This is a genomic window from Dyella sp. SG562, assembly GCF_011759495.1.
GTDB lineage: Bacteria > Pseudomonadota > Gammaproteobacteria > Xanthomonadales > Rhodanobacteraceae > Dyella_D > Dyella_D marensis.
The window spans coordinates 172376-287718 of the sequence record NZ_JAAOYS010000005.1; the positions used below are offsets into that span (position 1 = coordinate 172376).

76 protein-coding genes (2 of these 76 running past the window's edge) are annotated in these 115343 nt (G+C 68.3%); 21 read left to right on the forward strand and 55 right to left on the reverse strand.

Translation table 11 applies throughout. The features are described 5' to 3' along the window. On the forward strand, positions 1-1004 hold the 3' portion of the coding sequence (locus FHW84_RS11745) for a DUF3103 family protein (RefSeq protein ID WP_167255656.1). Its footprint begins 133 nt before the window's first position; only the last 1004 of its 1137 coding nucleotides appear in the window; its start codon lies beyond the left edge, outside the window; the stop codon is at positions 1002-1004. 39 nt (positions 1005-1043) lie between these two features. On the opposite strand, the gene FHW84_RS11750 is transcribed toward FHW84_RS11745, so the two are convergent. From FHW84_RS11750 to FHW84_RS11770, 5 genes are all read right to left on the reverse strand, one after another. Continuing rightward, positions 1044-1457, reverse strand: a complete 414-nt coding sequence (locus tag FHW84_RS11750) for a type IV pilin protein (protein WP_167255658.1) — start codon at positions 1455-1457, stop codon at positions 1044-1046. A gap of 10 nt (positions 1458-1467) precedes the next feature. Beyond that, positions 1468-2007 (reverse strand): PilX N-terminal domain-containing pilus assembly protein, encoded by a 540-nt coding sequence (locus tag FHW84_RS11755; RefSeq protein WP_167255660.1) that lies wholly within the window; start codon positions 2005-2007, stop codon positions 1468-1470. Beyond that, entirely contained in the window at positions 1991-3295 is a 1305-nt protein-coding gene (locus tag FHW84_RS11760; RefSeq protein WP_167256019.1) for a PilW family protein, read from the reverse strand. The genes FHW84_RS11755 and FHW84_RS11760 overlap by 17 nt, the downstream gene beginning before the upstream one ends. Then, positions 3292-3810, reverse strand: a complete 519-nt coding sequence (gene pilV, locus FHW84_RS11765; protein ID WP_167255662.1) for a type IV pilus modification protein PilV — start codon at positions 3808-3810, stop codon at positions 3292-3294. The genes FHW84_RS11760 and pilV overlap by 4 nt, the downstream gene beginning before the upstream one ends. 330 nt (positions 3811-4140) lie before the next feature. Next, positions 4141-5988: an ABC transporter ATP-binding protein gene (locus FHW84_RS11770; RefSeq protein ID WP_167256021.1), complete on the reverse strand. Its 1848-nt coding sequence runs from the start codon at positions 5986-5988 to the stop codon at positions 4141-4143. Between the two features lie 262 nt (positions 5989-6250). Between FHW84_RS11770 and FHW84_RS11775 the strand changes: the two genes are divergently transcribed. Further along, a complete protein-coding gene (locus FHW84_RS11775) occupies positions 6251-7492 on the forward strand; it encodes a TIGR03862 family flavoprotein (protein WP_167255664.1) in 1242 nt (413 codons plus the stop codon). A gap of 105 nt (positions 7493-7597) precedes the next feature. Here the strand turns inward: FHW84_RS11775 and FHW84_RS11780 are convergent, their stop codons facing one another. After that, positions 7598-8140 carry a hypothetical protein gene (locus tag FHW84_RS11780; protein WP_167255666.1) on the reverse strand — a complete coding sequence of 181 codons (543 nt, stop codon included), beginning with the start codon at positions 8138-8140 and terminating at the stop codon, positions 7598-7600. Positions 8141-8279: 139 nt separating this feature from the next. Beyond that, on the reverse strand, positions 8280-9833 hold the full coding sequence (locus FHW84_RS11785; RefSeq protein ID WP_167255668.1) for an oligopeptide:H+ symporter: 1554 nt from the start codon (positions 9831-9833) through the stop codon (positions 8280-8282). 118 nt (positions 9834-9951) lie between these two features. On the opposite strand from FHW84_RS11785, the gene FHW84_RS11790 reads away from it, so the two are divergent. From FHW84_RS11790 to FHW84_RS11800, 3 genes are read left to right on the forward strand one after another with little or no spacing between them, the layout of a single operon-like run. Continuing rightward, positions 9952-10398: a ribonuclease domain-containing protein gene (locus FHW84_RS11790; protein ID WP_167255670.1), complete on the forward strand. Its 447-nt coding sequence runs from the start codon at positions 9952-9954 to the stop codon at positions 10396-10398. After that, positions 10395-10832, forward strand: a complete 438-nt coding sequence (locus FHW84_RS11795; RefSeq protein WP_167255672.1) for a barstar family protein — start codon at positions 10395-10397, stop codon at positions 10830-10832. The genes FHW84_RS11790 and FHW84_RS11795 overlap by 4 nt, the downstream gene beginning before the upstream one ends. After that, the gene (locus FHW84_RS11800; RefSeq protein ID WP_167255674.1) at positions 10832-11059 is read left to right on the forward strand and encodes an RNA-binding S4 domain-containing protein; all 228 of its coding nucleotides are present in this window, start codon (positions 10832-10834) and stop codon (positions 11057-11059) included. The genes FHW84_RS11795 and FHW84_RS11800 overlap by 1 nt, the downstream gene beginning before the upstream one ends. Positions 11060-11484: 425 nt before the next feature. Here FHW84_RS11800 and FHW84_RS11805 read toward each other — a convergent pair whose 3' ends face one another. Beyond that, positions 11485-12321, reverse strand: coding sequence for an arylamine N-acetyltransferase (locus FHW84_RS11805; protein WP_167255676.1), 837 nt, complete (start codon positions 12319-12321; stop codon positions 11485-11487). Between the two features lie 140 nt (positions 12322-12461). On the opposite strand from FHW84_RS11805, the gene msrA reads away from it, so the two are divergent. Further along, entirely contained in the window at positions 12462-13166 is a 705-nt protein-coding gene (msrA, locus tag FHW84_RS11810) for a peptide-methionine (S)-S-oxide reductase MsrA (RefSeq protein WP_167255678.1), read from the forward strand. Between the two features lie 106 nt (positions 13167-13272). Here the strand turns inward: msrA and FHW84_RS11815 are convergent, their stop codons facing one another. The 3 genes from FHW84_RS11815 to hutU all read right to left on the reverse strand — a co-directional run bounded on the left by FHW84_RS11815 (position 13273) and on the right by hutU (position 18786). Beyond that, positions 13273-15981, reverse strand: a complete 2709-nt coding sequence (locus tag FHW84_RS11815; protein WP_343203596.1) for an EAL domain-containing protein — start codon at positions 15979-15981, stop codon at positions 13273-13275. A 103-nt stretch (positions 15982-16084) separates the two neighbouring features. After that, the gene (locus tag FHW84_RS11820; RefSeq protein ID WP_167255682.1) at positions 16085-16858 is read right to left on the reverse strand and encodes an iron-containing redox enzyme family protein; all 774 of its coding nucleotides are present in this window, start codon (positions 16856-16858) and stop codon (positions 16085-16087) included. Positions 16859-17115: 257 nt separating this feature from the next. Beyond that, positions 17116-18786 (reverse strand): urocanate hydratase, encoded by a 1671-nt coding sequence (gene hutU / locus FHW84_RS11825; RefSeq protein WP_167255684.1) that lies wholly within the window; start codon positions 18784-18786, stop codon positions 17116-17118. A gap of 177 nt (positions 18787-18963) precedes the next feature. Between hutU and FHW84_RS11830 the strand changes: the two genes are divergently transcribed. The 3 genes from FHW84_RS11830 (at position 18964) to FHW84_RS11840 (ending at position 21788) form a co-directional block, all read left to right on the forward strand. Beyond that, entirely contained in the window at positions 18964-19539 is a 576-nt protein-coding gene (locus FHW84_RS11830; protein WP_167255686.1) for a hypothetical protein, read from the forward strand. A 234-nt stretch (positions 19540-19773) separates the two neighbouring features. Continuing rightward, positions 19774-21282 (forward strand): DNA-3-methyladenine glycosylase 2, encoded by a 1509-nt coding sequence (locus FHW84_RS11835; RefSeq protein ID WP_167255687.1) that lies wholly within the window; start codon positions 19774-19776, stop codon positions 21280-21282. Beyond that, entirely contained in the window at positions 21279-21788 is a 510-nt protein-coding gene (locus tag FHW84_RS11840; protein ID WP_167255689.1) for a methylated-DNA--[protein]-cysteine S-methyltransferase, read from the forward strand. Before FHW84_RS11835 ends, FHW84_RS11840 begins: the two co-directional genes overlap by 4 nt. Positions 21789-21891: 103 nt before the next feature. Here the strand turns inward: FHW84_RS11840 and FHW84_RS11845 are convergent, their stop codons facing one another. Next, positions 21892-22392 (reverse strand): hypothetical protein, encoded by a 501-nt coding sequence (locus FHW84_RS11845; protein WP_167255691.1) that lies wholly within the window; start codon positions 22390-22392, stop codon positions 21892-21894. A 51-nt stretch (positions 22393-22443) separates the two neighbouring features. On the opposite strand from FHW84_RS11845, the gene FHW84_RS11850 reads away from it, so the two are divergent. Then, positions 22444-23715 (forward strand): ectonucleotide pyrophosphatase/phosphodiesterase, encoded by a 1272-nt coding sequence (locus FHW84_RS11850; RefSeq protein WP_167255693.1) that lies wholly within the window; start codon positions 22444-22446, stop codon positions 23713-23715. Here FHW84_RS11850 and FHW84_RS11855 read toward each other — a convergent pair. From FHW84_RS11855 to FHW84_RS11895, 9 genes are all read right to left on the reverse strand, one after another. Beyond that, positions 23709-25433 (reverse strand): hypothetical protein, encoded by a 1725-nt coding sequence (locus FHW84_RS11855; protein WP_167255695.1) that lies wholly within the window; start codon positions 25431-25433, stop codon positions 23709-23711. The two genes, FHW84_RS11850 and FHW84_RS11855, sit on opposite strands and share 7 nt — an antisense overlap. A 1-nt stretch (position 25434) precedes the next feature. After that, complete coding sequence (locus FHW84_RS11860) at positions 25435-26364, reverse strand: glycosyltransferase family 2 protein (protein WP_167255697.1); 930 nt, start codon at positions 26362-26364, stop codon at positions 25435-25437. Between the two features lie 143 nt (positions 26365-26507). After that, positions 26508-27770 carry an MFS transporter gene (locus tag FHW84_RS11865; protein ID WP_167255699.1) on the reverse strand — a complete coding sequence of 421 codons (1263 nt, stop codon included), beginning with the start codon at positions 27768-27770 and terminating at the stop codon, positions 26508-26510. A 77-nt stretch (positions 27771-27847) separates the two neighbouring features. Beyond that, positions 27848-30856 carry a glycoside hydrolase domain-containing protein gene (locus FHW84_RS11870; protein ID WP_167255701.1) on the reverse strand — a complete coding sequence of 1003 codons (3009 nt, stop codon included), beginning with the start codon at positions 30854-30856 and terminating at the stop codon, positions 27848-27850. Positions 30857-30943: 87 nt separating this feature from the next. Continuing rightward, positions 30944-31930, reverse strand: coding sequence for a multidrug resistance efflux transporter family protein (locus FHW84_RS11875; RefSeq protein ID WP_167255703.1), 987 nt, complete (start codon positions 31928-31930; stop codon positions 30944-30946). Positions 31931-31992: 62 nt separating this feature from the next. After that, positions 31993-32484: a GNAT family N-acetyltransferase gene (locus FHW84_RS11880; RefSeq protein WP_167255705.1), complete on the reverse strand. Its 492-nt coding sequence runs from the start codon at positions 32482-32484 to the stop codon at positions 31993-31995. After that, positions 32481-32771 carry a DUF1778 domain-containing protein gene (locus FHW84_RS11885; protein ID WP_167255707.1) on the reverse strand — a complete coding sequence of 97 codons (291 nt, stop codon included), beginning with the start codon at positions 32769-32771 and terminating at the stop codon, positions 32481-32483. The genes FHW84_RS11880 and FHW84_RS11885 overlap by 4 nt, the downstream gene beginning before the upstream one ends. A gap of 71 nt (positions 32772-32842) precedes the next feature. Next, positions 32843-34195, reverse strand: a complete 1353-nt coding sequence (locus tag FHW84_RS11890) for a HAMP domain-containing sensor histidine kinase (protein WP_167255709.1) — start codon at positions 34193-34195, stop codon at positions 32843-32845. Continuing rightward, positions 34192-34878: a response regulator gene (locus FHW84_RS11895; protein WP_167255712.1), complete on the reverse strand. Its 687-nt coding sequence runs from the start codon at positions 34876-34878 to the stop codon at positions 34192-34194. The genes FHW84_RS11890 and FHW84_RS11895 overlap by 4 nt, the downstream gene beginning before the upstream one ends. Positions 34879-35028: 150 nt before the next feature. Between FHW84_RS11895 and FHW84_RS11900 the strand changes: the two genes are divergently transcribed. Beyond that, positions 35029-35526 carry a Spy/CpxP family protein refolding chaperone gene (locus FHW84_RS11900; protein ID WP_167255714.1) on the forward strand — a complete coding sequence of 166 codons (498 nt, stop codon included), beginning with the start codon at positions 35029-35031 and terminating at the stop codon, positions 35524-35526. 64 nt (positions 35527-35590) lie between these two features. Here FHW84_RS11900 and FHW84_RS11905 read toward each other — a convergent pair whose 3' ends face one another. The 4 genes from FHW84_RS11905 to FHW84_RS11920 are packed head-to-tail and all read right to left on the reverse strand — an operon-like array spanning position 35591 to position 39107. After that, positions 35591-36013: a heme-binding protein gene (locus tag FHW84_RS11905; RefSeq protein ID WP_167255716.1), complete on the reverse strand. Its 423-nt coding sequence runs from the start codon at positions 36011-36013 to the stop codon at positions 35591-35593. Next, complete coding sequence (locus tag FHW84_RS11910; protein WP_167255718.1) at positions 36010-36861, reverse strand: alpha/beta hydrolase; 852 nt, start codon at positions 36859-36861, stop codon at positions 36010-36012. Before FHW84_RS11910 ends, FHW84_RS11905 begins: the two co-directional genes overlap by 4 nt. Positions 36862-36873: 12 nt before the next feature. After that, positions 36874-37992, reverse strand: a complete 1119-nt coding sequence (locus FHW84_RS11915) for an aldo/keto reductase (protein ID WP_167255720.1) — start codon at positions 37990-37992, stop codon at positions 36874-36876. Between the two features lie 47 nt (positions 37993-38039). Then, positions 38040-39107, reverse strand: a complete 1068-nt coding sequence (locus FHW84_RS11920; protein ID WP_167255721.1) for an aldo/keto reductase — start codon at positions 39105-39107, stop codon at positions 38040-38042. 97 nt (positions 39108-39204) lie between these two features. On the opposite strand from FHW84_RS11920, the gene FHW84_RS11925 reads away from it, so the two are divergent. Further along, entirely contained in the window at positions 39205-40107 is a 903-nt protein-coding gene (locus FHW84_RS11925) for a LysR family transcriptional regulator (RefSeq protein WP_167255723.1), read from the forward strand. On the opposite strand, the gene FHW84_RS11930 is transcribed toward FHW84_RS11925, so the two are convergent. From FHW84_RS11930 to FHW84_RS11940, 3 genes are all read right to left on the reverse strand, one after another. Continuing rightward, a complete protein-coding gene (locus FHW84_RS11930; RefSeq protein WP_167255725.1) occupies positions 40098-40253 on the reverse strand; it encodes a hypothetical protein in 156 nt (51 codons plus the stop codon). The two genes, FHW84_RS11925 and FHW84_RS11930, sit on opposite strands and share 10 nt — an antisense overlap. A gap of 228 nt (positions 40254-40481) precedes the next feature. Beyond that, positions 40482-40889 carry a DoxX family protein gene (locus FHW84_RS11935; protein ID WP_167255727.1) on the reverse strand — a complete coding sequence of 136 codons (408 nt, stop codon included), beginning with the start codon at positions 40887-40889 and terminating at the stop codon, positions 40482-40484. A gap of 52 nt (positions 40890-40941) precedes the next feature. Then, positions 40942-42318 carry a formimidoylglutamate deiminase gene (locus tag FHW84_RS11940; RefSeq protein ID WP_167255729.1) on the reverse strand — a complete coding sequence of 459 codons (1377 nt, stop codon included), beginning with the start codon at positions 42316-42318 and terminating at the stop codon, positions 40942-40944. Between the two features lie 71 nt (positions 42319-42389). Here FHW84_RS11940 and FHW84_RS11945 point away from each other — a divergent pair, with 71 nt between their 5' ends. The 4 genes from FHW84_RS11945 (at position 42390) to FHW84_RS11960 (ending at position 48091) form a co-directional block, all read left to right on the forward strand. Next, positions 42390-43961: a carbon-nitrogen hydrolase family protein gene (locus FHW84_RS11945; protein ID WP_167255731.1), complete on the forward strand. Its 1572-nt coding sequence runs from the start codon at positions 42390-42392 to the stop codon at positions 43959-43961. Next, on the forward strand, positions 43958-45391 hold the full coding sequence (locus FHW84_RS11950) for a chloride channel protein (protein WP_167255733.1): 1434 nt from the start codon (positions 43958-43960) through the stop codon (positions 45389-45391). Before FHW84_RS11945 ends, FHW84_RS11950 begins: the two co-directional genes overlap by 4 nt. Continuing rightward, entirely contained in the window at positions 45388-46611 is a 1224-nt protein-coding gene (gene hutI, locus FHW84_RS11955; RefSeq protein WP_167255735.1) for an imidazolonepropionase, read from the forward strand. Before FHW84_RS11950 ends, hutI begins: the two co-directional genes overlap by 4 nt. Before the next feature lie 322 nt (positions 46612-46933). Then, a complete protein-coding gene (locus FHW84_RS11960; RefSeq protein ID WP_167255737.1) occupies positions 46934-48091 on the forward strand; it encodes a hypothetical protein in 1158 nt (385 codons plus the stop codon). Between the two features lie 93 nt (positions 48092-48184). Here FHW84_RS11960 and FHW84_RS11965 read toward each other — a convergent pair whose 3' ends face one another. The 3 genes from FHW84_RS11965 to FHW84_RS11975 all read right to left on the reverse strand — a co-directional run bounded on the left by FHW84_RS11965 (position 48185) and on the right by FHW84_RS11975 (position 49891). Further along, positions 48185-48346: a 30S ribosomal protein THX gene (locus FHW84_RS11965; protein WP_090450405.1), complete on the reverse strand. Its 162-nt coding sequence runs from the start codon at positions 48344-48346 to the stop codon at positions 48185-48187. Positions 48347-48441: 95 nt separating this feature from the next. Then, positions 48442-49419, reverse strand: a complete 978-nt coding sequence (locus FHW84_RS11970) for a cation diffusion facilitator family transporter (protein ID WP_167255738.1) — start codon at positions 49417-49419, stop codon at positions 48442-48444. 49 nt (positions 49420-49468) lie between these two features. Further along, entirely contained in the window at positions 49469-49891 is a 423-nt protein-coding gene (locus tag FHW84_RS11975; protein ID WP_167255740.1) for a MerC domain-containing protein, read from the reverse strand. Positions 49892-49998: 107 nt separating this feature from the next. On the opposite strand from FHW84_RS11975, the gene FHW84_RS11980 reads away from it, so the two are divergent. After that, positions 49999-51999: a TonB-dependent receptor gene (locus tag FHW84_RS11980; RefSeq protein ID WP_167255742.1), complete on the forward strand. Its 2001-nt coding sequence runs from the start codon at positions 49999-50001 to the stop codon at positions 51997-51999. A 119-nt stretch (positions 52000-52118) separates the two neighbouring features. Here FHW84_RS11980 and FHW84_RS11985 read toward each other — a convergent pair whose 3' ends face one another. From FHW84_RS11985 to gltX, 3 genes are read right to left on the reverse strand one after another with little or no spacing between them, the layout of a single operon-like run. Then, positions 52119-52601, reverse strand: a complete 483-nt coding sequence (locus FHW84_RS11985; RefSeq protein WP_167255744.1) for a transcriptional repressor — start codon at positions 52599-52601, stop codon at positions 52119-52121. A gap of 59 nt (positions 52602-52660) precedes the next feature. After that, the gene (locus FHW84_RS11990) at positions 52661-52939 is read right to left on the reverse strand and encodes a hypothetical protein (RefSeq protein WP_167255746.1); all 279 of its coding nucleotides are present in this window, start codon (positions 52937-52939) and stop codon (positions 52661-52663) included. A gap of 15 nt (positions 52940-52954) precedes the next feature. Then, on the reverse strand, positions 52955-54355 hold the full coding sequence (gene gltX / locus FHW84_RS11995; RefSeq protein ID WP_167255748.1) for a glutamate--tRNA ligase: 1401 nt from the start codon (positions 54353-54355) through the stop codon (positions 52955-52957). 29 nt (positions 54356-54384) lie between these two features. On the opposite strand from gltX, the gene FHW84_RS12000 reads away from it, so the two are divergent. Then, positions 54385-55155, forward strand: coding sequence for a transporter (locus FHW84_RS12000; RefSeq protein WP_167255750.1), 771 nt, complete (start codon positions 54385-54387; stop codon positions 55153-55155). Between the two features lie 128 nt (positions 55156-55283). Here FHW84_RS12000 and FHW84_RS12005 read toward each other — a convergent pair whose 3' ends face one another. Continuing rightward, a complete protein-coding gene (locus tag FHW84_RS12005; protein ID WP_167255752.1) occupies positions 55284-55718 on the reverse strand; it encodes a DUF4399 domain-containing protein in 435 nt (144 codons plus the stop codon). A gap of 169 nt (positions 55719-55887) precedes the next feature. On the opposite strand from FHW84_RS12005, the gene FHW84_RS12010 reads away from it, so the two are divergent. Both FHW84_RS12010 and FHW84_RS12015 read left to right on the forward strand, forming a co-directional pair. After that, entirely contained in the window at positions 55888-57048 is a 1161-nt protein-coding gene (locus FHW84_RS12010) for a glycosyltransferase family 1 protein (RefSeq protein WP_167255754.1), read from the forward strand. After that, complete coding sequence (locus FHW84_RS12015; protein WP_167255756.1) at positions 57017-57589, forward strand: phosphatase PAP2 family protein; 573 nt, start codon at positions 57017-57019, stop codon at positions 57587-57589. The genes FHW84_RS12010 and FHW84_RS12015 overlap by 32 nt, the downstream gene beginning before the upstream one ends. Positions 57590-57593: 4 nt before the next feature. Here FHW84_RS12015 and FHW84_RS12020 read toward each other — a convergent pair whose 3' ends face one another. From FHW84_RS12020 to trpB, 14 genes are all read right to left on the reverse strand, one after another. After that, positions 57594-58292 carry a 4'-phosphopantetheinyl transferase superfamily protein gene (locus FHW84_RS12020; RefSeq protein ID WP_167255758.1) on the reverse strand — a complete coding sequence of 233 codons (699 nt, stop codon included), beginning with the start codon at positions 58290-58292 and terminating at the stop codon, positions 57594-57596. A gap of 92 nt (positions 58293-58384) precedes the next feature. After that, positions 58385-59779 (reverse strand): MATE family efflux transporter, encoded by a 1395-nt coding sequence (locus FHW84_RS12025; RefSeq protein WP_208399755.1) that lies wholly within the window; start codon positions 59777-59779, stop codon positions 58385-58387. Beyond that, positions 59776-61260, reverse strand: a complete 1485-nt coding sequence (locus tag FHW84_RS12030; RefSeq protein WP_167255760.1) for a cytochrome P450 — start codon at positions 61258-61260, stop codon at positions 59776-59778. The genes FHW84_RS12025 and FHW84_RS12030 overlap by 4 nt, the downstream gene beginning before the upstream one ends. A 20-nt stretch (positions 61261-61280) precedes the next feature. Next, on the reverse strand, positions 61281-93071 hold the full coding sequence (locus tag FHW84_RS12035) for a non-ribosomal peptide synthetase (RefSeq protein ID WP_167255762.1): 31791 nt from the start codon (positions 93069-93071) through the stop codon (positions 61281-61283). Positions 93072-93101: 30 nt separating this feature from the next. After that, positions 93102-96416, reverse strand: a complete 3315-nt coding sequence (fabD, locus tag FHW84_RS12040; protein WP_167255764.1) for an ACP S-malonyltransferase — start codon at positions 96414-96416, stop codon at positions 93102-93104. 168 nt (positions 96417-96584) lie between these two features. Then, a complete protein-coding gene (locus tag FHW84_RS12045; protein WP_167255766.1) occupies positions 96585-96794 on the reverse strand; it encodes an MbtH family NRPS accessory protein in 210 nt (69 codons plus the stop codon). A gap of 336 nt (positions 96795-97130) precedes the next feature. After that, positions 97131-97931: a TetR/AcrR family transcriptional regulator gene (locus FHW84_RS12050; RefSeq protein WP_343203597.1), complete on the reverse strand. Its 801-nt coding sequence runs from the start codon at positions 97929-97931 to the stop codon at positions 97131-97133. A gap of 198 nt (positions 97932-98129) precedes the next feature. Then, a complete protein-coding gene (locus tag FHW84_RS12055) occupies positions 98130-99050 on the reverse strand; it encodes a hypothetical protein (protein WP_208399756.1) in 921 nt (306 codons plus the stop codon). A gap of 276 nt (positions 99051-99326) precedes the next feature. Then, on the reverse strand, positions 99327-99839 hold the full coding sequence (locus tag FHW84_RS12060) for a hypothetical protein (RefSeq protein ID WP_167255768.1): 513 nt from the start codon (positions 99837-99839) through the stop codon (positions 99327-99329). Between the two features lie 168 nt (positions 99840-100007). Continuing rightward, a complete protein-coding gene (locus tag FHW84_RS12065) occupies positions 100008-103124 on the reverse strand; it encodes a TonB-dependent receptor (RefSeq protein WP_208399757.1) in 3117 nt (1038 codons plus the stop codon). An 82-nt stretch (positions 103125-103206) separates the two neighbouring features. Further along, the gene (locus FHW84_RS12070; RefSeq protein ID WP_167255770.1) at positions 103207-104106 is read right to left on the reverse strand and encodes a TetR/AcrR family transcriptional regulator; all 900 of its coding nucleotides are present in this window, start codon (positions 104104-104106) and stop codon (positions 103207-103209) included. A gap of 1590 nt (positions 104107-105696) precedes the next feature. Beyond that, positions 105697-106566, reverse strand: a complete 870-nt coding sequence (gene accD, locus FHW84_RS12075; protein ID WP_167255772.1) for an acetyl-CoA carboxylase, carboxyltransferase subunit beta — start codon at positions 106564-106566, stop codon at positions 105697-105699. A 46-nt stretch (positions 106567-106612) separates the two neighbouring features. Further along, positions 106613-107413 carry a tryptophan synthase subunit alpha gene (trpA, locus tag FHW84_RS12080; RefSeq protein ID WP_167255774.1) on the reverse strand — a complete coding sequence of 267 codons (801 nt, stop codon included), beginning with the start codon at positions 107411-107413 and terminating at the stop codon, positions 106613-106615. Continuing rightward, positions 107410-108615 (reverse strand): tryptophan synthase subunit beta, encoded by a 1206-nt coding sequence (trpB, locus tag FHW84_RS12085; protein WP_167255776.1) that lies wholly within the window; start codon positions 108613-108615, stop codon positions 107410-107412. The genes trpA and trpB overlap by 4 nt, the downstream gene beginning before the upstream one ends. A 127-nt stretch (positions 108616-108742) precedes the next feature. Here trpB and FHW84_RS12090 point away from each other — a divergent pair, with 127 nt between their 5' ends. Next, positions 108743-109639, forward strand: coding sequence for a LysR family transcriptional regulator (locus tag FHW84_RS12090; RefSeq protein WP_167255778.1), 897 nt, complete (start codon positions 108743-108745; stop codon positions 109637-109639). 149 nt (positions 109640-109788) lie between these two features. Here the strand turns inward: FHW84_RS12090 and FHW84_RS12095 are convergent, their stop codons facing one another. The 6 genes from FHW84_RS12095 to FHW84_RS12120 form a co-directional block, all read right to left on the reverse strand. Continuing rightward, positions 109789-110406: a phosphoribosylanthranilate isomerase gene (locus FHW84_RS12095; protein ID WP_167255780.1), complete on the reverse strand. Its 618-nt coding sequence runs from the start codon at positions 110404-110406 to the stop codon at positions 109789-109791. After that, entirely contained in the window at positions 110403-111170 is a 768-nt protein-coding gene (gene truA, locus FHW84_RS12100; protein WP_167255782.1) for a tRNA pseudouridine(38-40) synthase TruA, read from the reverse strand. The genes FHW84_RS12095 and truA overlap by 4 nt, the downstream gene beginning before the upstream one ends. A 117-nt stretch (positions 111171-111287) precedes the next feature. Then, entirely contained in the window at positions 111288-113642 is a 2355-nt protein-coding gene (locus FHW84_RS12105; protein ID WP_167255784.1) for a FimV/HubP family polar landmark protein, read from the reverse strand. Between the two features lie 183 nt (positions 113643-113825). Further along, a complete protein-coding gene (locus FHW84_RS12110) occupies positions 113826-114122 on the reverse strand; it encodes a hypothetical protein (protein WP_167255786.1) in 297 nt (98 codons plus the stop codon). Further along, the gene (locus FHW84_RS12115) at positions 114122-115150 is read right to left on the reverse strand and encodes an aspartate-semialdehyde dehydrogenase (RefSeq protein ID WP_167255788.1); all 1029 of its coding nucleotides are present in this window, start codon (positions 115148-115150) and stop codon (positions 114122-114124) included. Before FHW84_RS12115 ends, FHW84_RS12110 begins: the two co-directional genes overlap by 1 nt. A gap of 144 nt (positions 115151-115294) precedes the next feature. Continuing rightward, positions 115295-115343: the 3' portion of a D-glycerate dehydrogenase gene (locus tag FHW84_RS12120; protein WP_167255790.1), read on the reverse strand. 956 nt of this gene lie beyond the right edge of the window; the window shows 49 of its 1005 coding nt (coding positions 957-1005); the start codon falls outside the window, past its right edge; its stop codon occupies positions 115295-115297.

Here is a 115343-nt window from a genome sequence, read left to right on the forward strand (position 1 = left end):
ATCCGAACTTCTCCCAAGCCGCGTCGCGTTTGTTCGCCGCGCAGGCTGGCGCAGGCGAGCGCGAAGGCATCTCCCTGCATGCCCTGACCGCAAACCTGGGCCAGAGCGGGGAAATCTCCCGGATCGACGACGCCAACCGCAAGCTCACCGCGGCGAAAGGGCTCAATGGCTGGTCCGAAGGCATACTGCGCCTGCGCATACATCTGCCCAGTCATGCCGCGGGCCGATTGCCCTCGGAACTGGGTGACCTTCTGGTCGCCGTGGAACCCGCCGGCGACGACCGGCATTGGACATCGGTGCCGGCCTTCGATGCCAGCGGCAAGCGCCACGACCTGGATGCGCAGACGCCACCCGCGATCCCCGTGCTGGTTCTGGACCTGGACAGCCAGGAATCGGTGCGCGCCGGTGTCATGCTCATGAACGACGCGCTCCGACAGGCGAATCTGCAGACACGCCATACCGATGCTGCCGAGGAAGGCGCCCAACTGACCGTGCTGACCAAGATCCACCTCAATAACGACGAGGAACCCTGGATCAAGGGCAAGGCGGAGATCTTCGCCATCGTGTCCGGCATAAAACAAGGCAAGGCAGAGCCGCAGGTCGAAGTGAAGGACATGAAGTACCTGGACTACGACAAAACGACTTACAAGCCATACCAGGACATGGTGTCCTGGGCCAACTACGGTGCCGGGGTAGCCAACGTACAGCTGTTCGAGCGCGATCAGGACGACCTCAATTACGCGGAACTCGTCTCGAAAATCCTTGGCGCCCTCATAAACAAGGTACCTGTACCCAAGCCGGCGGCTGCCGCCGTCTCGGCCATCGGCGAGGCCATTCTCGGCGCGCTGCCCAAATCCCTGCTCACCGACAACAACGACTATGTCGACTCGTTCTACCTCGTCGAAAAGGGACGCGGCTATACCGACCTGGTCGGTGCAAGGGCCAATGCCACGGCGAGCTTCTGCCCGCATGTCGTGGGCGTCGACGATTGTCCGCGGCAGTAAGTCACCGGCGGCGTGCCGGCGGGACGCCGCCGCACGCCGTCACCAGCAGGCGCCATTTCCGTTTGCCGCAGCGTCGCCGGCCTCCGGGAGTTTCCGGCCGGTGTCGTCGATGGCCAGCGCGCCGCAGTGATCGTCCTTCTGGACCCGCACCGGCTGTGCCGTCGCCATAAAGGACTGCATGCTCCCGCCCGAGCCCAGGCTCAGCCTGGCCAGGTAGTGCCCACGCACGGATGGCACAGGCTCCGCAAAACCCAGTTCGGCCAGCGCGCCGTAACGGCCATAGCTGGCGTAGTAGCGCTCCTGCGCCTGGGCGATGCGCAGCAGCAGCTCCTTGCCTTCGATGCGGCGCACGCGATACGCATGCTGCCGGTAGGCAGGCACGGCCAGCGCGGCCAGCACGGCGGCGATGGCCAGGGCAGCCAGAAGCTCGATAAGGGAAAAGCCGCGCGGCACGCGGGGCACCTCAGTCGCCTCCGGCCACGAACACGCTCCGCGCCACGCGCACCGTATTCGCGTCGCTCCCCACGGCTCGCGCGACGATGCGGTAGACGCAGCCCGCGGCACCCGCTGCCGTGCCCGGCGCGGCCGGCCAGGCCGGACCGAGGCTCTCGATCAGGTAGGACGGAGGCTGTGCCAGCACGGCGGTCCTGCGCGCATCGTCTTCCAGGCCAAGGCCTGCCTGGGTGGTGAAGTCGTGGCGGCCATCGGTGCCCCGATACGCTGCCGGGTGCGCCGGATCGAAAGCAGCGCAGTCGCTCACGGGTGCCGCCGAAGCATCGCGCCATAGTTTCCACTCGGCGCCGCGCAGCGCCGACTCCGCGGCCATCCCGGCCAGTTGCGCGCTGCGCTGATGGCCGGCCATGCGCTGCTGCAGCAGCGCATGGTCGAGCGCACCCGCCGCGAGCATCGCCGACAGCAGCAGGAAGATCAGCGCCAGCACCAATACGATGCCGCGCTGCCGCGCACGGCCGGCAGCACGTTGCCCATCATGGGATCGGCGCATGGGGATTCCTCGCCAAAGCGGCCTCAGGGCGATAGCTGCGCAGCGCGACCAGCGCGCTGAACTCGCGGCGCAGCATCCGTGGATCGAAGCCCTGTTCGGCCGGACGCAGCTTGCGCGTGGCTGCCTCGGGCGCGGCGGGCCTCTGATCGCCGTCGATGCTGTAGGCGTAGTGCGTTGCGTCCGCGCCCGATGCCGCGTGTACCTGCTGGCCATCCACCAGCAGATGGACTTCGATCGATTTCACCGCATGCCAAAGGCAACCGTAGTCGTCGTCGGCTACATCGGATGGAAGCTGCGGACAGGCGATACTGCCGCCGGCCCGGTCGTCGACCTGCGCGGCGGCGAGATAGCGCGTGGCGCCGGCGGCGTCCTCCACGCCATAGCGGAGGTCCAGCCGCTCCACCCCGCGCACGACTTCGCTGGCACTGCCGTTTTCGCGCCGCATCAGGGCGCCGGTGGTGACGCCATCGCCGGCATCCACTACCTGCAGGTAGTAAGTGACGGTGCGGAAGTCGCGGTTGAAGTCGAACAGGCGCGGGGCGTTGAACGACGGCGGCATGCGCGGCATCGCCAGGTTGCGGCCGGTCTCCGGCGCATCGGGATAGAACGTATCGCCGCCCTGCAGGTTCGCCGAGAAGATCTGCGCGAGCGGGCAGTCGGCGAGCATCAGCAGATCGCCCGGCTGGTAAACCTCGGCGATCGCCGGCTCGCCTGCGCCAGGCCGGATAACGAGATGATGGATCGCGCCGCCTACGCTGCCGGCGATCGCCGCGGCATCGCCTGCCGCCCATCCGCTGTCCGGATCCAGATAACGCAGCGTAAGCACGCCGGCGCCGATCACGCGCTGCCCCACGCTACGCCCCATCGCCGGCAGGCCGGGCGGGGCCGCGGGCACGCAACTCGTTCTGCCGCAGTCGTAGCCGCGCATCGACAGGAAGCGCGGAAAGCGATATGGCGCAGCCGGTGAGGATGGATACGGCGCATGGCCCCACCGCGTGGTGAGGTCATGCAGCGCACCCATCAACCCGCTGGCCTGCACGATGGGAACGGCGCCGGCGCGGCCGCAGTAGAACGCACTCGCCATGCGCAGATCGCGGGTGAGGCGCGCCATGGCATAGCGGCCGCTCTCCTGCAGCAGGGCGAGCTGGGTCTGCGTACGGTAGCTGGCGGAGGTGGCCACGAAGACGGCAACGAAGCCGCCGGCCACCATCAGGCCCAGCACCATCGCCACCATCAGCTCGATCAGCGAGTGGCCGCGTACGCAGCGCTCCAGCGACGGCACGTTCATGGCTGGAACACCCACGCGAAGCTGCGCAACGCCGCGCCACGATGCGCGTCGCCGCCTGCGCCACGCTCGAGCCAGCGCACCGTCATCGTGCACAGGCCGGCGAACGGTGGCGGCAGCCGCAGCTGTTCGGCGGTGAGCGCAACGCCGATGCCGCGGTCGCAGCGAATGGCGCCCTTGCCTTCCGGCAGCACGGTCCGCAGGCGCGCCGCCCACAATGCGCGGTCGTGCTTCGCCAGCGCTTCGGGCATGCACCCCATGACGGTGTCGCAGGCCGAAGCGCCGGCGTCCGCTTCGCCATCGTAGGCACCGCTCCACACCGCGGCGGGATTCGCGCGCATGCGTTCGGCCATGTCGCTGGCGAGAAAGCTGGCCTGGGTGCGCAGGTAGGCCGTGTGGCTGGAACGCGTGGCCAGCAGCATCCAGCCGCTGATGCCGATGGCGCCAATGCTGAAGATGGCGAGGGCGACCAGGACTTCGAGCAGGGAGGCGCCGCGTTCGGGCGTTGGGGTGAGCATCGGGTTCCGTCCGTGGGGGGAGGATGCTCAGCTTAGGCAGGGCGGGAGTTGCTGGAAGAGGTGGCGGTGTTTTTCTGCGGGGCGTGCAGAAGTGGGGCGCGGAAGGGGAAAAGCTAGAGGTGCATCACGAGGGCGGTGCGCGATGCTTCGCTGATTGAGGCATCGGGTTTGGAGACAATCGGCGCGTTTTGAGCACGCGATGAAGAGCTTTGCGGGTGCCGTGGCCGTCAGCTCAGCGCTCCGGCCGGCCCCTCACCCCGACCCTCTCTCCCACAGGGACTACCTTCGGGTCGCCCGGAGGGGAGAGGGAGCCGAAGCGGTGAGGCAAGCTTAGGCGATGACTGCGTCGTCTTCCGCCGCGACAAACCCACCCGTCTGCCGCTTCCACAAGCGCGCATACAGGCCGTCGTGCGCGATCAGCTCCGCATGCGTGCCGGTTTCCACGATATGCCCCTTTTCCATCACCACCAGCCGGTCCATCCGCGCGATGGTGGACAGGCGATGGGCGATGGCGATCACCGTCTTGCCGCGCATCAGCAGTTCCAGGCTGTCCTGGATTGCCGCCTCCGCTTCGGAATCCAGCGCCGAGGTGGCTTCGTCCAGGATCAGGATCGGCGCGTCCTTCAGCAGCACGCGCGCGATGGCGATGCGCTGGCGCTGGCCGCCGCTCAGTTTCACGCCGCGCTCGCCGACATGCGCGTCGTAGCCGGTGCGGCCTTCGCCATCCACCAGCTGCGGAATGAATTCGTCGGCGCGGGCCTTGCGCACGGCCTCGCGGATGTCTTCCTCGGTGGCGTCGGGGCGGCCGTACAGCAGGTTGTCGCGGATCGAGCGGTGCAGCAGCGAGGTGTCCTGGGTGACCACGCCGATCTGCGAGCGCAGGCTTTCCTGCTGCACCTGGGCGATGTCCTGGCCGTCGATCAGGATGCGGCCGCCTTCCAGGTCGTACAGGCGCAGCAGCACGTTCACCAGGGTGGATTTGCCGGCGCCGGAAGGGCCGACCAGGCCGATCTTCTCGCCGGGGCGCACCGCCAGGTCCAGGCCGGCGATCACGCCGCCCTGCTTGCCGTAGTGGAAATGGATCTCGTCGAAGCGCACGGCGCCGTGGCTCACCTGCAGCGGCACGGCGTCCGCGCGGTCCTGCACCAGGCGCGGCCTGGCGATGGTTTCCAGGCCGTCCTGCACGGTGCCGACGTTTTCGAAGATGCCGTTGACCACCCACATGATCCAGCCGGACATGTTGTGGATGCGGATGACCAGGCCGGTGGACAGCGCGATCGCGCCCACCGTCACCCGGCCCTGGCTCCACAGCCACACCGCCAGCGCCGAGGTGCCGACGATCAGCAGGCCGTTGAGCGCGCTGATGGTGGCGTCCATGGCGGTGGTGAGGCGGGTCATCGCGCGCATGCGCTGGATCTGCTCGCCCATCGCCTCGGCCACGTAGGCCTCCTCGCGGCGGGTATGCGCGAACAGCTTCAGGGTGAGGATATTGCTGTAGCCGTCGACGATGCGGCCCATCAGGCGCGAGCGCGCTTCGGACTGCTTCCAGGAGCGCTCCTTGGTGCGCGGCACGAAGTACGCCAGGGTGATCACGTACAGCACCAGCCAGGCCAGCAGCGGCGCGGCCAGCCACACGTCGGCGTGGGCGAACATCACCAGGGCGCTGCCGGTGTAGATGGTGACGTACCAGATCGCATCGACAATCTGCACCGCCGATTCGCGCAGCGAGCCGGCCGTCTGCATGATGCGGTTGGCGATGCGGCCGGCGTAGTCGTTCTGGAAGAAGCCCAGGCTCTGGCGGATCACATAGCGGTGGTTCTGCCAGCGGATGCGGCTGGTGAGGTTGGGCACGATGGCCTGGTTCACCAGCAGGTCGTGCAGCAGGATCAGCACGGGGCGCGCAAGCAGGGTGACAAACACCATCCACATGAGCTCGTTGCCGTGCTCGGCGAAGAAGCCAGGGGTGGGCACGCCCTTGGCCAGGTCCACGATGCGGCCGATAAAGCCGAACATCGCCACTTCCACGATGGCCACGCCGAAGCCGACCACGATCGCCGCGGCGAACACCGGCCACACCTGGCGCAGATAGAACACATAGAAACGCCAGACCGAGTCCGGCGGCATGCCGTCCTCGGGTTCCTTGAAGGCGTCGATCAGGGATTCGAACCAGCGGAAGATCATGGGGAGGTCCTGCCATGCCAGGCGAGGCATGGTGCCTGAAAAGGGGGTGAGGGGGATGACAAGTTGAGGGCCGCGGAGCGGCGGCACAAGTGGGCGTAGGTTGGGGTGAGCGCAGCGAACCCCAACGATGCGACCCCTCGTTGGGCTGACGGCCTGCATCCGCAGCCCGCCCTTCGGGCCATCCGCTGCGCGGATGTTCGCTATGGCATCCTGCCTTCGCAGTCGCCTTCGGCTCACCCCAACCTACAATGCGTTCTTCATGTCCAAGCCCACGCCCACTCTCGCCATCGTCGGCGCCGGCCCCGCCGGCCTGATGGCCGCCGAAACCGCCCGCGCCGCCGGCCTCGAGGTCGACGTCTACGAAGCCAAGGGTTCGGTCGGCCGGAAATTCCTGCTGGCCGGCGTGGGTGGCATGAACCTCACGCATGGCGAGCCGCGTCCCGCCTTCGACGGGCGCTACGGCGAACGTGCGGCGGAAGTCGGGCGCTGGCTGGACGACTTCGACGCCGACGCACTGCGCGCATGGGCGCGCGGCCTGGGCGTGGAGACCTTCGTCGGCACGTCCCACCGGGTGTTTCCCGCCGACCTCAAGGCCGCGCCGCTGCTGCGCGCCTGGGTGCATCGCCTGCGCGAGAGCGGCGTGCGCTTCCACGTGCAGCACCGCTGGCTGGGCTGGACGGACGACGGCGCGCTGCGCTTCGCCGCGCCCGCGGGCGAACTGGCGCTGCGCGCGGATGCCACGGTGCTGGCGCTGGGCGGCGGCAGCTGGCCGCAGCTGGGTTCGGATGGCGCCTGGCAACCGTGGCTGATCGCGCGCGGCGTGGATGTCGCGCCGCTGGAGCCGGCCAATTGCGGTTTCGATATCGGCTGGAGCGCGCATCTGGCCGAGCGCCATGCCGGCGCGCCGCTCAAGCCGGTGGAGGCGCACTGGCGCGACGCGGACGGCCGCGAGCAGCAGCGCCAGGGCGAGTGCGTGATCACCGCTACCGGCATCGAGGGCAGCCTGGTGTATGCGCTGTCGGCGATGCTGCGCAAGGCGATCGCGCGCGACGGGCAGGCCACGCTGACGCTGGATCTGGCGCCGGACCGCCCGCTGGAACGCCTGCAGCAGGACCTGGCCAAGCCGCGCGGCAGCCGCTCGCTGAGCGAACACCTGCGGCGGCAGGCCGGCATCGCCGGCGTCAAGGCCGCGCTGCTGCACGAGCTGGTACGCAAGGAGGAGCTGCACGACAGCGCACAGCTGGCCCGCGCGATCAAACGACTCGATCTCCGGCTGCGGCAACCCCGCCCCATCGCCGAAGCGATCAGCAGCGCGGGCGGCGTGCGCCTGGAGGCGATGGACCAGGGCCTGATGCTCAGCGCCCTGCCCGGCACCTTCTGCGCCGGCGAGATGCTGGACTGGGAAGCGCCGACCGGCGGCTACCTGCTGACCGCCTGCTTCGCCAGCGGACTGCGCGCGGGCGCCGCCGCGGCAGCGTGGGCGCTGGCCCGTCCGCTCTAGCTAAGGACGCGTAGGTTGGGGTGAGCCGAAGGCGAACCCCAACATCGAGCTCATCGCACTGTTGGGGTTCGCCTTTGGCTCACCCCAACCTACGGCTTGTGCTGCTTACTTCAGGTTCGCCTTGCTGGCGTCGATATCCGCCTGCAGCTTGGTCGCCAGCTCCTTCGACGCATGGTCGAGCAGGCTGACGAACAGCTTCGGATAGTTGGTCTGCCCGTTGACCTCGGCCGTCGGCTCCAGGTGCGGCTCGCTGCGCGTGACGAAGCCGCGCGCATTGGTGGTGCAGCGCATGCTGATGTCCAGCGTGGCGATCGAGGGCTTGTCGTCCTCGCGGCGCACGCGGATGTCGGTCTTGACCCGCTCGCAGGCCACGGTGAGGTTGGAGATATAGGCCGGCTGCAGCGCCTGGCGCAGCTGGGCCTGCAGCACCTCGGACACGGGGCGCGAGGGGCTGAGCACCACCTTGTCGTCCAGGCCACGCACCTGCAGGTCGCCCGCGGTGGGCTCCACGCTGATCCACGGCGCGAAGGCCGGCACCACCAGTGCATCCACCGGCACGGTCTCGCGTGCCTTCTGCCCCCCGCAGGCGGCCAGCGCCAGCGCAATCGCGGCCAGGCCCGCCCCACGGGCCATCGTCGTCTTGTTCATGATTTCCCCCCAGCTAATTAGCCCGAAATGTACCTTGCACTGCGGCAATCGGGCAACGCCGGATGCGCCTCAATGCGGCGCGGTTCGCAGGAATCGCCCGCCCGGCACATCCGTCTAGCCGTCCAATCGCCGCGGCGGCTCAGGCCGCCCGGTAGTTGTCGACCTCGCGATAACGGCGTGCGTAGGCGCCGAAGGCCAGCGCGGCCAGCAGCGCGAAGGCGGCGAAGAAGAACATCTGGAAGGCGTCGACGCTCAGGCCCGTGCTGGCGATATGCCCGGTCACCGCCTCGTCCCGCACCGCGGCATTGGCGATCAGCACCCACAGGTTGCCGATGGTGGTGGCCAGGTACCAGAAGCTCATCATCACGCCCTTCATCGACGCCGGCGCCTGGCTGTACGCGAACTCCGGCCCCGTCGCGGAGACCAGCACCTCGCCGAAGGTCAGCAGCAGATAGGGCAGCACCTGCCACACGATCGACAGCGCCTGGCCGCCGTCCAGCAGCAGCTGGTAGCCGCCCACCACGATCCAGGCCAGCCCGGCGAAGGCGATGCCCATGGTCATCTTGCGCAGCGCGGTGGGTTCGACGCCGCGGCGGCGCAGCAGCGGAAACAGCACCAGATTGTTGAACGGGATCAGCAGCATCACCAGCAGCGGATTGAGCGCCTGCATCTGCGCCGGGTGGAACCAGTCCGGCGCGGCCATGGCATTGCCCTGCAGCACCCAGGTCGAGGCCTTCTGGTCGAACAGCGAAAAGAACGGCGTGGTCAGCGCGAAGATCACCAGCACGCGCAGCACGTTGCGCGCGCCGTCCACCGCCGCATCCGCATGCCGCCCGCGCGAGCGCTCCAGCTGCAGCCAGGCGCCGCCGCCGACGCCGCCGATCAGCGCCACGATGGCCAGGCACAGCGCGATCACGAAACCCAGCGAGGGCGCCATGGCCAAGGCAGCCAGCGCGGCGAGCACACCCGCGCCGGCCAGCCACAGGCCCGGCCGCGCCTGCCCCGGCGCCTGCGCGAGCAGCGCCGTGCGCACCACGCGGGTGAACGCGTCCGGATCGGGCGGCGACGGCGGCACCATCACGTAGCGGTGGCGGCCCAGCCACAGCACGAACGTGGCCGCCAGCATCAGCGCGCCGGGAATGCCGAACGCCACCGCCGCGCCGAAATGGCGCAGGAACATCGGCGCCAGCAGCGAGGCGAAGAACGAGCCGAAGTTGATGATCCAGTAGAAGGCGTCGAACACCGGCTTGGCCAGGTGCTTGTTGGCGCTGTCGAACTGGTCGCCGACGAAGGAGGCCACCAGCGGCTTGATCCCGCCCGCGCCCAGCGCGATCAGGCCAAGGCCGACGTAGAAGCCGGTGGGATGGTGCTCGAACAGCGCCAGGCACAGATGCCCCAGGCAGTACACGAGGCTCATCCACAGCACCGTGCGGTACTTGCCGAAGAAGCGGTCGGCCAGCCAGCCGCCGAGCAGCGGAAAGAAGTACACGCCGATCACGAAGGTGTGGAACACGTCCTTGGCCGCGCCCGGCCGCTCGGCTTCCGGCAGCTGCAGCAGCAGCGAGGTGATCAGGAACGGGGTAAGGATGTTGCGCATCCCGTAGAACGAAAAGCGCTCGCAGCCCTCGTTGCCGATGATGAAGGGGATCTGCCGCGGCAGGCGGCCGCGCGCGGTGGAAGGGGCGGCGCTCATGCGTGGCTCCAGGGGACCGGCCAAAGCCTCAAGTGTGCCGCAAGATTTTGCGGACACCAAGCCGATGCGCGTCATTCGGCCCTGTTAAGCTGCGCGCCACCTTACGGCGGCGATGCCCATGCGCTACCTCCAGACCTTCCTGCTGCTGGCCGCGGTGCTCGCCGCCGGCCTGTTGTGGAACCGCCATGCCGCGCGGCCCGTGCGCATGCCCGACCCGCCGGCGCAGTCCGCCGCGGAGGCGGCCCCGGCCGCGCGCCAGCCGCGCATCGCACCGGCCCCGGCCACCGGCCTGCCCTCGTTCCTGCCGTCCGAAGCGCGCGACACGCTGGCCCTGATCGCCCGCGGCGGCCCGTTCCCGAACCGGCAGGACGGCACCGTGTTCGGCAACCGCGAAGGCCTGCTGCCGCAGCAGCCGCGCGGCTATTACCACGAGTACACGGTGGCCACGCCGGGCCTCGGCTATCGCGGCGCGCGCCGGATCATCACTGGCGGTAATCCTCCGGTGGTCTACTACTACACCGACGACCACTACAACTCGTTCCGCGCTTTCGAGGTGCCGCGATGACTCCCCAGGACCACGACATCGACCTGCTCGACCCCGACGCCGGCGGCGTGTTCTTCGTGATCGAGGAAGACCTCGATCCGCTGGGCGCCCAGGGTTCCAGCCAGGGCCTGTTCGTCGCCCGCACCAGCCTCAAGGGCTGCACCGGCAAGGACGAACTGCTGCGCCGCCTGAAAGCCTCCTGGCGCCTGCCCGCCGAATTCGGCGACAACTGGGACGCCCTGGCCGACGCCGTCAACGACCTGGACTGGCTCGAAGGCACCGGCTACCTGCTGCTGTTCGACCACGCCGACGACCTGCGCGAAGCCAGCGAAGAAGACTTCGACATCCTGCTGGACATCCTCGACGAAGCCGCCGAGACCTGGCAGGAAGACAGCAAACCGTTCTTCGCTTTCTTCGCCATGCCCGAAAGCGCCTTCAACGACCCGGATTTCTGATGCAGTCCATCGATTTCGACCTCGACGACCGCCACGAGCACGTCGAACTCAACCAGCTCCTGAAACTGACCGGCCTGTGCGACAGCGGCGGCGCCGGCAAGGCGATCGTGGCCAGCGGCGCGGTATACGTCGACGGGCAGCAGGAACTGCGCAAGACCTGCAAGATCCACGCGGGCCAGGTCGTCGAGATCGACGACATCCGCATTCGCGTGAAGCGCGCGCCGTAAAGCACGCCCGAACAAACTCCGCCGCGAGCCCCGCCCCCTCACCCTGCCCTCTCCCCGGAGGGGAGAGGGGTGAAGTCGTGAGGTAGGCAGGAACGAAGAACCAAAGCTGGCCTCGTTCCTTGAACGTCCTCTCGGCAACGGCACGTTGAAGCACGCGTTACGTAAACGCACTGCCGTTTCGTGTAGACCCAGGTTAATCAGACTACCGCAGCCGTCCACTGCTCCTTCTAGTCGCGTCGCGAGCCTTTGCCTTTAGGCCATTTCTCTTTGGTTACTTTCTCTTTGGGCCAGCAAAGAGAAAGTGACCCGGGCGCCGGCAGGCGTCCGGAATGCCCGCTGCATAAGCGGCCCATTCGCGATAACGCGAAAACCAAGCGATACAGTTACTGGATCCCGGCCTACGCCGGGATGACGAGCAAAGAGGCCTACGCCGACACGCCAGGCGAAGGAAGCGGCATCGCATCAATCCGCGCCCGCAGATGCGTCACCTGCGGCACCCGCAACAGAAACTCGCGCTCCAGAACCTCAAGGATCTCATCCGTATCGGTAAGCGTGCGCCGCACAGTCTCCCCACCCAACGTATGCACCGCGAAATCCCGACCACGCAAAGTCAACCTCCGCCCCGCCTCAGTACGCGCAACATTCAACCCATGCAAAAAATGCGACTCCGGAAACGTCGACGTATAGTGATTAGCCACCACATAATCGACATCATCCTTCGCCTGCAGATCGAAGCGATACAGCGTCTGCCACACCCCCCGCACCAGCGCCTGCATGCGCCAAATGCCCCCCTGCTCCAGCAGCCGATACGGCTCATGCGTACTCGCCTGCTCCACCAGCGGCACCAGCCTCAACGCCCCCGGCAACACCATCCCCCCGAACCCCACATCGGCCAGCCAGCTCTCGCCATCGATCTCGATGCGCAGCAGCATATGGCTCTGCGCGGTGACGTCATCGTCGTCACGCTGCCATAGCACGCGGGCGATCAGCCCCTGCACCGCATAGCCGATCGCACGCAGCACTTCGCGGAACACGAAATTCTGCTCGAAGCAGTACCCGCCGCGCCCGAACTCGACCAGCTTGCGCTCCAGCCGCCGCCGCTCCAGCACCACCGGAATACCCAGGAACGGATCGAGATTCTCGAACGGAATCGCCGCCACGTGCGCCACCGCCAGGGCACGCAAGGTCGCCGCATCGGGCTTCGCCTCCCCCTGGAAACCGATGCGCCGCAGATAGGCCGGCAGGTCGATGGCGTAGCTCATGGAAAACACCTTGGGGGTAGGCTGGGGAGGCGGCACCATAGCACCGCGGCCGGAGGTAACCCCGTGCCATTCGTGGGCGAAAACAGTTCGAACGGCGCCGCCCCGCGCGCCGCCCCTTTCGATCGATGGAGCCTCGCACCATGCGTACCCGCCTGCCCCGCCTCCGCCTGCTCGCCGGCCTGATGCTGGCCGCCGGCACCACCGCCTGCGGCGTCGTTGCCGCCGACAGCGCACCCGTCGCCGCACCGGCGCCCACCGTCGATGCCGCGCCCGCCCAGGGCGAGCAGATCGCCGTATTCGCCGGCGGCTGTTTCTGGGGCGTCGAATCGGTGTTCGAGCACGTCAAGGGCGTGAAGAAGGTCTGGTCCGGCTATGCCGGCGGCCAGGCCGCCACGGCCAGCTACGAGCAGGTCTCCGGCGGCAACACCGGCCATGCCGAATCGGTCAAGGTGGTGTACGACCCGGCCAAGGTCAGCTACGGCAAGCTGCTGCAGGTGTTCTTCTCGGTCGCCACCGACCCGACCCAGCTCAACCGCCAGGGCCCGGACACCGGCACGCAGTACCGCTCGGTGATCTTCTACGGCAACGACGAGCAGAAGCGCGTGGCCAGCGCCTATATCGCCCAGCTCGACCAGGCCCACGTGTTCCGCGCCCCCATCGTCACCCAGGTCGCGCCGCTGAAGGCCTTCTACATGGCCGAGGCCTACCACCAGGATTTCGCGCGGCTGCATCCGGACTATCCGTACATCGTGATCAACGATGCGCCGAAGGTGCGCCACCTGAAGGAGCTGTTCCCGGCGGAGTACAAGCCGGACGAAAGCGTCGTGGACGTGCAGTTGCACTGAGACGAACGGCGTAGGTTGGGGTGAGCCGCAGGCGAACCCCAACGTTGCCGCACAGTTGGGGTTCGCCTGCGGCTCACCCCAACCTACGCACTACGCACAGGCATCCTCAACGCTGCTTCGGCGGCACCAGCCGCAGCTTCGCGGGCTTCGGGCTGCGCACCAGCTGGCGTGCGATCTCCTCGGCCGCTTCGGGGCGCGAGTAATAAAAGCCCTGGCCTTCGGCGCAGCCGGCCTTGAGCAGGAACTCGTGCTGCTCCTTGGTCTCGATGCCTTCGGCGATGGGCCGCAGGCCCAGGCTGCGCGCGATGGCGAGCATCGCCTCGGTGATCGCGGCGTTGTTGGAATCCTGCGGCAGGCCGTTGATGAAGGAGCGGTCGATCTTCAAAAAGGCGATGGCCGACAGCTTCAGATAGGCCAGCGACGAATAGCCGGTGCCGAAGTCGTCGATCGCCACGCCCACGCCCAGCGCGTGCAAGGCGTGCATGGTGCGGTCGGTCTGTTCGCCCAGGCGCAGGATCGCGCTCTCGGTGATCTCCACCAGCAGGCGCTTGCCGTCCAGCTGTTCGGCATCCAGCGCCGCGCTGAGGCGCTCGATGAAAGTGCGGTGGCCGAAGGTGCTGGCCGAGACGTTGATCGCCATGCGCAGCGGCGGCAGGTGCGCCTGGTCCCAGCGGCGCACCTGGGCGCAGGCTTCGCGCATCACCCATTCGTCGATCTGGCGGATGAGACCCAGGCTTTCCGCCATCGGGATGAATTCGTCCGGCAGCAGCACGCCGCGTTCCGGATGGCGCCAGCGCAGCAGCGCCTCCACCGCCACGATGCGGCTGGTGCGCAGCTCCACGTTCGGCTGGTAGACCAGGTACAGCTCGCCGCGCACCAGGGCCTGGCGCAGGTCCACGCCCAGCATCAGGCGGCGGCGCGCGTCGGCATGCATCAGCGGCGTGTAGAAGCGGAACGCGTTGCGCTCCTCGGTCTTGGCCACGTACATGGCCGCGTCGGCATTGGTGATCAAGGTGATCGGGTCGCCGCCGTCCAGCGGGAAGCCGGCGATGCCGATGCTGGCGCTGAGTGCGATCTCGTAGTCGCCCACCAGCACCGGCTCGGCCAGCGAGGACAGCAGGCGGGTGGCCATGGTGCGCGCGTCTTCGCGGGTGGGCAGGCGGCCCAGCAGCACGGTGAACTCGTCGCCGCCGATGCGCCCGGCCACGTCGTGCGGACCCAGCGCGCGGTCGATGCGCTCGGCCACCTTCACCAGCAGGCTGTCGCCGATCGCGTGGCTGTAGCTATCGTTGACTACCTTGAAGGCGTCCAGGTCCACGAACAGCACCGCCACCGCATTGCGGCCGTGGGTGGCGCCGAGGATGGCGTGCTCGCACAGGCGCTCGAATTCGGCGCGGTTGACCAGGCCGGTGAGCGGGTCGTGCGTGGCCAGGTGTTCCAGGCGCAGGCGGTCGGCCTTGATCGCGGTGATGTCGGTCAGCACCGCCACGTAGTGCTGCACGCGGCCGTAGGTGTCGCGGATGGCGCTGATGCTGAGCAGTTCCGGATAGCTGCTGCCGTCCTGCCGCCGGCTGGACACTTCGCCCTTCCAGTTGCCGCCGTTGGCGACGGTGTCCCAGATCGAAGCCGGCAGCGGCGAGCCGTCGAGCTGGGTGCGCGTCTCGTCGAAGCGCCGCGTGCGCACGGCATCGGCGTCATAGCCGGTGATGCGGGTAAAGGCAGTGTTGACCGTGGTGATGCGGCGCTCGGCGTCGGCGATCACCACGCCCTCGGCGATGCCGGCCAGCGCTTCGGAGGCGATGCGCCGCTCGTGCTCCATCGACAGCCGCTCGGACACGTCGCTGATGATCGCCTGCCGCACGAAGCGCTCGCCCCACAGCGCCAGCGCGCTCTGCGTTTCCACCGGGCGCGCCTCGCCGGCGGCATCGCGCAGCAGGGCGACGTTGCTGTCCTGCGGCGCCTCGCCGGAGGCGAACAGGCGCGCGAACGACTCGCCCAGCAGTTCGTCCGGGCCGCGCCCGGTCCAGCGCGCGGCGGTGCGGTTGGCGTCGAGGATCTGCCCGGAGGACTCGTCCACCATCACGATGGCCGAGGCGGCGCTGTCGAACAGCAGCCGGTAGCGTTCCTCGGTGCCGCGGATGCCGGCCAGGATGCGGCGCGCCATGCGCAGCCACAGCAGTCCGGCCACCAGGGTGATCAGGGCCACGCTGGCGAACAGCACCCGGCCCATCCAGGTGGCGCCGTTGGCGATGTGCAGCGAGAAGCTGCTGCTGCGCGGCTCGATGAAATCGTTGAGCTGGTGGATGCGGTCGCGCTGCCGCGCCAGCTCGGCCGGGGCCAGCGCGCCGGCGGCGTAGCTGCGTTCGAGTTCGCCGGCGATCACGTTCAGTTCGGCGATCTGGCCGTCCACCGAATGCCAGTCGGCGAGCGCCTCGCGCATATGCGGGGCGGCGGAGAAATACTGCAGGATGAAAACCATGCCGGGGATCGCCGAGGGGATCACCCCGCCGCGGCGGAAGGCCTCGATCACTTCGGCCCGGTCGAAGTCGCCGCTGTCGATCTTGTCGCGCGCATAGCGGTCGGTCACCAGCACCGCGTAGTTGCGGCGGAAACCCTGCAGGTAGACCGGATCGCCCTTGGTGGCGTAGTTCTCCAGGTCCACCACCGCCTGCTTCTGCGCCTTGGACCAAAGACTCTCGCCGTTGAGAAAACCGGCGAGAGTCACCTGGAGCTGCAAGGCTCCCCATGTAAGGGCGAGGACCAGCCCGAGCATTGCCGCCAGTGCGTAGGCCAGCGGCAGCAGCCTTTGCAGCAATGGTCTTCGCAAGCCAGTACGAGCGTTACGCATAGCGTCCCGTGTCCTCATTCAAGCCGACATCCACTGCCTGCGATGCGTCCCGCCCGGCAAACGCGTTGCGTCAGGCTGCGGCTTCACTGACTGACCACGGATCCTGGCGCACGTCCAGGCAGCGGTCCAAGGTGATCTGCATGCTGACGTAGCTGCGTCGCACGCATTCCCCCAGATAAGCCACCTCGGCCGGCGTCGGCGCCGTCCCCATTAGCGTACACACAATTTCGAGCGCTTCCCAAGGATGAGTATCGTCGTAGGCCGCGTGAAGTTGGAGCCAACGCAAACCCTTGCCCCGGGTCTCGGTCGCAAAGGCCTCCTTGTAGGGACTCTCGAACACCTTCTGGGACCACTCCCCCGTTGCACCTTCCACCGCGTAATTGGTGGCGATCATGCCGGCGGCGAGGGAAGCCTTGGTGCTCACCTGTTCGCACCAGTCGGGCAAGGCTCCCGTGCCATGGGGCGGCAACCCGTGCAGGACCTCGTCGCGGCTGATCCCCGCGGCTTCGGCCCAATCCAGCCAGTACTCGGCGTGGTTCTGCTCCACGCGGATGTTCCGCACCAGCCAGCGCCGGGCCAGGTTGTCGCCCTGGGTCCGGCCGTACTGGGTCTTCAGCAGGTTCAGCGCCATGTAGGCCGGGAAACGCTCGATGACGGGCCAGATCCCCACCATGAAGTCTCGCGTGGAGGCAGCGTGAAGACGACTGTTCATCATCAGCTCCCATACCTCGTGGTCCACCACCGTGCGCTTGGTCTCCTCGGCAGCGTGGACGATGTCCTGCGCCCAGTGCGGATAGCTGCTCAGCTCGGTCAGCGCGCCAGTGCGTTCGAATTGCGTAGTCATGATGCGATCTCCAGTGTTTTGACTGACGTCGGCCGAATGGCCGACGCCCCGGCGCCAGAAAGGTGCCGGAGATCACATAATCTTCGGACTGGAGGTGGCAGGACATGGAAAATCGTCCGGCCCTTCGGGGTAGGGCTATTGGCCGGGTGACGATTGGGGGGACGGGAACAGGGAACAGGGAACAGGGAACGTGCGGGTTGTAGTGGAAGCGAAGCTTGCGATCCTTCCCCCCGTTCCCCGTTCCCCGTTCCCCGCTCTCAAAGCATCGGCAGCTTCAGCCCCTGCTCCTTCGCGCACTGCACGGCGATGTCGTACCCGGCGTCCGCATGGCGCATCACTCCGGTGCCCGGGTCGTTCCACAGCACGCGGGCGAGGCGCCGGTCCGCCGCCTCGCTGCCGTCGCACACGATCACCACGCCGGAATGCTGCGAATAGCCCATGCCCACGCCGCCGCCATGGTGCAGCGACACCCAGGTGGCGCCGCCGGCTACGTTGAGCATGGCGTTGAGCAGCGGCCAGTCGGACACGGCATCGCTGCCGTCGCGCATCGCTTCGGTCTCGCGGTTGGGGCTGGCGACCGAGCCGGAGTCCAGGTGATCGCGGCCGATCACCACCGGCGCCTTCAGCTCGCCCTTGCGCACCATCTCGTTGAAGGCCAGGCCCAGCTTGTGGCGCAGGCCCAGGCCCACCCAGCAGATGCGCGCCGGCAGGCCCTGGAAGCTGATGCGCTCGCGCGCCATGTCCAGCCAGCGGTGCAGGTGCGGATCGTCCGGAATCAGTTCCTTCACCTTGGCGTCGGTCTTGTAGATGTCTTCCGGATCGCCCGACAGCGCCACCCAGCGGAACGGACCCACGCCACGGCAGAACAGCGGGCGCACATAGGCCGGCACGAAGCCGGGGAATTCGAAGGCGTCGGCGCAGCCTTCGTCCTTGGCCATCTGGCGGATGTTGTTGCCGTAGTCGAAGGTGGGAATGCCGGCGCGCTGGAACGCCAGCATCGCTTCCACGTGCGTGCGCATGGAGTGCTTGGCCGCCTTGGCGGTGCCGGCCGGATCGCTCTTGCGGCGCTCGAACCACTGCTCCACCGTCCAGCCGCTGGGCAGATAGCCATTGACCGGGTCGTGCGCGCTGGTCTGGTCGGTGACCGCGTCCGGCTTCACGCCGCGGCGCACCAGTTCCGGCAGCACGTCCGCCGCATTGCCGAGCAGCGCGATCGACTTCGCTTCGCCGGCGGCGGTGTACTTCGCGATGCGCGCCAGCGCGTCGTCCAGGTCGGTGGCCTGCTCGTCCACGTAGCGCGTCTTCAGGCGGAAATCGATGCGGCTCTGCTGGCATTCGATATTCAGCGAACACGCGCCGGCGAGCGACGCCGCCAGCGGCTGCGCGCCGCCCATGCCGCCCAGGCCCGCGGTGAGGATCCACTTGCCCTTGAGGCTGCCGCCGTAGTGCTGGCGGCCCATCTCCACGAAGGTCTCGTAGGTGCCCTGCACGATGCCCTGCGAGCCGATGTAGATCCACGAGCCGGCGGTCATCTGGCCGTACATCATCAAGCCCTTCTTATCGAGCTCGTTGAAGTGCTCCCAGTTCGCCCAGGCCGGCACCAGGTTGGAATTGGCCAGCAGCACGCGCGGCGCATCCGGGTGGCTGGGGAACACGCCGACCGGCTTGCCGGACTGGATCAGCAAGGTCTCGTCGTCGTTCAGTTCGCGCAGCGCGCGCAGGATCGCGTCGAAGCATTCCCAGTTGCGCGCGGCGCGGCCGATGCCGCCGTACACCACCAGCTCGGCCGGGTTTTCCGCCACCTCCGGGTCGAGGTTGTTCTGCAGCATGCGGAACGGCGCCTCGGTGAGCCAGCTCTTGCAGCTCAGCTCGCCGCCGCGCGGCGCGCGGATGGTGCGGGTGGTGTCGATACGCGTCGGGGCGTTCATGGGAAATCCTGGCCTGCGGGGGGAAACGTCGATTATGGGCGCGGGTTTTCGGGACCGCCAACTGCACTGCGGCAAAACCGTCCATTTGGCCGATTGTGGCGGTATCCGCGGCGGGACCAGACTTTGCGCGGGGGAAGCCGGGCCATGGCCGCGTCGCGGCTCGAACGGGAGGGTCCCATGTACGCGACACGCACCATCTACCTCGCGGCGCTGATCGCCGCCCTGCTGGTCACGGCAAGCGCGAATGCCGCCGACAAGGCCGCGCCGAAGAAGGCGCCAAGCGATGCGGAACTGATCGCCAGCGCGATGCGCGCCGCGCCGCCGGGCGTGGCCAAGGGCGCCACCATCATCGCGATGAACGCGGACGGCAGCGCGCGCATGCTGCGCAAGGGCACGAACGACTACACCTGCATGCCGGACAACCCGGAAACGCCCGGGCCGGATCCGATGTGCATGGACAAGAACGCGATGGAATGGGCGCAGGCGTGGATGAGCCACAAGCCGCCGCCGGCCGGCAAGATGGGTGTGATGTACATGCTGTCGGGCGGCACGGATGCGAGCAACACGGATCCGTATGCGACGAAACCCGACGCGAGCAACCACTGGATCAAGACCGGCCCGCACATCATGGTGGTGGGCGCGGATGCGGCGTTCTACGACGCGTATCCGAAAGGCGCGGATCCGGATACGTCGGCGCCGTATGTGATGTGGGCGGGGACGCCGTATCAGCATCTGATGGCGCCGGTGAAATAGCTCCGCTTTGCCCCCTCTCCCCTCCGGGGAGAGGGCCGGGGTGAGGGGGACCTACGGAGCAGTGAAGCGGAAGCATAGAAGCGCGCGACGCTTCGTCGAACGTCCACCGCGAGCACCCGCCCCTCATCCGCCTGCCGGCATCTTCTCCCCGAAGGGGAGAAGAGTTTTCATAGCCGCCCTATTGATGTCCGAAAACGGCGAGTCCCCCGCCGCCCCCGGTGCTAGCCTGCATGCATGGCCACCGTCCCCGCCCCCAGCGCGCCCCTCCCCGACCGCCTCTGCGAACAGGCCCGCCTCAGCCGCGATGCGCGCTTCGACGGGCTGTTCTTCACCGCCGTCACCAGCACGCGCATCTATTGCCGCCCGGTCTGCCCGGCGCCGTCGCCGAAACCGGAAAACATCCGCTACTACGCCAGCGCCGCGGCGGCGGAAGCGGCCGGTTTCCGCCCCTGCCTGCGCTGCCGGCCGGAGCTGGCGCCGGGCAACGACAGCTGGCAGCGCGGCGACCACGTGATCGCACGCGCGCTGAAGCTGATGGAACAAGGCGTACTGGAAGACGATTCGCTGGAAGACATGGCGCAGCGATTGGGCGTGGGCGCGCGCCAGCTGCGCCGCGTGTTCGTCGAGCGCCTGGGCGCGCCGCCGATCAGCGTGCACACCACGCGCCGCCTGCTGTTCGCGAAGCAGCTGCTGACCGAGACCGACCTGCCGGTAACCGACGTCGCGCTCGCATCCGGCTTCCGCAGCCTGCGCCGCTTCAACGCGGCGTTCCAGCAGGCGAACCGGATGCCGCCGCGCGAACTGCGCCGCCATCCGGCGAAGGCGGCGGACGGCGGCCTGGCGCTGCGCCTCAACTACCGGCCGCCGTATGACTTCGAGGCGATCCTGGCGTTCCTGCGCACGCGTGCACTGCCGGGTGTGGAGCAGGTGGACGAGCGCAGCTATGCGCGCGTGTTCGGCCCCGCGGATGCACCCGGCTGGCTGCGCCTGAGTGCGTGGCCGAACGGCGAGCATGCGCTGAAACTGGAACTGCAGTGCCCGCAGCCGGCGCGCATGCTCGGCGTGGTGTCGAAGCTGCGGCGCATGTTCGACCTGGACGCGGACCCGCAGGCGATCGGCGCGGTGATGCATGCCGGCGGCGTGCTGAAGCCGCTGCACCAGCGCCGCCCCGGCCTGCGCCTGCCGGGCGGCTGGGACGGTTTCGAGATCGCGGTGCGGGCGATTCTCGGCCAGCAGGTGAGCGTGGCGGCAGCGCGCACGCTGGCCACGCGCATCGTGCAGCGCTGGGGCACGCCGGTGGCGGGTATCGTGGCGCCGGGGCTGGAGCGCCTGTTTCCGGGGCCGGAGATCCTGGTCGACGTGGACCTGCGCGAAGTGGGCCTCACTACGGCGCGCGCCAATACCGTACAAGGCGTGGCGCGCGCGCTACTGGACGGGCGCATCGATTTCCGCAGCGAACAGCCGCTGGATGCGTTCGTGGCGAGCTGGGTGGAGCTGGCCGGCATCGGCGAATGGACCGCGCACTACATGGCGATGCGCGCGCTCAGCCATCCGGATGCGTTCCCCGCCGCGGACCTGATCCTGCGCCGCGCCGCCGCCGGCGACGGCGCGGAACTGAGCACGAAAGCGCTCACCGCGCTGGCCGAAGACTGGCGCCCCTGGCGCGCCTATGCGGTGATGCATCTGTGGCGCGCCGCCACCGACGCGGCCGAGCGCGCCAAACCGAAGGCAAAGAGCGCATGAGCGAGACGATCTGGTACGACGTGCTGCCCACCCCGATCGGCCAGCTGCTGCTGGTGGCGGATGCGCAGGGGTTGCGCGAGGTGTGGTTCGAGACCGGCCGGCAGCGCAAGTCGCCGCAGCCGGCATGGGTGCATGCCGCCAGGCCGCTGGCCCAGGCGCGCCGCCAACTGGAGGAATACTTCGCCGGCGAACGCACGTCCTTCGAACTGAAGCTGCATCCTGTCGGCACGCCGTTCCAGCTCGCGGTGTGGGAAGAACTGGGGCGCATCCCCTATGGCGTGACGATCAGCTACGCGGAACTGGCGCGGCGCATCGGCCAGCCCGCGGCGATGCGCGCGGTGGGCGCGGCGAACGGGCGCAATCCGATCCCGATCATCCTGCCCTGCCACCGCGTGATCGGCAGCAACGGCAGCCTCACCGGTTTTGGCGGCGGGCTGCCGACCAAGCGTTTCCTGCTGTCGATGGAAGACCGCGTCGCGCACGGCGACCTGTTCGCGCTGCCGTAGGTTGGGGTGAGCGCCAGCGAACCCCAACGGGCACCGCACGACATGGCCAGGCACTTTAGCGTTGGGGTTCGCTAGCGCTCACCCCAACCTACGAGCTGCGCGCTCAGCGCTGCGGCTGGTTCTGCGGCTGCGCCTGCGGCGTGGGATGCAGCTGATCGAGCGCGGACGGCGGCGGCTTCTTCGCCGTCGACGACGGCCGCACCGGCTGCGGCAGCACCAGCGGCGCGCTGGACGACGCGGCGCGGTACTGGTCCACGGCCGCGCGCTGGCGCGCATCGAAGCGGTCCTGCTGGGCCTGGCTGGACAAGTCCAGCCCCTGCGCCGCGGCGGGGTTGTTCGCCTGCGCCTGGCGCACCGCCGCCGCATTGAGCTGGCGCTGCTGCTCCTGCAGCTGGCTGGTGCGCAGCTTGTCCTGCAGGATCGCCTGCTGGTTCGCCTGCTGCGCATTGATGGCGTTGTAGTTGGGCTGGTAAGTGGGCTGCTGCGCCTGCTGGCGCTGCTGCTGTTGCTGTTGCGCGGCGGCCGGGGCCGCGGCGGCCAGCACCGCCAGTCCGAGCAGGGCCGGCCGGACAAGACGCTGTATGGACAGAGATGTAATGGTCATACGAGTGCGCCATCATGGTGGGATTGCCTGGAACATCGTATGGACTCGCGTATGAAAATCCTGTTTCGCCTGCTGCTCTGCTCCGTTGCCGCATTCAGCGCCGGGTGTGCCACCCGTCCCCCGGCTAAACCCGCGCCGGTGGTCAAGGCCGCGCCGGCCCCGCTGCTGCTGATCTCGATCGACGGCTTCCGCGCCGACTACATCCAGCGCGGCCTCAGCCCCACCCTCGCCGCGCTGGCCCACGAAGGCGTGCGCGCCCAGGCGATGCAGCCGTCGTTTCCGTCGCTGACCTTCCCGAACCACTACACCATCGTCACCGGCCTGCGCCCGGACCATCACGGCATGGTCAACAACACCATGTTCGACCCGGAGCTGGGCGAGTTCTCGCTGAGCAACCGCGCCGCCGGCGCCGACGGCCGCTGGTGGGCCCAGGGCACGCCGATCTGGGAAACCGCGGGCCGCCAGGGCCTGAAGACCGCCACCATGTTCTGGCCCGGCAGCGAAGCGCCGATCCACGACTACCGCCCCGACCACTGGCTGCCCTACGACGGCGCCATGTCGCCGGAGCAGCGCGTGGACACCGTGCTGAGCTGGCTGGACCTGCCGGCCGGCGAGCGCCCGACCTTCCTCACCCTGTACTTCGACGACGTCGACCATGCCGGCCACGGCTACGGCCCGGATTCGAAGCAGGTGAACGAATCCATCGCCAAGGTCGACGGCGCGCTCGCCCAACTGGTCGACGGCCTGAAACAGCGCGGCCTGCTCGACCGCATCAATATGATCGTGGTGTCCGACCACGGCATGGCGAGCGTGCCGGCCAAGCACAACGTGATGGTGGACAAGCTGGTGCCGCTGAACCAGGTGCAGGTGGTGAGCCTGGGCGTGCTGGCCGGCTTCAACGCCAAGCCGGGCCATGACTTCGCCAAGATCGAGGCCAAGCTGGAGAAGCCGCAGCAGCACATGCAGTGCTGGGACAAGACCCGCATCCCCGCGCGCCTGGCCTACGGCAAGAACCCGCGCGTGCCGCAGCTGGTATGCCTGGCGGATGTGGGCTGGCGCGTGACCACCAGCGACTACGTGGCCAAGAAGCTCAAGAAGGGCGACAAGCTGAGCCTGGGCGAGCATGGCTACGACAATGCCGACCCGACCATGCAGGCGCTATTCGTCGCGCGCGGCCCGGCGTTCCGCCAGGACACCGTGCTGCCGGCGATCTCGAACGTGGACGTGTATCCGCTGATGACGCAGCTGCTGGGTGTGACGCCGGTGCAGAACGACGGCGATGCGCAGGCGCTGAAGGCCGCGCTGAAGGACAAGACTCAGTAAGGCTGCATGCTCGAATGAATCGGGGGTTCGCCGGCCGACGGCGCCCCCCGATATCGCCGAGCCTGCCGCTCATGCCCGGAAACAGGCTCGGCTTCCGGCACCACGCGGCACAGCCGCAGGCCGTCGGCAACGTTGGCTCCCTCGTCGTCGATCTCCAGGTTCGAACGGATGGGCCGGCATTCGTCGAACCGGTAACCGGGCAGGAATTCGAAAAAGAGGTCGATGTCTGCCTGCGCATCGTCCCGCGTTATCGCATAGAGAGAATGCCTGCCCGCAAGGAGCCGTTCGCGCGTTCGCGACCACAGGCCACGCCCTGTCGAAAGGCGGGTCAGCCAAGTCACCCCCACAACGCGGATTCCCTCGGGACGTACAAGAAACGGAACCAGGTAGGAGTTGGTATAGCCCAGCAGGGCGACGGTGCTGCCCGGAGCGAGATCGAGCGGCTCCACCTCGTAAACCTGTTGCCCGTAGGTAGTCCGGCGATACTGGGGATAGTGCGTCGACATGGACAGGCCCACGCATAGCAACCCCATCGCCCAGGCAGTCGGCCTGACCGATCCGCCATCGCGCCAGCATGACATCACGGCCTGGGCCGCCATCAAGACCAGCAAGCCAGTCAAGGCCTCGATCGGAATCGCGTAACGCAAGATCGAGAACAAGCCCATCCAGAACAGATACGCCAGGCTGACAAAGAGAATCAGCAAGCCTGCCACGCGCGCCTCTCGCGGCTCGGTGGCTTGTCTCCGGCGCCACCGCACGAGATTGACCAGGGCGATGCACAGCACCGCCAGCATGCCCGCCGCATAGCGCGCGTCAGCAAATCGCGCCTCCGTGACGACCCATACACTCGGGCGCAGCCAGAAGAACGGATAGAACAGCCATTGCAGCGAACTGCGCGGCCGAAAGGCTCCATCCGTCGCGCTGATCGGCGCAACCAGATCCGACCTGAAAATCTGGTTGAACATCGGAAACACCGGGTTGCCGCTGAATTGGTATAGATGCCAGCCCCACCAGCCATAAGCCACCGCGAACGCCAGGCATGCGCCTGCGGCATAAAAACCAGCCAGCCGCCAGGCCTGCCTGCGCAGACCGAGGGTGATCAGCAGCGCAATGGCCATGGCCGGCGGATAGACCACGGCAGTGGGCTTGAGTCCGGCCGCCAGGCCACAGCACAGGCCTGCTCCGAAGGCACGGCGCCACGATGGTGGCGCCACCTGGTCGAGGTACAGCGGCATCAGAATGTGCAGGCCAAGCAGAGTCAGCATCGCCATGGGCACTTCATTGGCGGTGCTGCCTGTCTGGGCGATCAGCATGGTTCCGCTGGCGCCGATCAATACGGCGAACCGATCCCCCCAGCCGAACGCCAGCCCCCGCAACGCGGACAGGCGATGCGCGATGCGCCAAAGCACATGGAGCAGCCCGCCGAACCACATTCCTTGCAAAGCAGCCACCACGCGCGGCCAATGCCCCGCCGGACCGGTGGCAAGCAGGTAGTAGGGCACATCGGGCAGCGGGTTGAAGTAGGAGGGAAGCCCGCCTGGAGCAAGGTCGAGAGCATGTCGTCGGTTCAACCAGGCCCATGGATTGTAGAGGTGATAGTTTCTGGTATCCCAGCTCGCCTCCTGCCCCAATGCCACGGAAAGAACCGCACCTGTCAGCAGGCAGGCGGCAAGCGCAAGCCATGTGGACGGCCGCCCATCGGTGAAGGGCTTGCTCATGTCAGCCCCGATCCGCTTCCGGGGCTGGATGCGCAAGATAAGCCAGATGCTTCTGCTCGCGCCGCCCCATGGTCACCGTGGAAAGCACCAGCCCGCAGCACATGCAAAGCGCAGCAAGGCCCGCCAGCGCCACACACAACAATGCCGTCGGAAGACGGGGCACCAGTCCTGTCCGGATGTAGGTATCGAGCAACGGCCCGGCAAGCAGGACTGCGCAAGCCATGCAGCAGCCCGCTACCGACGAAAAGAAGGCCAACGGCTTGCCGCTCTTGGTCAAGCGGACGATGAACCACAGGATGCGCCAGCCGTCAGCCCAGGTCCGCAGCTTGCTATGCGACCCATCCACACGATGCCGGTAGGAAGTGGGATGTTCTGCCACTGGCATGCTGAGCTCCAGGGCATGGATGGTCAGTTCCGCCTCCACCTCGAAGCCCGAGCCAAGGGCCGGATAGGATTTGACGAAACGTCTCGACAGTATCCGGTAGCCCGAAAGCATGTCGGTGAATGCGTGGCCGAAGATCCACCCCACGATGCCGGTGAACAGCCGGTTACCCATACGGTGCCCTGGCCGGAATGCTTCCGGCGGCCCCTGGCATCTGGCGCCGACCACCATGTCCAGGCGCTCGTCCAGCAATCGCGCGACCATGGCCGGGGCCGCTGCTGCATCGTAGGTGGCGTCACCATCCACGATCACATAAACATCGGCGTCGACATCGGCGAACATCCGCCGAAGCGCGTGCCCTTTGCCTTGAAGCGGCTGCCGGCACACTTGGGCGCCCATACGCTGCGCTATGTCGGCAGTGCCGTCCGTCGAATTGTTGTCGCAGATGTAGATCCGCGCTGCCGGCAGCGCCTGGCTGAACGCGCGGATCACCGCGGAAATGGTCACGGCTTCGTTGTAGCAAGGGACCAGCACGGCGATGCGGTACATACAAGGCTCGCTATGGATGGGCTGGCGCCATCCGGGAGGTGGATGATGGCTAGCCTTGCATCAAGCGGCGCCAATGACGACGCCTCAGCCTATGTTTTTCGGACGGGTCCGATTTCTATGAGCACGATCGATACCGCCCTCCGCTACATCTCAGGCAGTGCCGGCTCTTTCCCCGATGAAGGAGGGCCGGGCAGCGGCGGCAATGCGAACAGCTTCCATGCGATGCAAAGCCCAGCCAGCACCAGCGTGCCGACGAACAGCGCAACGCCTCGCCAGTTCCATGCCGCGTAGAACAGGCCACCGCCAGCCCCCGCCAGACTCGATCCCATGTAATACGCGAACAGATACATCGACGACGCCTGCGCCTTGGCCAGGCCCGCGCGGCGCCCCACCCAACTGCTGGCGATCGAGTGCCCGCCGAAGAAACCGAAGGTGATCGCCACGATGCCCAGCACGATCAGCGCCAGCGGCGCGGCCAGGGTCAGCAGCACGCCGGCCAGCATCAGCGCGAAGGCGGTCCACAGCACTTTGCGCCGCCCCAGCTTGCCGGCCAGGTGTCCCATCCAGGCCGAGCTGAACGTACCGATCAGATAGACGCTGAAAATCAGGCCTACTACCGCCTGGCTCAGCCCGTACGGCGGCGCCAGCAAGCGATAGCCGATGAAGTTGTAGACAGTGACGAACGCGCCCAGCAGCAAAAAGCCCTCGGCGAACAGCCACGGCAGGCCCGCGTCGCGGAATGCGCCGGCAAAGCGCTGCCGCAGGGCTTTCCAGTGAAACGGCTGCACCGTGAAATGCCGCGACGGCGGCAGGCTGCGCCAGAACACCAACCCCGCCAGCAGGCCGATCGCGCCGACCGCGCCGACGCCCGCGCGCCAGCCGACGAAGTCGGCCATCACGCCGGCCACCAGGCGTCCGCCCATGCCGCCGAGCGCATTGCCGCTGATGTACAGGCCCATCCCCAGGCCGATCGAATCCGGATGCATCTCTTCGCTGAGATACGTCATCGCCACCGCGGGCAGTCCGCTAAGAGTGAGCCCGAGCAAGGTGCGCAGCACCAGCAGCATGGGCCAGTCGCGCACCATCGCGGTGGCGATGACCAGCAGCGAGGAGGTGAGCAGCGACACCGTCATCACCGACTTGCGGCCCCAGGCATCGGACACCGCGCCGGCCACCAGCATCGCGACCGCCAGCACGCCGGTGGTGACCGACAGCGACAGCGCCGCGCCGGCCGCGCTCACGCCGAAGTCCTTGCTGAACTCCGGCATCAGCGGCTGCACGCAATACAGCAGGCCGAAGGTGGCGATGCCCGCGGCGAACAGGGCGAAATTGGTGCGCCGGAACAGCGGCGTGCCGTGGCGGATGAACTCCTCGCCCGCGCGGTTCGCGGCGGCCTGGGCTTGCATAAAGATCCTTGGCGGCGCACCGGGGGACTGGTGCGTCCGTCAAGGATAAAGCCATCGTGCGGTGCGATCGACCGGACTTATTCCAGCCGCAGCAGCCAGCCCTTGCCCGGTTCGACCGGAATCGCATCGCCCGGCTTGAACGTCGCCGCCGGCTGGAAACCCGGGATCGCCGGCGCCACCAGTTTCGCCTTGGCCGGATTCAGGCCCAGCGCCTTCCAGTCGATGGCGAGCTTCGCCTCGGTCCGCTCCGGCGCCCACGAGGCCAGCGCCACCAGGGTGCCCTGCCCTTTGCGCACGTAGCTGGTGGCGAGCACGTCGTCGCGGCCGGTCTTGACCGGTGCATCGTGCACCCACCAGCCGATCATCTCCGCCTTGGCGATGCCGAAGCCGTCCCACAGCTTCCACAGCGGACGCGGATCGCTCTTGGGCGACCAGCCCAGCCGGCTGGTCATGCCGAACACCATGCCGCGCCACGGGTTGCCGTCGTTCTGCAGCATCTCGCCCATCAGGCCGTAGGGAATGCCGGATATCTCGGTCAGCCAGTACGCCGGCGTGCTCTTCTCGTAGTCGAAGTATTCGCCGAACCACAGGCGGTCGATGTAGGGGAACAGCTCCATGTACAGCAGCGAGCTGTTGATATAGCCGTCGCGCGGGTTGTACTGGTTGGCCGAATGCAGGTCGATCAGCGGATCCTGCCGGCGTGCCTGCAGCACCTTGCGCACGCGCTTCATGGTGGTGCGGTCGTAGGCGACGTCGTCCAGATACAGCCCGTCGATGCCTTCGTTGCGCGCCAGCCAGTCCAGGCCCTCGATGTAGTAGTTGTGCCAGCGGCTCTGTCCGGCATTGATCACCGCCGCGTCGCGGTTTTCCGGCACGTGCCAGGCGGGGATGTAATCGCCGTCCAGGTGTTCCTGCAGCCAGGAGAAGCCGCCGCCCTTGCCGGCGCTGATCACCTCGTGGCCCAGCGATTCGAGCATGGGCAGCTCGGGCGCGCGGTCGGACAGCTCGCGGATGGTGTCGTAGATCTTCACCCGCATGCCGCGCTGGTGGGCCGCATCGATGTATCTGCGCATCGCCTCGGCTTCCAGGAACGGATAGTTGATCCACGGATTGATCGGCGTGGCGTGATGGATGTTCACCACGTTCGCGCCGTCGGCCTTGATCGCGTCGAGGTCGCCGTACTTGTGGAAGAAGCGCTCGCCGAACTGCTGGGCCGGCTGGATGGTCTTGAACGGCGTCACGCGCAGGACCACGTCGTAGCGCAGCGTCTGCCCCGCCTTGAGCGTGCGCGAGCCGCTGAAGGCGCGCACCAGGTAGCGCTCCTTGCCGCGCTCCAGGTCGATGCCGCCCTGCCCGCCATTGTCCCAGGACTGCGGAATGCGCAGCGGCTGCTGCTGGTAGAAGTTGGTGTTGAGCGGGCGCAGGTAGTGCTCGTCGCGCAGGTGGAATTCCAGGCCGGCGTTGACCGCGCCGATCCACGCGCCGTCCTGGTTGTTGCGCACGTTCCAGTGCCAGCTGAAACCAGTCGGCGCTTCGCCGCCCTGCTGGCCGAGGCCGAGCTGGTAATGGGCCACCTCGTTGCGCAGCGGCATTTCCAGGCGGATGTCGCCGACCTGGGTTTCCCGGTCGGCCTGCAGCTCGATCGCGTACTGCAGCGTGCCGTCCGCTTCCAGCGAGGCCTTCACTTCACCGCGCAGCGGGCCGGCGTTGCCGGTCACCGTCCAGTGCACCTTGCCGGGTCCGTCGGTCTCCACTTTCGGCATGCCCTTGCCGGCCAGCGCATGCACGCCCGAGCCGTCCTCCACCAGCAACTGCATCGGCGCCTGCAGCAGCGCCTGCGGCTGCCTGGCGAAGCCGGTCATGCGCTCGTCGAAGCGGCTCTGGATCTGTGCGGGCAGGCCGCTGTCGGCGAGCGCGATGTCGCGGCCGAGAATGTCGAGCGTCGCGCCCTTCACGGCGATGGGCGTGAACGGCTTCACTACGGCGTCGTCCTGCGCCAGGGTGGAATCGAGCCAGCGCAGGCGGGTGAGCTTGAACGGATCGTCGTCGCCATGCGCAACCGCCACACCGTCGCCTACCGTGATGGAAAGCGGCACGCGCTGCGCATCCACGCCATCGGCGCCGATGCTCACTTCGCCCTGGTACACGCCGGGCTTGGCGTCCGCGGGAATATCCACGCCCATCCATAAGGGCTGCACGCGGCCCTTCGCCACGTCCACGCGCGTGCCGAACGGCTGGCCGGTGTAGTCGATGCCGCGCAGATTGAAGCAGGTCAGCGCGGTGGCGGGGATGACCGCGCCGTCGGGGCCGTGCAGGTCGCCGAAAGCCACGCGCACCGCGTTTGCCGGCGCGCGCGCTGCCCACAGGCCGATCTGGAAGCTGAGGTATTCGCCGCGCAGTGCGCTGTCGCTCAAGTCGCCGCCGGGGCCGCGCTGCGCCCACGAAGCGGGCAGCGTGTCGAACATGCGCACGGGATTGGCGCGCGTTTCCGGAAACAGCAGCAGCGGCCCGGCATGCTTCGCCAGCAGCGCGTCGAGTTCGGCCGGCGTGGCGGTGCGTTCCATCTCGGTATATGCATCGAAATCGTCCACCGCTTCGTAGCGCAGCACCTGCGCCTGCGGCAGGCGGTTCCAGGCCGAGGCCTTGCCGAGCTTGCCGGCCCAGGCCGGGTCGGCGATGTCGCGCGCCGCGGCGTAGGTGACCACCGGGTAATTGCTGCGGCCGCCGCCGACATAAGGCTGGTAGTACACCGCGTAGGTGCCGGCCTTCGCAGCCTGGAACACCAGTTCGCCGGATGCGCGGTCGATCTTGCCGGTGACGAGGTTGGCCACCGGCGCACCGTCGGGATCGGCCACGATCACCGCCAGCTTCTCCGGATGCGCATCGCGCCGGCGCCAGGGAATCACTACGTGCACGGCCTCGGCCGGCGCGTCGACCTGCACGAGATAGCGATGATTGCCCAGCTTGGCAGGATCCCAGCGCAGCACGGGCGCGCCGTGTTCGTCCGCATTGGCCACCGGCGCCAGCGCCAGCGACGCTCCCGCCATCATGCAGGCCAGCACTGCCCGCGCGTAGAACTGCCGCATCGTCCACCTCGCCCATGCTGCCAAACGGAAGTGTTTAACCCGATGCATGCGGGCGAGGCAAGTTCCGGACGTCTGGACGGCCGCGATTCAAGCGCCGCGGTCGGTGCGCAATGTGCGCAGTTCCTCATCGTGGCCGGCCGCGCCGCGGCCGCTGATCCAGCCGAACAAGGCGATGCCCGCGACGATCAGCACCGCGCCGCAGGCGGCATAGCCATGCGGCCAGGCCTCGCCCAGCAGCAGGCCGCCGAGCAAGGTGGCGAACAGCAGCTCGGCCGCCTGCATCGCCTCCACCGCGGCCAGCGCGGTGGGTTCGCTGCGCACCATGTCGGTGGCGCGGAAAAACAGCACGGTGGCGATCACACCGGAGGACAGCGCCACGCCGCCGGCCAGCAGCACGTCGCGCCACGACGGCGGGCCGACCGTGGCCCACGCGATGCCGGCGAACAGCAGCCACAGCGGCCAGCTGCACAGCGTCATGCCGAACACGCGCTGCACCGCGCCGAGCCGCGCCTGGCCATGCTCCAGATGCAGCAGCAGCATGCGATTGCCCAGCGGATAGGCGAACGCCGACACCACCACCGCGCCGATCGCCAGCCAGTCGCCCGCACTCAACCGTCCCTGCGCATGCCCCCACTGCAGCGCGAACACGCCGGCCACGATCAGCGCGCCGATCGCCAGCGTGCGCCAGGCCAGCCGGCCGCGCGCATCGCGGTAGATCAGCGGCGCCATCAGCGGACCGGCCAGCACGGTGGTCTGAAAACTGCCGGCGATCAGCCACGACGGCCCGCTGCTGGCGGCCCAGGTCAGCGGCACGCCGAACAGCACGAAGCCCACGCTGCTCCACAGCAGCCAGGTGCGCGGATGGCGGCGCAGTTCCCGCGGCAGCTCGCCCAGCCCGCCCTGCCACGGCAGCACCACGGCGAGCAGCGGCAGGGTGATCAGATAACGCAGGATGCCCGCCCACGCCCAATGCCCGCCGCCGGCGACGAAGCTGCGGTTGAGCACATAGGTCAGCGTGAAGAACAGCGCCGAGCACAGGGCGAGCCCGACGGCGGCGAGAGCGTTGGAGCGCATGGGGAACTCAGGACGGGTGGCACGAAGATCGATCTTAGGCGATGCGGCCGGCATGCCGGCGTCTACAGGTTCGCCTGCAGATCGGCCAGCGTGATCATCAGCAGCATCGGGTCGAGCGGCGAAGGATCGAAGCCCACGTGGCAGTAGAACGCGCGCGCCTCGTGGCTGAGCGCATGCACCAGCATGCCGCGGATGCCGATCGCATCGGCGGCGTGGCCCATGCGCAGGCAGGCGTCGCGCACCAGGGCGCGCCCCAGGCCCTGGCGCTGCCAGGCCCGATCGACGGCCAGCCGCCCCAGCACCACCACCGGCACCGGGTCGGGCATGTTGCGGCTGAAGCGGCTGGTGGCGAGGTCGCCGGCCACCGCGCTGGACGCCAGCGCGTAGAACGCGGCCACGCGTGCGCCTTCGCAGGCGACGTAGGTGCGCGAAGCACCCTTCGCCTGGTTGCCGGCGGCCCGCCGCCTGAGCCAGCGGTCGAGGCTGTCGACGCCGCAGGCGAAGGGTTCCAGCTGATGGTGCGCGGACAGCGGTTGCGGAGCGGCCAGCGTCACACCTTGTCCCAGGGGGCCTTGCTGCGCAGGGTCTGGCGCAGGCGTTCGTTGGACTGGGGGGGCGCGTCCAGGCGTTCCAGGAAGGCGGTGTACGCCTCCGGCGTGGCCATGACGACCGCCTGCTCCAGCAGGGCTTCCTCGGCGGCCGTGCGGGCGGCGTCGAGGACGAAGTCGGTGCGGGTCTTACCCCGGACCTGGGCGGCTCGGTCGATCAAGCTGCGGTCCTCCGGTTTGATGCGAAGGTTCAGCGTATCCCGCTTGGCGGAAGGAGCGTCGGGTTTGGTCATGAGTTTCAGACTCCAGGCAAGGCGCCAGCCTACCAGGACGTACTGACAATGTCATTACTTATAGCCCGCCCTTACCCCAGCAGCGGCAGGCTCAGGCGCACTTCCAGCCCACCGCCTTCGGCGTTGCGGGCGCCCGCCTCGCCGCCGTGCACCTGCGCCACCCGGCTGACGATGGCCAGGCCCAGCCCGTGCCCTTCCGCCTTGGGCGCATTGCTGCCGCGGAAGAACGGCCGGAACAGCTGGGACAGCTCCTCCTCCGGCACGCCGGCGCCGTGGTCGCGCACGATCACTTCGGCGTGCCCGTGCTCCGCGCGCACCGCCAGCTCCACGCTGCCGCCTTCGGGGCTGTACTTGAGGGCGTTGCCGAGCAGGTTGTCCAGCGCGCGTTCGAGCAGCTGGCCGCTACCGGAAACCCAGGCCGGCGCCTCGATCGCCGCATTCAGGCGCAGGCCGCGCGCCGAGGTCTCGATCGCCGCCTTGGCCACGCATTCGCGCGCTAGTGCGGCCAGGTCCACCGGTTCGCGCTCCATCCCCGGCAAGCCGCCTTCCAGGCGCGACAGGGCCAGCATCTCGCCGGTCATGCGGTCCAGGCGGACGATCTCGCGCTCGGCCTGGGCGAAGTACGCGTCGGCTTGCTCGCCGTCGCTGCGCCGGGCCAGGTCGAGGATCAGCTGCAGCCGCGCCAGCGGCGAGCGCAGTTCGTGCGAGAGGTCCTGCAGCACGGCGCGGTCGTGCGCCACCAGCGCTTCGATGCGCACGGCCATGGCGTCGAAGTCCTGCGCCAGCTGCGACAGCTCGCCCGGCCCGCGCCGCCCTTCCGGGCCGACCCGCGTCGACAGCTCGCCCGCCGCCATGCGCCGCGCCGCGCGCTGCATCGCTTCCACCGGCCGCGCCACGCCGCGCGCGAACCACCAGCCGATCAGCACGATGAACAGCAGCGAGAGCGCGAACTGCACGGCCAGGTAGATCTGGTTGCGCGTCTGCATGGGAATGCGCGAATGCGTGCGGCTCAGGGCGACGAGCTGCCGCGCACGGCCATCGCTGCCGGTGACCTGCTGCACGGCCAGGTAGATGCGCGGATACGGCTGCATCACCAGGTCATGCCCCGACGCCAGCCACTGCGGCAACTGATCGCGCACGCTGCCGGGCAGGCGGATCGGCACCAGCGGCTCGCCGTTCTCGTACAAGGTGGCGTCGACGCCGTCGCGGCGCTGGTCGCGGATCCATGCGTCGAGGCCGCCGGCGCCTCCGCTTGCATAGGCTTCGTTCGCGCTGTCGGCCAGCGCGGTCCAGTTGATCTCCACCGCGGTGTTGTATTCGATGAAGCTGCGCGTGACATAGCCGCCCAGCAGCAGCACCGTCAGGTTGGCCAGCACGAACCACACCAGCAGTCGCCAGAACAGCGAGGTCTTGAACGGATTCATGCCGCGCCCGCCACCAGCACGTAGCCGGCGCCACGCACCGACTCGATCCGCGGCGCCTGCTCCGAAGCCTCCGCCAGCTTGTGGCGCAGGCGGCTCACGTGCACGTCGATGCTGCGGTCGAAGCGCTCCAGCTCGCGCCCCAGCGCCATGCGCGTGAGCGTGGCCTTGTCCACCAATTGTCCGGCGCGCTGGGCCAGCGCCAGCAGCAAACCGAATTCCGCGCCGGTCAGCGACAGCTCCGCCTCGCCCGCATACGCGCGCCGCTCGCCCGGCAGCAGGCGCAGCACGCCCACTTCCAGCGTGCCCGCGGCGGCCGGTGAATGGCGGCGCAGCTGGGCGCGCACGCGGGCCAGCAGTTCGCGCGGCAGGCAGGGTTTGGAAAGGTAGTCGTCCGCGCCGAGTTCCAGGCCGATCACCCGATCCACCGGCTCGCCGCGGGCGGACAGCATGATCACCGGCAGCCGGTGCTGCAGGCGCAGCTCGCGCAAGGTCTCCAGGCCATCGCGGCCGGGCATCATCACGTCGAGGATCAAAAGGTCCGGCCGCTGCGCCGGATGGCTCAGGCGCGCCAGCGCTTCCTCGCCGTCGTGGGCCACGTCGACCGTGAAGCCCTCCCGGCGCAGGTATTCGGCCAGCAGGTCGGTCAGGGCGCGGTCGTCGTCGGCAAGCAGGATTCGTTGCATGAGTCGCTGGCGTGGGTTTTTGCGCCATTCAAACGGCGCGGGAGCCCAGGAACCACGGGCTTTACGCTTCTTTACCCATCGGCAAAAAACATACACGCGGGCTTGTCGTCAAATACTCCGCAAGTCCCCCCAACCCGAAAGGTGAAGAACATGCGCAAGTCCCTCTTCCTCGGCCTGGCCCTCGCTTCCGCCATGACCCTTGGCACCGCGGCGTTCGCGGCCGGCCAGGACGGCGGCCAGCATTTCGGCGGCCATCGCGGCGGCCACGGCTTCATGGCCATGCAGAAGCTCAACCTCACCGACGCGCAGAAGGCCAGCATCCACGACCTGGTCAAGAACAGCTTCAGCCAGAACAAGGCCCAGCGCGACGCCCTGCGCGCCCAGCGCCAGTCCTTCGAATCGATGACCCCGGACCAGGCCGGCTACCAGGCCGCCGCGGCCCAGCTGGCCCAGGCCGAAGCCGCCGCCACGCAGACCCGCGTGCAGCAGCAGGCCCAGCTCAAGGCGCAGATCTACGCCCTGCTGACCACGCAGCAGAAGGCGCAGTGGGCCGCACTGAAGCAGGAGCGTGAACAGCGCCGCCAGCAGTGGATGCAGTTCAAGGCGCAGCAGAAGGCCGCCGGCTCCAGCGCGTCGACGGCCCAGTAAGACCTTCTCTGGAAGGGTAGTGCCCCGGTGAAAGCCGCGTCCGCCCCGTGCGGACGCGGCTTTTTTACGCCTGCATCAAGGCCGCGCCGGCGGCGGCCACCTGGGCGTCCTGGGTGGATTGCATGCCGGAGACGCCGATCGCACCGGCTACCTTGCCGTCGCGGTACAGCGGCAGGCCGCCATCCAGCGGCAACAGGTGGTCCATGCCGAGCAGGCGCAGGCCCAGCCCGCCGTCGCGCACGGCGTCCTCGAACAGCTTCGACGGGCGGCGGAAATTCACCGCCGTTTCGGCTTTCGCCTGCGCCACCGCCACGCTCGCATGCTGCACGTCGTCCAGCGCATGCAGCATCACCAGATGGCCGCCGCTGCCGACGATGGCGATGGCCATCGGCCAGTCGTTGCGCTGCGCCTCGGCCTGTGCGGCGGCCATCACGCGGGCGGCATCGGCGAGCGTGATCGGCGCACCGTACGAAGGCGGGCGGCTCATGCGCGCACCGCGGCGAGGAACTCGCGCAGCAGCGGCAGCACCACGTCGGGCCGCTCGATATTCACGTGATGGCCGGCATCCGGAACGCGCACCAGGCGCGCATCGGGCAAACCGGCGGCGAGGCGTTCGGACAGCTCGATCACTTCCGGCTGGTCTTCCTCGCCCACGATCAGCAGCACCGGCACGCGCAGTTCCGCCAGCCGCTGCGGCGCGGGGACCGGCGGATTGCGCTGCAGCGAAGCGTGCTTCCAATAGCCGTCCGCCCGGCCGAAGTTCCATGCGCTCATGGCGGCGATGCGTGCGCGCGCTTCCTGGTTGCTCTGCTGCGGCGTGCGGCGCGGTCCATCCACGAAGGCGCGCAGCGAGGTATCCAGCAAGGCATCGGCATCGCCGCCCTGCACCGCCGCCCAGAACGCCTGTGCCTCCGGCGTGCGCGTGGCGTAGTAGCCCCAGTAGCCCGCGCCGATCAGCGCCAGCGCTGTCACCCGCTGCGGATGCGCCAGCGCGAAATCCAGCGCCGTGCCGGCGCCGCCGGAACAACCCAGCAAGGCGCTGCGTTCGATGCCGCGGTCGTCGAGCACGCGCTGCAGGTCTTGGTGATGCGCGAACGTGGTATCGGCGGGCATCGACGAGCGGCCGAAGCCGCGCAGGTCGTAGCGCAGCACGCGGTGCTCATCGGCCAGCGCGGCGAATGCTTCGTCCCACTGGCCGCTGTCGACCAGGAAGCCGTGCAGCATCGTCACGGCATCGCCGCGCCCCGCTTCTTCGGCATGGAAATGCACGCCGTCCGCCTCGATCCAGCGCGCCTGCGGCGCGCCGGTCTTCTTGTGCAGAAAAGTCGCTGACATGGAGGCGTCTCCTCAGCGGCTGGCGCGCACGTCGCGCGCTTCCACCGCATCCACCCACACCGGCGGCGCGTAGCCGGCCGGCTTGTCGCCCACCGCGACGCCGCCGTGGATGCGGGTCTGCTGGCGGTCGGCGAACATGTAGTACGGGAATGGCGCATCCGGTGCGCTGGCTTCGTCCAGCCGTGCACGCAAAGCATCCGGCAGCGTGAAGTCGAGTGCGCCGAGGTTGTCTTCGAGCTGCGCCAGCCTGGTCGCGCCGACGATCAGCGCCGCGATGCCCGCCCGGTTCGCCGCCCAGTTCAAGGCCACCTGCGCCATGCTGCGGCCGCTTTCGCGCGCCACTTCCTCCAGCGCGGCGACGATGCGCCAGTTGCGCTCGGTGAAGCGCTCGAAGCCCGGCGCCGCGGTGACTTTGGCCAGACGCCCATCGCCCTCGCCGCCGGCCTGGCTCGGCCGGTACTTGCCCGACAGCAGGCCCATGCCGAGCGGACTCCACGCCGTGATGCCCATGCCCAGCCCGGTGGCAAGCGGCACGAACTCGTGCTCGATATGCCGCTCCACCAGCGAGTACTCCAGCTGCATGTTCACCAGCGGCGTCAGTGCATGCGCTTCGGCATAGGTCTGCGCACGCGACGCATACCACGCCGGCGTGTCCGACAGCCCGGCGTAGCGGATCTTGCCGGCGCGGACCAGGTCGTCGAGTGTGCGCACCACTTCCTCGGCCGGCGTGATGCGGTCCCAGGTGTGCAGCAGATAGAGGTCGATGTAATCGGTGCGCAGGCGGCGCAGCGAGCCTTCCACCGCGCGCAGGATGTTCTTGCGCCCGTTGCCGCCGGCATTCGGATTGCCGGGCTGCGCGCTGTAGCTGAACTTGGTGGAGATCACCACGCGGTCGCGCACGCCGGCCTGCTCCACGAACTTGCCGAGCAGGCTTTCGCTGCTGCCTTCGGTGTACATGTCGGCGGTGTCGATGAAGTTGCCGCCGGCGTCGAGATAGCGGTCGAACATGGCGCGCGCGGTGTCTTCCGCGGCGCCCCAGCCCCAGTCCTCGCCGAAGGTCATGGTGCCGAGCGAGAGGCGGCTGACGCGCAGGCCGGAGCGGCCCAGGGTGTAGTACCGGTCGAGTGACATCGTTCTGTTCCTTGAAAGCGTGGGTGGGGAGATCGTGGAAGGGAAAATCAGGGGAGACGGCCGACCTTGGCGTTGCCGAACAGCACCTGGCGGGTCTGTTCGAGCTGCATGAAGTCGTGCGGGAAACCGAGTTCGATGGCGCTGGCCTGGTCCAGGCGGCGGCGCTGTTCGTCGCTGAAGGCGATCTCCAGCGCGCCGAGGTTGTCCTCCAGCTGCTTGAGCGTGCGCGCGCCGACGATCGGGCCGGTGACGGCGGGATGCAGCAGCGTCCACGCCAGCGCCACCTGCGATGGCGTGCGTTCCAGTTCCTGCGCGATCTGCTTGACCACCTCGGCGATATCCAGGGCGCGCGGCGTCAGTGCGCCGATCGCCGCGGCGACATCCTTGCGCGTGCCGGTGACGTCGCTGCCGACCACCTGGCCGACGTGCGCCAGGTCCGCGCGGCTGTACTTGCCGGTGAGCACGCCGCTGGCCAGCGGCGACCAGGCCAGCACGCCCAGGCCCAGTTCCTTCGCCATCGGCAGCAGCTCGCGCTCCACCGTGCGCTCGGCCAGGTTGTACTGCACCTGCAGCGCCACCAGCGGCGCCCAGCCGCGCAGGTCGGCCATGGTCTGCATGCGCGCGACCTGCCAGGCCGGCGCGTCGGAGATGCCGGCGTACAGCACCTTGCCGGAGCGCACCAGGTCGTCGAAGCCGCGCATCACTTCGTCCACCGGGGTGAGGTCGTCCCAGGCGTGCAGGTAAAGCAGGTCGATGTAGTCGGTATCGAGGCGGCGCAGGCTCGCTTCCACCGAACGCAGCATGTTCTTGCGGTGGTTGCCGCCGCCGTTCGGATCGTCCGGCCGCATGTTGAGCGAATACTTGGTGGCCACCACCAGCGAATCGCGGCGCTCGCCGATGAACTGGCCGAGCAGGCGTTCCGAGCTGCCGCCGGTATAGAAGTTGGCGGTGTCGATGAAATTGCCGCCGCGCTCCACGTAGAGGTCGAAGATGCGGCGCGACTCGGCGGCGTCCGAACCCCAGCCCCAGTCCTCGCCGAAGGTCATGGTGCCGAGCGAGAGGCGGCTGACGCGCAGGCCGGAACGGCCGAGGGTGTAGTAGCGATCGAGCGGCATGGGCGGAGTCCTCCGGTGGTGATGGAGGCAGTCTGGCCCTTGCCATTGCGTAGAAAAATACGGATTCTTTTGAAGCGTTATTTAGAGAATCTAATCAATGCGCGACGACCACTCCCCCGCCCTGCGCGCCTTCCACCTGATCGCCCGCTACGGCAGCTTCACCCGCGCCGCGGCCGACATGGAGGTCACCGCTTCGGCGCTGAGCCAGACCATGCGCCAGCTGGAGCAGCGCGTCGGCGTGCGCCTGCTGCAGCGGACCACGCGCAAGGTCGGCCTGACCGAAGCGGGCCGGCAGTTCCTGGAGCGCATCACGCCGGCGCTCGCCGCGATCGACGGCGCGCTGGACGAACTGCGCCAGCACGGCGACCGCCCCGCCGGCACCTTGCGCGTGACCGTGCCGGAGATCGTGCTGGACTGGCTGGTGGCGCCGCTGCAGGCGGACTTCCTGCGGCGCTGGCCGGAGCTCACGCTGGATGTCGGCGTTACCGGCGGCCTGGTGGATCTCGTCGCCGAAGGCTACGACTGCGGCATCCGCCTGGGCGAACGCCTGGCGCGCGACATGGTAGCGGTGCCGCTGGGCGGCAAAGTGCGTTCGATCGTAGCGGCCGCGCCGGGATACCTGGACAAGCACGGACGGCCGCAGCATCCGCGCGATCTGCAGAACCATGCCTGCATCCGCAACCGCTACGTGACCAGCGGCGCGATCTATCGCTGGGAGTTCGCCCAGCGCGGACGCTGGTTCGATCTCGACGTGGGCGGGCCGCTGATCGTCAACCATCCTTCGCTGGCGATCCGCGCCGCGCTGGACGGACTGGGCCTGACCCATACGCTGGAGCCGGCGGTGCGCGAGCATCTCACCGCCGGCCGCCTGGAAAGCGTGCTGGACACCTGGCTGCCGCCCTACGACGGTTTCTATCTCTACTACCCCAGCCGCTTCCAGGTGCCGCCGAAGCTGCGCGCATTCATCGACTTCCTGCGCGAGCGCATGGCTCAGCGATAGCGGTAATGCCCTTCGACCCATACGTGCGGGCCGGACCAGTAGCCGGGCACCCATACGCGTCCCCGTGCGGGAACGACGATGCAGCCGCTGAGCGCCGCGGTGGCGGCAAGCAAGGCAGTGCAGAAGAAGATCCTGGTCCGGCCCATGACGTGCTCCGAGTGGGAGAGGTGGGCAGGAAAACGGCGGCTGTGAAACGCCGATGACGAAGCGGCGCGGCGCACGATGCCGTGCGTTCAGGCCGCGGAGGGACGGCGTTCAGAGAAAGACAACGCTTCAAAATTGTTTCCTTCTCCCCCTGGGAGAAGGTGGCGGCAGCCGGATGAGGGTGCGGGCAAAGCGTAACGCCCCAACCCGCCCACACCCTCACCCTAGTCTCAGGTCCAGCGACTGTACGGCTTGCCCAGCGCAATGCGCCCCGCACCCAGCAGCATCACCGCGATGGCGCCGCCCAGGTACATGCCCTGCAGCTCCAGCGCCCAGCCGCCGGTGTCGGCCAGCGACAGGAACTGGCTGGTGTGCACCAGCAGCAAGGCCACCACCATGTTGACCGCGACGATCAGCGCGCCGATGCGCGTCCACAGGCCCAGGATCAGCAGCAGCGGCGCCACCACTTCGCCCACGTACACGCCGTAGGCGAGAAACGACGGCAAGCCCTGCTGCGCCAGCACCTGCACGACGAAGCCCGGTCCATGGATCAGCTTGGACACGCCATGGAACAAAATCAGCGCGCCCAGCACCACGCGCAGCACCAGCTTGCCCAGTTCGTTGGATGAGGACTGCATGGAAAGCTCTCCGTCGATATAGCGGCCGCCCCGCGCGGCCGGGCGTTGCAGCTCAGCCGCGCGCCAGGCGCTCCACCACCGCACGGTAGCGTGCGGCGATGCCGGCTTCGTCCTGATGATGGAAATCACGCACCACCCAGCGGCCGCCGCACATCACGTGGCGCACCAGCGGCGTGTTGCCGGCGAACAGGAAGCTGTCCAGCAGCGAGCGCGTGTCGCGCGCCGCGAGCAGCGGCGAGGCCTCGTCCAGCACCAGCAGGTCGGCGCGCGCGGCGGTGTTCAAGCCGCCCACCGGCAGCCCGGCCGCGCGTGCGCCGCCGTGCAGCGCGGCGCGCCACAAGGTCTCGCCAACGCTGTCGCCCTCGTGCCGCGCCGCGATGTTGCGGTGGCGCGTGGACAGGCGCTGGCCGTATTCCAGCCAACGCAGTTCTTCCACCGGCGAGATCGAGATGTGCGAATCCGAACCGACGCCGAGCACGCCTTTGGCGTCGAGATAATCGCCCAGCGGAAACAGGCCGTCGCCGAGATTCGCTTCCGTGGTCGGGCACAGCCCCGCCACCGCGCCGCTGCGCGCGAGCCGCGAGGTTTCGTGGCCGGTCAGGTGGGTGGCATGCACCAGGGTCCAGCGCGCGTCCACCGGTGCATGGTCGAGCAGCCATTCCACCGGGCGCGCGCCGCGCGTGGCAAGGCAGTCCTGCACTTCGCCGATCTGCTCGGCGATATGGATATGGATGGGCAGGTCCTGCGCGATGTTCGTAGCCAGCAGGCCGCGCATCGCTTCTTCCGGCACCGCGCGCAGCGAATGCAGCGCGATGCCGATGCGCAGGCCGTCGCCTTCGTGGCGGCGCAGGGCTTCGAGCATCTTCACGTAGGAAGAAAGGTCATGGCCGAAGCGACGCTGGCGCGGGCCGAGCGGACGCCCGTCGAAACCGCCGGTCATGTACAGCACCGGCAGCAGGGTCAGCGCGATGCCGGTTTCGCGCGCCGCTTCGATCAGCGCCAGCGACATCGCCTCCGGTTGCGCATACGGCGTGCCGCCGGGCTGGTGGTGCAGATAGTGGAATTCGCAGACCTGCGTATAGCCGGCCTTGAGCATTTCCACGTACAGCTGCGCGGCGATCGCCTTCAGTTCCTCCGGACCGATCGCGGCGGCGAAGGCATACATGGTCTCGCGCCAGGTCCAGAAGCTGTCGTCGCTGCGTCCCTTGCGCTCGGCCAGGCCGGCCATGGCGCGCTGGAACGCGTGCGAATGCAGGTTGGGCATGCCCGGCAGCACCCAGGCGCCGAGCCGCTCGGCCTCGCCCCCGCCATGCTCGCCGAGGGGCGGCGCGACATGGCCGGTGGCGTCCACCGCGAAGGCGCCGTCGGCGCTCCAGCCATCGGCCAGCCACAGCTGGTCGGCGCTGTAAGTACGGGTGGCATCGCTCATCGACAAGGCTCCGGCTGCGTTGCGCGGAGTGTAACCGGCCCTGCACGGATGGCTACGGCATAATGCGCGGCATGGCCAAGAAGAATGAACACACTCCCAAGCTGCTGGTGCGCCAGGCGCAGCCGGCCGACGTCCCCGCCCTGGTCGCGCTCACCGGCCGCGTCTACACGCCCGAGTGGGGGCATTCGGCCGAGATGCTGCGTTCGCAGCAGACGCACTTTCCCGAAGGGCAGTTCGTGGTCGAGTACGAAGGGCACATCGTCGGTTATTGCGCCACCTTCCGCATCGACGAGGCCAGCGCGCTGGCGCCGCATACCTGGATGCAGATCACCGGCGGCGGCATGGGTTCGCGCCACAAGCCGGACGGCAACTGGCTGTACGGCATGGAGGTGGTGGTGCATCCGGATTACCGCGGCATGCGCATCGGCCAGCGCCTGTACCAGGCGCGCAAGCGGCTGTGCACCGACCTGAAGCTGCGCGGCATCGTGTTCGGCGGCCGCGTGCCGGGCCTGGCCCGCGCCATCCAGCGCTACGGCAGCGCCGAGGCCTATGTGCAGGCGGTGGTGGAAGGCAAGCGGCGCGACCCCACGCTCAGCTTCCAGCTGTCCAACGATTTCCAGGTGATCGGCGTGCTGCGCGGCTACGTGCCGTCGGATTACGAATCGCTGGGCTACGCGGCGCATCTGGTCTGGCGCAACCCGCAGCTGCTGAACCAGCCGGACGTGCCATCGATCCCCTCGCCGCAGCGCCTGCCCGACTCGGTGCGCGTGGCGTCGGTGCAGTACCAGCAGCGGCGCATCAAGTCGTTCGAGGAATTCGCCACCCAGGTGGAATACTTCACCGATATCGCAGCGGACTACAGCGCGGATTTCGTCACCTTCCCCGAGCTGATCACCCTGCAGCTGCTGTCGATCGAGAACGCCGAGCTGTCGCCGGTGGAGTCGATCCGCAAGCTCAGCCAGTACACGCCGCAGGTGAAGGAACTCTTCAGCCGGCTGGCGGTGCACTACAACATCAACATCATCGCCGGCTCGCATCCCACCGAGCAGCCGAACGGCGACATCCACAACGTCTGCTACGTATGCCTGCGCGACGGCTCGATCCACGAGCAGGAAAAACTGCACCCCACGCCCAGCGAACGCACGGTGTGGAACATCACCGGCGGCGACAGCGCGGCCACCATCCAGACCGACTGCGGCCCGATCGGCGTGATGATCTGCTACGACTCCGAGTTCCCGGAAGTCGCGCGCCACCTCACCGACCAGGGCGCGCTGATCCTGTTCGTGCCGTTCTGCACCGACGTGCGCGAAGGCTACCTGCGCGTGCGCTACTGCTCGCAGGCGCGGGCGATCGAGAACCAGTGCTACGTGGTGCTGTCCGGCAACGTCGGCAACCTGCCGGGCGTGAACAACTTCGACATCCAGTACGGCCAGAGCTGCATCCTCACGCCCAGCGATTTCCCGTTCGCGCGCGACGGCATCGCCGCCGACTCCACGCCCAACATCGAAACCGTGCTGTTCGCCGACCTGCGCCTGGAAAGCCTGGCCCGCGCGCGCAATGCCGGCGCCGTGCAGAACCTCAAGGACCGCCGCTTCGACTTGTACGAAACGCGCTGGACCACCAAGCGCGACGGCAAATCATGAGCGAACCGGACACCGGAACACCGGCCAGCCGGCTGCGGCGGCTGGCCGACTCGGATCTGTTCTCGCCGGTGCAGTGGCGCCGGCGGGTGCTGTTCTGGAGCGGCGCGGTCATCGTCGGCCTGGCCGCGGTCGGCTTCGCGCAGGCGGCGGACTACGCGTTCGGCCTGTTCCATCGCATGCTCGAACACAGCCGCTGGTGGGCTTTCCTGGTCACGCCGGCGATGTTCGCCGTGCTGGCCTGGCTGACCTCCGGCGCGCTCAAGCCCACGCGCGGCTCGGGCATTCCGCAAGCCATTGCGGCACTCAAAGTGGAAGACGACGGCTTCCGCGGCAGCCTGCTGTCGCTGCGCGTGGCGCTGGGCAAGATGGCGCTCACCCTGGCCGCCTTGCTCGGCGGCGCCTCGGTGGGACGCGAAGGCCCCACGGTGCACGTCGGCGCGGGACTGCTGTATTCGCTGGGCCGGCGCTTCGGTTTTGCCGACGCGGCCGCGGCGGGCCGCTTCATCCTGGCCGGCTCCGCCGCGGGCCTGGCCGCCGCCTTCAACACGCCGCTGGCCGGCGTGGTGTTCGCCATCGAGGAAATGAGCGGCGCGTTCGAGCACCGCATGAGCGGCATCCTGCTGACCGCGGTGATCATCGCGGGCGTGGTGTCGCTGGGCATCCTCGGCAACTACGCGTATTTCGGCCGCCTCGACATCGGGCTGCCGCTGGGCCGCGCGTGGTGGGCGGTGCTTGCCACCGGCATCGGCTGCGGCCTGGCCGGCGGGCTGTTCGCGCGCCTGATCCTGCCGCACGACCAAGGCCTGCGCGGCGCGATGGGCCGCCTGCGCACACGCCATCCGGTGCTGTTCGCCGCGGCCTGCGGCCTCGCCCTGGTGCTGCTCAGCCAGCTCACGCAGACCGGGCTCTACGGCACCGGCTATGCGCAGGCCCGCGCCATCCTGGAAGGGCACCAGGACACCGTCAGCGCATTCGGCGCGCTGAAATTCCTGGGCAATATCGCTTCGTACTGGGCCGGCATTCCCGGCGGCATCTTTTCGCCCGCGCTGGCGGTGGGCGCCGGACTCGGCCAGAACATCGCCGCGCTGCTGCCCGGCGCGGACGTGCCGGCAGTGGTGCTGCTGGCGATGGCCGCGTATCTGTCCGGCGTGACGCAGGCGCCGCTCACCGCCACCGTGATCTCGATGGAACTGACCGCCAACCAGCAGATGGCGCTGCCGATCATGGCCACCTGCCTGCTGGCGCGCGCAGCCTCCTCGCTGCTGTGCCGCAAGCCGGTGTACCGCGCGCTGGCCGACCGGTTGATCGAAGGCTATGAGCAGGAGCTGGCGCGGCGCGACACGCCGCCCGCCGCTGCCGGCGACAACGACGCGGCGCTGGTGGAAGACCCCGCCACGCCCACGCCACCCGATCCACGCGAGACGCCATGAACACGCAAACCTGGGACCTGTTGCTGACCGGCGCCGCGCTCGCCACGTTCGAAGGCGCGCAGCCCTATGGATTGATCGAGGACGGCGCTATCGCCGTGGCCGGCGGACGCATCGCCTGGATCGGCCCGCGTGCGCAGTTGCCGGCCGATGCGCTGCAGCGTGCAGCGCACGTCGAAGAGCTCGATGGCGCGCTGGTCACGCCTGGCCTGATCGACTGCCACACGCACCTGGTGTTCGGCGGCGACCGCTCGCACGAGTTCGATCTGCGCCTCAACGGCGCCAACTACGAGGAGATTGCGCGCGCCGGCGGCGGCATCGCTTCGACAGTGAAGGCGACGCGCGAGGCCGATGAAGACAGCTTGTTCGCGCAGGCGCTGCCGCGTGCGCGTGCGCTGCTTGCCGATGGCGTCACCACCATCGAGATCAAATCCGGCTACGGGCTGGAACTCGAAAGCGAGCGGTGCATGCTGCGCGTGGCGCGCCGGCTCGGCGAAGCGCTTGGCATCACCGTGCGCACCACCTTCCTCGGCCTGCACGCGCTGCCGCCGGAATACCAGCAGGACCGCGACGCCTACGTCGCGCTGGTGTGCGAACGGATGCTGCCCGCGCTGGCGGAGGAAGGGCTGGTCGATGCGGTGGATGCGTTCTGCGAAGGCATCGGTTTCACCCGCGAGGAGACGCGCCGCGTGTTCGAACGCGCTCGCGCGCTGGGCCTGCCGGTGAAGCTGCATGCCGAGCAGCTGTCCAATCTGGAAGGCGCGGCGCTGGTAGCCGAATACGGCGGGCTTTCCGCCGATCATCTGGAATACCTGAGCGACGACGGCGCGCGCGCGATGGCGGCGAAGGGCACGGTGGCGGTGCTGCTGCCGGGTGCGTTCTATGCGCTGCGCGAAACGAAACTGCCGCCGATCACAGCACTGCGCGAGCATGGCGTGGCGATGGCGGTGGCGACGGACTGCAATCCCGGCACCTCGCCGCTGCTGTCGCTGCGCATGGCTGCGGGGATGGCCTGCACGCTGTTCCGCCTGACGCCGGAAGAAGCCTTGCGCGGCGTCACGGTGCATGCGGCGCGCGCGCTGGGCCTGGACGATCGCGGCACGCTGGCGGTGGGCAAGCGCGCGGATCTCGCCGTGTGGGAAGCGAAGCGGCCGGCGGAGCTGTGCTACTGGATCGGCGGCGAACTGGTGCGTGCGGTGTATCGCGGCGGACGGAAAGCCTGAGACGCCATTGATTTTCAGACCACTCTGATCGCGTCTCCCGCTAGCCTTGGTCTGCGGTCCCACACGGAACGTGCGGGCGCATGCGGGAGGCGCGATGGTGGATTTCAGTCAGTTTTCGAACATGCGGTATGTCGGTTCCGTGCCGGCGCTTCCGGGCGTGGATGGCACGGGCTCGGCGGCATGGGCGCCCCTGCTCGATCCTTGCCGTGAAGGCTGGTGCGTGCGCGTATCGACGAGCCGCGAGGCGACGGCGGCGTTGCCGCCGGATCCTTCCGCGACGACCGACGGTCGCATTCTTCCGCTTATCTCCCACCTCCAAGCGATGGCAAGGGCCATCGCACCGGACGTTTCCGTCGCGATCGAAAGCGCCGCGGACTTTGCCATCATCGAATCCGCCGATCCGGCCCTGCTGCCGGCGGCCCTGCTCGATGCCTGGCAAGCAGCGCTGCTCGACGCCTGCGATGCGGGCGACGATCAAGCGCGCTGGCTGCTCGTCCAGGTGCTCACCCTGCAGCTGGACCGGGCCGGCATGCCGCAGGTGCATGCGCTGCATCGCGTTGCGCAGGCGCATGCCCTGCATGGCGAAGAGCAGGCGCAGGAGGACGCGAGACCCGAGTGGCAGGCGCGGCGCATCGAGCTGGATCTGGCGCTGGCCAGGCGGCTGAGCGGCGCATCGAGACGCTTCGCGCTGCACGACATGGACCTGCGCCACGCAGCGGCGGTCGAGCAAGGTTCCGGCGCGGTGCTCAAGGCCTGGATCGAAACGCTGCTCTACACGGCCGAGCAGCAGCTGGGCGACGTCGCGCGGAGCAAGCTGACCGAAGCCATGCTGGCAGCCCGGCGCCTGTGCGCCGTGCCGGGCATGGCCGACGCCGGAGAGTACCTGCTGGCGCGGGTGCTGCTGCGCCTCGCCGGCCGCGAGCGCGGCGAAGTGCGCCTGCAGATGCTGGCCGACGCACAGCACCTGCTGGATGCGCTGTTTACGCGCACCTCCAGCGCGCGCGTCGCCATGGCGGTAGCCGAAGCCTCGCTGGAACACGGCCGCGCCGCCCCCGTGGAATCGGCGAAGCAGATCTTTTCCCACGCGCTCGCCCACGCCTTCATCGCCGGCTGCGAGCCGCGCTGGCAACAGGCCAGCCTGCGCTGCCGCCTCGCCATCCAGCTCGCTTACGAAGCCTTGCCGGAAATGTCGCCGCAAGGCCATGTCGCGCTCGACCTGGCGCGCAAGCTGGAGCGCCAGCCGCTGCCGCCCGCCGAAGCGATCGAAGGCATGGCCCAGACCTTCATCCGCCATGGCGAATTCGCGCGCGCCTGCCGCCTGTGCGCAAAGGCGTGGCTGGCGGGCATGCGCTTGCGCGCCTTGTCTCCGGCGTGGCGGCAGGCCGCCACGGCCTGGCGGAACCAGCTCGCCTCCGCCCGCGAGCACGCCGACTGGCAGGAAAACGAACGCCACCGCCGCATCGCGGCCCAATGGCAATGAGCACGCGTGTGGCGCCGTCGCCCCAAAGAAAAAGCCCCGCCGTAGCGGGGCTTTTCGAGCGGAACCCGTCTCTGCCCGAGACAGGCCGGCGCTTCAGGCCGACTTCTTCTTCGGCGCGGCCTTCTTGGCGGCGGCCGGCTTGGTCACGGTCTCCTTGGCGCCCACCACGGCAGGCTGCGCGCCGTGCACGCGGGTGTTGCCGTAGCTGCCACGGTAGGTCTTGCCGCGACGGGTCTTGCGATCGCCCTTGCCCATGGGGAACTCCTTGGTTAGACGTAAGTTGAACGGCCGATCATCCTAGCAGTGGCCGCCCAAAGCGCAATAGGCGCCCGCAGCGCGGCCAAGCAGGTTCAATCGCGGCGCTGGCCGGCGCAGCCGCGGGTGTGATCCGGGCACGGGCCGGGGTCGATCTGCACCGTCACATGCCGTATGCCGAAGCGCTCGCCGAGCACGCGGTTGATCGCCGCGATCGCGGTGGCGCCGTTGCCCTCGTCATGCAGTTGCGCATGCACGGTGGCCATGCGCGAACCCGAAGCGAGCTGCCACACGTGCAGATGGTGCACATTGCTGATGGAGACATCCGATTCGCGCAAAGCGATTTCGATCTCGCCCGTATCCAGCCCTTCCGGCACGCCTTCCAGCAGGATGTGCGCGGAGCGGCGCAGCAGGCGCCAGGCGCTGTTGAGGATCAGCAGCGACACCAGCAGCGACAGCACCGGGTCGGCCCACAGCCAGTCCATCCAGCGCACCGCCAAGGCGGCGAGCACCGCGGCCACCGAACCGAGCAAGTCGCCCAGCACGTGCAGCGCCGCGCCGGCCACGTTCACGTCGTCATGGTCATGGCCATGCAGGGTGCGCAGCACCACCAGGTTCACCACCAGGCCCACCAGCGCCACGATGAACATCACGCCGGAAAGAATCGGCGTCGGCGTGAACAGGCGCTCGATCGCCTCGTAAGCGATAAAGGCCACCAGCGCGAACTGCGTCAGCGCATTGAGGAAACCCGCCAGCACTTCCACGCGGCCGTAGCCGTAGCTGCGCCGCGCATCCGCGGGGCGGCGCGCCATCCACGCGCCGAGCACCGCCAGCAGCAGCGCGAGCGCATCCACCAGCATATGGCCGGCGTCGGCCAGCAGGGCCAGCGAGCCTGACCACAGTCCGCCGACCGCCTCGGCGATCATCATCAAGGCGGTGAGCACGAAGGCGAAGGCGAGCTTGCGCTCGCGGCCGTTCAAGCCGGCGCCTTCGTGCGCATGATCGTGGCCGTGCGCGCCGTGCTCGTGCGCGTGATCGGCATGATCGTGGGAATGGCCGTGCGTATGACTCATGCGCGAATGCTAGGAAGCGCGCTCGCCGTTACACAATCACGAGGCCGCATCAGTGCGCGCAATCCACGCTGTGCACGTGCCCCTGCTCGCGGTCCGCGCGCAGGTTGATGAAATGCGCGGCCGCCACCAGCAGGCCGCCGCAGGTGACCAGCACGCTGTGCACGCCGATCGAATAACCCTCCGCCACGGTGACGCCGAGCACCAGCAAGGCGAGTCCCGGCAATGCCAGGCGCAAGGGCAGCACGCGATGGTGGCGGCGATAGCCGCTGAGCAGGCTGACCAGCGCCAGCACGCAGGCGAACAGCACGAAGGCGCGCTCGAAACGGTGATCGGCGAGGAAGCCCAGGCCGAGCAGCGGCAGCAGCGCCAGCACGAACGGCAGCGCGGCGCAGTGGATCGCGCACAGGAACGACGCCGTCGCACCGATGCGATCGGCGATGCGCCACCAGCGGGTTTTGCTCTCCTGGTCCATCGGTCGACTCGTAAAAAAATGCGCCAAACGTGACTTCTTGCCTGGGCGACGGGAAGTGATGTTACTTTATAACACTCATGGAATCCACTCCCCAGGAACAACCCAGCATGCGCAAGACCATGATCGCCATCGCCCTCGCCGCCAGCCTGGCCGCCATCGCCCCGCCGCTGCAGGCGGCCGACGAAACCACGGATATCGCGGCGGACAAGGACAACCACAAGCCCAAGGCCAAGGATCTCGATGCGATCACCGTCAACGCCGTGCCCCTGGGCCAGCAGGCCGACCAGATCGTGGCCCCCGTGGCCGTGCTGGCCGGCTCGGCGCTGGACGAAGTGAAGGCCGGCACGCTGGGCGAGACAGTCTCCGCCATCCCCGGCGTGCAGACCACCGGCCTGGGCAAGGCGGTGGGCCGGCCGGTGATCCGCGGCATGGACGGCCCGCGCGTGGCGGTGCTGGAGAACGGCCTGGGCTCGCAGGACGTGTCCAATATCAGCCAGGACCACGCCACCTCGGTCGAGCCCTTCCTGGCCGACCAGATCGAAGTGCTGAAAGGCCCGTCCACCCTGCTCTACGGCTCCGGCGCCATCGGCGGCGTGGTCAACGTGGTCGACGGCCGCATTCCGATGGCCGCGCCGCAGAACGGCTTCAGCGGCCGCGCCGAAGGCCGCTACGACACCGGCACCCAAGGCAAGACCGGCGTGTTCCGCGCCGACGCCGGCAACCAGCAGTTCGCCCTGCACGTGGACGGCATGCGCCGCGACGATGGCAACTACGACATCCCCGGCGGCACCCAGGCCAACAGCCAGGTGAAGACCACCTCCGGCGCGGCCGGCGCCTCGCTGCTGGGCGACTGGGGCTACTTCGGCCTCTCCGTATCGCGCTACCTGGACAAGTACGGCAGCCCCGCCGAGCCGGGCAACGCGGAAGAAGGCGAGCCGCCCGTGCACATCAAGCTGGAACAGACCCGCTACGACATGAAGGGCGGCTTCAACCAGCCGCTGCCCGGCATCGCCAAGGCGGAAGTCAGCTTCGGCCACAACGACTACCAGCACGTGGAATACGAAGGCGAGGCCGCCGGTACCACGTTCAAGACCAAGGCCAACGAAGGCCGCCTGCTGTTCACCCACGACCCGCTGGCCGGCTGGGAAGGCGCCTTCGGCCTGCAGTACATCCATCGCGACTTCTCCGCCGTCGGCGAGGAGACCTTCGTGCCGCCCACCTCGACCAAAGCCTGGGGTTTGTTCCTCACCGAGCAGCGCCAGTTCGGTCCGCTGAAGCTGGAACTGGGCGCGCGCACCGACCGCCACACCGTCACGCCGGACGACCAGCCGCGCCGCAAGTTCTCTCCGTCCAGCTTCTCCGCCGGCGCGTCGTGGCGGTTCACCGAACGGTGGCACCTCAGCCTCAACCTCGATCGCGCCCAGCGCGCGCCGGCCGAGGAGGAACTGTTCGCGCACGGCCCGCATGCCGCCTCCAACAGCTACGAAATCGGCGACGCCAACCTGAAGAAGGAAACCGCCAACCAGGCCGAGCTCGCGCTGCACTATCACGGCGATTTCGTCGAAGGCAAAGTCGCCGTCTACAGCAACCGCTACCACGACTTCATTTACCTGGCCGACACCGGCGAAGTCGAAGACGGCATGCCGGTGCGCACCTGGTCGCAGCGCGACGCGAAGTTCCGCGGCGCCGAAGCCGAAGCCACCTTCCATCTGGCCCGCAACGCCAGCGGCGCCTGGGATTTCCGCGCCTACGGCGACACCGTGCGCGCGGACCTGGAACACGGCGGCGGCAATCTGCCGCGCATCCCCGCCGGGCGTCTCGGCGGCCAGCTGAGCTGGAGCCGCGACGACCTGCGCGCCAGCGTCGGCGCCGTGCGCTACTTCGCGCAGAACCGCACCGCCGCCTTCGAAACGCGCACCGCCGGCTACACCCTGGTGAATGCACATGCCGCGTGGACCTTCCACAACGGCGAGCGCAGCCAGTGGGAAGCCTTCCTCGACGGCAGCAATCTCACCAACCGCAAGGGCCGCCTGGCCACGTCGCTGTTCAAGGACCAGGTCCTGCTGCCGGGACGCAGCGTGTCGATGGGTCTGCGCGCGTTCTTCTGAGCACCACCGCGTTCTCGGCCGCGCCAGCCCCTCTCCCCCCTCGATGGCGCGGCCGAAACCAAGGGGCGCGATGTGCAATACATCGCGCCCCGCCTTTTATCCGAGACAGAAAGCGGGCCTCAGCCCTTGCGGCAGTTCTTGCAGATGCCGTGCACTTCCAGCGTCTGCGCCTGCGGACGGAAGCCGAACGCCTTGGCCTGCGCCTCGATCAGTTCGGCCACGCGCTCGTCGCACACTTCCTGCGCGCTGGAACACACGTCGCAGATCAGGAACGGCACCTGGTGCGCCTCTGCCGGATGGTGGCAGGACACGAACGCGTTGATCGATTCCAGCTTGTGGATGAAGCCGTGCTCGAGCAGGAAATCGAGCGCGCGGTACACCGTGGGCGGCGCTGCATTGCCATGGCGCTCGCGCAGGTGGTCGAGCAGGTCGTAGGCCTTCACCGGCTTGCCGGCGGCGGCCACCAGCTCCAGCACTTCCTTGCGCAGCGGGGTCAGGCGCAGCCCGCGTTCCTCGCTCGCGTTTTCCACCGCGCGCACGAAGCCCTTGGCATCGTCGTGATGGTGGTGATCGTGCGGCTTGTCGGTAGCGGAATGGCTCATGGGTTCACCTCGGGGCGCGATGATACACCGGCCCGGGTAAGAGCCCGGCAAGAGCCCGTTCAGGGCCGCCGGCGCGGCAGCGGCGGCGGCAACGGCCGCCTGGGCCGCAGCAGGATCGCCACCCAGCCCAGCGGCCCCAGCACCGCCGCCCACACCACGCCTTCCCAGGTACGCCCGCGCCACCAGCCCAGCAACGCGCCGACCGCCACGAACACCAGCGACCACCAGAACAGCGCCGCCCACGGCACCATCGCCATGAGGTTCCAGAAGATGTGCCAGCTCGCGTCCGGCGCATCCATGTCCACGCCCCGGGTGGCCCTGGCGAGCAGCTCGTCCACGGCGGCGCGCGCGCCTTAGCCGCGCGCCCGCGCGATGGCGTCGTCGATGCGCTTGAGCGCTTCCTCGCGGCCGGCCAGGAACACCGTGTGATCGATCGACGGCGACACCTGGGTGCCGGTCATCGCCACGCGCAGCGGCTGGGCGATCTTGCCCATGCCCAGCTCCAGTTTCGCGGCGATCTGCTCCACCGCCTGGTGGATCGCCTCCGGCGTCCATTCGCAGGCGGCGAACAGCGCCCTGGCCTGCTCCAGCACCGCCATGGCGCTGTCGTTGCGCAGGTGCTTGGCCACCGCCTTGTCGTCCCATTCGACGATCGGGCCGTACCAGATCTTCGCGCGCTCGGCCATTTCCTTCAGCGTCTGCACGCGGTCGCGCAGCGCCACGATCACGTCGGCCGGCGCCGGGCCCTTGCTGTAGTCGATGCCGGCCAGCTGCAGCTGGTGTTCGAATTCCGGCGCGATCGCCTGCGGCTCGTCGGTCTTCAGGTAATGCTGGTTGAGCCAGGAAAGCTTGGTGACGTCGAAGCGCGAAGCGGCCTTGTTGACGTCGCCGATATCGAACAGCGCGACCATCTCCTGCGCGGAGAAGATCTCCTGGTCGCCATGCGACCAGCCCAGGCGCACCAGGTAGTTGAGCAGCGCGTGCGGCAGGAAGCCGTCGTCGCGGTACTGCATGACGCTCACCGCGCCGTGGCGCTTGCTCAGCTTCTGGCCGTCGGGGCCGAGGATCATCGGCAAGTGCGCGAACTCCGGCACCGGCTTGTCCAGCGCCTTGTAGATGTTGATCTGGCGCGGCGTGTTGTTGACGTGGTCGTCGCCGCGGATCACCTCGGTGATGCCCATGTCGATGTCGTCCACCACCACGGCGAAGTTGTAGGTCGGCCAGCCGTCGGAGCGGAAGATCACCAGGTCGTCCAGCTCGGCATTGGCCCACTCCACGCGGCCCTTCACCTTGTCGTCGAACACCACCGAGCCTTCCAGCGGGTTCTTGAAGCGGATCACCCGGTTGGGATCGTCGCGCAGCGGCTCGTTGCGGTCGCGGTAATAGCCGTTGTAGCGCGGCTTCTCGCCGCGGGCCATGGCGGCCTCGCGCATCGCCTCGATCTCTTCCTTGCTCTCGTAAGCGTAGTACGCCTTGCCGGCCTTGAGCAGCTCGTCGGCCACCTGCTTGTAGCGCTCCAGGCGATGGGTCTGGTAGACCGGGCCTTCGTCGTGGACCAGGCCCAGCCAGCTCATGCCGTCAAGGATGGCCTGCACCGCCTCCTGCGTGGAGCGTTCGCGGTCGGTATCCTCGATGCGCAGCACGAACTGGCCGCCGCGGCGGCGCGCTTCCAGCCAGCAATACAGCGCGGTGCGGGCGCCGCCGATATGCAGGAAGCCGGTGGGACTGGGGGCGAAGCGGGTGCGGACGGTCATTGGATCTTCTTGGGGTATGGAGCGAAACGATGGATTTTAGCCGATTCGGCCGGTGGCACCGCGCCCTGCTGGCGGCCCTTCTGGCCAGCGGCGCCGCCGCGGCGCTGGCTGACGACGCCCCCGGCTTCGACCGCCCCGGCTGGGGCTTCGCCACCAATCCGCTGCACGCCGGCCAGTTCGCCTACGAACAAGGCCTGCCCGACTGGAGCCGCCAGCGCGACGCCGGCGCCCGCAGCGACCTGTCCATGTACGACAGCCTGCTGCGCCTGGGCCTGGGCGGCGGTACCGAACTGCAGCTCGGCGGCACGCCGTACAACCGCCTGCGCCAGACCGGGCAGCCCACCGTGCACGGCCGCGGCGATACCACCCTCGGGCTGAAGTGGGTGCCGGTGGTCGGCGACGTGTGGTCGTGGGGCCTGCTCGGCACCGCGGAATTCACCGACGGCGCGCGCGCCTTCCGCAACGACCATCCCGCCTACACCTTGGGCTTCGACGCCACCCAGCAGACCGGCGGCAAAGTGGCCTTCGGCTATTACGCGCAATGGCAGCGCAGCGGCGGCAAGGACAGCGTCCAGTTCGCGCCGAGCATCGGCTACCAGTTCAATCCGCAGTTCGGCGCGTATCTCGAAGCCATGGCCCAGCACGACGGCACCCAGGGCTTCGGCAGCGAAGCCGGCACCGGCCTGGCCTGGCAGCCGCTGGCCAATCTGCAGTTCGACAGCTGGGTGCGCCACCGCCTGGGCGGGCATGCGCCGAGCTGGGAGGCCGGGCTCGGCGTGGCGATGTTTTTCGGGCGCTGACTCCGAACCTGTGGCGTAGGTTGGGGTGAGCCGAAGGCGAACCCCAACGTTGCAGCACACGCATCGCACGAATGTTGGGGTTCGCCTTCGGCTCACCCCAACCTACGCCGGAGGTGTCAGCCGTTGCCTTACTTCACATGCACGGTGATCTTCTTCGAGACCACCGCCGGATCGAACGGAATGTGGTTCTCGTCCGCCAGCTCCAGCTGCAGCGTGTGCGTGCCGGGCTTGAGCTTCACCGTGGCCTCGGTCTGGCCGTTGCCGAAGTGCAGGTGGTTCTCGTCCTTCGGAATCACCTGGCCGGCGGCCGGCAGGTCCTTCACGTCGACCAGCAGGTGGTGATGGCCGGTGCCGTCCTTCTTCACCCCGGCCGGGGCCACGCCCATGCCCTTGAGGCCGAACGTGACGGTGAATTCCTGGCCCACGGTGGCGCCGTCCTTCGGGCTGATGATGTAGACCTCGGCGCCGGCGGGGGACTTGGTCACCGGCAGGCCGGGAGCGTCGGCGGCGATCGCGGCGGCGGCCGTCGAGGCCAGGGCCAGAGCGAACAGGATGCGCTTCATCGTGGGATCTCCTTGGCATGAAGGGGGACGGCCAGTGTAAGCGCATCGTCATGCGGAAAGCGCCCTAAGAACTCTCAACTGGGAGCAGTCGTAACGCGGGCGTCATGAACGCGCCACGCCCCCGCAACGCCCCAGGACGAATCTATGCCGGGCCAGCACAGGTATCGCCATGCGCATCGGCATTGTCACTGAGACGTATCCGCCGGAAATCAACGGGGTCGCACTTACCGTGCACAGCCTCGCCGCCGGCCTCGCCGCTCGCGGCCACACCGTCGAGCTGACCCGGCCGCGCCAGGCCGAACCGTTCCACGACGAGCCGGGCATCTTCCCCGTCGAAATGCGCGGCGCCGCACTGCCGCGCTATCCGGGCCTGCGCTTCGGCCTGCCGGCCGGCCGCAACCTGCGCGAACGCTGGACGCGGCTGCGCCCCGACGCCATCTACGTCGCCACCGAGGGCCCGCTGGGCTGGTCGGCGGTGCGCGCGGCCAAGGCGCTGGGCATTCCCGCGGCCACCGGCTTCCACACCCGTTTCGATACCTACGCCAACCACTACGGCGTGGGCTTCCTTACCCCGGTCGTGCGCGGCTACCTGCGCCGCTTCCACTGCCGCGCCGCCGCCACCCTGGTGCCGACCGACGCGCTGGCGCGCGAACTGGCGGACCTGGGCGTCGACACGGTGCGCCTGCTGCGCCGCGCCGTGGACACCCAGCTGTTCCATCCCAGCCACCGCGATCTCGAACTGCGCGCCTCCTGGGGCGTCGACGGCAATACGCCGGTGGTGCTCTACGTCGGACGCATCGCCGCGGAAAAGAACCTGGACCTGGCCGTGCGCACCTTCCGCGCGATCCAGCGCGACGTACCCAAGGCCCGCTACGTGTGGGTGGGCGACGGCCCCTCGCGCGCGGCGCTGCAGGCGGCCAATCCCGACTTCATCTTCGCCGGCGTGCAACGCGGCGAAGCATTGTCGCGCCACTACGCCAGCGCCGACGTATTCCCCTTCCCCAGCCTCAGCGAAACCTTCGGCAACGTGATCCTCGAAGCGCTCGCCGCCGGCCTGCCGGTGGTGGCCTACGAGGAAGGCGCCGCGCGCGAGCATCTGTCCTCCGGCATCAACGGCTTCCGCATCGAGGCCGGCAACGAGCGCGCCTTTATCGACGCTGCCTGCACGCTCACCGCCAACGCCAGCCTGATCCGCCACATGGGCCGCGCGGCGCAGGCCAGCATCGCCAACCTCTCGCCGGATGCGGTGATCCGCGAATTCGAATCCCTGTTGCGTGAACTGGCCAAGGAGCATCGCGATGAACACTCTGCCGCCGCTGCACACGCCTGAGCTTTCCGCCGGACCACGTTTTGCCATCGACCGGCGCATCTGCGTCGCCGCCAACCACTGGGGCGCGCGCCGCGCCGTCGGCGTGTTCTTCGGCCTCGTCAGCCGCCTGGGCGACGGGGTGTTCTGGTATTCGCTGATGCTGGCCCTGGCCCTGTTCGACGGCCGCCGCGGCCTGGCCGCCGCCGCACAGATGGCCATCACCGGCCTGACCGCCCTGCTGCTGTACCGCCTGCTCAAGCGCTGGACCCGCCGCCCGCGCCCGTTCCGCGCCTGCCCCGGCGTGATCGCGCACGTGCCACCGCTGGACGAATTCAGCTTTCCCTCCGGCCATACCCTGCAGGCGGTGAGCTTCACCATCGTGGCGCTGGCCTGGTATCCCCTGCTGGCCCCGCTGCTGCTCACCTTCACAGCGCTGGTCGGCGCCTCGCGGGTGATCCTGGGCCTGCATTATCCGAGCGACGTGATCGCCGCTACCGCGATCGGCGGTGCGCTGGGTTCGCTGTCGCTGTGGGTGCTGCCGCTGATGCATTGGATGCATTGAGCGGTCAGCGGTTCCATGCGCAGCTGGTGATGGCGGTGCTTTCGTCGAGCAGCGAGTAGCCCAGGCGGAAGCGCATGCCGGCCAGCAACGCCGGCGCCAAGCTCTCGGCGATTTCCGCCTCGATCGCGACTTCATTCGAATCGACGATCTTCAGCGCACTGAACTCGAAGACCCGGCCGACTTCCGCCGCGGTCGCCTTGTAGAAACTTTCCTTGGCGGAAAACGCGATGGTCAGCGCCATCGGTTCGCCGAACCGCCGCGCAAGTGCGGCCAGCACCTTGCGCTCCGCCGCATCGACCACCGATTGCACGATGGCATCGAACGCGCCTGGCGCCACCACGTGCTCGATATCGATCCCGACGCCGCGTACCGCGTTTTCGCGCGTGGCCACGGCCGCCGCGATTCCCACCGCATGCGTAATGCTCCCGATAAAACCCTGCGGCCATGCAGGCGCGCGCGACGGCCCGATCGCCAGGTCGCCCGCCTCAGCGCCAGCTTCCGAGAGCGCCGCCATCGCAGCACGCCGTCCGGCCAGATATTCCGCCTTGCGCTTTGCCACGCTTCGCGCGATGGATGGCGGGCAGGCGATGCCGTGATGGGCGAAATGCGTGTCGTCGCTTTCGTCCACATCAAACGGCAACGCGAATGCGTCGGGCAGATTCCCTGGATGTCGCTCCAACGACAGGCGCCGCAACTCCTGCATGTCCTATCCTTTGCACATCGCCTCTACGCAAGCCCCTCTCCCTTCGGGTCGCCGGAGGGAGAAGGATTCGAGACTGCAGAACCGACGCGAGCTCAAGCTTCTACTTGCGGCCGCAACACGATCTCATTCTGCCGCCGCCGCACCGCCACCCAGATCCGCCAGAAATACAGCACCCCGATACCCGCCTCGAACGACGACCCCACCACCCACGCCGTCGGCAGATACTCCGCATCCCCCACATGCCCCAAGGTAATCAGATAAACCGTGGGAATGCTCAACACCCACATCATCACGAAGCGTACCGCGAACAGGAACCGCGTCAGGCCGAACGCCTCCAGCACCGCCTGCCCCGTCATCGAGAACGCGAACGCCAGCGAGTACGTCCACAGTACTTTCGAGGTGGCCACCGCCGCGTGGCGGATCTCGTCGGGCTTGTCCGCCAGCCCGAACGGATCGAGCAGCACGTTCGGCGTGACGATCTGCAGATATGCGGTAAATGCCACGTACGCCAGCTCCAGCGCCAGCGTCACCAGCATGATGCGCGGCACCTGCTCGAACTCCCCCTGCCCCAGCGCATTGCCGCACAGCACGCTGCAGCCTATCCCTAAGCCCAGCAGCGGAATCACGCCGATATAGCTCACCGTGAGGTTGACGTTGTTGGCCGCCAGCGCGATCGCGCCCAGCCCGGCGATGATCCAGATAAACGCCGCATTGCCGAAGTTGCCGATGCCCGCCGTCACGCCCAGCGCCACACCCTTCCTGATCCGCGGCATCAGATCGCCGCGATGCAGCCCGCGCGCAGCCACCAGCCGCCGCACGTCGCTCCACACGTCCTTGGGCATGTACGCCACATAGATCAGCGTGATCGCCAGGGTGCCGGCCAGGGTGCCCAGCGCCGAACCGCGCATGCCCAGCTCCGGCAGGCCGAAGCGGCCGAACACCAGGCCGATGGTCGCCACGATGCCCACCGCCTGGCCGATCAGTCCCGCCACCAGGGTGATGCGCGTCTTGCCGATGCCGTTGAAGTACGACGACAGCGCCATGTTGAAGGTCATCGCCGCGCCGAAATACGCCGACCAGTAGAGAAACTGCGCTTCCAGCCGCGTGAGGTTGGCCGGCCGGTCGCTCAGCGCCGGGATCCACGCCATCAGTGGCGCCATCAGCCACAGCAGCAGCGCGAACACCACGCCCACCACCACGCCGATCGCCGCCTGCCACGCCGCATCCGCGTGCCCCGAGCGGCCATAGGCCTGCGCCACGCAGGAACGCGAGAAGCCCACCACGGCGACGAAGAAGCCGACGATCGCCATTGCCGTGTACACCGCGGGGCCGGACGCCGCCAGCGTATCGGCCGAGTACCGCGCCAGGCAGATGCGGTCGACCAGCATCATGATCAGGTTGCCGATCATCGAGCCCATCAGGGGCAGCGACACCTTCAGGATGCGCCGCGCGATGGCGGCACTGGACGCGGGCGCGATGGCGTTCAAGCCGCGCCTCCCGCCGGCGGCACGCGCAGCTTCAGCCGCACCGGCACGGAACTCGGCGCCATGAAGAAATTCAGCAGCTCCTTCGCGGGCGGCGCCTTGGGGTCGGGCTCCAGCTCGAAGTTGCGCATGATCATCGACACCACCACCTTGATCTCGGTCAACGCCAGGAACCGCCCCGGGCACAGCCGCGCACCGCCGCCGAACGGAAACAGCTTGCGGCTGGGGTCTTCCTCGCCGGGCTCGCGCAGTCCCGCCACCCAGCGCTCGGGCCGGAAACGATCCGGCTCGGGGAACTGCGCCGCGTCATGCCCCTCGCCCGCCGTCGCCACGATGATCGCGGTGTTCTTCGGAATGAACGTGTCGGCCACCACGCAATCGGCGTTCGCGGTCAGCCCCAGATACGGCGCCACCGCCTTCAGCCGCTGCGTCTCGCTGTGCGCCGCCTCCAGATAATGGAAGGCCTTCATCTGCTCCCACTCGCGCGGCAGCGGCGCCTCGCCCAGCACCTGGTCCGCTTCCGCCGCCAGCGCGGCCGCGGCAGCCGGATTCTGCGCCAGCAGGCACAGCATCCAGCCGATCGAGTTGGCGGTGGTGTCCTCGCCGCCGATCACGCTGAGGATGGCATTGGCCACCAGTTCCTCGTCGGTGAATTCGGATGCCGGATCCTCGCTGGCGGCGATCATCGCCTCCAGCATGTTGGCCGGCTTGCGCTGCAGTTCGCGCTGCTGCTCCATGCGCTGGCGCGTGTTGCGGATGAACTCCTGCACCCGCGTCTCGATCTCGGCGAAGGAGCGCTCCGCCGCGCGGTCCACCGGCAATCTGAAGTAGCGCCAGTACGGAAACGCCGCGGTGGTGCGCTGGCCCAGGCGCTGGAACATGCTGTCGATATCGCGCTGCAGCGGATCGCCGTCCTGGTTCACCGCGTCGATATCGTGGCCCATGGCGATACCGACGATGGTATCCAGCGCCATCGCCTTGAGATCGCGGCGCAGGTCGATGGCGCGGCCTTCGAGCACCGCCTTCTTCCAGCGTTCGAGCATGCGCTCGGTCAAGGTCACCATCTTCGGGAAGAAGTTGCGGATCACCTCGGCATTGAGCCCGCTCATCACCAGCTTGCGCTGCTTGCGCCAGGCCGCGCCCTCGGCGGTGAACACTCCGCCGATATTGAGCTCGTTCATGATCGTCTTCAGCCCGCCGTTGCGGCGGAAGCCGTCGGGACGCTCGCGCATCACGCCATGCGCGGTGGCCGCGTCGGAGACGATCACGATGGTGTGCCCGAACACCTGCAGGCGGAACATCGGTCCGTACTCGCGCACCCAGGCGCTGAACTTCTGGTGCATCTGGCGGCCGCTCAGCTGCAGCGCATTGCCGACCACCGGTTGGCCCTTCGGCGCGGGCAGATCCTCGATGCGGCGCGTGTAGCTGAGCTCGGCCGGGGCTTCTTCAGGCAAGGCCAGTGCTTCGGAGACGGTTTCGTTCATGGCATTCCCCTGTTGAGCGCTCACGGACTGGCCGCGGTGAAGGAAAGATTCGGCGTGTAGCGGCCGATCCGCGCCGAGATGTCGCGCGCCAGCTTTTCATTCAGCGGCGCCGACACGATCGACAGATGCGAACCGCCGATCCGCGACACCTCCAGATGCCGCCCCACCAGGTCGCGCCAGCCGAGCGAGACCTCGTCGCCTTCATGGCGATCGGCGGCGAAATACGTCACCGGCAGCTGCGCCGCCGGCGGACGATAGTCGTCGGCCGCGCGGCCGCAGGCTTCGTACAGCGCCACCGTGCGCTTCACTTCGTCCGCATCCAGCCCCGCCGGCACCAGCCCCGCGCCCATGCACAGCGCGATCACGCCGTCGAGGTCGCCGCGGATGGCGCGCGCCATCAGCTCGGGATAGTCGGGATGGGTGCGCCAGTCGCCGGCCAGGTTCAGGTCGAGCAGCCAGTTCAGCAGCGCGCGGCAGGCGTCGTGCTGCACCGGATGCCGCTCGCGCTCCCTGGCGCGCAGCGCCGGCGCGCTGGTGTCGATCATGCCGACGAACTGCACGTCCTCGCCCGCCGCCAGCAGGCGGTGCGCGATCTCGTACGCCACCATGCCGCCCAGCGACCAGCCGGCCAGCAGGTACGGACCGGACGGCCGCACTTCGCGGATCGCATCCAGATACGCCGTGGCCATGGCGTCGATGCTCCGGTGCAGCGTCTCGCCCACCGCCAGGCCGTACACCGGCTGGTTGGCATCCAGGTGCTGGGCCAGGTCGAACGCGTACTGCACGCCGCCGCCGATCGGATGGATCAGGAACAGCGGCGCAGCCGTACCCTTGGCGCGGATCGGCACCAGGTTCGGATGCAGCCCGCCCTGCTTGCGCGTATCCACGAACGAGGCCAGCGCGCCCAGCGTGGCGTGCGAGAACAGGTCGCGCAGCTCGATCTCCGCCACGTGCCGCTTGCGCAGCTGCGAGACCAGCTGAGTCGCCAGCAGCGAATGGCCGCCGAGTTCGAAGAAGTCGTCGGTCAGCCCGACCTTCTCCACCTTCAGCAGCTCCGACCACACCGCGGCAATGGCCTTTTCCATCGCCGTGCGCGGCGCGACGTGCTCGCCTTCGTCCTGCACCATCTCCGGCGCCGGCAGCACCTTGCGGTCGACCTTGCCGTTGGAGGTCAGCGGCATCGTCGCCAACCCCACGAAGTACTCCGGCACCATGTAGTCGGGCAGCGTCTGCGCCAGGGTGCGGCGCAGCACCGCCGGATCCGGCAGCGCCTGGCCGTCGTGCGCCACCAGGTAGGCCACCAGGCGCTGCACGCCGCGCTCGTCCGGCCGCGCCAGCACCACCACGTCGCGCACCGCCTCCAGCGCCGCCAGCGTGGATTCGATCTCGCCCAGCTCGATGCGCAGGCCGCGGATCTTCACCTGGTGGTCGCTGCGGCCCAGATACTCGATATTGCCGTCCGGCAGATAGCGCGCCAGGTCGCCGGACAGGTACATGCGCGCACCGTCCTCGGCGCTGAAGGGATTGGGGATGAAGGTCTGCCCGGTGAGATCCGGCCGGTTCACGTAGCCGCGCGCCAGGCCGACGCCCGCGATATACAGATGGCCGACCACGCCCACCGGCACCGGGTTGAAGTAGTCGTCCAGGATATGGATCTGGATGTTCGCGATGGGCTTGCCGATCGGCACGCAGTTGAGCGCGCTGTCCTTGCGGCACTGCCAGTAGGTGACGTCGACCGAAGCCTCGGTCGGGCCGTACAGATTATGCAGCGCCACGTGGTCCCAGGTGGCGAAGAAGCGCTGCTGCAGATCCATCGGCAAAGCCTGGCCGCTGCACATCACCTGGCGCAGCGAGCGCCCGCTGCCGGGTTCCACTTCGTTGAGGAACACTTCCAGCATCGGCGGCACGAAGTGCGTGGTGGTGATGCGCTCGGCGTCGATCAGGCCGGCCAGGTAGGCCACGTCCTGGTGGCCGCCGGGCTTGGCCACCACCAGGGTGGCGCCTTCCAGCAGCGGCCAGAAGAACTCCCACACCGAGACGTCGAAGCTGAAAGGCGTCTTCTGCAGCACGCGGTCGGCGGCGGTCAGCGGATAAGCCTCCTGCATCCACTCCAGGCGGTTGACGATGCCGCGATGGTCGATGCCCACGCCCTTGGGCTTGCCGGTGGAGCCGGAGGTGTAGATCACGTAGGCCAGATCGCCCGGCTGGGTGGCGTTGACCGGATTGCCGGCATCCTCCATCGCCCAGCTCGCGGCGTCGCCGTCGATGCACAGCACCGGCAGGCCGGGAATCGCCGGCGCGGCGTGGCGCAGGTGCGTCAGGGTGAGGATCGCCGCGGGCGCCGCATCTTCCACGATGGTGGCCAGGCGGTCGGACGGATAGGTCGGGTCCAGCGGCACGTAGGCGCCGCCGGCCTTCTCGATCGCATACAGGCCCACGATCATCTCGATCGAGCGCTCGGTGCACAGGCCGACCAGCACGTCCGGCCCCACGCCGAGATGGCGCAGGTGGCGGGCCAGGCGATTGGCCTGCGCATTGAGCTCGGCATAGGTCAGCGAGCGGTTCTCGTACACCACGGCCACGTGCTCGGGCGTGCGCGCCACCTGCGCCTCGAACAGCTGGTGCAGCGTGTTCGTCTCCGCCGTCACGCGCGGATAGGCCTTGGCGGTGTCGTTGAAGCCGTAGACCAGCTGCCGGTATTCCGCCTCGCCGATCATCGGCAGCTCGCCCAGCGGCCGCTCCGGCTCTGCCACGATGGCCTGCAGCAGGTTGGCGAAGTGCTCGCCCATGCGCTCGATGGTGGCGCGGTCGAACAGGTCGGTGTTGTACTCGAAGCTGCCGTACAGGCCTTGCGGGCCTTCGCTGAAGGTCAGCGTGAGATCGAACTTGGCGGTCACCGTCTCGTGCGGCACCAGCTCCAGCTCCAGCCCCGGCAAGGCAAGATTCAGCGGCGCGTTCTGCAGCACCAGCATCACCTGGAACAGCGGCGAATAACTGGTGTGGCGTTCCGGCTGCACCGCGCCCACCAGCTGCTCGAACTGCACGTCCTGGTGGGCATAGGCGTCCAGCGTGGTGGCGCGCACCTGCTTGAGCAGGTCGGTGAAGCCCGCGCTCAGGTCCACCTGGTTGCGCAGCACCAGGGTGTTGACGAAGAAGCCGATCAGGTCCTCGATCTCGCTGCGGTTGCGGTTGGCGATCGGCGTGCCGATGCAGATGTCGTTCTGCCCGGAATAGCGCGCCAGCAGCACGTTGAAGGCTGCGCACAAGGTCATGAACAAGGTGCCCTGCGACTTGCGGCTCAGCGCCTGCAGCTTCGCGCTGAGCTCCGCCGGCAGCGCATAGGCCAGCGCGGCGCCATCCTGGCCCTGGGTGGGCGGACGCGGGCGGTCGGTGGGCAGGGTCAGCAAGGTCGGCGCGCCGGCCAGCTGCTTCTTCCAGTAGCCGAGCTGCCGCTCCAGCACCTCGCCGCTCAGCCATTCGCGCTGCCAGCGCGCGAAGTCGACATAGCGCATCGGCAGCTCCGGCAGCGCCGCCGGCGCACCGAAGGCGCGGCTGGCATACAGCGTGCCCAGCTCGCGCACCAGGATGCCCATCGACCAGCCGTCGGAAACGATGTGGTGCATGGTCAGCAGCAGCAGGTGCTCGTCGTCGGCCAGGCGCAGCAGGCTGCCGCGCACCAGCGGCCCGCCGTGCAGGTCGAACGGCGTGCTCGCCTCGTCCAGCATCAGCTGGCGCGTCTGCGCCTCGCGCTCGCCCGGCGCGCTGGCGCGCAGGTCGTGCAGCGCCAGCGCCAGCTCCACGCGCTCGGCGATGTACTGCACCGGCGTGCCGTCCACGCTGCCGAAGCGCGCGCGCAGCGCATCGTGGCGCAGCACGACGTCATTGAGCGCGCCTTCCAGCGCGGCGGTATCCAGCCGGCCCTTCAGGCGCACCGCGGCGGGAATGTTGTAGGTGGGGCTGTAGCCTTCCAGCTGATCCAGGAACCACAGGCGCTGCTGCGCGAACGACAGCGGATAGCTTTCTTCCCGCACCGCGGCCGGCGCCGCCACCGTGCTGGCCGGAGCCGTGGCAGGGGCTGCGGCGGCCACCCATGCAACCAGGGCGGCGACCGTCGGCGCTTCGAGAATCGCCGCCACCGGCACCTCCACGCCGAACTCGTCGCGGATGCGCACCGCCAGCCGCGTCGCCAGCAGCGACTGGCCGCCGAGCTCGAAGAAGTCGTCGTCGAGCGCCACCGACGGGCGGCCCAGCAGCTCGCACCAGATGCGCATCATGGTGCCGGTGGCATCGGTGGCCGGAACGTCGGCCGCGGCGAGCGCCAGCCCTTCCTTACGCACCGCTCCCAGCGTCGGCAACGCATCGACGGCATCCGGATAACGCACGTCCGTCCAGCACACCTCGCGTGCGAACGGATAGCTCGGCAGGCTCACGCGGCGCGGCTTGGCGGCGCCGGCGTACAAGCCGTTCCAGTCGAACGCGAACCCCTTCACCCACAGGTCGAGCAGCTTGCCGTACTTGCCCTTGGCCACCCAGGCCTGCACCGCGGCCTGCATGTCCTCGTCGTCGGCCAGCGCGGAGAACGCATTGCGCTTCGCCTGTCCCGCATAGACGTCGTCCACGTCCTTGCCGCCGGCGAGGATCGCCGCCAGCTTGCCGCGCAGCTCGTCCAGCGATTCCACCAGCAGGGCCAGGCGCTCCTCCATCGCCTCGCGCCCCACCTGCAAGGTGTAGGCGATATCGGCCAGCGCCAGATCGGAGGCGTGCCGCTCCGGCGCCAGCGCCGCGAGCAGCCGTTCCACTCGTGCCTTCAAGCGTTCCGGATCGCGTGCGGACAGCACGATCATGGCCGGACCAGGCAGGCTGCCGCGCAGCGACGACGACGGCTCGACGTACTCCTCGATCACCAGGTGCGCATTCGCGCCGCCCGCGCCGAACGAAGAGATGCCCGCGCGCCGCGGAAACTCCCGGCGGCGCCCGTCGACGTCCAGCTGCGGCCGCGTCCACGGCGCCAGCGCCTGCTGCACGAAGAACGGCGTGTCGGCGAAACGGATCTCCGGATTCGGCGTGGCCGCATGCAGGCTAGGCGCCAGCATGCCGTGCTTCATCTGCATCAGCACCTTGCTCACCGCGACGAAGCCGCTCGCGCTTTCGCTGTGGCCCAGGTTGGACTTGGCCGAACCCAGCGCGCAGAACTGCCGGTCCTGGGTCCACTGGCGGAACGCCTTGGCCAGGCCCGCCACCTCGATGGGGTCGCCAAGGTGGCTGCCGGTGCCCTGCGCTTCCACATAGCTCACCGTGCGTGCATCGATGCCGGCGCGGCGCAATGCGTCGCCCACCAGCTGCGCCTGCATATTGGGGTTCGGCACCAGATAGGCGTTGGTCTTGCCGCCCGAATTGATCGCGCTGCCCTTGATCACGCCATAGATATGGTCGCCGTCGGCCACCGCGCGATGCAGGGGCTTAAGCACCAGCGCGCCTACCGCCTCGGCGTCGACGAAGCCGTCCGCGCCGGCCGCGAAGGACCTGCACTTGTCGTCGGCCGACAGCATCGCCATCGAGGCCAGGTCGATCAGCTGGGTCGGCGCCACGATCAGGTTCACGCCGCCGGCGATCGCCACCTCGCTGTCGCCGCTGCGCAGGCTTTCCAGCGCCAGATGGATGGCCGTCAACGAGGACGAGCACGCGGTATCGACCGCCAGGCTCGGCCCCTGGAAATTGCACAGGTGCGAAATGCGGTTGGCGATCGACCAGAAGCGCGCGCCGGTGGCGTAGTGCTCGTTGGTGACGCCGACGAACACGCCGACCTTGCGCGTGGCGCTGAGGCCGGCGGCCGTATAGCCCGCGTCCTCGATGCTCGCATGCACCTCCTGCATGAACAGCCGCTCCTGCGGGCTCATCAGGCGCGCCTCGCTGGGCGCGATATGGAAGAACAGGCGATCGAAGCCCTGCACGTCGTCCAGCAACCCGGCCCAGCGCGTGTAGGTCTTGCCGGCCTGGCCCTTGCGCTCGTCGAAGAAGCGGCCATGCGCCCAGCGTTCCGGCGGCACTTCGCTCACGCTGTGGCGGCCGGCGGCGAGGTTGTCCCAGAACTGGTGGACGTCGTTGGCGCCGGGGTAGCGGCCGGAGAGGCCCACGATGGCCACGTCGAACGGCGCCACTGGGGCGGGCACGGTGGGGATGGTGGCTTCCACCGGCTGCACCTCGCGTGCCGCAGTGCTGGCTGTCTGTACCACGGCGGCCGGCGCTGCAGCCGGCGCGGCGGCGGCCATGCCCGCCCAGCGCGACAGTGCCGCCGGATCGGTGCGCAGGAAGTGATCGACCAGCGCTTCGATATCGTGGTGCTCGAAGAACAGCGTCGCGCCGATCTGCTCCGCGCCGAACACCACGCGCAGCGCATCGGTCAGTTCCATCACCAGGATCGAATCGAGTCCGTACTCGTCGAAGCCCACCGTCGCCCCGATCGCCTCCAGCGGCAGCGCCAGGCGCCGGCTGATCAGCTTGCGGAACTGCAGGATGCTCTTTTCGCGCAGCACGGCGCTGGCCGGCTGCGTGTCGGTGGCGTGGCCGTGGTGCGAGGTGAAGTCCTTGGAATCGTTCATGGCAGGTGAGTTCCGTTCGTGGTTCGTGTCGCGTGACAGCGGAGGTGCCGGCTTGAGATGGACCGTGCGCAGGCTGAGTTTTTCGATGCGCACGCAGACCTGGCCGTGCGCATCGCAGAGATCGATATCGAGTTGACGGATGTCGCCGGCGGCCGCGGTGCCCTCGGCGTGGCGCACGTAAGCCCACATGTCGGCGGCGCAGGCCGCATGTGCCTGCACGCCGTCGACGGCAAACGGCAGGGCCAGCGCGATGCCCTCTTCGCCATGCGTCGCCAGATGCATGCCGAGCGATGACTGCAGGGCGGCATCGAGCAGGCTGGGATGCAGCGCGTAATGCGGCAGCGTGGCGGCGACCGGGGCTGGCAGGGAAATCTTCGCCAGCACTTCGCCTTCGCCGACGAACAGCTCGTCGATGCCGCGGAAGGCCGGGCCGTACTGCAGGCCCTTGCTTTCGAAGATGGCGTAGCAGCGCTCGTGGCCGACCTGCGCCACCGTGCAGCGGGCGCGCAGCGCGGCGAGATCGTGCCGTTCGGCGGCAGCCTGTCCCGCGGACGCGATGCCTTGGCTGTGGACGGCGCCGTCCTCGCCGCGCAGTTCGAAGCGGAACGCGCCGTCCGGCTCGGCGGTCAGCGCAAGCTGCAATGACAGTCCGCTGTCGTCCGCTACCGCCGGGCGGATCCATGCGACCTTGCCAAGCCGGACGCCGGATCCCGGCATCGCCTGCTGCGCGGCGGCGCGGGCCATTTCCAGCTGGGCCACGCCGGGCAGCACGCGGCGCCCTTGCACGCGATGGTCGGCGAGGAAGAACTCGCTGCCGTCGAAGCGGCTGCCGAAGCGGCCTGCCGCCGCATCGGCGGTCTGCAGCAGCGGATGTTTGCGGGGTGGCGGCGCGACGCGCACGTCGACTCCGGTCCAGCGCCCCATCGCTTCCGGCTCGGCCGCGATGAAATGATCGGCCAGCGCATCGATGCTCGCATGCTCGAAGAACAGCGTGGAGGAAACCCGCTCCTCGATCCCCAGCTCCTCGAACGCCGCACGCAGCGCGTTGGTCAGCTCCAGCACCAGGATCGAGTCCATGCCGTAGCGGTCCAGCCCCGTCGCCGTATCGATCTCGCCGGCCGGCAGCTTCAGCGCCTTGCCGATCAGCTTCGCCAACTTCGCGCGGCAGCGCTCGCGCAGCGAAGCGGCATCCGCCGGCGCAGCCGCTTCGGCTGGACGCGAGACCGTGGCCGCTTCCACCCGTGCCGGCGCGCTCGCCTTGGCCGCGGGCTTCTGCAGCACGACACCGTCGCTCTCCGCGACGATCACCTGCTGCCCCAGCCCATGCGCCGGCTCCGCCGGGAAACGCACCCGGCGATAGCCCTCCTCGCGCAGCACGGCATGCCAGCGCGCCGGCGACAGGCTCGGGCAGCCGGGAATACGCAGCGCCTCGTCCTCGTACAGCCACCAGCCATCGAGCAGGCCGAAGGTCAGATGCGACCACAGCTCGCAGCTGGCCAGCTCGTTGAGCACCAGCTGCCCGTTCGCACCCAGCAAGGCCTTGGTGTTGCGCAGGCTCTCGCGGATGTCTCGCGTGGCGTGCAGCACGTTGGTAGCGATGGCCAGGTCGTAGCCGCCGGCCTCGATCTCCTGCCCTTCGAGCGGGCTGCCGATATCCAGCAGCCGGTACGAGAGATAGGGATACGACGGCCCGTACTTGCCTTGCGCGTGCAGCAGGAAGGCGCGCGACAGGTCGGTGTAGCAGTACTCGCCGATATGTTGCGCATACGGCGCCAGCCGCGCCATGACCCGCGCGCTGGTGCCGCCGGTGCCGGCGCCGATCTCGACGATGCGGATGCGCGCCGCCGGATCGCGCGCCACGCGGGCCGCGACGAAGGCGAGCACCGCCTCGCACAGCACGTCGTTGAAATGATCGGCGACGGCATTGCCCTGGTAGACGCCCTCGACCAGCCGCATCGACGAGTCCGGGAACATCACCGCGGTGGCTTCGACCTCGCCGCGCAGGATCGCCGGCAGCGAGCGCAGCATGGCGTCGACCAGGGTTACCTGGGCCTGCCGCACATGGCCTGCGGCCTGCCATGCCACTTTGCGCGCGTTCCATTCGGACCAGGCGCCTTCCAGCGAAGGGGACACCGTGAGGCCGGCCTGCGCGATCATGCGCAGGCTGTGCTTCAGCCAGCGTGCGTAGCGCGGGGAAGCGGCCGCCGCATCCGCCGGCCCCAAGCCCTGCAGTTCGCCGTGCAGGATCGCCAGCGCCAGCCGGTCGATCTCCCGGCCCTCGGCCGCGAGATGCGCCGCATCGCCCTGGAATGCCGGCGGCACGCTCAGGGTGTCCGCCACCGAGTCGAAGCGGGCCGGGTGCATGCGCACCTTCGCCTGCCCGACCAGATCGAACACGCCGCCGCGCACGTCCTCGCGCACTGCCTTCATAAAGCCCAGCTGCGGCAGCGGCGAACGCAGCAGCCGTTCCAGCGCCCGCATGCCTTCGGCCGGCTCGATCGAACCGATGCCCTGCCGCGCCATGCGCTCGCGGTAATCGCCGGAGGCGACCACGCCGACGCTGCCCCAATAGCCCCAGTTCATCACCTTCACCGGATACGGCAGGCGCGCGGCCAGATGCAGTGCGTAGGCATCCTTGAAGGTGCAGCCCGCCGCATAGTTGCCCTGCCCCGCGGCGCGCACGAAGCCGGCCAGCGAGGACAGGAACAGCATGAAGTCCAGCGGTTGGGCGCCGAACACCTGGGCGATCCGCACGCTGGCCGCGACCTTGGCCGCCAGCCCCGCGCGCAGCCGCGACTCGTCCATCTGCGCCACGCTCTTGTCGAGCAGGTCGATCGCCGCATGCACCACACCGTGGATCGCGCCATGGCGCGCGAGCACTTCCGCGCAGGCCCGTTGCAGCGCCGCGCGGTCGGCCGCATCGGCGGCGATATAGAGCGGCGCCGCGCCGAGCGCGCCCAGCCGCGTCCGCGCCTGTGCGATCGCCTCGTCTTCCGCGCGGCGGCCGATCCACACGATGCGCGCACGATGCGTGCGGATCATATGCTCGCTCCAGGCCTGGCCGATGCCGCCGGCGCCGCCGATCACTACATAGACGCCGTCGTCGCGATAAGGCGAAGCCTGTTGCGCCACGCTCGCCGCATCCACGCGCGACAGCACCTGGCGGAACCACTGGCCGCCACGCCAGGCCAGGGTGGCGCCGCGGCCCTCGCCGGCCAGCCGGTACATGCGGTCGAGCGGCCAGGCATCGGCGCGCGGCATGTCGAGCAGGTGCAGGCGCCAGCTGGCGCACTCCTTCGCCACCGCGCCCATGAAGCCGTGGATCGCGGCATGGCCAGGTGCGACGGTGTCGGAGCCGTGCACGGACTGCGCCTGCACGGTCACCATGGTCCAGTCGAGCGCGCGGCGGTCGAAGCCGAGTGCGAGCAGGGCCTTGACCAGGCGGAACGCAGCGATCACGCCGTGTTCCTGAGCAGCGATCAGCGCGTCGTCGTCATCGGCTGCGTGGGCTTCGTCGACGGCCAGCCAGACGATGCGGTCGAACGAGCCGAGCGCACGCAAGTGTCGTTCGAGCACGGCGGCGTCCACCGGCATCGAATCGAGCACCGCCGCATCCGGCAGCGCATCCAGCAGCATCGCCCGCTGTGCCGGCGAGCCGCCGGCGATCAGGGTGCGTCCGCCTTCCGAGCTTGCGGCAAGCTTCGGCTCGACGACTTCCCAGGTCGGCAGCAGCAGCCATTCGTGGCCGCTGGGCACGGGTTCTACGGGCTCGCTGCGAACCGGCGCTGTCGTCTCCGGCACCCAGTAGCGGCCACGTGCGAACGGATAGGTCGGCAGGCCGATGCGACGCGGCCTGCGCGCACCGTGCCACTGCCGCCAATCGACAGCGGCGCCCTTCACCCAGGCATCGAGCAGCTTGTCCAAGTCGCGGGCCGCGATCCACGCGCCGATCGCCTGCGCATCGGCTGCGGCGTCACGGCGTCCGCGCGATGCGGTGCCACGATGGATGAGTGCCGACGATTCCCCGGCTGCCACGACGGAATGCAACCGCTCACGCAGTTCATCCATCGACGCCACCGGCAACGCCAGCCGCCACTCCATCGCTTCACGCCCCACCTGCAGCGTATAGGCGAGATCGCCCAGATCCACCTCGGACCGCGTAACGAAGTCCAGCAGCAGGCGAACCTGCTCCTGCAGCTGCCGCTCGCTGCGCGCCGACAACAGCACCGGCACCGGCGCGGTCACCGGCGGCCGCGCCGCCACCGGCGCCACATATTCCTCCAGCACCACGTGCGCATTCACGCCGCCGAAGCCGAACGAACTCACACCCGCACGGCGCGGCAGCGGCCTGCCCTGCGCGTCGCGCAATGCCGCCCACTCCCGCGCCTCGCGCACCACGTAGAACGGACTGCCGTCCAGCTCCAGATACGGATTGAGCTGTTCGCTGTGCAGGCTGCGCACCAGGGTGCGGTGCTTCATCTGCAGCAGCACCTTCACCACGCCGGCCACACCCGCGGCCAGTTCCAGATGGCCGATATTCGTCTTGACCGAACCCAGCCCGCAGTACGGCGCGGCCACTGCCTCTGCGCCGAACGCCGCCTTCAGGCCCTGCACCTCCACCGGATCGCCCAGCCGCGTACCGGTGCCGTGCGCTTCGATATAGCTCACCGTGCGCGGATCGATGCCCGCCTGCCGCTGCGCCGTGCGGATCACCTCGGCCTGCGCCACGGGATTGGGCGCGGTCAGCGAGTTGGCATGGCCGCCATGGTTCTCCGCCACGCCGCGGATCAGGCCATGGATGCAGTCGCCATCGCGCTCGGCCTCCGACAGTTTCTTCAGCACCAGCATCGCCACGCCTTCGCCGCGCACATAGCCGTCGGCTCCGGCGGCGAAGGTCTTGCAGCGGCCGTCGGCGCTGAGCATGCCGGCCTTGCTGAAGCTGATATGCGCTTCCGGCGTCACGATGGTGTTGACGCCGCCGACCACCGCGACCGCGGCCTGCCCGCCGCGGATCGCGGCGACGCCGCGCGCCAGCGCCACCAGCGAACTGGAACACGCCGTTTCCACCGGCTCGCTCGGCCCATGCCAGTCGAACATGAAGCTGATGCGGTTGGGCCCGACCGAAGGCACGCCGCCGGTCGAGGCGTACGCTTCGCCACCCAGGCCAGCGCGGTCGACCAGCCGGCCATAGCCGGTGGCGCCGGTGCCGATATAGACCGCCGTATCGCTGCCCGCCAGCGCGTCGCCCGCATAGCCGGCGTCTTCCAGCGCCTTCCATACGTGGATCATGGCCAGCCGCTGCTGCGGATCCATCAGCTCCGCTTCCTTGGGCGAGACGCCGAAGAACATCGGATCGAACTCGTCGACGCCATCGATAAAGCCGCCCCAGATGATCCGGGTGCGGTGCGCCTCGCGGCCCTGGTCGCCATGCAGGCTGCGCCAGTCCCAGCGCGACGGCGGGATCTCGTCGATGCAGTCGCGGCCGTCGCGCAGGTTCCGCCAGAACGCTTCGATATCCGCCGCGTGGGGGAAGCGCCCGCTCATGCCGATGACGGCGACCGGTTCGTCCGCGGCGGGCACAGTAACCACCGGCACGGGTGCGCTCACAGCGGCGGCGGAAGCCACCGCTGCGGCACGCTTGCGTACCGGCGGCGCGGCCACGACGCCCTGCTCGCGCACCAGGTGATCGATCAGGCGGTCCAGCGTGGGATGCTCGAAGAACACCGTCGGCGTCAGCCGCAGCTGGAAGCGCTGGTTCAAGGCGTTGCCGAACTCGGTCAGCGAGACGGAATCGAAGCCGTATTCGCTGAAAGTGGTTTCGCCGTCCAGATCGTCCGGCTTCACCTTGATCAGGGCCGAGACCAGCTCGGTCAGCGCGGTCCATACCGCCTCGCGCGACGATTCGGCCGTCTCTTCGATCGTCATCTCTTCCACCATGGCAGCCGGCGGCGCGGCGATGCCCTGCGTTGCCGTGCCCAGCACAGCCTCGCGGATACGCTCCGGCTCGCCCGCCACCACCAGCAGCTGGCTGGCGTCGCTGGCCCAGGCCTCGCGCAGGATGCGCAGGCCCTCGGCGCTGCCCAGCGGATGCATGCCCAGCTGCTGGCGCATCATCGCCTGCGTCGCGGCATCCACCTGCATGCCGCCTTCGGCCCACAGCGGCCAGTCGATCGACAGCGTGCGTCCCTGCCGCTCGCCGCGCGCCACCCGCTCCGCGCGCTCATGCGCGAAGGCATCCATAAAGGCATTCGCCGCCGCGTAATCGGCCTGCCCCACGCTGCCCAGCGCACCCGCGATGGAGGCGAAGCAGATAAAGGCATCCAGCGCCATGTCGCGGCTGGCCCGGTCGAGATTCAGCGTGCCCGCCACCTTGGCGCGCAGCACCTGGCGCAGTTCGTCGCGGGTCTTGGCCAGCAGGAAGCTGTCGCGCACCACGCCGGCGCTGTGCACGATGCCGTCGAGGCTTTCGAACTCCTCCGGAATGCCGCGCACCAGCGTGTCGATGGCCTCGGCGTCGGCGACGTCCACCGCGTGATAGCGCACCACCGCGCCGAGCGCTTCCAGCTCGCGGATGCGGCTCTTGATCGTTTCGTCCAGCGCGGAACGGCCGGTGAGTACCAGCACCGGGTTGCGCACTTCGCTGGCGATGGCGCGGGCAAAGATCAGGCCCAGGCCGCCGGCGCCGCCGGTGATCAGGTAGACGCCGTGATCCTTCCAGGGCGATGCGCCCTGCGCCGACGGGCGTAGTTCGGTCCATCCGGCGGTCTGGCGCTCGCCGCGCACATGGCGCACGCGCTGCGCGGCGCCGTCTTCCCTCAGCGCGGCGGCGACATCCTGTCCAGCCTCGACCGCGATCAGCTGGCCGAGCAGGCGCGGGCTCTCCAGCCGCGCGGTGCGCAGCATGCCGTCCAGTCCGGACAGCGCCTGCCACTCGCCTTCGCGCGGCACGACGACCTGGATCAGGTGCTGCCCCGGCTGCGCGGTCAGGCCCTGCAGCGTTTCCAGCAGCAAGGTCGCCGCCGCTTCGAACGCGCTGCCGAGGTCGGCACCGCTTGGCGCGACCAGGCAGGCCGCTTGCGGGAACTGCTCGCGGATACGCACCGCCAGCCCGTCTTCCTGGCCGCACAGCAGCACGACTCGCGAAGCGGGAGCGGCAGCACCTTCAAACACGGGACGCACCGGCCATGCAGGCCGGAACATCAGCGTCTCGATGGGTGCGGCCGCTGCAGCGATTACCGGCTCGGCACGTGCAGGCGCCTGCGCCGTTCCTGTGGGGAACCAATGGCGTTCACGTGCGAACGGATACGTCGGCAGGCTGATGCGGCGCGGGCGCACATCGTTCCCATACAGGTGCCGCCAATCGAGATTGAACCCCTTCGTCCATAGATCGAGCAGCCGCTCGTACTTGCCGCGCGCAAACCAGCTGGCCACGGTAGCGGCCATATCATCATCGCCGGCCAGCGCAGCAAGCGCGTCCGCGCCGCGCCGCGCCTGTCCCAGGTAAAGGCCTTCGATCGCCGTATCGCCGGCCAGCCATGCCGCGAGCTTGCCGCGCAGTTCGTCCAGCGAATGCACCAGCAGCGCAAGGCGTTCGTCCATCGCTTCGCGGCCGACCTGCAATGTGTAAGCCAGGTCCGCCAACTTGAGTTCCGGCTTGGCCAGGTGAGCCATCAGCTCGCCTGCTCTTTCGCGCAGCCGTTCTTCGTCGCGAGCGGACAACAGCACCAACGCGGGACCGCCAGGCGGCTCTGCGGCGACGGCGGGCACGTACTCCTCGACCACCACATGGGCATTCGCCCCGCCCGCACCGAAGGACGAGATGCCGGCGATACGCGGATGTTCATGCCCATCGATCACCGGCCGCCGCCATGCGGCCAGCTCCTGCTGCACCACGAACGGCGTCGCGGCGAAATCGATATTCGGATTGAGCACCGCCGAATGCAGGCTGGGCGCCAGCTGCCGGTGCTTCAGCTGCAGCAGCACCTTGGTCAGCCCGGCGATACCGGCCGCGCTTTCGCAATGCCCGATATTCGACTTCGCCGAACCGATCGCGCAGTAGCCCGTGTCGGCCGTCCAGTGCGCAAAGGCCTTCGACAATCCGGCGATCTCGATCGGATCGCCCAGGCTGGTGCCCGTGCCGTGCGCTTCGATATAGCTGACCTGCCGCGCATCCACGCCGCCGGCACGCAGGGCGCGCTCAATGACCTTGGCCTGCGCATTCGGATTCGGCACGGTATAGCCGTTGGTCTTGCCGCCATGGTTGACCGCGGTGGCGCGGATCACACCGTAGATATGGTCGCCGTCGGCCCTGGCCTGCGCCAGGGATTTAAGCAGCACCGCGCCCACACCCTCGCCCGGCACATAACCTTCGCCGCCTTCGCCGAAACTCTCGCAGCGCCCCTTGCCCGAAATGAACTTGCCCTGCGCCAGCACCAGGTATTTGTTGGGGTGCACCGACACATTGACGCCGCCGGCAATGGCCACCGCGCAACCGCCGCGCGCCAGGCTCTCGCAGGCCAGGTGGATCGCCGTCAGCGACGACGAGCACATGGTGTCCAGCGCCAGGCTGGGGCCGTGGAAATCGCAGAAATAGGAGATGCGATTGGCGATCGAGGCCGGGCTGCCCGGCGCCGCCACGAAGCGGCCATGCGCCTGTTCCTGCGCACCGTAGAGCTGGTACTCCTCGTACATCACGCCGGCGAACACGCCGACGTTGCCGTCCTCGGCCACGTTCTCCCGCGTGTAGCCGGCATCTTCCAGCGTGGCATGCACGCATTCGAGGAACAGCCGCTCCTGCGGGTCCATCAGCTCCGCTTCGCGCGGCGAGATATGGAAGAAGCGCGCGTCGAAACGGTCCACGCCGTCGATAAAGCCGCCCCATTTGCCATAGGTCTTGCCGGGGGCGTTGCGGTCCGCGTCGAAGTACAGGCTGTGATCCCAGCGGTCGGACGGGATCTCGGTGATGCTGTCGCGGCCCTGGCTGAGGTTGGCCCAGAACTCCTCGAGGTTGCGCGCCTGCGGATAGCGGCCGGCGACGCCGATGATGGCGATGCCCTCTTCCTTCACTTCGGTGCGGCTGACGAAGGGCGAGCGCAGGCGGCTGGCCGCGACGGGCGCAGAAAGCACGGCCGCTGGCGCGGCCACCGGCGCGGGCGCCGCGACGGTGCTTTCGCCCACCAGCCCGGCCAGCGCCATACGGTGGTGCTGCAGGAAGTAATCCGCCAGCGCGGCGATCGACTGGTATTCGAAGAACAGCGTCTTCGGCAGCGCGCCGAAGGCCTGCTCCAGCCGCGCGGTCAGGTCCAACGTCATCACCGAATCGATGCCGTAGGCTTCCAGGCGGGCGTCGGCGTCGATGCGCTGCGGCGGGAGCTTCAGCGTGGCCGAGAGCATGCGCACCAGGTGGCGCACGGTGCGCTCGCGCAGGTCGTCCGCCGAGGTTTCGACAGGCGCCGCCGTTTGCACCGGCTCCGGTGCCGCGACGCGCTGCCGCGCCCTCTGGCCCAGCACGTCCGCGCGCAGGCGCGCCAGGTCTCCCGCGGCAACCAGCACCTGGGGCGAACCCAGCGACCATGCCTGCGCCAGGGCGGCGCAACCTTCCACGGTCCCCAGCGGCGCCATGCCCCGCTCGCGCAGAAGACGCTGCCGCGTGGCCGCATCGACGCGCATGCCGCCGTGGTCCCACAGCGGCCAGTTGACCGACAAGCTGCGGCCACTGCGCTGGCCTTGCGCAACCAGGCCATCGCGGTGGTGCGCAAACGCATCCATGAAGGCGTTCGCCGCCGCGTAGTCGGCCTGGCCGACATTGCCGATGGCGCCTGCCAGCGACGAGAACACGATAAACGCGTCGAGCGGGAGATCGCGGCTCGCTTCATCCAGATACACGGTGCCGGCAACCTTCGCGCGCAGCACGTCGCGCAGATCCTGGTGCGACTTGCGCAGGATAAAGCCATCGCGCAGCACGCCGGCGCTGTGCAGGATACCGTCCAGCCCTTCGGCCTCGGCGATCTCGCGCACGCAGGCCAGCACCGCGGCGCGGTCGCTTACGTCGAGCTGGCGATAACGGGCCGTGGCACCCAGCGCCGCGAGTTCGTCGAGCGCGGCCTGTGTTTCGCCGCTCAGCGGTGAACGGCCGGTCAGCACCAGGGTGGCGCCTTGGGCCTGCCTGGCGATATCTCGGGCGAACACCAGCCCGAGGCCGCCTGCACCGCCGGTGATGAGGTAGGTGCCGCCGGCTTTCCACGGCGAAACGGTATCCGCCGCCGGTTGCGCTTCCGTCCACCCGGCGGTCTGGCGCACGCCATCCACATAGCGAATCGAAACGGCGTCGTCAGAGCGGTTCTCTGCCAACACCCGCACCGCATCCTGGCCCGCCTCGATGCGGATCAGCTGGCCGCGGATCCCCGGATTCTCCAGCCGCGCGGTGCGCAGCATGCCTTCCAGTCCGGCCATCGTCTGGCCCGCGCCTTGTGCGGGCACCACCACCTGCACCAGGCAAGGGCCGGGTTCGGTGGCCCATGCGCGCAGCGTATCCAGCAAGGCGGCGGCGGCCGCTTCGTAGGACTGCGCAAGATCGCTGCCGAGTTCCACGGCCATCGCGTCGGCGAAGGTAACGCGCACACGATCGGCTTCCGCCGCCGCGAGGCCGGCAAGCAGCACGGCATGTTTTGCCACGGAGCCCGCCACGTCTCCCGAAGCCGCCTGCTGCGCAATCCATGCGGGCGCCGCCAGCAGAACCGGCGCGGCATCCTGGATGGCGGGCGCCTGGCGGAGGAGCACGCCGCCGAAACGGACGCAGATCCGGCCCGCGTCATCGCACAGGTCGATATCGAAGCTCTTGCCGGTTGAGTCGCTGTCGTCGAGCCGCGTCACCACGGCCCACATGCGCTCGGCGCACGCGGCATGGATGTCCAGCGACACGAGCGATGCGGGCAACCACAGCGTGCCGCCCTCGGGCGAAGCCAGGCCGAGCGTGGCCTGCAAGGCCGCATCGAGCAGGCTCGGATGCAGGCCGAATCCGTCCAGCTTCGTACCCGCCGGTAGAACGATGCGCGCCAGGGCCTGCCCGGTCCCGACCAGAACTTCCGTCAAACCGCGCAGCGACGGACCGTACGCCAATCCCATGCGCTCGAAGGCCAACTGGCACTGCGCCGCATCCAGCCGCGACGCCACGCAGATCCGGCGCAGGCTCTCCATGTCATGCGCGGCCGGCGGCTCGCCTTCCTCGACGACAGCCACCGATCCGACCGTGCAGACCGTATCGCCCCTGGATATCTCGAAGCGGATCGCCGCATCGTCCTGCGGCAGCAAGGCGACATGCACCTCCAGTCCATCCGCATCCGCCACCACCGGCCGCTGCCATGCCACGTCCACCAAGCGCAGCCGCTCGTCGCCATCCAGCGCCTCGCGCACGGCCCGGTGCACCATTTCCAGCTGCGCCACGCCGGGCAGCACGCGGCTGCCACGCACCACGTGGTCGGCCAGGAAAGGCTCACCGCCGGTGAAGCGCGAGCTGAAACGCTGCAGCGCGAATGTCGAGGTATTCCGGTGCAGCAGCGGATGCAATGCGGCGGCTTGCGATTCGTTCGAAGGCGCAGCCTCCAGCGGCAGCCAGTAACGCTCGCGGGCAAACGGATACGTCGGCAGGCTCACCCGGCGCAGCTGCCGGCCCGCATGCAAGCTGCGCCAGTCGAACGCCAGCCCCCTCGCCCACAGCGCCAGCAGCTTGCCGTGCTTGCCCTTGGCCAGCCACGCACGCACCGTGCCGTCCATATCGTCGTCATCGGTGAGCTCGGCCAGCGCCTCGCGGTTGCGCTTCGCCTGTCCCTGGTAAAGCTCGTCGATCGCCGTGTCGCCGGCCAGCCAGGCCGCCAGCTTGCCGCGCAGCTCGTCCAGCGTATGCACCAGCAGCGCAAGGCGCTCGTCCATCGCTTCGCGGCCGACCTGCAGCGTGTAGGCAAGATCGTGCAGCGACAGTTGCGGATCGGCCTCGATGGCGGCCAGCAGGCGCTGCGCCTGTTCGCGCAGGCGCGCGTCGTCGCGCGCCGACAGCGGCACGATGGCCGGGCCGTCGTCCCGATGCTCGATCGATACGGCTTCGACGTACTCCTCGATCACCACATGGGCATTCGCGCCACCGGCGCCGAACGAGGAAATGCCGGCCAGCCGCGGCCGCTCGCGCCCATCGATCACCGGCCGCGCCCACGGCGCCAGCTCCTGCTGCACCACGAACGGCGTCGCGTCGAAATCGATATTCGGATTCAACACCGCCGAGTGCAGGCTCGGCGCCAGCTGGCGATGCTTCAGCTGCAGCAGCACCTTGGTGACGCCGGCAATGCCCGCCGCGCTTTCGCAGTGGCCGATATTGGACTTCGCCGAACCGATCGCGCAGTAGCCGGTGTCCGCCGTCCAGTGCGCAAAGGCCTTCGACAATCCGGCGATCTCGATCGGATCGCCCAGGCTGGTGCCCGTGCCATGCGCTTCGATATAGCTGATATGGCGCGCGTCGACCCTGCCCTTGCGCAAGGCGCGTTCGATCACCTCCGCCTGCGCATTCGGGTTCGGCACCGTATAGCCGTTGGTCTTGCCGCCGTGATTGACCGCGGTGGCGCGGATCACGCCGTAGATATGGTCGCCGTCGGCCTGGGCCTGTTCCAGGGGCTTGAGCAGCACCGCGCCCACGCCCTCGCCCGGCACATAGCCTTCGCCGCCCTCGCCGAAGCTCTCGCAGCGGCCCTTGCCCGAGATAAAGCGCCCCTGGGCCAGGGTGAGGTATTTGTTCGGATGCACCGACACATTGACGCCACCGGCCAGCGCCACCGCGCAATCGCCGCGCTGGATCGCCTGGCAGGCCAGGTGGATCGCGGTCAGCGACGACGAGCACATGGTGTCCAGCGCCATGCTCGGGCCGTTGAAGTTGCAGAAGTACGAGACGCGGTTGGCGATCGACGCCGGATGGCCCGGCACCGCCAGCGCCTTGCCGCGCGCCTGCTCCTGCGCGCCGTAGAGCTGGTATTCCTCGTACATCACGCCGGCGAACACGCCGACGTTGCCGTTCCCGGCGACGTTGTCGCGGGTGTAGCCGGCATCTTCCAGCGTCGCATGCACGCATTCGAGGAACAGCCGTTCCTGCGGATCCATCAGTTCCGCTTCGCGCGGGGAGATATTGAAGAACAGCGGATCGAAGCGGTCGACGCCGTCGATAAAGCCGCCCCACTTGCCGTAGGTCTTGCCCGGGGCGTTGCGGTCTTCGTCGAAGTAGCGCGAGTGGTCCCAGCGCTCGGCCGGGATCTCGGTGATGCTGTCGACGCCCTGGCTCAGGTTGGCCCAGAACGCATCCAGATCGATGGCCTGGGGATAGCGGCCGGCGACGCCGATGATGGCAATGGCGCCGCTCTCGCCGCCGATGGCGCGGTTGCGCAAGGCATAGCGTGCCTGGCGTGTCGGAGGCGCGGCCGCCGTCTTCGTTGCCACGGGCATGGATACCGCCGCGGCCGCGCTGCGCCGCTCGCCGAGCAGCCCGGCCAGCGCCTCGCGATGCTGCCGCGCGAAATAGCCGGACAGGTCGGCCAGCGTCTGGTACTCGAAGAACAGCGTCTTCGGCAGCGGACCGAAGGTCTTTTCCAAGGCGCGTGTGAGGTCGAGCACCATCAGCGAGTCGATGCCGTAGGTCTCCATCCGCGCCTTGCGCTCGATCCGGTGCGCGGGCAGCTTCAGCGCGGCCGACAGGAAGCGCTCGAAATGGCGCGTGGCGCGTTCCAGGAAGGCAGCATCGTCTTCGGCGTGCTCTACGGCGATGGGCGCCGCCTGCGCAGGGGCGATCGCCATCGGATCCATGACGACGCTGTTTTCGGCCGACGCGGCCTCAACGGCACGGAACGCCAGCCTGTGGAAACGCAGGCGCGGCATGCCGTCGTCGCCGCACAGATCGATATCCACCACGTCCGCCGCATCGCTCCGCCGGACCACGACCCAGGTGGCATCCGCGCATGGCCCTAAGACATCCAGCGCAGCAAGCGACACGGGAAGCATCAGTGGCGGCGTGTTGCCGCCATCACCGGCGAACAGGCCAATGGAGGCTTGCAGGGCCGCATCGAGCAGGCCCGGCGGCAGCTCATAAGCCTGCCCCGCCGCGCGCCAGGCCTCGGGCAGCGCAACCCTCGCGAGCACCGTGCCCTCGCCCGCGAACACTTCGACGAGGCCGCGGAAGCCTTCGCCATAACCCAGGCCCATGGCCTCGAACAGCGCATAGCACGCGGCAGCATCGAGATGCCGCGCCGCGCAGCGCGCGCGCAAGGCATCGATGTCATGCGGCATCGGCGCAGCCGCGCTGGCCATCGTCGTGACCGTACCCCGGCCATAAAGCAGATCGCCATCCGCATGGAGTTCATAGGCGACATCGCCGCCATCCCGCGGATAAAGCGACAGATGCAGCTCCACGCCCTCGGCGCCGGCCAGCACTGGCCGCATCCACGCGACGTCCTTCAGGCGCAGGGGACCGCTGGATTCCAGCGCCAGACCCGCCGCAGCACGCGCCATCTCCAACTGCGCAACACCCGGCAACACCGCACGCCCGCCGACGCGATGATCGGCGAACACCGTCTCGTTCCCACCGAAGCGGCTGCTGAAACGCGGCCCTTCCAAGGTCGAGGTATTGCGCTTTACCAGCGGATGCAGCGCAGCCGCGCCAGCGCGCGGCGCCGCGCCCGCCGCGATCCAGTAGCGCTCCGCCGCGAACGGATAAGTCGGCAGGCTGACGCGCCGCGGCACGCGGTGGGCATGCAGCCTGCGCCAGTCGATGGCGTGGCCCTGTACCCACAGCTCGACCAGCGTATCCAGCCGCCCCTGCGCGATCCATGCCTCGATCTTGCCGTCCATGCCCTCGCGCGCCTTGTCGGCACGGCCGCGATGCACCGCGCCGGTGCCGTCCAGGAAGCGCGCCAGCTTGCCGTGCAGATCGTCCAGCGAACCGGCGATCACGCCGAGGCGTTCCTCCATCGGCTCGCGGCCGATCTGCAAGGTGTAGCTGAGATCCGCCAACGAAACGCTGGCGCGCGTCTCCGGCGAGGCGACGAAAGCCGCAAGCTGCCGCACCTGCTCTTGCAAGCGCTCGCCATCGCGCGCGGACAGCAGCACGGCGACCGGGCCTTCGGCAGCCGCCGCATCGGCCACCGGCGCGATGTACTCCTCCAGCACGACGTGCGCATTGACGCCGCCGAAGCCGAACGAACTCACACCCGCGCGCCGTGGCACGGCGCGGCCCTGCGAGTCGCGCAATGCCGTCCATTCGCGCGCCTCGCCGACTACGCGGAACGGACTGCCGGCCAGGTCGATATACGGATTGAGCGTCTGCGCATGCAGGCTCTTCACCAGCCTGCGGTGCTTCATCTGCAGCAGCACCTTGACCACGCCGGCCACGCCGGCGGCCAGTTCCAGATGGCCGATATTGGTCTTGACCGAACCGAGCGCGCAGTGCGCTTCGGCCACTTCGCCGCCGCCGGTGGCGGCGTAGAGATCGCGGAACGCCGCCTTCAGTCCATTCACTTCCACCGGATCGCCCAGCGGCGTGCCGGTGCCGTGCGCTTCGATATAGGTCACCGTGCGCGGATCGATGCCGGCGTCCTGGTGCGCGCGGCGGATCACCGCGGCCTGGGCCGCCGGATTCGGCGCGGTAAGCGAATTGGCGCGGCCGCCGTGGTTTTCCGCGGTGCCGCGCACCAGGCCGTAGATATGGTCGCCATCGCGCTCGGCATCGGCCAGCTTCTTCAGCACCAGCATGGCCACGCCTTCGCCGCGCACATAGCCATCGGCATCGGCGGAAAAGGTCTTGCAGCGGGCATCGGCGCTGAGCATGCCGGCGCGCTCGAAACTGATATGCAACTCCGGGTTGACGATGGTGTTGACGCCACCGGCCACCGCCATGGCGCAATCGCCGCGTTCGATCGCCAGCACCGCGCGGCGCATCGCCACCAGGGAGCTTGAACAGGCGGTTTCCACCGGCTCGCTCGGCCCGTGCACGCCGAGGAAATAGCTCATGCGGTTGGGGCCGACCGACGCCACCGTGCCGGTGGAGGAGTAACCCTCGATCGCCGCGCCGGCACGGCTGGCCAGGGTGGCATAGCCGCTGGGCATGGTGCCCACATACAGGCCCAGGTCGCTGCCGGCCAGCGCCGAGGCGGCGTAGCCGGCATCCTCCAGCGCCTTCCATATGTGGATCATCATCAGCCGCTGCTGCGGATCCATCAGCTCCGCTTCGCGCGGCGAGATGCCGAAAAAGGCCGGGTCGAATGCGTCCACGCCCTCGATAAAGCCGCCGCGCACAATCTGGCCCGCGCTGCCTTCCGGCGCGCGTTCGCCGTGCCAGGCCAGCCAGTCGGCGCGGCCGGCGGGCATCTCGCCGATGCAGTCGCGGCCTTCGTCGAGGTTGCGCCAGAACGCATCGATATCCTCGGCCATGGGAAAGCGCCCGCTGATGCCGATAATCGCAACCGGTTGTTTCGCTGCGGGTGCGGGGGCCGCGGCGGTGGCGGCGTAGCCGCGGCGCGCGCGGCGGGCCTCCTGCGCCGGCGCTTCGGCCGCGACGACCGGTGCGGGCATCGCTGCCGCCGGCACCGGCGCGGCAAAGCGCGCCGCCAGCACGTCGCGGTATTCGCGCTCCAGGTAACCGGCCAGGCCATCCAGCGTGGAGTACTCGAAGAAGATCGTCGGCATCAGGTCGAGGCCGTACTGCCGGTTCAGCGCGTTGGCGAAGCCGGTCAGCGAGATCGAATCGAAACCGTATTCGTTGAGCGAGGTATCGCCATCGAGATCTTCCGGCTTCACCTTGATCAGCGCGGATACCTGGGCCATCAGCGCGCGCTTGAGCGGATCGCGCAGGCCTTGCGCCGGAGCGGCATCGCTGGATGCAGCGGGCACGGCGCGCGCTTCCGCCGCAGGCGCGACACGGGGCGCATCGAGAAAGACTTCGCGAATGCGGGCGGCATCGCCTTCGATCACCAGCACCTGGCCGATGCCGGCGGCCAGCGCCCGGTGCAGCGCATCCACGCCGTGGGCGCTGCCCATCGCGCGCATGCCCCACTGCCGCAGCAGCATGGCGCGCGTCGCCTCGTCGGCGTGCATGCCGCCCTCTTCCCACAGCGGCCAGTTCACCGACAGCGAGCGGCCGTAGCGCTCGCCACGCACCACGCGGGCGGCGCGTTCGTGCGCGAAAGCGTCCATGAAGGCGTTCGCCGCGGCATAGTCGGCCTGGCCCACATTGCCCGCGGCGCCGGCGATCGAGGAGAAGCAGACGAAGCAATCCAGCGGCATGTCGCGGGTGGCTTCGTCGAGATTCAGCGTGCCGGCCACCTTGGCCGCGAAGACGCCGCGCAGCTGCTGGCGGGTCTTGCCGGCCAGATAGCCGTCGCGCAATACGCCGGCTGCGTGGATCACGCCGTCGAGGCTTTCGAACTCTTCGGGGATACCGCGCACCAGCGCGGTCAGCGATGCAGCATCGGCGACGTCGATGGCGTGATACCGCACCACGGCGCCGAGTGCTTCCAGGCGACGGATGACCGTGTGGATGCGTTCGTCCGGCGCGGAGCGGCCGGTCAGCACCAGCACCGGATTGCGCACGTCGCGCGCGATCGCTTCGGCGAAGATCGAGCCGAGTCCGCCGGCGCCGCCGGTGATCAGGTAGACGCCGTGGTCCTTCCACGGCGAGGAAGCAGCGGGAACCTGGCGTTCGGCCCAGCCCGCCACCTGTCGCTCGCCGCCGGCGTAGCGCACATGGCGCGCGTCGTCGTCCCGGTTGTCCAGCAGCGCCCTGGCGACATCCTGTCCGGGTTCGACCGCGATCAGCTGGCCGTGGAGGCGCGGATTTTCCAGGCGCGCCGTGCGCAGCATGCCGAGCAGGCCGGCCATCGGGCTGCCGTCGCCATGGGCGGGCACCACGATCTGCACGCGATGGATGCCGCCCTGCGTGGACAAGGCCTGCAACCGCTCCAGCAAGGTAGCGGCGGCGGCTTCGTAGCATGCCGCGAGATCGCCATCCATCGAAGTCGCAACCACGGTCACGCCCGGCGGTGCAACGCCCGCGTCGACACCGCAGGCCATGACCAGATGGCTGGCGAACGGCTCGGCGCCGGCAGCGCCGGCCGGTTTCGCGGCCCATGCCGGTTCCAGCATCAGGGTGCGAGCCGCGGCAGGCTCGTTCGCCGCGGCCGCCATCGCGCGCAGCCCCACGTCGGTGAAGCGGACGCAGACCGTCCCCTGCTCGTCGCACAGATCGATATCCAGGCGCGGCACCGCCTGCCCGGCGCCGCTGCCGGCGCTGTAGCGCACCATGGCCCAGGCGGCATCCGCGCACGGGCGCAGCACCTGCAGGCCGCCGAGCGCGAACGGCACCTGCGGCACGGCAGCCGCGGGCACCGGGAACTGCAGGCCCAGCGTGGCCTGGAATGCCGCATCAAGCAGGCTGGGATGCAGTTCGTAGCCATCCGCCGGCGCCGCTGCAGGAACGGCAATGCGCGCGAGCACCTGGCCGGCGCCGGTGAAGAGTTCGCGGATGCCCTGGAACGACGGCCCGTACTGCAGACCCATCCGCGCCAAGGCGGCGTAGCAGTCCGCTGCGGTGTAAGTCGTCGTGCACGATGAGCGCAGCAGCACGAGATCGTGATTCGCCACCGCCTCGGCGCCGCGCCCATCGACGGCCATGCCTTGTGCGTAAACCAGGTCGCCCTCGCCATGGATCTCGAAACCGACAGCGCCGTCGGCTTCCGGATAAAGCGACAACTGCAGCGCGATGCCATCCGGACCGGCAACGATCGGCCGCAGCCACGACACGTTCTTCAGGCGCGGCTCGAAACCGGCACCGGCCACTTCGGCGACCGCGCGGCGCGCCATTTCCAGCTGGGCGACGCCGGGCAGCATGCGCGTGCCACGCACTACATGGTCCACGAAGAAGAATTCGTCGCCGCTGAAGCCGGCACTGAAACGCGGCCCGTCGAGATCCGAGGTATTGCGCTGCAGTAGCGGGTGCAGGTTCGCACCGGTCATGACGGCAAGCGGGCGGGCCTCGCCCGTCTGCACCCAATAGCGTTCGCGCGCAAACGGGTAGCTGGGCAGGCTGATGCGCCTCAGCGGTGCATCCGTGCGCAGGCGCGCCCAATCGATCGCCAGGCCCCTGACCCACAGATCGAGCAGCTTGCCGAACTTGCCGCGCGCGATCCACGCCTCGACGATGGCTTCCGCATCGTCGTCGCCGGCGAAGACAGCCAAGGCGTCCTTGTTGCGCCGCGCCTGTCCGCGATAAAGATCCTCGATCGCGCTTTCTCCGGCCACGTAGGCCGCGAGTTTCGTGCGCAGATCTTCCAGCGAATGAGCGAGCACGCCAAGCCGCTCGTCCATCGCTTCGCGGCCCACCTGCAGGGTGTAGGCCAGATCGTGCAGCGGCAGTTGCGGGTCCGCCTCGATCGCGGCAAGCAGGCGCGCAGCCTGCTCACGCAGCCTGTCCTCATGGCGCGCCGAAAGCACGACGAGCGCCGGACCGGACGGCTGTGCCGCCGGTTGCGGCGCGATGTACTCCTCGATCACCACGTGGGCATTCGCCCCACCCGCGCCGAACGAGGAAATGCCGGCCAGCCGCGGCCGCTCGCGCCCATCGATCACCGGCCGCGCCCACGGCGCCAGCTCCTGCTGCACCACGAACGGCGTGGCGTCGAAATCGATGTTCGGATTCAGCACCGCCGAATGCAGGCTCGGCGCCAGCTGCCGATGCTTCAGCTGCAGCAGCACCTTGGTGACCCCGGCAATCCCCGCCGCGCTTTCGCAGTGGCCGATATTCGACTTCGCCGAACCGATGGCGCAGTAGCGCGTGTCGCGCGTCCAGTGGCGGAACGCCTTGGCCAGGCCTGCGATCTCGATCGGGTCGCCCAGGCTGGTGCCCGTGCCGTGCGCCTCGATATAGCTGATCTCGCGCGCGTCGACGCCGCCCCGGCGCAGCGCGCGCTCGATCACCTTCGCCTGCGCGTTCGGATTCGGCACCGTGTAGCCGTTGGTCTTGCCGCCGTGATTGACCGCGGTGGCGCGGATCACGCCATAGATGTGGTCGCCATCGGCCTGCGCCTGCGCCAAGGGCTTCAGCAGCACCGCACCCACGCCCTCGCCCGGCACATAGCCTTCGCCGCCTTCGCCGAAGCTCTCGCAGCGGCCCTTGCCCGAAATAAACCGGCCCTGGGCCAGCATCAGGTACTTGTTCGGGTGGATCGACACATTGACGCCGCCGGCGATGGCCACGGCGCAATCGCCGCGCTGGATGGCCTGGCAGGCGAGATGGATCGCCGTCAGCGACGACGAGCACATGGTGTCCAGCGCCAGGCTGGGGCCGTTGAAGTTGCAGAAGTAGGAAACGCGGTTGGCAACCGAGGCGGGGCTGTTGAGCAGCGCAAGGTTGTTGCCGCGCGCCTGCTCCTGCGCGCCGTAGAGCTGGTATTCCTCGTACATCACGCCGGCGAACACGCCGACGTTGCCGTCCTCGGCCACGTTCTCGCGCGTGTAGCCGGCATCTTCCAGCGTGGCATGCACGCATTCGAGGAACAGGCGCTCCTGCGGGTCCATCAGTTCCGCTTCGCGCGGCGAGATATTGAAGAACAGCGGATCGAAGCGGTCGACGCCATCGATAAAGCCGCCCCATTTCCCGTAGGTCTTGCCCGGCGCATCGCGGTCGGCGTCGTAGTAGTCGCGGTAGTCCCAGCGTTCGGCGGGAATCTCGGTGATGCTGTCGACGCCCTGGCTGAGGTTGGCCCAGAACGCGGCGAGATCGGCCGCCTGCGGATAGCGGCCAGCCACGCCGACGATGGCGATCTCGCCGGCCGCGCTCGTGGCATCGAGCGCCGCCGCCAAGCGCTCGGGCTGGCTGGAACCGAAACGCGGACGGCGCGACAGCGGCGTCGGCGCGACTGTGTCGCGCGGCCCCGCCACCGGTGCTTCCTGCGCGGTCTCACCCAGCGCTTCGACCAGCCGCTCGCGATGCTCTTCGAGGAAATGCCCCGCCAGTTCGGCAATGGTCTGGTATTCGAACAGCAAGGTCTTGGACAGCGTGCCGAACACCTGCTCCAGCGAGCGGGTCAGCTCCATCACCAGGATCGAATCGATGCCATAGGCTTCCATCCGCGCCCGTGCGTCGATGCTCTCCGGCGCACGCTTGAGCGTGCCGGCCAGCAGGCGGACGAAGTAGCGCACCGCCTTGTCGCGCAATTCGGCGGAGACGGAACCCGCCTCGATCGGAGCTGTGGACACCGCAGCCGGGCTGTCCACGAGCGCAGCCTTGAACCGGGCGATCGCGCCTTCCGCCACCAGCACTTGCGCAACGTCCAGCGCCAGCGCCTGCTCCAGCGCGGCGAGGCCGCTGGCCGTGCGCAGCGGCACCAGCCCGCTGTGCGCGAGCAGCTCCGCGCGCGTTGCGTCATCGACGCGCATGCCGCCCGCTTCCCACAGCGGCCAGTCCACGGACAGGCTGCGGCCGCGGCGCCGGCCTTGGGCGACGAGTTCGGCGCGATGGCGGGCGAAGGCGTCCATGAAAGCGTTCGCCGCCGCATAGTCGGCCTGGCCGACATTGCCGAGCGCGCCGGAGGTGGAGGCGAAGCAGAGGAAAAGATCCAGATCCAGATCGCGGCTGGCTTCGTCCAGATGCAGCGTGCCGGCGACTTTCGCGCGCAGCACGTCGCGCAGTTCGTCGCGGGTCTTGCGCACCAGCAGGCTGTCGCGCAGGACGCCGGCGGCGTGGACGATGCCGTTGAGGCTGGCAAGTTCGCTGACGCAGGACAGGACCGCTTCCCGGTCGCCCACGTCGAGCTGGCGATAGCGCACCGTGGCGCCCATGGCCGCCAGCTCGGCGAAGCCCGCATCGGGCAACGGCGAGCGGCCGGTGAGGATCAGCGTGGCGTCCTTTGCGGACGCGGCGATGTGGCGAGCGAGGATCCGGCCCAGGCCGCCTGCTCCGCCGGTGACCAGGTAGGTTCCACCCGCTTTCCAGGGCGAGCGCGCGACGGATGGCGCCGCCGTCTCCTGCCACGCACCTTCCTGGCGCACGCCATCCACATAGCGGATGCGCGATGCGAGGCTTTCGCGGCTATCGGCGATGGCCCGGGCGATGTCCTGCCCCGGCTCGACTTCGATCAGCTGGCCGACAATGCGCGGATTCTCGCGCTGCGCGGTGCGCAGCAGGCCGCCGAGGCCGCCCAGCAGCTGCGCTTCGCCGGCTTGGGGAACGACCACCTGCACCAGGTGCCGCCCGGGTTGCCGCACCAGCGCCTGGATCGCTTCGAGCAGCGAAGCCGCCGCCGACTCGTAGCGCTCCGCCAGATCGCCATGCATGTCGATATCGACAAAGGCCGCGCCGGGCACGTGCGGGCTCGCTGACGGCACGCATGACAGCACCAGATGTTGCGCGGGAACCGCTCCGGTCGCGGCCGCCGCTGGCGTCCATGCAGGGACGAACAGCGCCGTGCGCACGGCTTCTTCGTTCGCCTGCCCCACCGCACGCAGCGAGAAGCCGCCAAGGCGCGCGCAGACCGCGCCACTGTCGTCGCACAGATCGATATCGAAGCGGCTGACGCCATCGCCAGCGCGCTGTCCTGCTTCGCGGCGGAGCAGCGCCCACAGGTCGCCATGGCATGGCGCCATCACCTCCAGCGACGCCAGCGCAAAAGGCAGGGCGAGTCCGGCATCCGTCCACTGCCCGTCGGCGGCGACCACGATGGCCGCCTGCAGCGCGGCATCCAGCACGCTGGGATGCAGCACGTAGTCGCCCTGCGAAGGCTTGGCGGCGTCGGGCAGCACGATGCGCGCAAGCGCTTCCGTATCGCCGATCAGGACATCGCCCAGCGCGCGATGCGCGGGCCCGTAGGCCAGGCCGATACGATCGAACAACTCGTAGCTGGCGCCCGCCTTGCGGACGGAGCGCCGGCAGCGCGCCCGCCATGCGGTCAGATCGTGCGTCGCAGGTTCGGCAGCAGCAAGCTGCCTTGTCACCGCACCCTGGCTGTAGACGCTGCCCTCGCCTTCGTCGTCGTAGATCTCGAAGCCGAAGCGCCCCTCGCCTTCCGGGAACAGCGCGACATGGCAATCCCTGGACTCGTCTTCGGCGACGAAGGGGCGCAGCCACACCACATCCTGCAGGCGGCAGGCGCCACCCGCGGGGAACGCAAGCTCCGCGGCGCAACGGACCATCTCCAGCTGCGCCGCCGCCGGCAGGGTCGGCCGCGACTGCACCACGTGGTCGGCAAGGAAAGATTCGCGGCCGCTGAACCGGCTGGTGAAGCGCAGGCCGGAGACGGTCGAGGTATTGCGATGCACGAGCGGATGGATCGCCGCCTGCGCGCCGACTGCCGTTTTCAGCTCGACCCAGTGCTTGTCGCGCACGAAGGGATAGGTCGGCAAGGCGAGGCGGCGGCGCGGAACGGAGGCGTAAAGAGCGGCCCAATCGAAGGACTCGCCCGCGGCCCAGCGCCGCGCCGTTTCGAGCGCGTCCGCATCGGGCTGGACCAAAGCCGCTTCCGCGGACCATGCGGTCGCCTCGGCCGAAAGCTCGCCGGCAAAGATGCCGCGCGTGTCGCCCTCAAGCCACGACTGCAGCCGCGCGCGCAGCACCGCCACCGAATCCACCACCACCGCCAGGCGCGCCGCCATCCCCTGCCGTCCCATCTGCAGGGTGTAAGCGAGATCGGCCAACTGTCCATCGCCGATTTCACCGGAAGCCAGCACGTCCAGCAGCTGCTTCGCACGCTCGCGCAGCACCGGCACGGTCTTCGCGGAAAGCACGATCAGCGCAGGTTCGCGCGACGGGGCCACCTCGTCGGCTGCCGCCTCGCTACCGGGATACTCCTCGACCACCACATGCGAGTTGACGCCGCCGAAGCCGAACGAACTGATGCCCGCGCGGCGCGGAACCGGCCGCCCGTGTGCGTCCTTGCGCACCACCCACGGCTGCGCCCGGTCGACGATAAAGAACGGACTGCCTTCCAGCGCAATGCGCGGATTGAGCCTGGTGTAATGCACCAGCGGCGGAAACACGCCATGGCGCATGCACAGGATGGTCTTGATCAAACCGGCCATGCCGGCCACCGATTCCAGGTGGCCGATATTGGTCTTGACGCTGCCGATGCCGCAGGACCCGGCATCCAGTACTTCGCCGCGCTCCTCCGCCACGCGGGCGAAAGCCATCTTCAGGCCTTCGATCTCGATCGGATCGCCCTTGGGCGTGCCGGTGCCGTGCGCTTCCACATAGCTCACCGTGCCCACCGGCACGTCCGCTTCGCGCAGCGCATGCGCCACCACGTTGGACTGCGCCAGCGAACCCGGATAAGTGACCGTGCGCGCATGCCCGCCATGGTTGACGGCGCTGCCGCGCAGCACCGCCAGGATGCGGTCCTTGTCGGCCACCGCCTTGGCCAGCGGCTTGACCAGCACCATCGCCGCGCCTTCGCCGCGCACGTAACCGTTGGCGCGCTCGTCGAAGGTCTTGCAGCTGCCGTCCGGCGACAGCATGCCGGTCTTGGAGAACGAGATGAAATGGGTCGGGCTGCACAGCACGCTGACGCCGCCGACCAGGGCCTGCTCGCATTCGCCGCGGCGGATGGCGTGCGCGGCCTTGTGCAAGGCCACCAGCGAGCTAGAACAGGCCGTGTCGACCGGAATGCTGGGGCCGTGCAGGTTGAGGAAATAGGAGATGCGGTTGGGAATGAGCGCGGTATGCGTGCCGGTGGCGACGTGCGCCTCCACGGTATCGAGCGCGCGGCCCAGGTGGTCGCGGTAGTCGAAGGTGAACACGCCGACATAGACGCCGGTGCGCGTGCCGCTGAAGGCGCGCGGGTCGTAGCCGGCATCCTCCAGGCAGTTCCAGGCCTGCTCCAGCATGATGCGCTGCTGCGGATCCATCACCGCCGCTTCGCGCGCGGAGATGCCGAAGAAGTCGGCGTCGAAGAACTCCACGCCGTCCATGAAGCCGCCCCACTTGCTGGTCGACTTGTTCGGCTCGCGCACGTCGGGCGAGTAGAACGCCTCCCTGTCCCAGCGGTTCGCCGGCACCTCGCCCACGCTGGAGACCCCGGCGCCCAGGTTGCGCCAGTACTGCGCATAGTCGGCGGCGCCCGGGAAGCGGCAGGACATGCCGACGATGGCGATGTCCTCGCGTTCGGGGGATACATTGATCGGCTCGATCTGACCGGCGTTCATGCGCGTGCCTTCCTGTGCTTCGATTCGTTGTCAGCCGCGGCGCAGCCGCGCGAAGGAACGGTTGAGATGCTCGGCCGCGCCTTCCATCACGCGGACGGCGATGTCGTCCACGTGGCGCGCGGTCCACGGCTCCAGCGCCGTGCCCTTCACCCACTGGTTGAACGAGCCCAGCGCGGGGCCCGTCTGGATCTGGTAGTTCACGCGGTCCTCGCCCTTGCCTTCCATGGCGATGCGCGTGCAGTAGGCGAAGTACCAGCGGAACACCAGGGCCATCTTGTGCCTGGCATTGGCCTCGGCCTTGGCGATCTCGTGCTCCAGGCCCACCGAGCGGAAATAGGCGCGGGTCTCTTCCCAGATCTCACCGAAGCTCTTGCGGAAGAACGTCGTCTCCAGCTGCTTGCGCGTGCGCTCGGGAATGTCCTCCAGGCTTTCGTGGTGGCGGTACAGCGACAGCAGCTTGTTGGCGCGCGCCGGGAAGAACACCGACTTCTTCAGCACCTGTACCTGCGCGCCGATCTCGAACATGTCGCCGGCCGGCGCGTACTCGGTGTCCTGGATGTCCATGGCCTGCAGCAGCGCCTTGCCGTCGGCGCTCATGCCCGACTCCACCGTGCACTGGTTGATCGAGCCGGTGACGATAAAGTCCGCGCCCAGCAGGAAGGCCGCGGCCGCGGCCTCGGGGCCGCCGATGCCGCCGGCCAGGCCCATGCAGATCGGCTCGGCATAGCCATGCGCGGCCTGCAGCTCGTCGCGCAGCTTCATCAACGGCGGCAGCATCACCGCCACGATGCCGCCGTCGGTATGGCCGCCGGAATCGGCTTCGACGCAGACGTCGTGGCTCATCGGCACCGACGGCGCCCAGGCCGCCTGCTCCGCCGTGACCAGGCCGCGTTCGAGCAGGCGCTCGACGATGGCCGGCGGCGGGGGGCTCATGAAGGCGCGCGCGACTTCCGGGCGCGACACCTTGGCAATGACGCGATGCGTGCACACCAGCTCGCCTGCAGCGTTGCGCCGCAATCCATTAAGGCGGAAACGCACCAGCGCCGGCGTCATCTGCATGAAGGCCGCCGCCTCCACGTTGCGCACGCCGTGGCGCAGGTAGAGATCCACCACCGCCTCTTCCTGCGCCGGGTACTCGTAGTTGGCGAGCAGGTTCATGCCATAGGGCTGGCCCGCATCGAGCTCCGCCTTGATGCGCAGCAGCCCCTGCTCGATCTTTGCCGGCGACAGTCCGCCAGCGCCGAAGAAGCCGAGCAGGCCGGCCTTGCCCATGCGCACCACCAGTTCGGCCGAGGCGACGCCGCGGTACATCGCGCCGCTCATATAGGCGTAGCGCACGCCGTGGCGGCGGCGGAACACCGCGCTGCCCAGCGAGGAGGCTTCGATCGCGCCGGGTTCGCCGCGCGGTGCGGTGAAGGACTCCGCCGGCGTGCCGGCGTCATCGGCACGGGGAACGATGGCAGGCGCTACCGGCGCGGCATCGTCCTCGTCGTCGAAAATCGGCGTCTGCGTGCGGCGGATCTCCGTCACCATCCTGGACAGGATCGTGGCGCCCAGCTCCTGGAACTCCACCTCGCCCTTGCCCATCACGTAGCGGATCGAATCCACCCAGTGCACGGGGGTGGCGATCTGGCTGGCCAGGGTGTCGGCGATGCGGCTGCCTTCGTACGGCCGTGCGGTGGCATTGGCGATCACCGTGGCCTTCGGCGCCTCGAAGCTGAAGCCGCGCAGGAACTCGGCGAATTCCGCCTGCACCGGCCGCATATGGCGCGAATGGAACGGCGCGCTGACGTTCAGCGGCACGTAGCGCAGCTGCATCTTCTCGAACAATTGCGCCGCCGCCGCAAGCGCCTCATGGTCGCCCGCGATGATCGTCTGCGTGGGCGTATTGAGGTTGGCGATATCGATGCCGTGCAGGCGATGCTCCTGCAGCATGCCGCGCAGGTCCTGCGCCGACGGCCCCATCACCGCGGCCATGCCGCCGCCGCTCGCGCGCCCCATCAGCTCGCCGCGCTTCTGCACCAGCCGCAGGCCGGTTTCGAAGGAGAACACGCCGGCCGCGTGCAGGGCGTTGTACTCGCCCAGGCTGTGGCCGGCGAAGATGACGGGCGCATCCGCGGCCCCGCCGGCTTGCACCTGGTAGTAGTGCAGCGCGTTGACCACGTACAGCGCGGGCTGCGTGTACTGGGTCTTGGAAAGCAGGCCGTCGCGGTCGTTGAGGCACAAATCTTCCAACGAATAGCCGAGGATTTCCGACGCCTTGCGCACCTGCTCGGGAAAGAGCGGGAACAACTCCTTGCCCATGCCTTTGAATTGCGAACCCTGGCCTGGAAAGATGACTGCCTTCATGGGGCGTGACTCCGGTAGTTGTCCGTTACTTACCTGTCCCTTGCCTGCCGCTGCCGTTCGCGCGGGTCTGGGCAGCAGCGCATCGAGCCGCGCGAGATCGCCGCCGGAAGACGACAGGATCGGGCGGATCTGCGCGCCTCCGACCGGCAGCGCGTGTTTCAGCAGCGTCGCCATCGTCCCGGCGGGGCTGGCGTCGATATAGCGATGGCCCTCTGGCGCACCGATCGCCGCCAGTGTTTCCGGCAGGCGGATGGGATCGCGCACGACGGACCAGAAATCGGTGGGCGTCATCGCCGGCAGCACGGCGCCCGCGGTGCAGCAGGCGACGGGCAGATGGCCGGTTTTCGGCGCGAGCGTGCGCAGGAAGGCTTCGTACGGCGCCTTCGCCGCGTCGACCCAGCGCGAGTGGAACGGAAACGCCACGGGCAGCCGCTGGAAACTCATACCGCGCTGGCGCAGCAGATATTCCACGGCCTCGCCGTTGGCTTCCGGCAGCGACAGCACCGTATGCCGGGCGAAGTTGCGCGCGCCGACTTCGCACAGCGCGAGCAGCGCCGCGTCGAGATAGAGCTGCGGATCGCCGAGCACGGCGATCATGCGCCCGGGCTCGGCATGTGCCTCGACCGCCAGCGCCTGCTCGATCACCGCCAGCAGCGCGGCGTCCGCATCGATCCAGCCGGCGGCGGCCGCGGCGGCGAACGTGCCGAGGCTGGAACCGAGCACCAGGTCGAACTGCAGGCCGCGTTCGCGCAGCGACGTCGCCAGCGCATGCTCGACCATGAAGATCGCGGCATGGCTGTGCAGCAGGCGCGTCAGCGGTTCATGGCTGCTCTGCGCGGGATACAGCAAGGCCAGCACGGACTCGCCGCAACGCTCGCGCACCACCCCTTCGGCGTGCTGCATGCTCGCGCGGAAGCATGCATCGCCTTCGAACAATTCACGCCCCATCCCCACGTGATGGGTACCCTGCCCCACGAACGAAAGTACGGTTTTCACGAGCGACGCATCCATACTGGCTCATGGCTCCGCTGCACGGCCGCGGTGACGGCCGTGCGCACACGGAAACCATGGCTGACCGTGCAGCCAACTCCCCTCCCCCAAGGGGCATCACGATGACGATCCCCAACAGATCGTCAGTAACGCAAAACGAACCGCGCCGCGGCGCTAACGGCGCACGCTGGCGCCGAGCGACGTCGGACGCATGTCAGTCCACGTCGCTCCGATGAATTCGAGACAGGCCGCCTTCGGCCCCTGCTTGCCCGCTTTCGCCCACCCTTGCGGCAGCGCCTTGTACGCGGGCCAGGTCGAGTACTGGCCGTGCTGATTGACCACGACTTCGTAAAGTGTTTCCGACGGGCGCGAACCGGTAGACATGCGTACTCCTAACGAGGGACGTCCTGGCGCCGACGCGCGCACGACGTTTCAGATCCATGGAAAACGATGCTGATGCGGCAGGAATGGCGGCAGGCACGCGCGCCTGCTGGCGCGCTGAGCGGCATGCTTGACCCTCCCCTCGTAGATTCTTCAAACAATGCGCGCGGCTTTGCAAGCCGCAAGTTTTTGCGTTGCTGTGTGCAGTTGGCGTTTTCGCCGATTCGTCGGCGTATTGCGCAGGTACGCGACCGGTGCGCGCGCACCCGGCTCACTGGTAGGCGATGCGTTCTTTGGTGAACAGGAAGGGCCGCGAACGCTTGCGTCCGCGGCGGGCGCTCAGGCGCCGTCGTTCGATTCGTTCAACATGGTCAGCACGCCGAACGATTTGTGGCTCACCTGGCCGCTGGCCGCCTGCACGGCATCGGTCGCTTTCGCCGCGGCGTCGGCCTGCCCCATCACCTGCTCGACGATCTCGATCTGTTCCGGACTGCCGAAGGGACTGGTCAGCATCGGCGACAGCAGGGAAATCAGGCGCGCCAGCACCACGGCATCGCTCAAGGTTTCGCCCATGCCGAGCGAGGCGATGAGTTCGTCCATGTCCTCGCCGGCGAGCAGGCCGGACAGGCTCTTGAGGATGAAATGCAGGCGCATGCCCAGTTCGTTGCGCGGCAGTTCCGGCAGCGCTCGCGAGAACGCTTCGAAGAAACGCCCGAAGATCGGGCGGTAATGCTCCTGCAGATGGTCGCGGATAAACGGCGAGGCGTCGCTGTAGACGCGGCCGAGCAGGCGCATGAAGGCAGGGCCGCCGGCGGGATCGCGGCTGAGCCGCAGCGCCGGCACGAACAGGATGCTCAACACGGCCGACGCATGCAGCGGCTTGCCGTCCGCCTCCTGTTCGCAGGCGGCCAGCAATTGCAGGCGCTCCTGGTTGAGGCGGTCGAGCCGCTTGGACAGCAGCTCCTGCACCAGCAGTTCCTTGCTGCCGAAGTGGTAATTCACGGCGGCCAGGTTGGCGTCGGCGAGCTGGGTGATCTGCCGCAGCGACATGGATTCGAAGCCGCGCTCGATAAACAGCGCTTCGGCTGCCTGCAACAGGCGGATACGGGTATTTCCCGACGCGGTCACTTGGCTATTCACGCGTAAATTCTCACCTTTGCCGTTCTGCCCGATCCTACCAGCACGGACGGACCATAACCGGCATGAAAACGAGTTCAATATCCAGAATTGAATAGCCGTTTCGGCGGGAGCAACCCCTCTCCCATCCCCGCGGGCAAAGGAGAGGGGTTTTATTCCGTGAAAACCGGCGGCTTATTCAAAGATAATCGTGGAACCGGCTTACTTTTCGCTGGCCTGCACGTAGATGGTCGGCCCGATCGCCGTATCCCCGCTCATGATGGCCGTGTTCTTTCCTGCCGCGGCTGGCAATCCTTCCTTGAGGTTGACCGCGGCCGTCACGATACCCTGCAGGATCGGCGTGACGATCGGGATCGGCAACAAGGTATTGCCGCAGCCTTCGGCCTTCGGCACGGCGAAGGAGTTGTCGACCAGGGTGCCGCCATCGGCCATCAGGATCTGCCCGGCCGGGTCCGTCGTATCGAGGAAGGACAGCGCTGCCGGCACGCCGCTGATCGGCGTATTCGGCGGCGGCGGACTGGTGGTATTGGCGACCAGTTTCAACACGATCGGATGGCTGGCCGAGCCGATATAGCAGGTGTTGCCGAGGAAGGGATTCTGCAGATGGATGCGGATCGGCAGCTGGATGACCGTGGGGTCTTCCGGCGGCAACGGCGGGAAGGAAGCGTTGATCAGATTGGCCTGCGCCGGCCCCACCGGCTCCGCGGTGGCGTACACGTCATTCACCGTATTGACGATATGCCAGAACGCCTGCGCCAGCGGTCCGGGCCAGGTGGAGTCCGGTTCCATCAGGCCGAGCAGGCCGCCCGGCACTTCCAGCGGCGTGGCCGACATGGCGGGCGCGCCATCGACGGGAACATAGAGCGCACCGAGGTCGGCGATATTGTTGACGCCGCCCTGCAGCACGATCGGCTTGGTGATCGGCACCGTGGCCTTGCCGATCTTGAACGAGCCCGAGGTGATGGTGGAAACGACGCAGGCGGTGACCTGGTCGTTCGATTGATACGGGCAATGCTGGAAAACCGCATAGTCGCCCGAAGGTGTTCCGGCACTCGCCGTCTGCGCGCAGATGCCCAGCGCGCCAGCGGCGGCGATGCCGAAGAGCTTCAATGTTTTTGACATGGTGATCTCCGGTATTTCTAGTGAAAGCTTGCGCATGGCAAGCCATGGATTCCGGCACGGCCGCACCGGGCCCGCGGGCGCCAAAAGGCCCTGCAGGCGGCTCCCCACTTGAAAATCAGCTACGGCACGACGCTCGATCGCGGCGCGGATAGATCAAGGCTGCGCAAGAGGTCGCCCTCTTGCGCAGCGGTACGACGGAAAAAGCATCCCAGCTACGCCGTCCCTGGCGCGTCCCGGCCAGGCTCCTGCCAGCCGGAACGCCATGCCGCTCCTTGATTACGGATACACGATGCTCAGCGTGGCGCCGCCACCGGTGTTGACCACCGGCAGGCTGCTGCTGGTCACCGCGCAGGCGCCCGGATTGAGCTGGCCGTTGAAGGTGGCGACGCCGTTGCTCAGCGTGACCGGCACCGGGCCGGCGCCGCAGGTCACCGGGTTGCCGTTGATGCCCACCACCTTGACGTTCTGGGCCACGCCGCCGGTGGCGCTGGTGATGTTCAACGGCCAGTTGAAGTTGGTCGCCTGCAGGTTGTTGCAGTTCGCGTTGTTGCCGTTGGCCGGATCGGGGCTGAACACGGCATTGGTGACGACGCCCACGCCGCCGCTCACCACGATGGTGAAGACGGACTTGCACGGAATCCTGATCGCGCCGCCAAGCGCCGAGAGACTGGTGGAACCCGTGGCCGTGAACGTGCCGTCCGGAGTGAAATGCGAAGCGAAACTCGGCGCGGCGGCCAACATGCCAACGGCCAGCACACCACTTGCAGCGATGGATTTGACGAAGGTCATGCGATGACTCCTTTCAAGGTTAGGAGGTGCGATGAGCACCGGGCTGCACCGCGGCCGGAACGCAGGCCGCAGCGACTTGCGCCGGCAACGCACAGGGCATTGCCAGCGGAGGTGCAGGGACATCGCAGACGCGCCTGCGCTATCCCTGCATAAGAGCGGTGGAACCTCTCAGTTGAAGCCCATGCGAACGGAGATCCCGTAGATCCTGGGATCGAGAGTGAAGACGTTCGTGGTCAATCCGCTGTCGTCGCTATTGACGAAGGCGTCCGTAATCGGTGTGTCGTTGAACAGGTTCTTGACGTAGAGCTGCACGGTGAGATCGCTCTTCGCCGACTGCCAGGTCAGCGAGAGATTCGCGTTACCCCAGCCGCGCAGCTTGTCCGACACCGTGTTGTAGATGCGCGCATAGCTGGAGCTCTGGCGGTAGTAATCGCCGCGCAGGGTGAAGTCGCCGCTGGCGGTGAAGAAGGTGTACTGCGTACCCACGTTGCCGGTCCAATGCGGCGAGTTCGGCAGCTGCTTGCCGCCGAGATCGGCGTAGAAGCCCTTGCCGCCATTCGGCGCCTGCGTATTGGGATTGTAGAAATCGCCGCTGGCCAGCTGGATCGAGCCATCCGGCGCGACGAAGTTGCTGGTCGGGAACGGACCGCCGCAGAACGAGGCCAGGTCGTTGAAGGCAAGCACGTAGCCCGAGGTCTGCGCCCACTGCAGCAGCTTTTCCACCTCCGCTTTCGGCGCCACGCAATTGGAAGCCTGCTGCAGCCAGGGCTTGATCACCACGTAGTCCGGATTGCCCTGCGTGCGGTTCAGCACGTCGATCGAGCGGGATCCGTTGGCAAGCCGCGTATGCAGATAGCCGAGGTTGCCGTCGAAACGCAGTGCGCGCGTGGCCTGCCAGGCGCCTTCCAGCTCGAAGCCGAAGATCTTCGCGTCGAAGTTTTCGTTCAAGGTGGCGCGATCGACGATCTGCGAGACCTGGTAGTCCTTGTAGTCGTAGTAGAACGCGTCGGCGTTGAGCATCAGCTTGCCGCCGTCCATCATGTTCTTGGTGCCGATCTCGAACGCATTGACGTATTCGGGCTTGAACGTCGACGGGCCCGGATTGAAGTAGAGGTTCTTCGGATCGGCGCCGATGCCCGGCGAGTTGGTGCCGCCGGCCTTGTAGCCGCGCGACAGCGAGGCATACACCAGGGTTTCGTCGGTGAAGGACAGCTTCGGCTTCCAGTCCAGCACCAGGCGCCCGGTCGGCTTGCGCCAGCGCTGATTGATGTCCGGCAGGTGCGGATACCCGTAATTGACATAGCCGCCCCCGGCGAAACCGGGCATCAGCAGCAGCTGGCTCGGCACCGGCGTGCTGATCTTCTTGTCGTCGGTATAGCGCAGGCCGGCCGTCAGCTTTACCGTGTCGGAGAGCTGGTAATACAGCTCGCCGAACAGCGCCTTGGACTTGGTCTCGCCGATATTCTGGCTGCGGAAATAGTTATGGCCCTGGCCGTTGATGCTGCCGATCGGGTTCGGGTCGATATACACGCAGGAGTTGTTGTACTGGTCCAGGTAGTTCGGCGTGCAGTCGATCGGCGTGCGGCCGAAATAGCCCTGGTTGAAGAATTCCTGCGCGGTGGCGGTGAACACGTTGTTGAAGACGAAATAGTCTTCGTCGATCTTGTAGTCCAGGTAATTGGCGCCGACGCTGAAATTGAAGCGCCCGTCGAACGAGGACTGCAGGCGGAATTCCTGCGACCACTGCTTGCTGTGCGAGCGCACCAGGTCGACCGCCAGATAACCCTTGGACGGGCCGAGCTGCGGATCGGTGTACACGCCGCCCGGCGTGATCGGATAGGCGGGGCCGCCGAAATTGCCCGTGACCGGATCGGGGAACGGATTCAGCAGGCCGTTCGAATCGTTGAAGATCGGGTTGGACTGGAAGCGCCCGTAGTCCTGCGTCGAGTAATAGAAATCGCGCGAATAAGCCGTCTGCGAGATCAGCTTCAGGTCCTCGCTGGGCTTGAACTCCAGGTTGATCTGGACCACGTCGTTCTTGGCCTTGAAACGCGGGTCGTAGCTGGTGGCGATGGTGCGCAGATTGGTCGACTGCTGCACGCCGGCGAAGGGATCGCCCGGCTTGACCAGCGACGGCGTCTCGAGAAAGTCCGGCGTGATGCCCAGCGGCAGGCTGGTGCGCGCGAACAGCAGCTGCGACAGGCTGGCGCCGTTGGGCACGCCGAACGCGCCCTTGCCGTAGAGCGAGCCGGGCTGGCAGCCCTGGCTGAATTGCGGCTGGTTGAATTCGGGCACGGCGGTGTCGCCGATCTGGGTCGGACCCGGATCGTTGTGGCAGAGCTGCTTGCCGGTGCGCGATCGGTCGTCGTTCTCGTTGAAGTGCTCCCATACCAGGCTGGCGCTGAACTTGTCGCTGGGCTTCCACAGCAGGCCCATGCGGCCGCTCCACAGGTCGCGGCCGTTGACGTCCTTGTTGGTCACGGTGTTGTTGTCGTAGCCGCTGCGCTTGGTCCAGGCGCCCGCCAGGCGGTAGGCCAGGGTGTCGCCGATCGGCACGTTGACCATGCCGCTGAAGCGGCGGCTGTCGTAGTTGCCGGTTTCGGCCTTGAACCAGGAATCGAAGCCATCCAGCGACGGCAGGTTCGGAATCATGTTGACCACGCCGCCGGTGGCGTTGCGGCCATACAGGGTGCCCTGCGGGCCGCGCAGCACCTCGATGCGGTTGACGTCGAAGTATTCCTGCTCGAACAGGCGATTGCGGATCAGCGGCGTGCTGTTGAAGCTCACCGCCACGCCGGGGTCGGTGGTGACCGACAGCGCCTTGGTGCCGACGCCGCGGATCGAGAAGTTGTAGCTGGCGAAGTTGGATTTGGAGAACGTCACGTTCGGCGTGGCGCGCAGCAGTTCGGCGCCGCCTTCGATCTTGTGGTCGTCCAGCGATTGCGCGTCGAACACCGACAGTGCGATCGGCACGTCGATCGGGCGCTCCTCGCGCTTCTGCGCGGTCACCGTCACTTCGCCGAGCTGGACGACCTTGTCGGCATCCGCCTTGCTGCCTTGCCTGGCGCGGGATTTCTTGTTGTCGGGAGCGGCCTGGGCCTGCGGGTCCGCCGGTGGCGCGGCATTGCTGGCCGCGGGCGCCGGCTTGGCGTCGTTCGGTGCCGCGGCATCGCGGCCGTTGTCGGCGGCGTGCGCGCGCGCCTGGATGGCGAGACAGGACAGAATCGCCAGCATGAGCACGCGTGGCTTGACCGACGTATGCGGCCGATATGGCTTGTGTTGCATTACTCCCCTCCCAATGAAGAGTCGCTAGGCGCGACACCTGTATCCCCGGCCCGAAGGCCCTTCCCCTGGAACGACTGCAGCACTACGCAAACCACTGGACGCGGCGCGCCGGCGGATCGGCCGCCGCGTCGGCTTCGCCGAAAGCGGCAGCCGCTACAGGCGCCCTCTCGCCGCCCATCGCCGGGCCCATCACTTCGTCCGCGGCGCGAAAAGGATCGCGACCACCGGCCCGTGCGCCCCGATGCGCTGCCGCCGGTATCTCGGGCTCCACCACTTCCGCGGTGGCCACCACCTGGCCCACCACCTGCTCGACCTGGCTGTCGCGCTTGGGATCGCGGAAAGGCGTGACCAGGATCGGCGTGACGAACACCAGCAGGCGCGTGATCACCAGCGATTCGCTGACCGGCTCGCCCATGCAGATGGCGCAGGCCAGCTCGGCCAGGTTCGCTCCCGCCATGACGCCGGCCAGTGCCTTCAGGCCGAAGCGCAGGCGCGTGCCCAGTTCGCGCGGCGGCAGTCCCGGCAGCGCGCGCTTGAAGGCCTTGAAAAAGCGCGCCGAAATCGACCGGTGGCTTTCTTTCAGATAACCGCGGATGACCGGCGAGGAATCGCCATAGGCGCGCAACAGCAGCTGTATCCGCGTGCGCTCCTCGATGCTGTCCTGGCGCATGCGCAATACCGGGATAATCAAGGCGCCAAGCACGGCCTGTGCGGCAATCGCGCTATTGCCATTAGGTTGTTCGCATGCCGCGAGCAAATACAGGCGCTCCTGATTCAAGCGATTCAGACAGGAAATCATCAATTCGCGCATCAAGGCTTCCTTGCTGCCGAAGTAGTAACTGACCAGGGCCGGATTCGCCTGCGCGAGTCCCGCGATCATGCGCAGCGACGTCGCCTCATAGCCGTGCTCGACGTACAGCGTCTCGGCTGCACGCAACAGGCGATATCTGGCGCCCTGCTCATCGTTGAGCTGATTCGACATCGGTTGCCGGTCCCCGCTGATCCTCCGGCCGTCCCCTCTTGCCCCTCCGGCAAGTGGAACGTCGGATTCAAGTCTCCATTTGAACGCTTGGTTTCATACGAGCGTTCGCAAGATTGACTCGCGTAGGGGTAAAAGCAAGTTGCAACGCAAGGACTGGTATCCGGCGCATTTGAAAGGCGCATGCGTCGGGTAAAAAGCCTTTAAATCAGCGCTTGAAGCGTTTCCTACGACGTCAGCTTCACGAAGGCGAGGAAACGGCGGGAAGGGGTATTTTCTGCGGCGCAGCATTTGGTGATCCGATTAAAACTCTTGGTTAATTTCATTAGCTGATCCGGGTATAAAAGATTTTCACGTGGTTATCACGGCAGTCGGGACTTGGGGTTAATTGCTTTTGAAAAAGCTGTCGGGCTTTCTCGGCCCTCAGCACATCGCTCCGACCGGCCCCTCACCCCGGCCCTCTCCCCGGAGGGGAGAGGGGGATGACGGGCGGGGCGACAATCAAGCGAAGAGCTCGCGGCGCAGCCGCGGCGTTCCGCTGTTGCTCTTGATCTACCGGGTCCCCTTGGCGCCGGCGGTGAGGGCTGGACGAAAAGGCCCCCGCAGGGGGGCGGGGACACGATGTCCCCGCCTTTTTGATCAGGGCATGGATGCCCTGTCAAAAAGCCCGGCCAGCCCTCACGGACCCTCAGCAGCTTTAGCTGCTGAGGGCGCCAAGCAGGGTGCCCTTTCTTCTTGGTTACTTCTTCTTTGGGCACGCAAAGAAGAAGTAACTCGGGCCGCGGCAGCGGCACGAAACACTCGCCAAAGGCGAGACAACCAAGCGCAACGCGACAACCAGGCGATACCGCCACTGGATCCCGGCCTACGCCGGGATGACGAATAACGGGATGCGCACCCTTCGTTGCGCAGAACTTCGGCAAAGCGTGCCAACCCACTGTTGCCCAAGGCCCCCCTCGCGCTTATCCACAAGCTCCCCCAACCCACCTCCACAAAACCTGTGGAAAACCCCATCACACGACGACGGCCTGGCCAAAACTCTCGCAGCCCGTCCACGCACCAACCCCATCAAGCACTTGAAGGTGTTTTCCACAGGCTCGCCCGCAGAGCATCCACAACGACTGTGGAAAACCTGCGCTCAACACGCGTGATCGCCGCCGCGGCGTTGGAGTTCGCTGCGCTCACTCCAACCTACGCCGGTGGGCGGAGACGCGAAGCAAACACGCGGCAGCGTGACCAAAAACTTCGCAGCGCGTGCGCATATCAACACCATCAGACACTTGAGTGTGTTGTCCACAAGCTCACCCGCAGAACATCCACAGCCACTGTGGACAACCTCGCGACACCCCCACGCCGCCGCGCGCGAAAACGCATGTTTTCAGCCATTTCGCAAGCGTTTTCTGCATGCCGCGGCGTCACGCGCATGACCAAAACTTTCGCAGCGCGTGCGCATCGCAACACCGTCAGTGACTTGCAGTGCTTTTCCACAGGCTTACCCGCAAACCATCCACACCGCCTGTGGAAAACATCCGCGCACGCGCAAAAAAAATGCCGCCTCGCGGCGGCATTTCTCTTGAATCGCGGCAGCGGCGATCACGCGGCGCGCGGCGCCCTGGTGAGGATGCCCAGCACGTCGGCGAGCTTGTCGCGCATCTCGCGGCGGTCGACGATCATGTCGATGGCGCCGTGCTCCAGCAGGAACTCCGAGCGCTGGAAGCCTTCCGGCAGCGTCTCGCGCACGGTCTGCTCGATCACGCGCGGGCCGGCGAAGCCGATCAGCGCCTTCGGCTCGGCCACGTTGATGTCGCCGAGCATGCCGAGGCTGGCGGACACGCCGCCGGTGGTGGGGTGCGTGAGCACGCTGATGTAGGGCACGCCGGCATCGCGCAGGCGCGCCAGCGCGGCCGAGGTCTTGGCCATCTGCATCAGCGAGAACAGCGACTCCTGCATGCGCGCGCCGCCGGTGGCGGAGAAGCACACCAGGGCGCTGCGCTCGGCCAGCGCGCGTTCGGCGGCGCGGGCGAACTTCTCGCCCACCACCGAACCCATCGAGCCGCCCATGTAGCTGAACTCGAAGGCCACCGCCATCAGCGGGCGGCCCTTGAGCGCACCGCTCATGGCCAGCAGCGCGTCCTTCTCGCCGGTGGATTTCTGCGCGGCCACAATGCGGTCGCGGTACTTCTTGGAATCGCGGAACTTCAGCGGGTCGGTGGGCTCGAGGTTCGACCACAGCTCCTGCGTGGAGCCTTCGTCCAGCAAGGCCTGCAGGCGCACGCGCGCCTCGATCGCGTGGTGATGGCCGCACTTGGGGCAGACCATCAGGTTGCGTTCCAGCTCCGGGCGGTACAGCACGGTGCCGCACCCGCCGCACTTCTCCCACACGCCCTCGGGGACCTTGCCCTTGCCGGCGTTGGAACTCTGCGTGCGCGCACGCGGGGTCATGATTTTCTGCAGCCAGTTCATCGCTACACCTCAAACGTTCCTGACCGAAACGATCAGGAAGATCGTTTCAGTGTGCGTCCAGCGCCGTGCGGATCGGTTGCAGGAAAGCCCTGGCGCGGTCGGCGATGTCGTCCGCCCGCTCGGCCCCCGCCAGCCGTTCGACCAGCGCGCTGCCGATGACCACGGCATCGGCGAATCCGGCGATGGCCTTGGCGCTCTGCGCATCGCGCACGCCGAAGCCCACTGCCACCGGCGCCTTGGCGCTGGCCCGGATCCCGGCCACGCGGGCCGCGATGTCCGAGGTACTCAAGCGCCCCGCGCCGGTGATGCCGGCAAACGACACATAGTACAGGAAACCCTCCGCGGACCCGCACAGCCGCGCCATACGCGCGGGTGCGGTGGTGGGGGCCGCCAGCAGGATCTGCCTCAGCCCGGCGGCCTTCAGCGGGGCCAGCACGGCCGATTCCTCCAGCGGGCAATCGACCAGCAGCACGCCATCCACGCCGGCCTCGACGGCTTCGACGGCGAAGCGCTCGTAGCCGTGGATCTCCACCGGATTGAGGTACCCCATCAGCACCACCGGCGTGTCGGCGTCGCGCTGGCGGAAGGCACGGACCCAGCCGAGCACGCCGGCCAGGCCCACGCCCTTGGCGATGGCGCGCTCGCTGGCGTGCTGGATCACCGGGCCGTCGGCCATCGGGTCGGAAAACGGCACGCCCAGCTCGATCACGTCGGCGCCGGCCTCGACCAGCGCGTGCATCAACGCCACCGTGTGTTCCGGCGCGGGATCGCCGGCGGTGACGAAGGGAATCAGGCCGGTGCGGCCGGCGCGCTTGAGCGCTTCGAAACGGCGGTCGATGCGGTTCATACCTGCACTCCTTCACGGGCGGCGATGGTGTGCACGTCCTTGTCGCCGCGGCCGGACAGGTTGCACAGCACGAGCTGGTCCCTGGGCATGCCGCGGGCGAGCTTGATCGCCTGCGCCACGGCATGGCTGGATTCGAGCGCGGCGAGGATGCCCTCGGTGCGCGCCAGCAGATGGAACGCTTCGAGCGCCTCGTCGTCGGTGACGCCGACGTATTCGGCGCGGCCGGCGTCCTTCAGGAAGGCATGCTCGGGGCCGACGCCGGGGTAATCGAGGCCGGCGGAGACCGAATGCGTCTCGGTGATCTGGCCGTTGTCGTCGCACAGCACGTAGGTGCGGTTGCCATGCAGCACGCCGGGACGCCCGGCCGCCAACGAGGCGGCGTGATGTCCGGTGGCGATCCCCTCGCCCGCCGCTTCCGCACCGACGATGCGCACGCCGGCATCGTTGAGGAACGCATGGAACAGGCCGATCGCATTGGAGCCGCCGCCGACGCAGGCGGTGATCGCATCCGGCAGGCGGCCGTATTGCGCGAGCATCTGCTCGCGCGCCTCGCGCCCGACGATGGCGTTGAAGTCGCGCACCATCATCGGATACGGATGCGGGCCGGCCACGGTGCCGATGATGTAGAAGGTGTCGGCCACATTGGTGACCCAGTCGCGCATGGCTTCGTTGAGCGCGTCCTTCAGCGTCTTCGAACCGGAAGTCACCGGCACCACTTCGGCGCCGAGCAGCTTCATGCGGTAGACGTTGATCTTCTGCCGCTCGATATCCACCGCGCCCATGTACACCACGCACTTCAGGCCGAAGCGCGCGGCCACCGTGGCCGAGGCCACGCCGTGCTGGCCGGCGCCGGTCTCGGCGATCACGCGCGGCTTGCCCATGCGCTTGGCCACCAGGGCCTGGCCGATGGTGTTGTTGATCTTGTGCGCGCCGGTGTGGTTGAGGTCCTCGCGCTTGAGCAGGATCTGCGCGCCGCCGACGTGCCGGGACAGGCCTTCGGCGTGATAGATCGGGCTGGGGCGGCCGACGTAGTACTTCAGGTCGCGATCGAGCTCGGCGAGGAATGCCGGGTCTTCGCGCAGGCGCAGGTAGGCCTCGGTCAGCTCGGCGATCGGCGCCATCAGGGTTTCGGCGACGTACTGGCCGCCGAAGTCGCCGAAGCGGCCGTGCTCGTCGGGCCAGCGGTGGAAGTCCTGGGACATGTGCGGTTTCCTCTAGCGGCAGGGACGCCGCGAAAAACCTTTCCGCGGGCGCCAGGCCGATAAATTAACGCACGGCCCGGCTTCGCGAAAAGCGATAAGATCGCCGGAACCTGTCAGCAAAACTCACATGTCAGCCGTCCGCGACCTGCCCCCGCTGAATGCCTTGCGCGCCTTCGAGGCCACCGCCCGCCTGGGCAGCGCCAGTCGCGCCGCGGAGGAACTGCACGTCACCCATGGCGCGATCAGCCGCCACCTGCGCGCGCTGGAAGAAGCGCTGGGCCAGCCGCTGTTCGCGCGCCAGGGCCGCGGCCTGGCGCTGACCGCGGCAGGCGAGCAGTTGCGCGACGGCGCGCGCGATGCGTTCGAACAGTTGCGCGATACCTGGGCCCGCGTGGCGCGCGGCCAGGCGGACGCGCCGTTCGTGCTGGGCTGTCCCGGCAGCCTGCTGGCGCGCTGGATGATTCCGCGGCTGGAACGGCTGCGGCAGGACTTGCCGAGCTTGAAGCTGCACCTCTCCGCGCAGGAAGCGCCGCTCGATGCGTCGCTGGCCGGCATCGATGCCGCGCTGCTGCTGGCGGAGCCGCCATGGCCGGGCGACTGGCGCGTGCATGAGCTGGCGCCGGAGCGGATCGGGCCAGTGCTTAGTCCGCGCTATCCGGGAGCGTCGAAGCTGCAGCAACGGTCACCGCAGGGGCTGTTGAGCGAGGCGCTGCTGCATACCGCTTCGCGGCCGCAGGCGTGGCCGCAGTGGGCGGCGCTGGCGGGGCTGCAGCCGGCACAGCTGAGCTATGGGCAGGGCTTCGATCATCTGTATTACCTGCTCGAAGCGGCGGTCGCGGGATTGGGCGTGGCGATCGCACCGGTGCAGCTGGTGGCGGACGATCTGGCGAGCGGGCGGTTGTTGGCGCCGTGGGGGTTTGTCACCACGCCGGCGCATTGGATTCTTGCCGTGCCGCGAAGGGCTTCGGGGCCGCAGGCGGATGCGCTTGCCGGTTGGCTGCGTGGTGCGCTGAGCGACGATTGAGCGGCGCTTTTTTGCTCGTCATTCCGGCGCAGGCCGGAATCCAGTGACGACAGCGTTTGCTCAAGGCGAAGCGATGGGCGCTCTGACGGTGAGGCGTTCACCGAACGCTACCGTTACTGGATTCCGGCCTGCGCCGGAATGACGAGCTTTTAGCCGGCCTGGCGCACTGCCTCGATGAAGGCGTACATCTTCGCTGCATCCTTGATGCCGGGCGCGGACTCGATCCCGCTCGACACATCCACCGCCCACGGCTGCGCCACGCGAACGGCGTGCGCGACATTCTCGGCGGTCAATCCGCCAGCAAGGATCAGCGGCTGCTCGAGATCGGTCGGCATCAACGACCAGTCGAAGGCCTTGCCGCCGCCGCCCGCTTCGCCCAGCCCATGCCCATCCAGCAACAACCCCGCCGCGCCGGGATACTCGCGCAGCCGCGGCAAAGCCGCAGCACCCTCGCCCATCGCGATGGCCTTCAGATAACGATGGCCGAACTGCGCGCACCAGTCGTCGCTTTCATCGCCATGGAACTGCAGCAGATCGGGCTGCACCTCGCGCAGCACTTCGCGCACATGGGCGGCATCGTCATCCATGAACAGCGCGACGGTGCTGACGAACGGCGGCAGCGCGGCGCAGATGTCCCTGGCGCGCGCGATATCCACCCGGCGCTTGCTGCGCGCGGTGAAGATCACCCCGATCGCATCGGCGCCGTATTGCGCGGCCATCCGCGCATCTTCCACGCGCGTCATGCCGCAGCACTTGATGCGGGTCATTGGCTCACCTCCGGCGGCAGGCCCCAGTGCGCTTCGTAGCGAGGCCCGAGGAAGGTCAGGCCTGAGGACGGCGCAGTCGGCCCAGCCACTTCGCGATTGCGCCCGGCCAGCAGTTCGCCGACCCAGGCCGCCGGCTGCTCGCCGCGCCCCACCGGCAGCAGCGAGCCGACGATATTGCGCACCATGTGATGCAGGAACGCGTTCGCTTCGATCTCCACCAGCACCTGTTCCTGCTCGCGCCGCACGCTCACCGCCAGCACTTCGCGCCGCGCATGCGCCGCTTGGCAGGACACCGCGCGGAAGGCGGTGAAATCGTGCTCGCCGATCAGCGCCTGCGCCGCCTCGTGCATGCGCGCGGCATCCAGCGGCTGGCGCTCCCAGGTCACGTAGCGCCCATCCAGCGCCGCGCGCACGGGGCGGTTGAGGATGCGGTAGCGATAGCGGCGGCTGCGTGCGGAAAAACGCGCGTGGAAATCTTCCGGCACCGGCTGCGCCCACAGCACCGCCACGCTGCGCGGCAGGTTGGCGCAGGCGCCGAGCACCCATCCGCGCGGATCGCGCTGCACCTCGGTGTCGAAGTGCACCACCTGGCAGCGGCCGTGCACGCCGGCGTCGGTGCGGCCGGCGCAGGTCACCTCGACCGGATGCGCGGCCACGAACGACAGGGCTTTCTCCAGCGCGCCCTGCACGGTGGCCCCATGGGTCAGCCGCTGCCAGCCGAGGAAGTCGGTGCCGTCGTATTCGATGCCCAGGGCGATGCGCATGTGGAGCCAGGCGAAGCTGCAAGGCCGACGAGGTTAGCATCCCGCGCCTGTGGCAAGCCCCAAAAACATCGGGCCGGCATATAGCCGGCCCGATAAGAAAACACCTGCAGCGAGAACTCAGCGGATGCCGTCGAGCAGCTTCTGCGCCACGTCCTTCTGCATCTGGGTGCCTTCGTGCAGCACTTCTTCCAGCATGGCGCGCGCGCCGTCCGGGTCGCCCATGTCGAGGTAGGCGCGGGCCAGGTCCAGCTTGGTGTCGACCGGGTCGTCGTTGAAGCCGCCTTCGTGCGCATCGCCGGCGTGGGCGAAATCGTCTTCCACCGGGCTGTGCGCCGGCGCGGCCGGAATCTCGTCTTCCAGGTCGGCGAACTGCCAGGTGGACACCGGCTCGCGTTCCGGCGCGGCGACCGGCTCCGGCTCGGCGGCTACCGGCGCGGCGTTGGCCAGCGGGCGCGGGGTCAGGTCGAAGTCGAAGTGGTACTCGCTGACCTTGGGGTTCTTCGGGGGCAGCGGAGCGGCCGGGATCGGCGGGATGTCATCGTGCTGGGTCTCGGCATAGCGGTCCAGGTCGAACTGGTGCAGCGCCTCGTGCTCGTCCTCGTTCTGCGGCGGCAGCGGCGGCGGGTTGCCGCCCGAGAACAGCGGATGGCCGGGGACCAGGTCCTCGCCCATCGACACCACGTCCAGCCATTCCGGCTGGTCGGGGCTGGAGATGTGCGCGTGCATCGCTTCGGCGGCCGCTTCGAAGTGCTCCACGTCGCGGCGGCTGTAGTACAGGCTGACCAGTTCCAGGTGCAGGCCGACGTCGTCCGGATGTTCGGCGAGCTGGTCGAGCAGTTCGTCCTGGTCCGGATCGGAGCCGCCGATGGTCGGTTCGGCGCCGAAGCGGTCGGCCAGCGACGAAGCGGAGCGCGGCGCCGGAGCATCGCCCGACTTCTTGCGGCGGCCCAGCAGCGCGCCCAGGAGCAGCAGCACCACGGCGCCGGCGCCGGTGGCGAGCGCCCAGGTCTGCATGTACCAGGGCTCTTCCTCGGCCGGCGCGGGCGGCGCCACCGGGGCGGGCTTCGGCGCCGGCTTGTTCTCCGGCTTGGCCGGCGTGCTGGCCACCGGGGCGGTGGCGGCGGCGCTGCCGGTGGAAGCCGGGGCGGAGCTGGTGCCGGCCGGGGTCACGGCCAGCGTATCGGTGGGCTTGGGTGCGCTGGCGGCGGGCGCGGGCCTGGGCGCCTCGACGGCGGGCTTGGGCGCTTCGGCGACGGCGGGCTTCGCTTCGGCCGGCTTGGCCTCGGCGGCGGCCGCCGGCGCGCCCTTGCGGGCTTCGGCCAGCTTGCGCTGCAGGTCGGCGATCTCGTTGTCCTTCAGCGCCAGCAGCTTGGTGTTCTTCTGGTTGATGTCTTCCAGGTCTTTCAGGCGCGACTTCAGCTCGTTGCCCTGCTGTTCCAGGGTGGCCAGCGCCTCCTTGCTGCGCAGCAGGTCTTCGCGCAGGCCGGCCGCGGCCTTGGCGTCCTTGCCGTCGCCCTTGGCGCTGCCGCCGGCGGCGCCCTGCGCGCCGTCCTTCGCGGGCACCAGGGAGAGACGGTCGGACGGTTCGCCCTTGCCGGCGGTCGGCGCGGTGGAAGCGGCCGGGCGCGTGCCGGCATCGGCCACGCTGGTGGCGGTGCGCGCGGCGCCCGAGCTCCAGTCGCCGTTCTGGCGGCGCACTTCGGCGGCGGCCGCGGCCACCGCCATGGCCTGCGCGTCCTGCGCGGAAGGCACGCGCAGCACGGCGCCGGTCTTCAGCGCATTGATGTTGTCGCGGTAGAACGCATCCGGGTTGGCCTGCTTGAGAGCCAGCAGCATCTGGTTGATGTCCACGCCCTGCGGCGCGGTGTCCTTGGCGATGGACGACAGCGTCTGGCCGCGCTCGACCGGACCGTATTCGCCGTTCTTCAGCGCCGGCGCGGCGGCCGGCGCCGGCTTGGCGGGCGCGGGCTTGGCGGCAGCCTGCTGCTCGTCGGCGGCGGGTGCCGGCGCGGCATGGCGCGCGGGCTTGCTGGAGGACGAAGCGACGGCGGGCGCGCGGGTGGCGGGCGCGGCGCCGGGGCTGCTCGGCGGGTCGAGCAGGATGGCGAATTCGCGCACGCTCTTGCCGGTGGCGCTGCTCACTTCGACCAGCAGGTCGAGGTAGGGATCGTTCACCGGCGCGGCGCTGGTGATGCGGATCACCTTGCGGCCGTTGCCGCCGTCGATCACCGCGAACTGCAGCGGGATGTTCGGCGCGCCGCTGATGCCGGCCTTGGCGAATTCCTCGCCGGAGGCGAGCTTGGCGGACAGGTTCTGCAGCTCGGAAGGATGTTCCGGGTTCAGCGGAATCTCGGCCAGCAAGGGCTGGCCCAAGGCCGACTTGACCTGGATCTGGCCCAGTTCGAGCGCGGCGGCCTGGGTGCTGCCTAAGGCCAGCGCCAGCAGCACCGACAGTCTCAACGAACGATTCATCGCGTGTTCCCCCGAACTGCCCCGTGACGTTTCTTATATAAGGATCGCCGCACTTGGGCGGCGATTCCGTCGACAAGACGACACTTTAAGTTAGAAAAAGGCCCACAAACAATAGTTGCGGCCGATATTTACAACGCATTGCTGCGAGAGGTTCTCGCAGCGGTCCCGCTTATTGGGTCTTGCTCAATGGCCCGGGCCGGGAGCGGCCTTGGTGCTTTTCAGTGCTTCCAGCTGCTGGCGCAGCTCCGCGATGGCGCGGTCCTGCTGCTCCATCCTGCGGTCGGCCTGCTCGCTCTGGGCCTCCTGCGAGGCGACGTCGTGCTGCAGGCGCTGCACTTCGGCGTTCTTGCTGGCGACGCGGTGCTCGGCCTCGGCCTTCGGTGCGGGAGCGGGGGCCGCGGCCCCCGCCTGCTGACCGGCCCAGGCCGGCATCGCCAGGCATGCGGCGCAGAGCGCCAGGCTGGTCAGGCGGGTTTGCATCAGAGATGTTCCTCGATCAGCAGTTCGGCGATCTGCACCGCGTTCAGCGCCGCGCCCTTGCGGATGTTGTCCGAGACGATCCACAGGTCCAGGCCGCGCTCGTGAGAAATATCTTCGCGGATACGGCCGACGAAGACCGGATCCTTACCCGCGACGTCGCCCACCGGGGTGGGATAGCCGCCGGCCTTGCGCTCGTCCTGCACCACCACGCCCTCGGCTTTTTCCAGCAGCGCGCGGGCCTGTTCGGCGGTGATCTTGTCGCGGGTCTCGATGTGCACGGCCTCGGAATGCCCGTAGAACACCGGCACGCGCACCGCGGTGGGATTCACCTGGATGGTGTCGTCTTCCAGGATCTTGCGGGTCTCCCAGACCATTTTCATTTCTTCCTTGGTGTAGCCGTTAGCCTGGAAGTCGTCGATGTGCGGGATCACGTTGAAGGCGATCTGCTTGGGAAACTTCGACTTTTCCACGTCCTGGAAATTGAGCAGCGCCGCGGTCTGCCGGCCCAGTTCCTCCATGCCCGAGCGGCCCGCGCCGGACACCGACTGGTAGGTGGCCACGTTGATGCGGGTGATGCCGGCCTGGCGGTGGATCGGCGCCAGCGCCACCAGCATGCCCATGGTCGAGCAGTTCGGATTGGCGATGATGCCGCGCTTGGTGTACTGCGCGATGGCGTGCGGATTCACTTCGCTCACCACCAGCGGGATGTCGTCCTGGTAGCGGAACTCCGAGGTGTTGTCGATCACCACCGCTCCGGCCGCCGCCGCGCGGGGCGCGTGCTCGCGGCTGACCGAGCCGCCGGCGGAGAAGAAGGCGATGTCCACGCCGGCGAAGTCGTAGTCGGCAAGATTGCGCACGGTGACCGATTTGCCGGCGAAGTCCACTTTGCCGCCCGCCGAACGCTCGCTGGCCAGCGGGACCAGCTCGCCGACCGGGAATTTGCGCTCCGCCAGGATAGCCAGCAGGGCTTCGCCCACGGCGCCCGTCGCGCCGACCATCGCCACCTTGTAGCTGCTCTTCTTGCTCATGTTCCAGGTTTCAGTAGAGGGACTCGGAGATCCGTCCGAACGGGGCCGACATCCGCATCAACGGAAATCTAGCCGGGGTTGAGGGCAAAACAATACGCGATCTGCCTGGGCGTGAATGGCATCACGCTTTGAAACAGCCGCTTTTTAGGACCAACGTTTCATCACTTCAGGATTGAGCGGCGCCGGCGGACGT

Bases quoted from the DNA above. Each gene is read 5' to 3' on its own strand.
- FHW84_RS11820 (WP_167255682.1), bottom strand. From the start codon at position 16,858: ATGACTACGCAATTCGAACGCACTGGCGCGCTGACCGAGCTGAGCAGC.
- FHW84_RS11795 (WP_167255672.1), top strand. From the start codon at position 10,395: ATGACTCCCCAGGACCACGACATCGACCTGCTCGACCCCGACGCCGGC.
- FHW84_RS11915 (WP_167255720.1), bottom strand. From the start codon at position 37,992: ATGTCACTCGACCGGTACTACACCCTGGGCCGCTCCGGCCTGCGCGTC.
- FHW84_RS11845 (WP_167255691.1), bottom strand. From the start codon at position 22,392: ATGACCATTACATCTCTGTCCATACAGCGTCTTGTCCGGCCGGCCCTG.
- FHW84_RS11775 (WP_167255664.1), top strand. From the start codon at position 6,251: ATGTCCAAGCCCACGCCCACTCTCGCCATCGTCGGCGCCGGCCCCGCC.
- pilV (WP_167255662.1), bottom strand. From the start codon at position 3,810: ATGCTCACCCCAACGCCCGAACGCGGCGCCTCCCTGCTCGAAGTCCTG.
- FHW84_RS12035 (WP_167255762.1), bottom strand. From the start codon at position 93,071: ATGAACGCCGGTCAGATCGAGCCGATCAATGTATCCCCCGAACGCGAG.
- FHW84_RS11980 (WP_167255742.1), top strand. From the start codon at position 49,999: ATGCGCAAGACCATGATCGCCATCGCCCTCGCCGCCAGCCTGGCCGCC.
- FHW84_RS12065 (WP_208399757.1), bottom strand. From the start codon at position 103,124: ATGCAACACAAGCCATATCGGCCGCATACGTCGGTCAAGCCACGCGTG.
- FHW84_RS11890 (WP_167255709.1), bottom strand. From the start codon at position 34,195: ATGAATCCGTTCAAGACCTCGCTGTTCTGGCGACTGCTGGTGTGGTTC.
- FHW84_RS11940 (WP_167255729.1), bottom strand. From the start codon at position 42,318: ATGAGCGATGCCACCCGTACTTACAGCGCCGACCAGCTGTGGCTGGCC.
- FHW84_RS11790 (WP_167255670.1), top strand. From the start codon at position 9,952: ATGCGCTACCTCCAGACCTTCCTGCTGCTGGCCGCGGTGCTCGCCGCC.
- FHW84_RS11960 (WP_167255737.1), top strand. From the start codon at position 46,934: ATGGCAAGGGCCATCGCACCGGACGTTTCCGTCGCGATCGAAAGCGCC.
- FHW84_RS12015 (WP_167255756.1), top strand. From the start codon at position 57,017: ATGAACACTCTGCCGCCGCTGCACACGCCTGAGCTTTCCGCCGGACCA.
- gltX (WP_167255748.1), bottom strand. From the start codon at position 54,355: ATGACCGTCCGCACCCGCTTCGCCCCCAGTCCCACCGGCTTCCTGCAT.
- FHW84_RS11900 (WP_167255714.1), top strand. From the start codon at position 35,029: ATGCGCAAGTCCCTCTTCCTCGGCCTGGCCCTCGCTTCCGCCATGACC.
- FHW84_RS12070 (WP_167255770.1), bottom strand. From the start codon at position 104,106: ATGTCGAATCAGCTCAACGATGAGCAGGGCGCCAGATATCGCCTGTTG.
- FHW84_RS11780 (WP_167255666.1), bottom strand. From the start codon at position 8,140: ATGAACAAGACGACGATGGCCCGTGGGGCGGGCCTGGCCGCGATTGCG.
- FHW84_RS12055 (WP_208399756.1), bottom strand. From the start codon at position 99,050: ATGTCAAAAACATTGAAGCTCTTCGGCATCGCCGCCGCTGGCGCGCTG.
- FHW84_RS11910 (WP_167255718.1), bottom strand. From the start codon at position 36,861: ATGTCAGCGACTTTTCTGCACAAGAAGACCGGCGCGCCGCAGGCGCGC.
- FHW84_RS11985 (WP_167255744.1), bottom strand. From the start codon at position 52,601: ATGAGCCATTCCGCTACCGACAAGCCGCACGATCACCACCATCACGAC.
- FHW84_RS11885 (WP_167255707.1), bottom strand. From the start codon at position 32,771: ATGACCAAACCCGACGCTCCTTCCGCCAAGCGGGATACGCTGAACCTT.
- msrA (WP_167255678.1), top strand. From the start codon at position 12,462: ATGCGTACCCGCCTGCCCCGCCTCCGCCTGCTCGCCGGCCTGATGCTG.
- truA (WP_167255782.1), bottom strand. From the start codon at position 111,170: ATGCGCATCGCCCTGGGCATCGAATACGACGGCACCGACTTCCTCGGC.
- FHW84_RS12045 (WP_167255766.1), bottom strand. From the start codon at position 96,794: ATGTCTACCGGTTCGCGCCCGTCGGAAACACTTTACGAAGTCGTGGTC.
- FHW84_RS11970 (WP_167255738.1), bottom strand. From the start codon at position 49,419: ATGAGTCATACGCACGGCCATTCCCACGATCATGCCGATCACGCGCAC.
- FHW84_RS12010 (WP_167255754.1), top strand. From the start codon at position 55,888: ATGCGCATCGGCATTGTCACTGAGACGTATCCGCCGGAAATCAACGGG.
- FHW84_RS11950 (WP_167255733.1), top strand. From the start codon at position 43,958: ATGAGCGAACCGGACACCGGAACACCGGCCAGCCGGCTGCGGCGGCTG.
- FHW84_RS11870 (WP_167255701.1), bottom strand. From the start codon at position 30,856: ATGCGGCAGTTCTACGCGCGGGCAGTGCTGGCCTGCATGATGGCGGGA.
- FHW84_RS11945 (WP_167255731.1), top strand. From the start codon at position 42,390: ATGGCCAAGAAGAATGAACACACTCCCAAGCTGCTGGTGCGCCAGGCG.
- trpA (WP_167255774.1), bottom strand. From the start codon at position 107,413: ATGAACCGCATCGACCGCCGTTTCGAAGCGCTCAAGCGCGCCGGCCGC.
- FHW84_RS12110 (WP_167255786.1), bottom strand. From the start codon at position 114,122: ATGCAAACCCGCCTGACCAGCCTGGCGCTCTGCGCCGCATGCCTGGCG.
- FHW84_RS11800 (WP_167255674.1), top strand. From the start codon at position 10,832: ATGCAGTCCATCGATTTCGACCTCGACGACCGCCACGAGCACGTCGAA.
- FHW84_RS11850 (WP_167255693.1), top strand. From the start codon at position 22,444: ATGAAAATCCTGTTTCGCCTGCTGCTCTGCTCCGTTGCCGCATTCAGC.
- FHW84_RS11840 (WP_167255689.1), top strand. From the start codon at position 21,279: ATGAGCGAGACGATCTGGTACGACGTGCTGCCCACCCCGATCGGCCAG.
- FHW84_RS11860 (WP_167255697.1), bottom strand. From the start codon at position 26,364: ATGTACCGCATCGCCGTGCTGGTCCCTTGCTACAACGAAGCCGTGACC.
- FHW84_RS12095 (WP_167255780.1), bottom strand. From the start codon at position 110,406: ATGACCCGCATCAAGTGCTGCGGCATGACGCGCGTGGAAGATGCGCGG.
- hutU (WP_167255684.1), bottom strand. From the start codon at position 18,786: ATGAACGCCCCGACGCGTATCGACACCACCCGCACCATCCGCGCGCCG.
- FHW84_RS12090 (WP_167255778.1), top strand. From the start codon at position 108,743: ATGTCAGCCGTCCGCGACCTGCCCCCGCTGAATGCCTTGCGCGCCTTC.
- FHW84_RS11755 (WP_167255660.1), bottom strand. From the start codon at position 2,007: ATGCGCCGATCCCATGATGGGCAACGTGCTGCCGGCCGTGCGCGGCAG.
- FHW84_RS12005 (WP_167255752.1), bottom strand. From the start codon at position 55,718: ATGAAGCGCATCCTGTTCGCTCTGGCCCTGGCCTCGACGGCCGCCGCC.
- FHW84_RS12030 (WP_167255760.1), bottom strand. From the start codon at position 61,260: ATGAACGAAACCGTCTCCGAAGCACTGGCCTTGCCTGAAGAAGCCCCG.
- trpB (WP_167255776.1), bottom strand. From the start codon at position 108,615: ATGTCCCAGGACTTCCACCGCTGGCCCGACGAGCACGGCCGCTTCGGC.
- FHW84_RS12000 (WP_167255750.1), top strand. From the start codon at position 54,385: ATGGATTTTAGCCGATTCGGCCGGTGGCACCGCGCCCTGCTGGCGGCC.
- FHW84_RS11905 (WP_167255716.1), bottom strand. From the start codon at position 36,013: ATGAGCCGCCCGCCTTCGTACGGTGCGCCGATCACGCTCGCCGATGCC.
- FHW84_RS11935 (WP_167255727.1), bottom strand. From the start codon at position 40,889: ATGCAGTCCTCATCCAACGAACTGGGCAAGCTGGTGCTGCGCGTGGTG.
- accD (WP_167255772.1), bottom strand. From the start codon at position 106,566: ATGAACTGGCTGCAGAAAATCATGACCCCGCGTGCGCGCACGCAGAGT.
- FHW84_RS11805 (WP_167255676.1), bottom strand. From the start codon at position 12,321: ATGAGCTACGCCATCGACCTGCCGGCCTATCTGCGGCGCATCGGTTTC.
- FHW84_RS11965 (WP_090450405.1), bottom strand. From the start codon at position 48,346: ATGGGCAAGGGCGATCGCAAGACCCGTCGCGGCAAGACCTACCGTGGC.
- FHW84_RS11835 (WP_167255687.1), top strand. From the start codon at position 19,774: ATGGCCACCGTCCCCGCCCCCAGCGCGCCCCTCCCCGACCGCCTCTGC.
- FHW84_RS11975 (WP_167255740.1), bottom strand. From the start codon at position 49,891: ATGGACCAGGAGAGCAAAACCCGCTGGTGGCGCATCGCCGATCGCATC.
- FHW84_RS11895 (WP_167255712.1), bottom strand. From the start codon at position 34,878: ATGCAACGAATCCTGCTTGCCGACGACGACCGCGCCCTGACCGACCTG.
- FHW84_RS11930 (WP_167255725.1), bottom strand. From the start codon at position 40,253: ATGGGCCGGACCAGGATCTTCTTCTGCACTGCCTTGCTTGCCGCCACC.
- FHW84_RS11920 (WP_167255721.1), bottom strand. From the start codon at position 39,107: ATGCCGCTCGATCGCTACTACACCCTCGGCCGTTCCGGCCTGCGCGTC.
- FHW84_RS11865 (WP_167255699.1), bottom strand. From the start codon at position 27,770: ATGCAAGCCCAGGCCGCCGCGAACCGCGCGGGCGAGGAGTTCATCCGC.
- FHW84_RS12060 (WP_167255768.1), bottom strand. From the start codon at position 99,839: ATGACCTTCGTCAAATCCATCGCTGCAAGTGGTGTGCTGGCCGTTGGC.
- FHW84_RS11855 (WP_167255695.1), bottom strand. From the start codon at position 25,433: ATGAGCAAGCCCTTCACCGATGGGCGGCCGTCCACATGGCTTGCGCTT.
- FHW84_RS11785 (WP_167255668.1), bottom strand. From the start codon at position 9,833: ATGAGCGCCGCCCCTTCCACCGCGCGCGGCCGCCTGCCGCGGCAGATC.
- FHW84_RS12105 (WP_167255784.1), bottom strand. From the start codon at position 113,642: ATGAATCGTTCGTTGAGACTGTCGGTGCTGCTGGCGCTGGCCTTAGGC.
- FHW84_RS12115 (WP_167255788.1), bottom strand. From the start codon at position 115,150: ATGAGCAAGAAGAGCAGCTACAAGGTGGCGATGGTCGGCGCGACGGGC.
- FHW84_RS11830 (WP_167255686.1), top strand. From the start codon at position 18,964: ATGTACGCGACACGCACCATCTACCTCGCGGCGCTGATCGCCGCCCTG.
- FHW84_RS11925 (WP_167255723.1), top strand. From the start codon at position 39,205: ATGCGCGACGACCACTCCCCCGCCCTGCGCGCCTTCCACCTGATCGCC.
- FHW84_RS11875 (WP_167255703.1), bottom strand. From the start codon at position 31,930: ATGCGCTCCAACGCTCTCGCCGCCGTCGGGCTCGCCCTGTGCTCGGCG.
- hutI (WP_167255735.1), top strand. From the start codon at position 45,388: ATGAACACGCAAACCTGGGACCTGTTGCTGACCGGCGCCGCGCTCGCC.
- FHW84_RS12020 (WP_167255758.1), bottom strand. From the start codon at position 58,292: ATGCAGGAGTTGCGGCGCCTGTCGTTGGAGCGACATCCAGGGAATCTG.
- FHW84_RS11760 (WP_167256019.1), bottom strand. From the start codon at position 3,295: ATGAACGTGCCGTCGCTGGAGCGCTGCGTACGCGGCCACTCGCTGATC.